At 59.6% G+C, this 115,343-nt stretch carries 96 protein-coding genes, 1 tRNA gene and 1 pseudogene (2 of these 98 running past the window's edge); 46 read left to right on the top strand and 52 right to left on the bottom strand.

The window, feature by feature from the left end; all coding sequences use genetic code 11:
• The 6 genes from Q4S41_RS10205 to Q4S41_RS10180 all read right to left on the bottom strand — a co-directional run.
• Window positions 1–759, bottom strand: the 5' portion of a protein-coding gene (locus Q4S41_RS10205; protein WP_305031006.1) for a dienelactone hydrolase family protein. The gene continues 114 nt to the left of window position 1, outside the view; only the first 759 of its 873 coding nucleotides appear in the window; the start codon lies at window positions 757–759; its stop codon lies beyond the left edge, outside the window.
• A 40-nt stretch (window positions 760–799) separates the two neighbouring features.
• Window positions 800–1,345 (bottom strand): hypothetical protein, encoded by a 546-nt coding sequence (locus Q4S41_RS10200; RefSeq protein WP_305031005.1) that lies wholly within the window; start codon window positions 1,343–1,345, stop codon window positions 800–802.
• A 33-nt stretch (window positions 1,346–1,378) separates the two neighbouring features.
• Window positions 1,379–2,689 (bottom strand): ABC1 kinase family protein, encoded by a 1,311-nt coding sequence (locus Q4S41_RS10195; protein ID WP_305031004.1) that lies wholly within the window; start codon window positions 2,687–2,689, stop codon window positions 1,379–1,381.
• A gap of 156 nt (window positions 2,690–2,845) precedes the next feature.
• Window positions 2,846–3,475, bottom strand: a complete 630-nt coding sequence (locus tag Q4S41_RS10190) for a TetR family transcriptional regulator C-terminal domain-containing protein (RefSeq protein ID WP_305031003.1) — start codon at window positions 3,473–3,475, stop codon at window positions 2,846–2,848.
• Window positions 3,476–3,545: 70 nt separating this feature from the next.
• Window positions 3,546–4,871, bottom strand: coding sequence for a cryptochrome/photolyase family protein (locus Q4S41_RS10185; protein ID WP_305031002.1), 1,326 nt, complete (start codon window positions 4,869–4,871; stop codon window positions 3,546–3,548).
• Window positions 4,872–4,969: 98 nt separating this feature from the next.
• Window positions 4,970–5,686, bottom strand: coding sequence for an SDR family NAD(P)-dependent oxidoreductase (locus Q4S41_RS10180; protein WP_305031001.1), 717 nt, complete (start codon window positions 5,684–5,686; stop codon window positions 4,970–4,972).
• 294 nt (window positions 5,687–5,980) lie between these two features.
• Between Q4S41_RS10180 and Q4S41_RS10175 the strand changes: the two genes are divergently transcribed.
• From Q4S41_RS10175 to Q4S41_RS10165, 3 genes are all read left to right on the top strand, one after another.
• Entirely contained in the window at window positions 5,981–9,421 is a 3,441-nt protein-coding gene (locus Q4S41_RS10175) for a pyruvate carboxylase (protein WP_305031000.1), read from the top strand.
• Between the two features lie 183 nt (window positions 9,422–9,604).
• A complete protein-coding gene (locus tag Q4S41_RS10170) occupies window positions 9,605–10,504 on the top strand; it encodes a hypothetical protein (protein ID WP_305030999.1) in 900 nt (299 codons plus the stop codon).
• Between the two features lie 72 nt (window positions 10,505–10,576).
• Window positions 10,577–11,917, top strand: a complete 1,341-nt coding sequence (locus tag Q4S41_RS10165) for a M20/M25/M40 family metallo-hydrolase (RefSeq protein WP_305030998.1) — start codon at window positions 10,577–10,579, stop codon at window positions 11,915–11,917.
• Here Q4S41_RS10165 and Q4S41_RS10160 read toward each other — a convergent pair.
• Window positions 11,914–12,369: an META domain-containing protein gene (locus Q4S41_RS10160; protein ID WP_305030997.1), complete on the bottom strand. Its 456-nt coding sequence runs from the start codon at window positions 12,367–12,369 to the stop codon at window positions 11,914–11,916. The genes Q4S41_RS10165 and Q4S41_RS10160 overlap by 4 nt on opposite strands.
• A gap of 126 nt (window positions 12,370–12,495) precedes the next feature.
• Window positions 12,496–13,317 carry a transporter gene (locus Q4S41_RS10155; protein WP_305030996.1) on the bottom strand — a complete coding sequence of 274 codons (822 nt, stop codon included), beginning with the start codon at window positions 13,315–13,317 and terminating at the stop codon, window positions 12,496–12,498.
• A 139-nt stretch (window positions 13,318–13,456) separates the two neighbouring features.
• Between Q4S41_RS10155 and Q4S41_RS10150 the strand changes: the two genes are divergently transcribed.
• Window positions 13,457–14,383 carry an alpha/beta hydrolase gene (locus Q4S41_RS10150; protein ID WP_305030995.1) on the top strand — a complete coding sequence of 309 codons (927 nt, stop codon included), beginning with the start codon at window positions 13,457–13,459 and terminating at the stop codon, window positions 14,381–14,383.
• Between the two features lie 161 nt (window positions 14,384–14,544).
• Here the strand turns inward: Q4S41_RS10150 and Q4S41_RS10145 are convergent, their stop codons facing one another.
• From Q4S41_RS10145 to Q4S41_RS10135, 3 genes are all read right to left on the bottom strand, one after another.
• Complete coding sequence (locus tag Q4S41_RS10145) at window positions 14,545–15,879, bottom strand: leucine-rich repeat-containing protein kinase family protein (protein ID WP_305030994.1); 1,335 nt, start codon at window positions 15,877–15,879, stop codon at window positions 14,545–14,547.
• A gap of 84 nt (window positions 15,880–15,963) precedes the next feature.
• Window positions 15,964–16,098 (bottom strand): hypothetical protein, encoded by a 135-nt coding sequence (locus Q4S41_RS10140; RefSeq protein WP_305030993.1) that lies wholly within the window; start codon window positions 16,096–16,098, stop codon window positions 15,964–15,966.
• Between the two features lie 15 nt (window positions 16,099–16,113).
• Window positions 16,114–16,407 (bottom strand): hypothetical protein, encoded by a 294-nt coding sequence (locus Q4S41_RS10135; protein ID WP_305030992.1) that lies wholly within the window; start codon window positions 16,405–16,407, stop codon window positions 16,114–16,116.
• Window positions 16,408–16,443: 36 nt separating this feature from the next.
• Here Q4S41_RS10135 and Q4S41_RS10130 point away from each other — a divergent pair, with 36 nt between their 5' ends.
• The gene (locus Q4S41_RS10130; RefSeq protein WP_305030991.1) at window positions 16,444–16,980 is read left to right on the top strand and encodes a hypothetical protein; all 537 of its coding nucleotides are present in this window, start codon (window positions 16,444–16,446) and stop codon (window positions 16,978–16,980) included.
• A gap of 4 nt (window positions 16,981–16,984) precedes the next feature.
• Here the strand turns inward: Q4S41_RS10130 and Q4S41_RS10125 are convergent, their stop codons facing one another.
• Window positions 16,985–20,383 (bottom strand): UvrD-helicase domain-containing protein, encoded by a 3,399-nt coding sequence (locus tag Q4S41_RS10125; RefSeq protein ID WP_305030990.1) that lies wholly within the window; start codon window positions 20,381–20,383, stop codon window positions 16,985–16,987.
• Between the two features lie 122 nt (window positions 20,384–20,505).
• Between Q4S41_RS10125 and Q4S41_RS10120 the strand changes: the two genes are divergently transcribed.
• Window positions 20,506–20,874 (top strand): hypothetical protein, encoded by a 369-nt coding sequence (locus Q4S41_RS10120; RefSeq protein WP_305030989.1) that lies wholly within the window; start codon window positions 20,506–20,508, stop codon window positions 20,872–20,874.
• Here Q4S41_RS10120 and Q4S41_RS10115 read toward each other — a convergent pair whose 3' ends face one another.
• The gene (locus Q4S41_RS10115; RefSeq protein WP_305030988.1) at window positions 20,875–21,285 is read right to left on the bottom strand and encodes an acyl-CoA thioesterase; all 411 of its coding nucleotides are present in this window, start codon (window positions 21,283–21,285) and stop codon (window positions 20,875–20,877) included.
• 156 nt (window positions 21,286–21,441) lie between these two features.
• Here Q4S41_RS10115 and Q4S41_RS10110 point away from each other — a divergent pair, with 156 nt between their 5' ends.
• Both Q4S41_RS10110 and Q4S41_RS10105 read left to right on the top strand, forming a co-directional pair.
• Window positions 21,442–21,636 (top strand): cold-shock protein, encoded by a 195-nt coding sequence (locus tag Q4S41_RS10110; protein WP_068239330.1) that lies wholly within the window; start codon window positions 21,442–21,444, stop codon window positions 21,634–21,636.
• A 443-nt stretch (window positions 21,637–22,079) separates the two neighbouring features.
• A complete protein-coding gene (locus Q4S41_RS10105) occupies window positions 22,080–24,101 on the top strand; it encodes a DEAD/DEAH box helicase (protein ID WP_305030987.1) in 2,022 nt (673 codons plus the stop codon).
• A gap of 131 nt (window positions 24,102–24,232) precedes the next feature.
• Here the strand turns inward: Q4S41_RS10105 and Q4S41_RS10100 are convergent, their stop codons facing one another.
• From Q4S41_RS10100 to Q4S41_RS10090, 3 genes are all read right to left on the bottom strand, one after another.
• Window positions 24,233–24,691, bottom strand: a complete 459-nt coding sequence (locus tag Q4S41_RS10100) for a PA2169 family four-helix-bundle protein (protein WP_305030986.1) — start codon at window positions 24,689–24,691, stop codon at window positions 24,233–24,235.
• Window positions 24,692–24,753: 62 nt separating this feature from the next.
• On the bottom strand, window positions 24,754–26,028 hold the full coding sequence (locus Q4S41_RS10095; RefSeq protein ID WP_305030985.1) for a BaiN/RdsA family NAD(P)/FAD-dependent oxidoreductase: 1,275 nt from the start codon (window positions 26,026–26,028) through the stop codon (window positions 24,754–24,756).
• 39 nt (window positions 26,029–26,067) lie between these two features.
• Entirely contained in the window at window positions 26,068–26,877 is an 810-nt protein-coding gene (locus Q4S41_RS10090) for an SDR family NAD(P)-dependent oxidoreductase (protein WP_305030984.1), read from the bottom strand.
• A gap of 243 nt (window positions 26,878–27,120) precedes the next feature.
• Between Q4S41_RS10090 and Q4S41_RS10085 the strand changes: the two genes are divergently transcribed.
• Window positions 27,121–27,993 carry an SDR family oxidoreductase gene (locus tag Q4S41_RS10085; RefSeq protein ID WP_305030983.1) on the top strand — a complete coding sequence of 291 codons (873 nt, stop codon included), beginning with the start codon at window positions 27,121–27,123 and terminating at the stop codon, window positions 27,991–27,993.
• A 105-nt stretch (window positions 27,994–28,098) separates the two neighbouring features.
• Here the strand turns inward: Q4S41_RS10085 and Q4S41_RS10080 are convergent, their stop codons facing one another.
• The 8 genes from Q4S41_RS10080 to Q4S41_RS10045 form a co-directional block, all read right to left on the bottom strand.
• Window positions 28,099–28,971 (bottom strand): DUF1571 domain-containing protein, encoded by an 873-nt coding sequence (locus Q4S41_RS10080; RefSeq protein WP_305030982.1) that lies wholly within the window; start codon window positions 28,969–28,971, stop codon window positions 28,099–28,101.
• A 39-nt stretch (window positions 28,972–29,010) separates the two neighbouring features.
• Window positions 29,011–29,310, bottom strand: a complete 300-nt coding sequence (locus Q4S41_RS10075) for a hypothetical protein (protein WP_305030981.1) — start codon at window positions 29,308–29,310, stop codon at window positions 29,011–29,013.
• Window positions 29,311–29,335: 25 nt separating this feature from the next.
• Window positions 29,336–29,863, bottom strand: coding sequence for a YkvA family protein (locus tag Q4S41_RS24575; protein ID WP_369811279.1), 528 nt, complete (start codon window positions 29,861–29,863; stop codon window positions 29,336–29,338).
• 88 nt (window positions 29,864–29,951) lie between these two features.
• Window positions 29,952–31,142: a hypothetical protein gene (locus tag Q4S41_RS10065; protein ID WP_305030980.1), complete on the bottom strand. Its 1,191-nt coding sequence runs from the start codon at window positions 31,140–31,142 to the stop codon at window positions 29,952–29,954.
• Window positions 31,143–31,163: 21 nt separating this feature from the next.
• Window positions 31,164–31,988 carry a type 1 glutamine amidotransferase gene (locus tag Q4S41_RS10060; RefSeq protein WP_305030979.1) on the bottom strand — a complete coding sequence of 275 codons (825 nt, stop codon included), beginning with the start codon at window positions 31,986–31,988 and terminating at the stop codon, window positions 31,164–31,166.
• A gap of 105 nt (window positions 31,989–32,093) precedes the next feature.
• Window positions 32,094–33,194, bottom strand: a complete 1,101-nt coding sequence (locus tag Q4S41_RS10055) for a carboxylate-amine ligase (protein ID WP_305030978.1) — start codon at window positions 33,192–33,194, stop codon at window positions 32,094–32,096.
• Between the two features lie 96 nt (window positions 33,195–33,290).
• Complete coding sequence (locus tag Q4S41_RS10050) at window positions 33,291–34,553, bottom strand: ATP-grasp domain-containing protein (RefSeq protein ID WP_305030977.1); 1,263 nt, start codon at window positions 34,551–34,553, stop codon at window positions 33,291–33,293.
• 77 nt (window positions 34,554–34,630) lie between these two features.
• Window positions 34,631–35,338: an alpha/beta fold hydrolase gene (locus tag Q4S41_RS10045; protein WP_305030976.1), complete on the bottom strand. Its 708-nt coding sequence runs from the start codon at window positions 35,336–35,338 to the stop codon at window positions 34,631–34,633.
• A 138-nt stretch (window positions 35,339–35,476) separates the two neighbouring features.
• Here Q4S41_RS10045 and Q4S41_RS10040 point away from each other — a divergent pair, with 138 nt between their 5' ends.
• Complete coding sequence (locus tag Q4S41_RS10040) at window positions 35,477–37,036, top strand: alpha/beta hydrolase-fold protein (RefSeq protein ID WP_305030975.1); 1,560 nt, start codon at window positions 35,477–35,479, stop codon at window positions 37,034–37,036.
• Between the two features lie 383 nt (window positions 37,037–37,419).
• Here the strand turns inward: Q4S41_RS10040 and Q4S41_RS10035 are convergent, their stop codons facing one another.
• Together Q4S41_RS10035 and Q4S41_RS10030 are read right to left on the bottom strand one after the other, a co-directional pair.
• Entirely contained in the window at window positions 37,420–38,046 is a 627-nt protein-coding gene (locus Q4S41_RS10035) for an AlbA family DNA-binding domain-containing protein (protein ID WP_305030974.1), read from the bottom strand.
• 113 nt (window positions 38,047–38,159) lie between these two features.
• Window positions 38,160–38,579 carry a DUF3127 domain-containing protein gene (locus Q4S41_RS10030; RefSeq protein ID WP_190924634.1) on the bottom strand — a complete coding sequence of 140 codons (420 nt, stop codon included), beginning with the start codon at window positions 38,577–38,579 and terminating at the stop codon, window positions 38,160–38,162.
• 127 nt (window positions 38,580–38,706) lie between these two features.
• Between Q4S41_RS10030 and Q4S41_RS10025 the strand changes: the two genes are divergently transcribed.
• Window positions 38,707–39,630, top strand: a complete 924-nt coding sequence (locus Q4S41_RS10025) for an isoaspartyl peptidase/L-asparaginase family protein (RefSeq protein ID WP_305030973.1) — start codon at window positions 38,707–38,709, stop codon at window positions 39,628–39,630.
• Window positions 39,631–39,772: 142 nt separating this feature from the next.
• On the opposite strand, the gene Q4S41_RS10020 is transcribed toward Q4S41_RS10025, so the two are convergent.
• From Q4S41_RS10020 to Q4S41_RS10010, 3 genes are all read right to left on the bottom strand, one after another.
• On the bottom strand, window positions 39,773–40,756 hold the full coding sequence (locus Q4S41_RS10020; protein ID WP_305030972.1) for an aldo/keto reductase: 984 nt from the start codon (window positions 40,754–40,756) through the stop codon (window positions 39,773–39,775).
• A 174-nt stretch (window positions 40,757–40,930) separates the two neighbouring features.
• A complete protein-coding gene (locus Q4S41_RS10015; protein ID WP_305030971.1) occupies window positions 40,931–41,854 on the bottom strand; it encodes a cyanophycinase in 924 nt (307 codons plus the stop codon).
• Window positions 41,855–41,948: 94 nt separating this feature from the next.
• Entirely contained in the window at window positions 41,949–43,772 is a 1,824-nt protein-coding gene (locus Q4S41_RS10010; RefSeq protein ID WP_305030970.1) for a M1 family metallopeptidase, read from the bottom strand.
• 405 nt (window positions 43,773–44,177) lie between these two features.
• On the opposite strand from Q4S41_RS10010, the gene Q4S41_RS10005 reads away from it, so the two are divergent.
• The 3 genes from Q4S41_RS10005 to Q4S41_RS10000 all read left to right on the top strand — a co-directional run bounded on the left by Q4S41_RS10005 (window position 44,178) and on the right by Q4S41_RS10000 (window position 48,058).
• On the top strand, window positions 44,178–45,920 hold the full coding sequence (locus Q4S41_RS10005; RefSeq protein WP_305030969.1) for a L,D-transpeptidase family protein: 1,743 nt from the start codon (window positions 44,178–44,180) through the stop codon (window positions 45,918–45,920).
• A 308-nt stretch (window positions 45,921–46,228) separates the two neighbouring features.
• Window positions 46,229–46,888 (top strand): helix-turn-helix domain-containing protein, encoded by a 660-nt coding sequence (locus Q4S41_RS24570; protein WP_369811278.1) that lies wholly within the window; start codon window positions 46,229–46,231, stop codon window positions 46,886–46,888.
• A gap of 984 nt (window positions 46,889–47,872) precedes the next feature.
• A complete protein-coding gene (locus tag Q4S41_RS10000; RefSeq protein WP_196284743.1) occupies window positions 47,873–48,058 on the top strand; it encodes a hypothetical protein in 186 nt (61 codons plus the stop codon).
• Window positions 48,059–48,175: 117 nt separating this feature from the next.
• On the opposite strand, the gene Q4S41_RS09995 is transcribed toward Q4S41_RS10000, so the two are convergent.
• On the bottom strand, window positions 48,176–48,664 hold the full coding sequence (locus Q4S41_RS09995) for a hypothetical protein (RefSeq protein WP_305030968.1): 489 nt from the start codon (window positions 48,662–48,664) through the stop codon (window positions 48,176–48,178).
• Window positions 48,665–48,894: 230 nt separating this feature from the next.
• A complete protein-coding gene (locus Q4S41_RS09990; RefSeq protein ID WP_305031292.1) occupies window positions 48,895–50,415 on the bottom strand; it encodes a DEAD/DEAH box helicase in 1,521 nt (506 codons plus the stop codon).
• A 437-nt stretch (window positions 50,416–50,852) separates the two neighbouring features.
• On the opposite strand from Q4S41_RS09990, the gene Q4S41_RS09985 reads away from it, so the two are divergent.
• Both Q4S41_RS09985 and Q4S41_RS09980 read left to right on the top strand, forming a co-directional pair.
• Window positions 50,853–51,599 (top strand): HAD family hydrolase, encoded by a 747-nt coding sequence (locus tag Q4S41_RS09985; protein WP_305030967.1) that lies wholly within the window; start codon window positions 50,853–50,855, stop codon window positions 51,597–51,599.
• A 177-nt stretch (window positions 51,600–51,776) separates the two neighbouring features.
• Window positions 51,777–52,289 (top strand): NUDIX domain-containing protein, encoded by a 513-nt coding sequence (locus tag Q4S41_RS09980; RefSeq protein WP_305030966.1) that lies wholly within the window; start codon window positions 51,777–51,779, stop codon window positions 52,287–52,289.
• Window positions 52,290–52,322: 33 nt separating this feature from the next.
• On the opposite strand, the gene Q4S41_RS09975 is transcribed toward Q4S41_RS09980, so the two are convergent.
• The 3 genes from Q4S41_RS09975 to Q4S41_RS09965 all read right to left on the bottom strand — a co-directional run bounded on the left by Q4S41_RS09975 (window position 52,323) and on the right by Q4S41_RS09965 (window position 54,525).
• Entirely contained in the window at window positions 52,323–52,691 is a 369-nt protein-coding gene (locus Q4S41_RS09975; RefSeq protein WP_305030965.1) for a hypothetical protein, read from the bottom strand.
• A complete protein-coding gene (locus Q4S41_RS09970; protein ID WP_305030964.1) occupies window positions 52,688–53,824 on the bottom strand; it encodes a hypothetical protein in 1,137 nt (378 codons plus the stop codon). Before Q4S41_RS09970 ends, Q4S41_RS09975 begins: the two co-directional genes overlap by 4 nt.
• A gap of 110 nt (window positions 53,825–53,934) precedes the next feature.
• Window positions 53,935–54,525 (bottom strand): hypothetical protein, encoded by a 591-nt coding sequence (locus Q4S41_RS09965; protein ID WP_305030963.1) that lies wholly within the window; start codon window positions 54,523–54,525, stop codon window positions 53,935–53,937.
• 237 nt (window positions 54,526–54,762) lie between these two features.
• Here Q4S41_RS09965 and Q4S41_RS09960 point away from each other — a divergent pair, with 237 nt between their 5' ends.
• From Q4S41_RS09960 to Q4S41_RS09945, 4 genes are all read left to right on the top strand, one after another.
• Entirely contained in the window at window positions 54,763–54,996 is a 234-nt protein-coding gene (locus tag Q4S41_RS09960) for a hypothetical protein (protein WP_305030962.1), read from the top strand.
• On the top strand, window positions 54,993–55,919 hold the full coding sequence (locus Q4S41_RS09955; protein ID WP_305030961.1) for a UDP-2,3-diacylglucosamine diphosphatase: 927 nt from the start codon (window positions 54,993–54,995) through the stop codon (window positions 55,917–55,919). Before Q4S41_RS09960 ends, Q4S41_RS09955 begins: the two co-directional genes overlap by 4 nt.
• A gap of 166 nt (window positions 55,920–56,085) precedes the next feature.
• Window positions 56,086–57,144, top strand: coding sequence for a glycosyltransferase family protein (locus tag Q4S41_RS09950; RefSeq protein WP_305030960.1), 1,059 nt, complete (start codon window positions 56,086–56,088; stop codon window positions 57,142–57,144).
• A 57-nt stretch (window positions 57,145–57,201) separates the two neighbouring features.
• Window positions 57,202–58,659, top strand: a complete 1,458-nt coding sequence (locus Q4S41_RS09945) for a GH1 family beta-glucosidase (RefSeq protein WP_305030959.1) — start codon at window positions 57,202–57,204, stop codon at window positions 58,657–58,659.
• A 73-nt stretch (window positions 58,660–58,732) separates the two neighbouring features.
• Here Q4S41_RS09945 and Q4S41_RS09940 read toward each other — a convergent pair whose 3' ends face one another.
• On the bottom strand, window positions 58,733–59,365 hold the full coding sequence (locus Q4S41_RS09940) for a hypothetical protein (protein ID WP_305030958.1): 633 nt from the start codon (window positions 59,363–59,365) through the stop codon (window positions 58,733–58,735).
• Between the two features lie 141 nt (window positions 59,366–59,506).
• On the opposite strand from Q4S41_RS09940, the gene Q4S41_RS09935 reads away from it, so the two are divergent.
• Entirely contained in the window at window positions 59,507–61,012 is a 1,506-nt protein-coding gene (locus Q4S41_RS09935; protein WP_305030957.1) for a 3' terminal RNA ribose 2'-O-methyltransferase Hen1, read from the top strand.
• Here the strand turns inward: Q4S41_RS09935 and Q4S41_RS09930 are convergent.
• Complete coding sequence (locus tag Q4S41_RS09930) at window positions 60,996–61,577, bottom strand: hypothetical protein (protein ID WP_305030956.1); 582 nt, start codon at window positions 61,575–61,577, stop codon at window positions 60,996–60,998. The two genes, Q4S41_RS09935 and Q4S41_RS09930, sit on opposite strands and share 17 nt — an antisense overlap.
• 60 nt (window positions 61,578–61,637) lie before the next feature.
• On the opposite strand from Q4S41_RS09930, the gene Q4S41_RS09925 reads away from it, so the two are divergent.
• A complete protein-coding gene (locus Q4S41_RS09925; RefSeq protein WP_305030955.1) occupies window positions 61,638–64,433 on the top strand; it encodes a polynucleotide kinase-phosphatase in 2,796 nt (931 codons plus the stop codon).
• 2 nt (window positions 64,434–64,435) lie between these two features.
• Here the strand turns inward: Q4S41_RS09925 and Q4S41_RS09920 are convergent, their stop codons facing one another.
• Together Q4S41_RS09920 and Q4S41_RS09915 are read right to left on the bottom strand one after the other, a co-directional pair.
• A complete protein-coding gene (locus tag Q4S41_RS09920; RefSeq protein ID WP_305030954.1) occupies window positions 64,436–65,725 on the bottom strand; it encodes a hypothetical protein in 1,290 nt (429 codons plus the stop codon).
• 144 nt (window positions 65,726–65,869) lie between these two features.
• Window positions 65,870–66,469 carry a TMEM175 family protein gene (locus tag Q4S41_RS09915; RefSeq protein ID WP_305030953.1) on the bottom strand — a complete coding sequence of 200 codons (600 nt, stop codon included), beginning with the start codon at window positions 66,467–66,469 and terminating at the stop codon, window positions 65,870–65,872.
• Between the two features lie 225 nt (window positions 66,470–66,694).
• Here Q4S41_RS09915 and Q4S41_RS09910 point away from each other — a divergent pair, with 225 nt between their 5' ends.
• Window positions 66,695–67,471 (top strand): nucleotidyltransferase domain-containing protein, encoded by a 777-nt coding sequence (locus Q4S41_RS09910; RefSeq protein WP_305030952.1) that lies wholly within the window; start codon window positions 66,695–66,697, stop codon window positions 67,469–67,471.
• 5 nt (window positions 67,472–67,476) lie between these two features.
• Window positions 67,477–68,553 carry a DNA polymerase beta superfamily protein gene (locus Q4S41_RS09905; RefSeq protein WP_305030951.1) on the top strand — a complete coding sequence of 359 codons (1,077 nt, stop codon included), beginning with the start codon at window positions 67,477–67,479 and terminating at the stop codon, window positions 68,551–68,553.
• A gap of 19 nt (window positions 68,554–68,572) precedes the next feature.
• On the opposite strand, the gene Q4S41_RS09900 is transcribed toward Q4S41_RS09905, so the two are convergent.
• Window positions 68,573–69,556: a hypothetical protein gene (locus Q4S41_RS09900; protein WP_305030950.1), complete on the bottom strand. Its 984-nt coding sequence runs from the start codon at window positions 69,554–69,556 to the stop codon at window positions 68,573–68,575.
• An 87-nt stretch (window positions 69,557–69,643) separates the two neighbouring features.
• Between Q4S41_RS09900 and Q4S41_RS09895 the strand changes: the two genes are divergently transcribed.
• Window positions 69,644–70,624: an ADP-ribosylglycohydrolase family protein gene (locus Q4S41_RS09895; protein ID WP_305030949.1), complete on the top strand. Its 981-nt coding sequence runs from the start codon at window positions 69,644–69,646 to the stop codon at window positions 70,622–70,624.
• 68 nt (window positions 70,625–70,692) lie between these two features.
• On the opposite strand, the gene Q4S41_RS09890 is transcribed toward Q4S41_RS09895, so the two are convergent.
• The 5 genes from Q4S41_RS09890 to Q4S41_RS09870 all read right to left on the bottom strand — a co-directional run bounded on the left by Q4S41_RS09890 (window position 70,693) and on the right by Q4S41_RS09870 (window position 76,309).
• Window positions 70,693–71,316, bottom strand: coding sequence for an ABC transporter ATP-binding protein (locus Q4S41_RS09890; protein ID WP_305030948.1), 624 nt, complete (start codon window positions 71,314–71,316; stop codon window positions 70,693–70,695).
• Window positions 71,317–71,396: 80 nt separating this feature from the next.
• A complete protein-coding gene (gene lpxA, locus Q4S41_RS09885) occupies window positions 71,397–72,203 on the bottom strand; it encodes an acyl-ACP--UDP-N-acetylglucosamine O-acyltransferase (protein ID WP_305030947.1) in 807 nt (268 codons plus the stop codon).
• A gap of 101 nt (window positions 72,204–72,304) precedes the next feature.
• Complete coding sequence (locus Q4S41_RS09880; RefSeq protein WP_305030946.1) at window positions 72,305–73,699, bottom strand: bifunctional UDP-3-O-[3-hydroxymyristoyl] N-acetylglucosamine deacetylase/3-hydroxyacyl-ACP dehydratase; 1,395 nt, start codon at window positions 73,697–73,699, stop codon at window positions 72,305–72,307.
• 104 nt (window positions 73,700–73,803) lie between these two features.
• Window positions 73,804–74,844, bottom strand: coding sequence for a UDP-3-O-(3-hydroxymyristoyl)glucosamine N-acyltransferase (lpxD, locus tag Q4S41_RS09875; protein ID WP_305030945.1), 1,041 nt, complete (start codon window positions 74,842–74,844; stop codon window positions 73,804–73,806).
• Between the two features lie 235 nt (window positions 74,845–75,079).
• Complete coding sequence (locus Q4S41_RS09870) at window positions 75,080–76,309, bottom strand: HD domain-containing protein (RefSeq protein WP_305030944.1); 1,230 nt, start codon at window positions 76,307–76,309, stop codon at window positions 75,080–75,082.
• A gap of 243 nt (window positions 76,310–76,552) precedes the next feature.
• Between Q4S41_RS09870 and porX the strand changes: the two genes are divergently transcribed.
• Window positions 76,553–78,121: a T9SS response regulator signal transducer PorX gene (gene porX, locus Q4S41_RS09865; RefSeq protein ID WP_305030943.1), complete on the top strand. Its 1,569-nt coding sequence runs from the start codon at window positions 76,553–76,555 to the stop codon at window positions 78,119–78,121.
• 93 nt (window positions 78,122–78,214) lie between these two features.
• On the opposite strand, the gene Q4S41_RS09860 is transcribed toward porX, so the two are convergent.
• The 4 genes from Q4S41_RS09860 to Q4S41_RS09845 all read right to left on the bottom strand — a co-directional run bounded on the left by Q4S41_RS09860 (window position 78,215) and on the right by Q4S41_RS09845 (window position 85,489).
• Complete coding sequence (locus tag Q4S41_RS09860) at window positions 78,215–79,036, bottom strand: DUF4249 domain-containing protein (RefSeq protein ID WP_305030942.1); 822 nt, start codon at window positions 79,034–79,036, stop codon at window positions 78,215–78,217.
• 3 nt (window positions 79,037–79,039) lie between these two features.
• The gene (locus tag Q4S41_RS09855) at window positions 79,040–81,382 is read right to left on the bottom strand and encodes a TonB-dependent receptor (protein WP_305030941.1); all 2,343 of its coding nucleotides are present in this window, start codon (window positions 81,380–81,382) and stop codon (window positions 79,040–79,042) included.
• A gap of 198 nt (window positions 81,383–81,580) precedes the next feature.
• Window positions 81,581–82,837, bottom strand: a complete 1,257-nt coding sequence (locus Q4S41_RS09850) for a pyridoxal phosphate-dependent aminotransferase (RefSeq protein ID WP_305030940.1) — start codon at window positions 82,835–82,837, stop codon at window positions 81,581–81,583.
• A gap of 261 nt (window positions 82,838–83,098) precedes the next feature.
• Window positions 83,099–85,489: an outer membrane beta-barrel family protein gene (locus Q4S41_RS09845; protein ID WP_305030939.1), complete on the bottom strand. Its 2,391-nt coding sequence runs from the start codon at window positions 85,487–85,489 to the stop codon at window positions 83,099–83,101.
• A 251-nt stretch (window positions 85,490–85,740) separates the two neighbouring features.
• Here Q4S41_RS09845 and tsaE point away from each other — a divergent pair, with 251 nt between their 5' ends.
• The 3 genes from tsaE (at window position 85,741) to Q4S41_RS09830 (ending at window position 88,118) form a co-directional block, all read left to right on the top strand.
• Window positions 85,741–86,178 carry a tRNA (adenosine(37)-N6)-threonylcarbamoyltransferase complex ATPase subunit type 1 TsaE gene (tsaE, locus tag Q4S41_RS09840; protein WP_305030938.1) on the top strand — a complete coding sequence of 146 codons (438 nt, stop codon included), beginning with the start codon at window positions 85,741–85,743 and terminating at the stop codon, window positions 86,176–86,178.
• 200 nt (window positions 86,179–86,378) lie between these two features.
• Entirely contained in the window at window positions 86,379–87,605 is a 1,227-nt protein-coding gene (locus Q4S41_RS09835; RefSeq protein ID WP_305030937.1) for an alanine dehydrogenase, read from the top strand.
• 33 nt (window positions 87,606–87,638) lie between these two features.
• A complete protein-coding gene (locus tag Q4S41_RS09830) occupies window positions 87,639–88,118 on the top strand; it encodes an MlaD family protein (RefSeq protein WP_305030936.1) in 480 nt (159 codons plus the stop codon).
• Window positions 88,119–88,145: 27 nt separating this feature from the next.
• Here the strand turns inward: Q4S41_RS09830 and Q4S41_RS09825 are convergent, their stop codons facing one another.
• Window positions 88,146–89,054, bottom strand: coding sequence for a flavin reductase family protein (locus Q4S41_RS09825; RefSeq protein WP_305030935.1), 909 nt, complete (start codon window positions 89,052–89,054; stop codon window positions 88,146–88,148).
• A 145-nt stretch (window positions 89,055–89,199) separates the two neighbouring features.
• Here Q4S41_RS09825 and Q4S41_RS09820 point away from each other — a divergent pair, with 145 nt between their 5' ends.
• The 5 genes from Q4S41_RS09820 (at window position 89,200) to acs (ending at window position 97,039) form a co-directional block, all read left to right on the top strand.
• Window positions 89,200–90,465, top strand: coding sequence for an MFS transporter (locus Q4S41_RS09820; RefSeq protein ID WP_305030934.1), 1,266 nt, complete (start codon window positions 89,200–89,202; stop codon window positions 90,463–90,465).
• A gap of 86 nt (window positions 90,466–90,551) precedes the next feature.
• Window positions 90,552–91,484, top strand: a complete 933-nt coding sequence (locus tag Q4S41_RS09815; RefSeq protein WP_305030933.1) for a M28 family peptidase — start codon at window positions 90,552–90,554, stop codon at window positions 91,482–91,484.
• 122 nt (window positions 91,485–91,606) lie between these two features.
• Window positions 91,607–93,169, top strand: coding sequence for a hypothetical protein (locus Q4S41_RS09810; protein ID WP_305030932.1), 1,563 nt, complete (start codon window positions 91,607–91,609; stop codon window positions 93,167–93,169).
• 226 nt (window positions 93,170–93,395) lie between these two features.
• Window positions 93,396–94,865, top strand: coding sequence for an MFS transporter (locus Q4S41_RS09805; protein WP_305030931.1), 1,470 nt, complete (start codon window positions 93,396–93,398; stop codon window positions 94,863–94,865).
• Between the two features lie 260 nt (window positions 94,866–95,125).
• Window positions 95,126–97,039 (top strand): acetate--CoA ligase, encoded by a 1,914-nt coding sequence (gene acs, locus Q4S41_RS09800; protein WP_305030930.1) that lies wholly within the window; start codon window positions 95,126–95,128, stop codon window positions 97,037–97,039.
• 81 nt (window positions 97,040–97,120) lie between these two features.
• On the opposite strand, the gene Q4S41_RS09795 is transcribed toward acs, so the two are convergent.
• Both Q4S41_RS09795 and Q4S41_RS09790 read right to left on the bottom strand, forming a co-directional pair.
• Window positions 97,121–98,605 carry an exonuclease domain-containing protein gene (locus tag Q4S41_RS09795; RefSeq protein WP_305030929.1) on the bottom strand — a complete coding sequence of 495 codons (1,485 nt, stop codon included), beginning with the start codon at window positions 98,603–98,605 and terminating at the stop codon, window positions 97,121–97,123.
• Between the two features lie 203 nt (window positions 98,606–98,808).
• Window positions 98,809–100,014: an AI-2E family transporter gene (locus tag Q4S41_RS09790; RefSeq protein ID WP_305030928.1), complete on the bottom strand. Its 1,206-nt coding sequence runs from the start codon at window positions 100,012–100,014 to the stop codon at window positions 98,809–98,811.
• A gap of 193 nt (window positions 100,015–100,207) precedes the next feature.
• Here Q4S41_RS09790 and Q4S41_RS09785 point away from each other — a divergent pair, with 193 nt between their 5' ends.
• From Q4S41_RS09785 to rplT, 8 genes and pseudogenes are all read left to right on the top strand, one after another.
• A complete protein-coding gene (locus Q4S41_RS09785) occupies window positions 100,208–102,145 on the top strand; it encodes a DNA topoisomerase IV subunit B (RefSeq protein ID WP_305030927.1) in 1,938 nt (645 codons plus the stop codon).
• Window positions 102,146–102,925: 780 nt separating this feature from the next.
• Entirely contained in the window at window positions 102,926–105,664 is a 2,739-nt protein-coding gene (locus Q4S41_RS09780; protein WP_369811289.1) for a DNA gyrase/topoisomerase IV subunit A, read from the top strand.
• Window positions 105,665–105,776: 112 nt separating this feature from the next.
• Window positions 105,777–106,757, top strand: coding sequence for a hypothetical protein (locus tag Q4S41_RS09775; protein WP_305030926.1), 981 nt, complete (start codon window positions 105,777–105,779; stop codon window positions 106,755–106,757).
• A 107-nt stretch (window positions 106,758–106,864) separates the two neighbouring features.
• The gene (locus Q4S41_RS09770; RefSeq protein ID WP_305030925.1) at window positions 106,865–107,989 is read left to right on the top strand and encodes a tetratricopeptide repeat protein; all 1,125 of its coding nucleotides are present in this window, start codon (window positions 106,865–106,867) and stop codon (window positions 107,987–107,989) included.
• Between the two features lie 138 nt (window positions 107,990–108,127).
• Complete coding sequence (thrS, locus tag Q4S41_RS09765) at window positions 108,128–110,062, top strand: threonine--tRNA ligase (RefSeq protein WP_305030924.1); 1,935 nt, start codon at window positions 108,128–108,130, stop codon at window positions 110,060–110,062.
• Window positions 110,063–110,335: 273 nt separating this feature from the next.
• A pseudogene (gene infC / locus Q4S41_RS09760) lies at window positions 110,336–110,893 on the top strand (translation initiation factor IF-3); the annotation flags it as partial.
• A gap of 221 nt (window positions 110,894–111,114) precedes the next feature.
• Window positions 111,115–111,309: a 50S ribosomal protein L35 gene (gene rpmI / locus Q4S41_RS09755; protein WP_196291761.1), complete on the top strand. Its 195-nt coding sequence runs from the start codon at window positions 111,115–111,117 to the stop codon at window positions 111,307–111,309.
• A 153-nt stretch (window positions 111,310–111,462) separates the two neighbouring features.
• Window positions 111,463–111,807 (top strand): 50S ribosomal protein L20, encoded by a 345-nt coding sequence (gene rplT, locus Q4S41_RS09750; RefSeq protein ID WP_168672944.1) that lies wholly within the window; start codon window positions 111,463–111,465, stop codon window positions 111,805–111,807.
• 177 nt (window positions 111,808–111,984) lie between these two features.
• Here rplT and Q4S41_RS09745 read toward each other — a convergent pair.
• Window positions 111,985–112,058, bottom strand: a tRNA-Met gene (locus Q4S41_RS09745).
• A 130-nt stretch (window positions 112,059–112,188) separates the two neighbouring features.
• Here Q4S41_RS09745 and Q4S41_RS09740 point away from each other — a divergent pair.
• The 4 genes from Q4S41_RS09740 to pnp all read left to right on the top strand — a co-directional run.
• Entirely contained in the window at window positions 112,189–112,602 is a 414-nt protein-coding gene (locus Q4S41_RS09740) for an START-like domain-containing protein (protein ID WP_305030923.1), read from the top strand.
• A gap of 102 nt (window positions 112,603–112,704) precedes the next feature.
• On the top strand, window positions 112,705–114,159 hold the full coding sequence (locus Q4S41_RS09735) for an LptF/LptG family permease (RefSeq protein WP_305030922.1): 1,455 nt from the start codon (window positions 112,705–112,707) through the stop codon (window positions 114,157–114,159).
• 135 nt (window positions 114,160–114,294) lie between these two features.
• Entirely contained in the window at window positions 114,295–114,570 is a 276-nt protein-coding gene (gene rpsO / locus Q4S41_RS09730; RefSeq protein WP_305030921.1) for a 30S ribosomal protein S15, read from the top strand.
• A 200-nt stretch (window positions 114,571–114,770) separates the two neighbouring features.
• On the top strand, window positions 114,771–115,343 hold the beginning of the coding sequence (gene pnp, locus Q4S41_RS09725; protein ID WP_305030920.1) for a polyribonucleotide nucleotidyltransferase. Its footprint extends 1,599 nt past the window's final position; 573 of the gene's 2,172 nt are visible here — the first part of the coding sequence; the start codon lies at window positions 114,771–114,773; its stop codon lies beyond the right edge, outside the window.

Raw genomic sequence — 115,343 nt, 5'->3', positions numbered from 1 at the left:
GTCGTAGCTCTCCACGGTGAGGCTTTTGCCAGCCGAGGACATATCCTTTTTGAACTGGGCTACCACCTCGGGGTTAATCCACTTGTCCTGGGCTGCAAAAATGCCCAACACGTCAGTATTCAGGGTTTTGAGTTTGGCCACGTCTTTCTCAGGCATGCCGTAATACATTACGCAACCCACCGTTTGCTTGCCGCCGAGCAAGGCCTCCTGCAGGCTCCAGCCGCCACCAAAGCACCAGCCGATGCTGGCGAATTGGGCCTTGGGGCCGGCGTAGGCCTGCACGCCTTTGAGGATGGCCGTAGCGCGCTCGGTTTTCACTTCGCCCATGTATTTGCCGGCGTCTTCGGGCGTGGTGGCCACTTTGCCGTCGTACAAATCCACGGCAATGACGTTGACGCCGGGCAGCTCGGCGGCAAACGTAGCGGCCTCCTTCTTGATGTAGTCGTTGAGACCCCACCACTCGTGAATCACGATGAGGTACTTGTTGCTCGACTTGGCGCTCTTGATTTCGAAGCCTTTGCCGGTGCTGCCGTCGGGGGTTTTGAAGGTGATGTCTTTGCCCGCGCCTTCGTACACATAGGGCAGGGGCGCGTCGTGGCCGCCCGAAAAATCTTTATCGGCCGCTAGCATGGCGAAGGCCTCCGTGGCCGACGCCGACAGGTTACCGGCGGGCCGGGCGCAGCAGCTGGCCATCTTCTGGGCCGAAGCCGAAAACGTCAGGCTCAGCAGCGCGGCGCTCAGGGTAAGTAGTTTTTTCATGGATTTGATGAAAATTGAAACGGATGAGCAACCGCAACAGCTAATTCGGCAAACCTTCCCGCACAAGGTTGCGAAGTTTTGGCAATTCGCGGGCGGCCCGGCCGTGCAGCGCGGCCGACGTGCTGACGCTCAGCAGCGTTTCGGCGGCGGCCAGCACTTCGGCGGCCAGCTCCGGGTAGGGCAGGGCCAGGCGCGTGGCAGCACTCAGGGCGTATGCTTTCACAGCTATGGGCTCGGCTGGCGTCGTCAATAGCCGCAGGCAGGTATCGAAGGCGAGGGCCTGCCATTCTTCCGGCACTTCCACAAACTGCAGGGCCCGCAGCACGCCCCGCCGCTCGGCCGGGTGCTGCCCGGCCCCGCCTTGCAGGGCGGCCAGCAAGCCCGGTAAGTGCGGCACCAGCCACTTGGAGCGGCGTTCGCCGGTCCAGCCCAGCACATCGGCGGCGAGCTGGCGCTCGCGCGGCTCGCCGTACCAGAACAGCTGGAGCAACTCGGCCAGGGCCTTGGGGTGGGCACAGGCGTAGTCCGTCAGCCGCCGGGTTTGGCGGGCCGAATGTTCGCGCAGCAGCTCGGTTCGCAGGTTCATGGGTGCAAAGTAGTGCGCACGAGTGCTGCCACGCTACTTTACAACGCCGGTATCGATGGTAGCCCCCAGTTCCGTGAGCAGCGCAAAAAGGCCCACATACGTCCGGTTGAGGTAGATAAAGTGTTCGGAGCCGCGTGGCTCGCGCTGCTTGCGCAGTTCGGGGTCGGCCATCAGGTCGTCGCCGAGGGCGTAGAGGGCGGCCATGTAGGCCGGGTCGCCAAAGTTGAAAGTCGGCTGCCGGAAAGGGCGGCCCACCAGTTCCAGCGAGGCCTGCATGGTGCGCAGGTAGAGCGCCTGCATGGCGGGCGCATCGGTGGGGCGCAGCACGCCGGCCTGGGTGAGCAGAGCCGTGAGGCGGGCTTCGTCGGCGATGGTTTCGGGGGCAAGCAGGGCGGTAAAGAGCTGGTACACATCGGCGGGCACCTCTTTTACGCAGCCGAAATCGAGTACGCCGAGGGTGCCACCGTGGTCGGCGCGCATGAGGAAATTGCCGGGGTGCGGGTCGGCGTGCAGGCGGTGCAGCGTGTTGAACTGGAACTGGTAGAAGTCCCACAGCGCCTGGCCAATCTGGTTGCGTACCTCCTGGCTGGGGTTGGTGGCCAGAAACTCCTTCAGGTGCTGCCCGCCGAGCCAGTCCATGGTCAGGATACGGGCCGTGGAATACTCCGGGTAGTAGTCCGGAAACTCCAGATGCGGCAGCGCCTGGCACTGGGCCGCAATTTCCTGGCCGCGCCGCAGCTCCAGCTTATAGTCGGTTTCTTCCAGCAGGCGGGTTTCCACTTCCTCCAGGTAAGGGCGCACCTGGGCTTCGTTGAGGCCCATCACGCGCAGGGCGATGGGTTTCACCAGCCGGATGTCGGACTTGATACTATCGGCCACGCCGGGGTATTGCACCTTCACGGCCAGCGCCTTGCCATCTTTCTGCGCAAAATGTACCTGCCCGATGCTGGCTGCCTGCCGCGCCTCGGGCTCAAACGCATCAAACAACTGGTACGGCGACTTGCCAAAGGCGTCGCGAAAGGCCTTGGTTACCAGTGGGCCCGACAGCGGTGGCGTCGAATACTGGGCTTTGGCAAACTGGTCGGCGTAGGCCGAGGGCAGCATGTTTTTTTCCATCGCCAGCATCTGGGCCACTTTCAGCACCGAGCCTTTCATCTCGCTCAGCGTGCCATAAAGCTCGGCGGCGTTGGCCGCGTGCAGGTCTTCGGTGGTCGACTCGGCCCCGACGGCCTTTTTGGCGTAGTGCTTAATGTAGTTAGTACCCACGTTAAAGCCAGTTTTGGCAAAGCGGGCAGCACGGGCCACCTTGGTGGTCGGCAGAGAATTTTGTGGTTCTTCGGACATTTATTCAGCTAACATAGAACGTCATGCAGAGCATTCTGCGAATCAAGCAGAGTCGAAGCATCTCGCGCGCAGTCGATAATTAGATGCGTGCCTGAAGCATGCGAGATGCTTCGACTCTGCTTGATTCGCAGAATGCTCTGCATGACAGACTTGGAATTACCGCCTTACCAAAAAACGCACGAAATCCACGGCCGAATCCAGCGTATTGCGGCCCACCAGGTCGAAGCTCAGCGTCACGGCTTTTTCCACGGCGGCGTCGGTGCGCTCAAAATTCACAGTGTCATCTTTGGCGAAGTAACCGAGCACAAATAGCGCCTGTTGCCAGAAGAAGCGCGGGTAGCCGTCCTGCACCAGCGGGCGGTTGGCGATTTCGCCGCTCACGCGGCCGTCGCGCAGGATATCACCCACGAAGTATTCAAAATCCTGCCGAAAGTCGTCGAGCACGCGCGGCGACAGCGCCGGGATGCGGTGCAGCGAGCGCCGCAGGCTCATCAGCGCATAGGAGCGGTTGCTTTTGAGAATTTCGAGCAGCGTGTAGTAAAACGCCAGCAACTTTTCGCGGCTGCCGTAGCCTTCCCACACGGGCTCGGCGGCGGCAGTTTCGCGCGCCTGTCGGCCAAAATCAGCCCAGATTTCGCGGTCGATGGCTTCGAAATTGGGGTAGCTCTGGTAAAACTCCGCTTCGGCCAGGCCCAGCTGCTGGGTGAGCTTGAACACCGATTGCGGCGGCTGGCCTTCGTTGAGCACGAAGTCGAGATAGGCTTGTTTGATTCGGTCCTTTTCCATGCCGGTATAACCGCGGCGAAGGGCCTACGGTTCGGCTGCAATGGCAGTAAAACCCAATGATATTATGGCCTTAGCTAGCCGCAATGCGCGCCGCTCGAATGGCTTCTACGGCCCGCTCCCGGGCAAATTTGTGCTCCACAATCGGCTTGGGATACTTCGCTGTGCCCACTTCAGGTACCCAGCGCCGGATATACTTCATCTTGGGGTCGACTTGTGCCTGCTGGCTTTCGGGGCTGTACACCCGGAACCAGGGGGCGGAAATGGTGCCGGTGCCGGCCATCCATTGCCAGTTGCCCACGTTGTTAGCCATGTCGTAGTCGAGGAGCTTATCGGCGAAATACCGTTCGCCCCAGCGCCAGTCGATGAATAGGTGCTTCACCAGAAAGCCCGCCACGGTCATGCGCACGCGGTTGGGCAGGTAGCCGGTTTCGTTGAGCTGGCGCATGCCGGCATCTACCAGCGGGTAGCCGGTGCGGCCCTCGCACCAAGCCTGGAATTCGTCCTGGTTGTTGCGGTAGGGGATGTGCCGCATTTTGGGGTCGTAGCTCTCGGTGGCCGTTTTCGGGAAATGCCAGAGCAGCATCATGAAGAAATCGCGCCAGATAATTTCGGCCAGTAGCTTCGGATTTAGTTCTTTGGCCTGCTTCATTACCTCGCGCACACTGAGGGTGCCGAAGCGCAGGTTCAACGACTCGCGGGTGCTGCCGTGCTCGTCGGCGGGCGTGTCGCGGGTTTTGTGGTAGTTGCGCACGATGCTGTCGGCGGGCAGCCTGGTAGGAGGGAAGTATTGCTCCTTGCGTTCAAAACCCATGCTTTTGAGTGTGGGCCGGACGCCGGATTTTTCTTTGGAAACGTGGTGCAGGTGCTCCTTTTTGAAGGTTTTTTTGGAGTCGCGCGGCTCCAGCAGCTCATCTGTTAGCCTGGCCGTGTAGGCTTTCAAATACGCCCCGAACACCTTGGGCACCGTGCCCGATTTGGTCATGATTTCGTCTTTGGCGAAAATAACCTGGTCTTTATAGGTATGGAACTCGACGCTGTGTTTCTTCAGCAGCTCGGCCACGGTGGTATCGCGTTGGGTAGCGTACGGTTCGTAGTCCTCGTTGGTGTGCACGGCCGCCACGTCGAAATCCTTCACCAGTTGCTCCAGCACCGCCAGCGGCTGCCCGTAGCGGGCCAGGAAGGTGCCGCCGGCCGCCTCGGTTTGCTGGGCCAGCTTTTCCACTTCATCATAAATAAAAGTGAGCCGGGCATCGGCCTTATCGGGCAGATGGTCCAGAATATCCTTATCGTAAATGAACAGCGGCAGCACCGGCAGGCCGCTGGTCAGCGCCGCCGCCAGGCCCGCGTTGTCGTGAATGCGCAGGTCGCGCCGGTGCCAGAAAATGCAGATTTTCATGCTTGGTTAGTTGTCAGTTGCTCGTTGTCAGTTGTTAGGCTCAGTTGACAGTCATTTGGCCTAACGACTGACAACGAGCAACTGACAACTAAACCCCCTTACTTCAATTTTCCCATGCCACCGTCCACGGCCAGTACCTGGCCCGTCACAAAGGCGCTGTGGTCGGAGAGCAGGAAGGAGGCCGTATAGGCCAAATCCTCGGGCTGGCCGATGCGCTGCAAGGGGTGGCGCTTGCCGCCGGCTTCTATCTTCTCGGGCGAGTTGAGCAGGGCGGCTGCCAGGGGCGTGTTGGTGAGCGAGGGCGCGATGCAGTTCACGCGCACGCCGCTGGCCGCGTATTCGGCGGCCAGGGCGCGGGTGAGGCCCTCCACGGCCGCCTTGGCGGTGGCGATGCTGGCGTGGAAACTCATGCCCGTATCGGCCGCCACGGTGCTGAACAGCACGATGGAGGCCGTGCCCTCCGCCTTTTTCAGCCGCTTGATGGTGGCCTGGATGACGCGTACCGCGCCCAGCACATTCAGGTCGAAATCAGCCTGGAAATCCTCCGTGGGAATGCGCTCAAACGGCCGTAGCTTGATGCTGCCAGGGAAGTAGGCCACGCCGTGCAGCACGTCGGGCAGGGCATCAAAAGCGGTGCCCACGGGTTGGGTGGCGTCGTAGGTGAAGTGCGTGGTACCCAGGGTTTCCAGCTCCGGCGAGAGGTGGCGCGAGGCGGTGAATAAGTTGACTTTGAGGTTGCTGAGGAGCTTCGCGGTGGCCAGTCCAATGCCCGAGGAGGCGCCGATGAGCAGAATGTTTTTGTCGGTAAAATCCATGCGGGAGTGAGCGAAACGGTACGTGAAGTGTCCCTGCACAACGCGCCCACTGTCCGAAGGTTTTGGGCCATTCACAGCAGGGCTTTGGCCGCTGTAGAGACGCGACACTTCACGTCTCCGGTGCCGCACCCTTTGCCCATCATGGTTCAACGCCGAGACGCGAAGTGTCGCGTCTCTATACTTTTTGAGCTGATTTTTTTAGAATATAGCCGAATCAAAATGCCTGGAAAGTAGGCGCGCAGCAGCCTTTCGCCTACATTCGCCGTAAGCGCGCCTATCACCCCACCAGCTTCTATGAACATAACTAAACTCCTAGTCGCCAACCGTGGCGAAATTGCGATTCGCGTGATGCGCGCCGCCAATGAGCTCAACATCCCGACGGTGGCCATTTACACCTTCGAGGACCGGTACTCACAGCACCGCTACAAGGCCGACGAAGCCTACCAGATTGGCCGGGACGACGAGCCACTGAAGCCGTATCTGGACATCGAAGGCGTCATCCGCATCGCCAAAGAGAACGGTGCCAACGCCATTCACCCCGGCTACGGCTTCCTTTCGGAGAATGCGACCCTCTCGCGCCGCTGCGCCGAGGAAGGCATCATCTTCGTCGGCCCCCGGCCCGAAGTGATGGAAGCCCTCGGCGACAAGGTGCGCGCCAAAGAAGTGGCCCTGCGCTGCCAGGTGCCCCAGATTGAAAGCAGCGAAGCCGACCTGGTCGACTTCGAAACCGCCAAAACCGAGGCCCAGCGCATTGGCTACCCCGTGATGCTGAAGGCGGCGGCCGGCGGCGGCGGGCGCGGCATGCGCATCATCCGCGACGATGAGCAGCTGGAAAAAGGCTTTTTTGAGGCCCGCAATGAGGCCAAGAATGCTTTCGGTGACGACACGGTGTTTCTGGAGAAGTTCGTGGAGCGGCCCAAACACATCGAGGTGCAGCTGGTGGGCGACCACCACGGAAACCTCGTGCACCTGTACGAGCGCGACTGCTCGGTGCAGCGCCGCTTCCAGAAAGTGGTGGAAGTGGCCCCGGCCATGAACCTGCCCGACCACCAGCGCCACCTCTTATATGAGTACGCCCTGCGCATCGGCCGGGCCGTGGGCTACGACAACGTGGGCACCGTGGAATTCCTGGTAAACCCCGAGCAGGACCGGATTTACTTCATCGAAGTGAACCCGCGCATCCAGGTCGAGCATACCGTGACCGAGATGATTACGGGCATCGACCTCATCAAAACCCAACTCTACATCGCGGCCAACTACAAGCTCAGCGACCCCGAAATTGGCCTCGGGCCCGATGTGGTGCCGCTGCGCGCCGGCTTTGCGGTGCAGTGCCGCGTGACGACCGAGAACCCCGAAAACGACTTCAAGCCCGACTACGGCACCATCGTGGCCTACCGCACGGCCGGCGGCTTCGGCATCCGGCTCGACGAGGGCTCGGTGTACCAGGGGGCGATTATCTCGCCGTTTTTTGATTCGATGCTGGTCAAAATCTCGGCCCACGCGCCCACGCTGCACGGCGCGGCCCAGAAAATGCTGCGCGCGCTGGACGAATTTCGGGTGCGCGGGGTGCGCACAAACATCCCGTTCCTGAAAAATATCGTCGGCAATGAGGAATTCCAGACCGGCCACGCCACCGTCGACTTCATCAAGGACCACCCCGAGCTGTTCAAGTTCGAGAACCGGCAGGACCGGGCCACGCGCCTGCTCGGCTTCATCGGCGAGACGGTAGTGAACGGCAACCCCGACGTGCGAAACCTGCTCGACCCCCGCGCCAACCCGCGCCGCCCGCATATCCCGCACTTCGACCACACCGAGCCCGCCCCCGGCACCAAGCAAAAGCTGGATGAGCTGGGCCCCGAGAAATTTGCCGAGTGGCTGCGCAACGAGCCGCTCATTCACTACACCGACACCACCCTGCGCGACGCCCACCAGAGCTTGCTGGCCACCCGCATGCGGACCTGGGACATGCTGAAAGTGGCCCGCGCCTACGCCCAGCAGCACCCCCAGACGTTTTCGCTCGAAGTCTGGGGCGGCGCCACCTTCGATGTGGCCCTGCGCTTCCTGCACGAAGACCCATGGGAGCGCCTCGCCAAGCTGCGCGAGGCCATTCCGAACATCCTCCTGCAAATGCTCATCCGCGGCGCCAATGGCGTGGGGTACAAGGCTTACCCGGACAACCTGATTGAGTGCTTCGTGCAGCAGGCCGCCGAAACGGGCGTAGATGTATTCCGCATTTTCGACTCATTGAACTGGATGAAAGGGCTGGAGTCCTGCATCGGTTTCGTGCGCAACAAAACCACCCGCCTGGCCGAGGCCAGCATTTGCTACACCGGGGACATCATGGACCCGAACCGTACCAAATACACCCTCGACTACTACCTCAAGCTGGCCAAGCAGCTCGAAGATGCCGGCGCCCACATTCTGTGCATCAAGGATATGGCGGGCTTGCTGAAGCCCTACGCCGCAACAGAACTGATTCAGGGCCTGCGCGATACGGTGAAAATTCCCATTCACCTACACACCCACGACACGTCCTCGCTCCAGCCTGCTACCTACGCCAAAGCCGTGGAAGCCGGCGTCAACGTCATCGACGTGGCTATTGGCTCGCTCTCGGGCCTCACCTCGCAGCCCAACTTCAACTCGGTGGTCGAGATGTTCCGGGGTACGCCGCGCCACCGCGAGTTCGACCAGCATTCGCTCAACGAGTTCAGCAACTACTGGGAAGCCGTGCGCGAGATGTACTACCCGTTCGAGTCGGGCCTGAAGGCCGGTACGTCCGAGGTGTTCCAGCACGAGATTCCCGGCGGGCAGTATTCCAACCTGCGTCCGCAGGCGGCCTCACTGGGCTTGCTCGACAAATTCGAGGAAGTGAAGCAGCGATTTGCCGATGTAAATATGATGTTCGGCGACATTGTGAAGGTGACGCCCAGCTCCAAAGTGGTGGGGGATATGGCCCTGTTCATGGTTTCGAACAACCTCACGCCCCAGGACGTGATGGAAAAGGGCGAAGGTCTGAATTTCCCCGAATCGGTGCGCGAACTGTTCCGGGGCGACATCGGCCAGCCCGAAGGCGGCTGGCCGGCCGAGCTGCAGAAGCTGATTCTCAAGAACGAAACACCTTTTACCGACCGACCCAACGAGCACTTGGCCCCGATTGATTTCGATACGGAATGGCCTGCTTTCCAGGAGAAATTCCCCGGCGCGAAGTTCACCGATATGCTCTCCTCGCTGCTCTATCCGAAGGTTTTCGAAGAGTATTGGGCCTTCCGCCAGAAGTTCGGCAACGTGAGCAAGGTGCCTACTTCCACGTTCTTCTACGGCCTGAAATCGGGCGAGGAAACCATCATCGAAATTGCCCGGGGCAAGTCGGTTATCGTACGTCTGGAGTCGGTGGGCGATATCAATGAGGAAGGCTGCCGCACCATCTTCTTCACCCTCAACGGCCAAACCCGCAACCTGCAGGTGCGCGACCAGTCGGTGGAAGTCACCAAAGTCAGCAACGCCAAAGTTGACAAAGCCAACCCGCGCCAGGTGGGCGCGCCGCTACAGGGTATGCTGAGTAAAGTGCTGGTGAAACCCGGCCAGGCCGCCCCCAAAAACACCCCCCTCTTCGTCATCGAGGCCATGAAGATGGAAACCACCATCACCGCCCCGCAGGACCTGACCGTGGCCGACGTGGTGCTGCCCGAAGGCACCCGCGTGAGCGCCGATGACCTGGTGCTGACGCTGAGCTAACCGCCGGCCTGCGGCCCGCGCCATTTGCAGCCGGGCCGCAGGCCGGCTATTCTGGGGAGAAACGGCCGCCGCAAGCGGGCACGCCCAAGGCCTTCGCGGAGGCGTTGGGCGGGCCCGCTTTTTTGCGCGCGGGTGCCCGTTATTGCAGCCTTATTTCATCCTTAGCCAGGTGTTGGTTCCCTTATGAGAAAGCTTTTTCTGCTGTTCACGGCCGTGCTCAGTGCCAGTGGCCTGGTTGCCCGGGCGCAGTCCGACGAATCTTTGGCTATCCTGAAAAACCAGTCCCTCATCGTCGTGCTCAAAGACGAAGAACCGGACAAGCTGAAAAAGCTGGCCAAAAAACCAGGCGAGTTGGAAGCCTACAAATCGTTTGTGAAGAACTACAACGTCCTGATTGAGGAGCTGGCGCCGAAAATCTGGCACTTTTCGCCCTCCGTGGAGTTCCGGCACGAGGCCGAACTGGCGGTGCTGGTGAAGGACAAAGCCTACCGCCACGGGGTGTTTAAGCACGACAATTTTACGGTGCTGGAGCACCTCAGCGGGGGCGCGGCCCGCGGTGGTGCCATTTATACTTCGGAATCGAAAACGGCTTTTTTGCTGAATATCATCAGCAACGGCTCGGAGCGCACCATCGCACCGGTGTATTTGGCGCCGGGTGTGGTGCGCACGAGCGACGTGGTTTTTAGCCTGAAAATTTTGCAGTCCCAGCTGGAAGAGCGCGCCGCTGGCAAAAGCAACAAAGACCTGATGGCCGAGCACGGCAAGCGCCTGCGGAGCAAAACCCTGCTGCTCGACGAAGCCGAAATGAACGGCAAGCTTAGCGCGGCCGACATCAAGCAGGCGTATCCATTTGCCTTTCAGCTAGTGCCGCGCGAAACCATCGAATCCGCCGTCAACGACGCCGACGCCCGCTACGCCTGCGTCCGGATTCTGCCCGTGACGGGCAACATGACGGCCCTCGTCATTATGGACCCCGTCGATGGCGCCATGCTGGCCATGTCGGTAGGCGGCATGGGCCTGAAAAGCGGCAACGTGGTGACCAAGGGCAATCTGAAAGACTTTGCGCAGGCTGCTGGCAAGTAACGACGGCCCGCCCTCTGGATTTTTACCACCGCAGCTCTTCAACTTTGCAGCTTATTGCGCTAAATTATTTCTATGAAAAACCTCCTTCTCCTCGGCGCCCTGCTAACCGCGCTGCCCGCCGCCGCTCAGAAAAAAGCTGCCAAACCTGCGCCCAAAGCCACCACCGTATCGTCGGCCACCGTGACGCGGGTCGTAACCGCGCTGGCCGCCGACGACATGCAGGGCCGGGGCACCGGCCAGCCCGGCGGCCTGAAAGCCGCCCAGTTTCTGGCCGCCGAGTTCAAGCGCATTGGCTTGAAGCCGCTGCCGGGCAAAACTGGTTTCGAGCAAACCCTCACCGTGTACCAGGGCCTGACCAGCCCGGTGGCGGCCGTCATCAACGACCAAACGCAGGGGTCGGCGCAGGCGGTGGCCATTTCCGGCCAGCCCACGCTGCGCTGGACCAGCGAGGATGCCCAGCCGCCGGCCATCGTCAGCATCGGCCCCGAGCCGGCCGAGCGCGGCAAGATGTTCTCCTACATCCATCCCACGGCCAACACCCTTGTGTTCGTCGATACGGCGCATACCAAAATATTCCGCCAGCTAGCGGCGTACGCGGCCAAAGGCTCTACCAGCGCCGAGGCACCGAAACCCTTTTCGACGGTATTTGTGCTGGGACCCAAGCCGGCGGCGCTCACCTACCGCATCAGCGCCAGCAGCGTGTCGCAGCCGGTGGAGCTGCGCAATGTGGTGGGCATGCTGCCCGGCCACGACCCGAAGCGCGCCAAGGAAAACGTGGTGTTTTCGGGGCACTACGACCACCTCGGCTACCTCAAGCCCTCGCCCGCCGGCGACTCTATCGCCAACGGAGCCGACGACGATGCCAGCGGCACGACGGCCGTGGTGGCCCTGGCCGAATATTTCAAGAAGAAAAACGATAACGCCCGCCCGCTCATCTTCGTGGCTTTCGCGGCCGAGGAAGTAGGCGGGTTCGGCTCGCAATTTTTCTCCAAGCAGCTCGACCCGCACCAGGTCGCGGCCATGTTCAACATTGAGATGATTGGCAAGGAAGCCAAGTTCGGCCCCAATACCGCCTTCATCACCGGCTACGAGCGGTCCGATTTCGGCAAGCTGCTGCAAGCCAACCTCGCCGGCAGCAAATTCAAATTCGAACCGGACCCGTACCCAGAGCAAAACCTGTTCTACCGCTCGGATAATGCTACTCTGGCCCGCCTCGGCGTGCCGGCCCACACCATCAGCACCGACCAGATTCCGACCGACGGCCTCTATCATAGCGTAGACGACGAAGTAGAAACCCTGGACCTGACCAACATGACGGCCGTTATCCAAGCCATTGCGCAGAGCGCCAGCGGCATTGTGGCGGGCAAGCAGACGCCCACACGTATCCCGCCCCTCACCGACGACAAGCGCTAGTGCAAATACACCGCCTCCAACCGGGCCACGGCCGCGCCATTGGCATCGAGCACCCGAAGGGTGTCGCCGCTGATGCGGTAGCTACGGGCCTGAGCCATCGCGCCCGTAAAAGCATTTTCCGTGGCAATGGCCGGGCAGCTCATACGCGTGCTCATCAGGGGGGTGAAGGTGAGCTCGCCGGGCTTCTCGCTGAAAAAGCTCCCTCGAAAGCGGTTGCAGCTGCCGTTGCCCTCGGCCGTGCCGTCGGCGCGGAGGGTGAGGTAGGCTTCGCGGGTATCGGCGGGTACCGCCACGGGCTGGCCGGCCAGCTGGCGGAGCACCCAGCGGGTTTCGCGCAGCTGGGCGTCGGGCACGGCGCGGGAGGCCGGGGGAGGGCTGGCTGGAGTTTCCGGCGCGGGACGGGTGCTGCACGCAGCGGCCAGGAACGGCAGAATCAGAAAGGGAAGACGCATAATCAGGGCTTGTAAAGCTTCGGCCGGTTAAAGATGTTAACCTACTTGAATGAACCTTTAACGCAAAAAGCCTGCGTTGCGGCGCAGGCTTTTTGGATGGATAGTGCAGCAAGCAACCCGTTGGTATTACTGCCCGAGCTTGAAAGTGAGGCCCGCACCCACCGTGGAGGTGCCCGCCGCGAGGCCGCTAATGGCCTGGCCAGCCGTCACATCAACCCGCATCTGGGGGATGGGGCGCCAGTAGAGGCCCGTGGTGGTACCGGTGCTCAGGTTGGAACGGCCGCCGCCGTAGGCTTCTACAAAAAAGCCGGTTTTGTCGGTGAGGGGCCCGTTGAGGGCCAGCGTGCCCAGGAACTGGCCGTTGGAAATGTCTTTGGCCGTGACGCCGCGCTGGCTGAAGCCGAAGTTGGCTTCCAGGCCGTAGCGCTCACCAATCTGCTCGCTCACAAGCAGGCGGCCACCGGGGGCCCAGGTGCTGCTGCGCAGGCCGGCGCTGCCCGTGTTGGGCACGGCCGCTTCCACCAGAATGGCTACCTGGGTGCGGGTATCGTAGTTGGGCGAAAGCATGAGCTTGGTGCCCACTACCACCGGCGCATAGCCGCGGGCTTCCACGGCCCCGGCCTCGGTGAGGACGGTGGGGCCGTTGTGGAAGTAGCCCTGCGTCACGCGCAGCTCCATGCTGTTGAAGAAACCGATGCGCAACGTGCCGGCGCTCAGGCTTTGGGCGAGGCTCGTGCCGCCAAATTGCCGCTGGAAGCCCGTTTCGAGCTGCACGCGGCCGGGCTGGAGCACCTGGGCCGTGATGGTTTGGCCGGGACGGTCGGCGCGAATGTTCCGCACGAAGGGGGCGTCCACGTTGGGGTTGTTTTCCTCGGCGGTGTTTTGGGCCAGGGTGAGTCCGGGGCTGCCCAGCAGGGCGGCGGCGGCCAGCAGAGTGGTCTTTCGCATGCTACCCAGACCCGTCCGGCTACGGCAAGGTTCATTTTTGGTTGTATTTTGACTAATTTTCGTCAAAAAATTCTATATCAATCCTGTATTGTGCCAGTATTTGGCATAAGCTGAAACGTAACATCCAATTGTTCTTTCTATGAAAAAGACTCCATTTTTTGGCTTGCTCACCTTCGCCGTGCTGACGGCTGGTCGGGTGGCAGCCCAGCAAACCTTTCCCCTTTACACCGGCACCGTGCCCGACTCGAAGCCCAGCGCGGTGCAGGAAACCAGCCTGACGCTGCCCAATGGCGGGGTGCGCATCTCCAACGTGGTGCAGCCCAACCTCACGGTTTTTCTGCCGCCGGCGGGCACGGCCAACGGCACGGCCGTCATCATCTGCCCGGGCGGCGGCTATACCCGCCTGTCCATCGACAGCGAGGGCTACGACGTGGCCAAGCGCCTGAACGAGATGGGCGTGACGGCCTTTGTGCTGAAGTACCGCCTGCCCAACGACCAGAGCCAGCCCGACAAATCTATTGCGCCGCTGCTCGACGCCCAGCAGGCCCTGCGCCTCGTGCGCCAGCAGGCCGCCAAGTACAGCCTCAACCCCGAGCGCATCGGCATTATGGGCTTCTCGGCGGGCGGGCACCTGGCGGCTACGGCGGGCACCCAATTTGCCAGGCCGGTGGGGGCCAACCCCGGTTCGGAATCGGTGCGGCCCGCGTTTCTGGTGCTCATGTATCCGGTTATCAGCTTCAATGACACGCTGCGGCACGCCGGCTCGCGCGACAACCTATTGGGCAAAACGCCCATGCCGGCGCTAGTGCGGCAGTATTCCAACGAGTTGCAAGTGAGCGCCCAGACGCCACCCACCTTCCTCGTGCACGCCCAGGACGACCGCACGGTGCCCGTCAACAACAGCATCGTGTTTTACCAAGCCTGTCTGCGCCACGGCGTAGCGGCCGAAATGCACCTCTACCCCAAAGGCGGACACGGCTTCGGCCTGAACAACAAAACCACCAAAGACCTCTGGACCGACCGCCTTCGCAACTGGTTCGACGCTAACGGCTGGCTGACGAAATAGCGCTAAGGGCGGAGGCATCAATTAAGTTTAGTCCGTCATGCAGAGCGCAGCGAAGCATCTTTACCGCAAGAGTAAATAAATTACCTGCGCGGTAGAGATGCTTCGCTGCGCTCTGCATAACGTGTTTATTAATGCTTCACACCCTCAACCAGCGCCATCCGCTAGCCTAAACCGGCCGCAACCTCCGCCAACGCCTGCTCAATCTCGGCCATCAACGGCCGGCTGGCCGTGGCGGCCTGTCCACAGCGTTGCTGCAGCGCCCACAGCTGAGCCACAGCTGCTTCCGTGGCGGCCGTGGCGGGGCAGTGTTGCAGCAGTTCCTCCAGCAGGCAGGCGAAAGCCCGCACTTCCAGCCGTTGCAGGGCGGGGGCATAGGCGGCAGCCACCTCAAAAAAGCAGGCCGCGCCGAAGTCGCCCAGTAGGGCGTTTCCATCGGCCGTGGTGAGGATGTTGTGGGCATATAAATCGCCGTGCAGGATGCCTTGGGCATGCAAATGCGCGGCGGCGGCGGCAATACCCTGGGCAATAGCCAGCGCCGTAGAAAGGGTGAACGCTGTGCCGGGAGCATACACGTCGCGCGTGCAGGAAGCCAGGCTGGGCGGGCCGCCCAGGTTGGCAAAAGCGTCGTCAATCAATTCCAACACCAATCCCTCGGCGCTGGCCGGGTGGTGGCGCACTTTGCCTTCCACGGCAATCAGGTTGGGGTGCGCGCCGGCCTTCAGGCAGGCCAGCATCTCGCAGTGCGGCAGGCCGTCGCTGGTCACGGCCCCTTTGAAAAGCTTCACGGCCACCTCGGTGGCGTCGGTGTTGGGCTGCTGCCACCACGCCCGGTAAATGACACCCGATGCGCCCTCGCCCAGTGGTTCTGCCAGTAGCAAGGCAGCCCAGTCGATGGGCCCGATGGGCTGATTTTGCTCAGCGGCAGCTTCCAGCGGACGCGAAAATGGGTTGCCGGCATACGCCAGCCAGGAGAGTCGCGGCAGACGCAGCAGCCACGCCGGCAGTTCCGTAAGTTGGTTGGCGGCGATGCGCAGCAGCTCCAGATTGGTGCAGTTCGCCAGCGTTTCGGGCAGGGTGGTGAGGCGGTTGCCGGCCAGCATCAGTTTCTGCAGCTGCTGGCAATGGCCAATTTCTGCGGGCAGCGCTTCCAATTGATTGTCGGTAAGAATGAGCCAGCGCAGGGCGGGCGGCAGGGCCGCGCCCGGCAGCGTGCGTATCTGGTTGGCCTTGAAGCCCACCATTTGCAGAGCTAAGCACTGGCCAACCGCTGCCGGTACTTCGGTGAATTGGTTATCGGAACAAAATAGCACCTGTAGCTTATGCAGACGGCCCAGGTCATCGGGCAGCGCCGTCAGCGCGTTGCCGCTCAGGTTGAGGACTTCGAGCGTGTCGGCCAGGTCGAAGATTTCGCGGGGAAATTCGGAGAGGCCTTCGGCAAGGTCGAGGCGCGCGAGGCCGTGAAGCTGGCCAGCGCGCAGTTGGGCAAGGGTGTGCATGGGGGCAAAGGTCGGCGTAGCGCGGACTTTTAGTCCGCGAGTGAACAAAACTGAACCCCGCGGACTAAAAGTCCGCGCTACAACCTAATAGCTCTCCTTCCGAAAGCCCCAGCTGCGCAGCTCGGCCTCGAACGTGTCCGGGAAATTGGCCTTCAACCCGTACACCACGGCTTGCAGCACCTTGCGCAGCTCCAGCTTCGCGGTGTCTTTCTTACTCACCGATTTGCTGCCGGATTAAGGCTCCGTAATTGTAATTACTTCTGACCTTGACAATAAGAAGTCAACAAGCTGCATGAAAATGCTTGCCGCTTGGAAAGGAGAAGCTAAATTGTCAAGGAAATAAACACCGTCAGTTTCAAACGCAACTACTACGGGTACCCAATCACTTGTCGGCTCTGGCGTAGCACCTCGTAGCGAAAGCTCAAAAGCTCCTACTGCTGTTTCCAATACAGTAAAGCGCTGCTCAAGAAATCGTCGAGTTGCTTGGGTATCGAGTTTCTGACATTTGATGAAGTATTCTTTGCCCATTGTTGAAGGTGTGTTTCTTATGACATTTGAAAAAATATGCAACACATAACATTTGCTGACCGACTGAAAGAAACTTCAATCCGAGGGCGGGTCGCCTTTAGTATTACTTGCCTAGAAATATATTTCAAACACCTGAATCTGCAAGATGATACTTTGGTGCAAGCGCTTTTAGAGAAACTATGGGAATTCACTCCATCTAATTCTTTAGATGAATGGGAGTATGAGATTACAGGGTTTTTGCCAACAGTTATTTTAAATAGTAGCGCCAGCGAGAAATTTGAAAATGTTACTTTTTTAAAACACCCGCAGTCCAAAGCGTATCAGAAGCTGTACCTGTCTCTCCCAGAAACATTGGTTACAATGATAGATACAGTTGCGGACATAGGCTTTGCTAATTTGTATGCAGGAACTGCTGGTTATAGCAAAAGCACGTTTGACGAAACAATGATTGTAATTGATTTAATGAACCAACCACAACTACCATTACCTGATTTAAGCCGGTTTGAACGTTCGGAATTTTCGAAGTTTCATGGCTGGGGAACTGCAGTTAATAAGGAGTTTTTCGCGGCTTGATTCCTCACACCTCTACCACTTCCCCCGTCCCGAAATAATAAATAACCCCGCGCACCTCCGCGTACCCCAACTGCTCGAATAGCGTGGCGTAGTTGCGCAGCAGGCGCTTGTGTTTCTCCTGCGGCGGGGGCAGGCGGAAATCCAGCAGCGTGACGCGGCCGCCCAGGCGGTGGTGGGCTTCGAGGGAGGGTTCGAGCACCACGCGGTCGGGCTTGTAGTCGCGCAGCTTCACGCCGCCCACCAATATTTCGCGCTCCGTTTCCACGCTCAGGTGCGGGGCGAAGTAGGGGGCCAGGCGCGGGTCGCTCACCAGCGTTTCGAGGCTGGCGACCAGCGCGGGCCGCTCCTTGGCGCTCAGTATCCCCTCGGCCACGAGCTGGCTGGCCACCCGGCCCACATCGGCGGCCGTGAGCAGGCGGCGCAGGGCAAAGTGCAGCTTGCGGTTCCACTCGCTCTGGGCCTTTTGCTCATCAAAATCGAAGAGTGTGGTGGCGTGGCGGCGGAGCTTCAGGCGCTCCTCCCAGGGCGCGGCGGCCAGGTTGGTCAGCTCGTAAGTAGCCGCCATGGGGGCGCTGTCGGCCTTTTTTTTCGCCGCCAACGAGCCTTTCGACACCACGAAAGACACCTGTTCTGCCTGCCACTCGCCGCGGCCCAGCAGGTAGCCGTGGAGCAAATCGGCCACGGTGCGGGCCGCAGTGGTGGGCGCGGCGGCGTCCAACTCGTCGGTTTTGGTGGTTTTCTGGGTCTCCGGCCGCTTGCTGATGACGTAGAGGCGGTGGCGCGGCCGGGTGAAGGCCACGTATAGGGTATTCAGCCCTTCGAGGAATGTTTTCTCGCGCTCTTCATCGTACTGCCCGCCCAATACCGTCTGTTGAATGCCCTTGCTCAGGCTCACCACCGCCACATCGGGCATCAGCTCGATGGGCTTCTGGCCCGCCTCCAAATGCCCCCACAACAGGGTGCCCCGGTGCGGCTCCAGGCTCCAGTCGGCAAAGGGCACAATCACCACCCCATACGCCAAGCCCTTGGCCTTGTGCACCGTGGTGATGGTGATGGCCGCCCGTCCGCCCGGTGCGTTGATGCTGATGCGCCCCTTGCGCTCTTCCCAGTGCGTGAGGAAATTGCCCAGGTTGTTGCCAAATTTCAGGCTGTATTCCAGCGTCAAATCGAGGAAGCGAAACAGGTACTCGCTCTCCCCGTTGCGCCCCAGCAGCCCGAACAAATTCAGCAGCCGCTCGGCCAGCTCGTAGAGGCCCAGGTTACCGGTTTCGGCCTCGTTCACGTCGTAGCCCAGCGCCCGTAGCTCGTCGAAAAATGACGTGCCGCCCGCCGCATTAGCCACTGCCGCAATGTGCCGCGCCCGCGCCGGCGTGGGAGCCAACCCGCGCACCACCTTGTCCACGAGTAGTAGGGCTTCGGCCCGCGCCAGCGTATCGGCCGGCTGGTGCAATACCCGCAAAATGCTTACCAGCAGGTTCACCACCTCCGCAAATTCCAGCGCCAGCGAATCGGCCGAAATAATAGCGTAGCCCCGTTCTTTCAAGAACTTGGCAATGATTTTACTGGCGTAGCGTGTGCGGCACAGCACCGAAATATCCTGCAGTTCATACCCGTCGCGCAGCGCCTGCTCCACCAGCTGCAGAGTGAGATAGCAGGTGCTTTCGTCGTAGCCCAGCAGCGCCTCGGCCGCGTGGCCGGGGAGGGGCTCGGCGGTGTAGGTGCCGGCCGCCGGGTCGAAAATCAACGCCGGTGCATCCTTCTGGGTGAATAACAATTCCACATGCCCCTGCTGGTCGGTCCGCTGCGATTCCGGCACCTGCTGCCCAAAGTGCGCGTCATAAATCCCCGTCACCAGCCCCAGCGCCTCGTGCCGCCCACTCACCGCCTCAAAAAACAAGTTATTAAAATCAATAATCTCCCGCGCCGACCGGTAATTCACCTGCAACGCCTTCGGCTCCAGCTTCCCCCGAAACGCCTCGTAGCGCCCCCGCAGCAGCTCGCGCATCTCCGGCTCGCGGGCGCGGGCAGCCAGCGCCTCCGTGTTGCCCTGGTGCAGCCGCAGAATCTGCTCCATCTCGCCCCCGCGCCAGCGGTAAATGGCCTGCTTGGCATCGCCCACCGCCAAGCTGGAATGCCCATTCGCCAGCGTGTTTTCCACCAGCGGCAGCAAATTATTCCACTGCAAAACGGACGTATCCTGAAACTCGTCAATCAGAATATGCTCGTATTTCTCACCCAGCCGCTCGTACAAAAACGGCACCGGCTCGGTGAGTACAATGCTGGCAATGCGCCGGTTAAATTCGGAAATCAACACCACGTTCCGCTCGCGGCTAATCTGCTCCACTATTTTATTTAATTCACTCAACAGCGAAGCGTGAAATAAATACGGCTGCATCGCCGCCAACAATACATAATTCGGTAAATAATCAGCGCGCAATTTATCCAGCGTCGCCACCAATTGGCCGAGCGGTTCCTTAACCGCATCCACCCGTTCCCGGTCAGTCGCCGTCTTGATTTTGCCGCTGTACCATTTGTCATCGGCCAGCGTGGCGCGCACGTAGCTGTTCGGTCCCGCGTCGGGCGCCAGCAAATCCACGCCCTTCTGCACGTAGCCAAATATCCCCCGCTTACCCTGGAAAAAGTCGGCTTCCGTCGCGCCCGCTGCGTCCAGCACCGCCAGCGCCACCTCCCGCGTCTGCCCAAACGCCACTTCAATCTCCGTCCGCCGCGCCCGAATCTCCTTGTCCAACCGCCGAAAATCGGCCAGACTCAACCGGTCCAGCTGCGCCACCGCCTCCTGCACCGTCTCATTAAACAGCACCCGGCCAAACCCGGCCAGCTCCTCCGGCAGGCGGCTCCAGCTTTTGCCCTCCTCAGCCTGTCCCAGCGCATATTCCGCCAGCGTCTGCGACAGCAGCTTGCTGTTCGGGTCGCGGTTCACCTTGTCCAGCAAGGCCGCCACCGCGCTTTGCAGCACCGCATCCGTATCCAGTTCCACCTCAAACGTGGCCGGCAAGCCCAATTCCCGGGTAAACGCCGTCACAATCCGCTGCACAAACGAGTCAATCGTGCTCACCCCAAAATCGGCGTAGTGGTACAGCACCAGCCGAAACGTGGCCGCCGCCCGCCGCCGCACCTCCGCCGCCGGCAACTGCAGCTCGGCCGCAATGTCGGCCAGCAGCGCATCCGGCTTGCCCGCCGCCGGGTAGGCAAAATTCCGCAGCGCATCCACAATGCGGTGCTTCATTTCCCCCGCCGCATCGTTGGTAAACGTAATGGCCAGCACCCGCTTGAAATACGCCGGGTCATCGGCCCCCAGCGCCAGCAGCAGGTATTCTTTCGTTAATTGGTACGTCTTCCCCGAGCCGGCCGAAGAGGAGTAGATGCGGAAGGAGGGAGGCATGTATATTTGATTGTATTTACAAATGCAATGACAATAATTATGAGAATGCACAAATTATTGCTGCTTGGTTTTGGTTTGGTATTGCTGGAGTTTAATGCAGATGCGCAACATCCGTCACTGCTATGAAACTAAGAGCTGCACCAGCTTCTGATTTTGTTGTTCTGCCATATTATGCTTCTGATGGGGATATATACGGCTTTGAAAAAGATGTGAAACAAGCCACTCTTAATCAAGCCGATTTAAATAAAGTGAAGTTGTTTTTAACTCGTGCCGCAGAAGAAAATAAATTAAAGGTCTATAAACGCCAATACGTTTGCGTTATCGACCAGCATGGGAATAAATTAGTTTGGGTGAATTGTTTCTGCTACGCACATGATGGATGGAGAAGCAGCATTCAGTTAGTTATGGATGGAGGAGATTGTTACTACAGTTTGGTAATCAATCTAACAACTGGCAAGTATGACAACTTGATGGTTAACGGTGAAGCATAATTATTTCGGCAGTAGCCAACTCACCATCTCCGCCGTCACGCGCACAGGCCGGCCGCTCTTGGGGTCGAGTAGCACCCAGGTCGTTTCCGCCTCACACAGCAGCACGCCATCGGCCGCGCGGGTGAGGCGGGTGTAGCGCAGCGACGTGGCCCCGCTGGTTTCGCCCACCCAGGTGCTGGCCCGCAGCGTCTCGCCCGCGAAGGCCGATTGCAGGTAGCGAATCCGGTGCTCGCGCACCACCCAGATAATCTGGTCGCGCAGCTCGGCCGGGCAGATGCTGAGCCAGTGCGCGCCGGCCACGTCCTGCACCCAGCGCACGTATTCCACGTTGTTGGCGTGCCCCAGCGCATCAATGGCGCTGGCCGGAACTTGAAAATCGTGCGAAAAAGTGTGGGCCGGTGCGTCGGGCATACTGTATAGTAGGAGGGGGAGCGGGCAAAGGTCGGCACGCATTGAAAAAAATATCTATCGACTTGGTCATTTGGAATTTCTGCCTATCTTTGACGCAACCTAAGACATCAAGCCACGGTGGCCCAAACGCTTAGGGAAACTCCACAACCAACCACCATGCCCACCGGAACGGTAAAATTCTTTAATGACACCAAAGGCTTTGGTTTCATCAAAAACGACGAAACTGGCGAAGACATCTTCGTTCACATCAGCGACCTCCAAGTTAGCTCGATTCGCGAAAACGACAAAGTTCAATACGAAGTAGCTCAGGGCAAAAAAGGCCCGAACGCCGTAAAAGTATCGCTGGTTTAATTCAGCCGCAGCTTTGCAACTCTAAGAAAGCCCGCCTTTGGCGGGCTTTTTTTGTGCCTGCTTGGGATGTAAGTACGAAGGACAGAACGAAAAAAGCACGTCATGCTGAGCGCAGCCGAAGCATCTCGCGTGTGGTAGTAATCCAATCGCAAGGAAAGGATTAGTGGTGGCACGCGAGATGCTTCGGCTGCGCTCAGCATGACGTGCTAAAAAATTGTTCTTGCTCCCACATTAGCTTTTCCGAAATAAAAATCCTACCTTTGCACCCGCATTTGAGGATGGCCCAAGTCCGCGCAAGCCTGAGAGAGGCGCTAACGCATTGGCCGCGTAGTTTTTTGGTTGTTTTTTCCCACCTGATTGTGACAAGGTAGTAGGAGGGAAAACGTCGCTGAGTACGGCTGTTTTCAGAGCTAAGTCTCTTTTCCCCCTTATCAACTCCAATCATGGAAGCTGAAAAAATTGTGGTTCGCTTTGACGAACTGAACCTCTCCGAGGAAGTACAACGCGCCATCACCGAGATGGGCTACGAGGAAGCTTCGGCCATTCAGGCCGCTGCTATTCCCGTGCTGCTCGCCGGCAAAGACGTTATCGGCCAGGCCCAGACGGGTACCGGCAAAACCGCTGCCTTCTCCATTCCCGCCATCGATAACATCGATACTGAGAGCAAGGACGTGCAGGTATTGGTACTCTGCCCCACCCGCGAACTCGCGGTGCAGGTGTCGGGCGAAATCCAGAAATTGGGCAAGTACAAGCGCGGCCTGATGGTGGTGCCCATCTACGGCGGCAGCCCCTACGACCGTCAGCTCCGCGCCCTGGAGCGCGGCGTGCAGATTGTAATCGGCACTCCCGGCCGCGTGATGGACCACATCGAGCGCGGTACGCTGAAGCTGGAAAACACCACCAAAATCATTCTGGATGAAGCCGACGAAATGCTCGACATGGGCTTCCGCGACGACATCGAGTTCATCCTGAGCAAGATGCCGAAGGAGCGCCAGACGGTGTTCTTCTCGGCCACGATGAGCAAGCCCATCATGGAGCTCACCAAGAAATATCAGCGCGAGCCGCAGATTGTGAAGGTGAACCACCAGACGATGACGGTGACCAACATCGAGCAGAGCTACTACGAGGTGCGCGGCCCCCAGAAAAAGGACGTGCTGACCCGCCTGCTCGACATGTTCAACCTGAAGTCGACCATCGTTTTCGCCAACACCAAGCGCATGGTGGACGAAATCGTAGCCGACCTGCAAGCCAAAGGCTACTTCGCCGAAGGCCTGCACGGCGACATGGGCCAGCAGCAGCGCCAGAACACGCTGGATAAATTCCGCAAATCGACGCTGGAAGTGCTGGTTGCTACCGACGTAGCCGCCCGTGGCATCGACGTGGACAACGTGGAAGCGGTAGTAAACTACGACCTGCCCGCCGACGAAGAATACTACGTGCACCGCATCGGCCGCACGGGCCGCGCTGGCAAGAGTGGCAAAGCCTTCACGTTTGTGAGCGGCCGCGACATTTATAAGCTGCGCGACATCATGCGCTTCACCAAGGCCCAGATTAAACTGGAGCAGGTGCCGTCGTTTGCCGATGTTTCGGAAGTAAAAACCACGCTGTTCCTGAACCAGATTAAGGAAATCATTGAGAAGGGCAACCTCGAGAAATACGTGGGCCGCGTGCAGCGCCTGCTCGACCAGGGTGAGGAAATCACCTCGCTCGACATCGCCGCCGCGCTGCTGAAAATGACCATGAAGGAGGACAAGAGCGCGCAGCAGAGCCTCGACGCCAGCAAGGCAGCCGGTCAGGCCCGCCCCGGCTACACCCGCCTCTTCGTGACGATGGGCAAAAAAGACCGGATTCACCCCCGCGACATCGTGGATTTGATTTCGGAGTCGAGCAACCTGACCGGTGCCAAAGTGGGCGATATCGCCCTCTACGACAAGTTCAGCTTCGTGGAAGTACCGTCGGAATTTGCCGACGAGATTGTGAGCAAGCTGGGCCGCACCAGCATCCAGGGCACGCCGGTAAGCTTCAGCATCGCAACGCCGGTGCAGGATGCGGCCGCCAAGGAAGAAGGCTTCAACCGCATGGGCGGTGGCGGCCCGGGCGGCTTTGGCGGCGACCGGGAGCGTCGTCCGTTCAACGGCGGTGAGCGGCGTGAGGGCGGCTTTGGTGGCGGTGGCTACAAAGGTGGCAACCGCGGCGGTGGCAGCTTTGGCGGCGGCGAGCGTCGTGAAGGTGGCTACGGCGGCGGCTACAAAGGCAACCGCGACGGTGGCAGCAGCTACGGCAACCGCCCCAGCTACGGTGGTGGCGAGCGTCGCGAAGGCGGCACCGGCAAGTCGGGTTACGGCAACCGTCCGAGCTACGGCGACAAGCCCAGCTATGGCAACAAGCCGAGCTACGGCACGCCCCGCGAGTATGACACGCGCCCCGCACCCCGTGCTCCCCGCAACGAGAGCTTTGACGAATAGTCTATTTGTGAATTAACTGGATTAACCAGCTGTGACGATACAAGTGTTTATTAAGAAGAAGGTTAGAAGACAAAAAAGCCGCTCATTGAGCGGCTTTTTTGTTGGGCTTAAAGCAAAAGTGATGCTGAAAACTATTTCGCCGAATCGCGCAGGGCTTTGATTTTGTCGTGGCCTTCAACCACACCTTGGTATTGCTTCTCGATGACAGCTTTCAGGCCGGCGGGCAGGCCTTCGGCTTTCAGGGCGGTCTGGTAGGCTTTCTTGGCGTAGTCTTCGCCGCGCTCGCACTCGGCGAGGATGCTGTGACGGTCTTTGCCGGTCACAGCCGATTTCAGGTCAATCCAGGCGCGGTGCACGGCGCCGGTAATGGAGCCCTGGGCGCCTTCGTTGGTGTCGGGCTTGAGGTCCAGCTTGAACATCTGGTCCTCGATTTCATTTAGGTAGCTCGAACGCTGGGCAGCGAAATGCTTGAAGGTGTCCTTTAGGTCGGCGTCTTGCACGTCAACCATGGCTTCGGCGTAGCCCTTCTGGCCGTCTTTGAGGGTTTCAACCAGTTCGTTGAGCAGGGCTTGGGTGGCTTTGGCTTCCATGTGGAAAGGGTAATTTAAGGTGAAAGATTATGCCTTCGTTTACTCCCTGTCCGCGTGGAAGGTTACACAGCTACCAGCTGCGGCTCGGCCATAGCCCGGCCGGCCAGGAATCCGGTGGTCCAGGCCGCCTGGAAGTTGAAGCCGCCGGTGATGCCGTCGATATCCAGGACTTCGCCGGCAAAATATAGGCCGGGCACGCGGCGGCTCTGCATTGTTTTGAGGTCAATTTCGGCGAGTGAAACTCCGCCACAGGTCACAAATTCTTCCTTATAAGTCGTCTTGCCGCGCACAGCTAGAGGCGAACGAAGCAGGAGTTCCAGCAAGCGGTTTTGCGCTTTGGCGGGCACGTCGCTCCAACGCAGCTCCGGACCGATGCCGGCTTGCTCGGTCAGGTTGCGCCAGAGCCGTTGGGGCAGGCCAAACTGTGGGTTGGCGGCCACCGTTTTCTTGCCATTTTCCTGCCGGAACTGTTGCAGCCAGGGCCTCAGTGTCTCTTCAGTAAAGGTAGGAATCCAGTTAACCAGAGCGGTTCCGACGTAGCCCAACTCGCTTAGGCGGCGGGCGCCCCAGGCTGAGAGCTTGAGCACGGCCGGGCCGCTCACACCCCAGTGCGTGACCAGTAGAGGGCCTTCGTATTGCAGCTTTTCGCCCGCCAGCACCACGCGGGCGTGCGGCACGCTCACGCCCATCAACTCGCTCAGGGGCGAATTGGGCACGTTGAAGGTGAAGAGCGACGGGACTGGCTCAGCGATGGTATGGCCCAAGGCGCGGAGCCAATCGTAATTGGTGCTTTTGGGATTGCCGCCGGTGGCAATCAGCAGCCGGCTTGCGAGCAAGGTGTCACCGAATTTAGCTGCGCCGCTGCCACTGAGATTTAAAGAGAAACTGCCTGTGGGCAAGGGCTGAATTTCATCTACACTGATATTCGTAACAATGCGGACCCCGGCCTTGCGGGCCGCGTCTTCCAAGGCCTGAGCAATGGTTTCACTGGAGTCGGTGGTGGGGAACATGCGGCCATCGGCCTCCGTCTTGAGCGCGACACCGCGCTGGGCAAACCAAGTAATGGTTTCGGCCACGCCAAATTGCTGAAAGGCCGATTTCAACTGCTTGCTGCCGCGCGGGTAATGCGCTACCAGTTGCGCGGCCGACTCGCAGGAATGCGTCACGTTGCAGCGGCCGCCGCCCGAGATGCGAACTTTGCTGAGCAGCTTCCCCGTTTTTTCCAGCAAAATGACTTGCAGGTTTGGATTAGCCTCGGCGCAGGCAATGGCGCCGAAAAAACCGGCGGCACCACCGCCCAGCACGGCTACAAGAGGTCGGGACGCATCAATATTCACCCGGCAAAGGTACGGCCTGGTCGGGGCGGAACGGCCCTTCTAGCAGTGCGCCAACGCCCCCAGCACGTCGTCGTGCTGAAATTGATAGGGCAATAGGGAGCGCACCAAGCTGCTGTCGATGGTTTTACCGCCTTTAGCTGTTTCCTGCTTGAAAGTGGGCGCTTCCAGCTTGAGGTATTGGGCGGCTGCCGGATAAAAATCCTGTCTAAGCGGGTGTTGTTCGGCACAAACATTGAACGTATGGCCCCACACTTTATGCTGAATAATAGCCGATAGCACCCCCACCACGTCTGTTAGATGTACCAGGTTAACGGGCGCATTGCCTTGTCCCAGGTCCCGGCGGCCGGCGAGGAAGCGCCCGGGCGAACGGTCGGGGCCAATGAGGCCGCCCAGGCGCACGACGGTGCTTTTCCACTGGCCGTAGCGGGGCACAAAGTGGCCTTCGGCGCGCAGTACATCCGAAGCGGCGTCGCGGGTGCTGATGGCGTCGGCTTCGCGCATCACGCGGGGCTCGTCCGGATACACACTGGTGGAACTTACGAACAGCACGTGGGGTGTGCCCGCCTTGGCCACGGCCCGATGGACCGGCCGCAGCAGCGTAGGGTAAGCTCCCGCGGCCGCGGCACGAGGCGGCACATTCAGCACAAGCACATCGGCGGCCTTGAGCAGGCGCATGAGCAGGGCTTCGGACGAGGCATTAAAATCGGGGCCAAGGCGGAGTAAATGCGCCTGAATGCCAGCCGCTTCCATGCCGGCGATGTTTTCGGGGGTGGTGGTGGTGCCCAGCACCACATGGCCGGCGGCCGCCAATGAGCGCGCCAGGGCCAGGCCCAGCCAGCCACAGCCCATAACTAATACGGTGGGGAATTCCGCTCCCGATGTCGTGCTCGCGGAGCCCCCGGAAATGGAACTTGTCATGTCAACCCAACAAATAAATCGCCTTAATGGCACGAAGGTGCGAAAAAAATAACTAATACTATATTCGGCAACCAAAATAAAATGCCCGACGCTACGGTCGTGGCTTGATGGCCGGCCGCTAGTACCTTCGGGCCGCGGACTTTGCCGCGCTTCCCACCCTCATTCTGCTTCCGCATGAACACTCCCTACACCCAGCCCATGCTGCGCGACAACGCGCTGGCCGGCAAAACCATCATCGTGACTGGCGGCGGCACTGGCCTGGGCCGGGCCATGACCACCTACTTTCTGCAGCTCGGTGCCAACGTCACCATCAGCAGCCGCAAGCTCGACGTGCTGGAAAAAACGGCCGAAGAACTCCGCCAGCAAACCGGCGGCAAAGTGCTGGCCATTGCCTGCGACGTGCGCAAGTACGACGAAGTGGAAGCCATGCTCGAGCGAACCATTCAGGAGTTTGGTGGGGTGGATATCTTGCTGAATAACGCCGCTGGTAATTTCATCAGCCCCACGGAGCGCCTGAGCCACAAGGCCTTTGACGTGATTGTCGATATCGTGCTGCGCGGCACTTACAACTGCACCCTGGCCGTGGGCAAGCGCTGGATAGCCGATAAAAAGCCTGGCACCATTCTCAACATTGTCACCACTTATGCCTCGGTAGGTTCTGCGTATGTAGTGCCTTCAGCAGCGGCCAAAGCGGGCGTACTGGCCATTACCCGCTCGCTGGCCGTGGAGTGGGCCAAGTACGGCATCCGTTCCAACGCCATTGCGCCCGGCCCGTTCCCGACGGAAGGCGCCTGGAGCCGCCTTTTCCCTGAGCCGCTGGCCAGCAAACTCGACCCCGCCGCCAGCGTGCCCCTCAAGCGAGTGGGCCAATTCCAGGAGCTGGCCAACCTGGCGGCTTACTTGGTGTCCGATTTCTCGGCGTATGTGAATGGCGAAGTCGTGACCATCGATGGCGGCGAGTGGCTGAACGGCGCCGGCGAATTCAACAAACTCGAAATGCTGACGCCGGAAATGTGGGACCAAATAGAAAAAACAATGAGGAGGTAATTTGCCTGTCATCCTGCGCAAAGCAAAGGCCCTTATTACGCTCGAACGGATTATGTTCGAGCGTAATAAGGGCCTTTGCTTTGCGCAGGATGACAGGGCTTTCCGCTACAACTTGTAGTCTTTATAATCCTTGGAAAATTCCTCAAGCGGAATATTCTGGTTAGGAACGACGTCGAGAAACTCAAATTTTTCAAACAAGCCCTTGTCGTCATTCACTTGCACCAAGATGGGCAAATACGTTTTGGGGTCGACGCACAGCACCGTGCGACGACCGTAGGCATTGGGTACTTGCAGCACTTTTCCTTCGGGGATTTTTTCCCCAATGGTCAGGTCGTTGCGGGTAATAATGCGGTAGGTACCGCAGCCAAACCGCTCGGCCACCGACTCGATGGTTTCGTTTTTGCCGGCTTTGTAGCTCACGTAGCGGAACTGCGGAAAGTCGGAACGCAGCACGTAGCTGATACGGCCTTGCAGCGTGGTATCGCCCACGTAGCGAAACGACTTGCTATAGGAATTGTCCTGCCGCAGGCCAGTGGTGCGCAGCAGGTCCGAAATGGTGCCAAACCCCGCTTGCAGCGCCGTGTGGTGCTGGTTGCTGCGCATCAGCTTGCCGTTGGGGTCCAGGCTCAGTGTCACGTAGGGAAAGCTGGCCGGGTACACCCAGGCATCGCCGCCGTTCTGGCCCTGCAGGTAGAGCACTTCCACGCCTTTTTGGTTCTTGATGTAAATACGCAGCGGCTTGTAGGTCAGCTTCATAATGCTGCGGGCCTGATTGATGTTGGCGCCAATGCGCTCCTGCGCCTTCACGGTGCAACGCAGGGTTTTAAGGCCCTCAATGGCGGCGCTCATCCGGGCCGTGAGTTGGTCGGTGGTGATGGCCGGTGGGGGCGGAGAAATAGCCGACGTCAGGCCTAAAATGGTGCCGGCCACACCGGCCAGTTCTAAATAAGTAAAACGACCAAATAATAAAGTAGCCATAAATTTTAAAAGCAGACTGCACGCCCAAGCGCTGGTAATTCAATTTAAACTGATGTGAGGAAAACGCGAGGCGGCGCTGTCGAAAATAAATAATTCATCTATTTCAACTCCCTGCAAATGGTGGAAGAGCGGAAATTGCTCCACCACTGCCTGCACGGCGGCGGCATCGTCGCCGTGCATGGTTACCCAGCCGCGGCTGCGGTCGCTGCTGATGGCGTAAACTTCCACGATTTTCTCGCTCAACAGTTGGTTGATAAATGCCCGATGTTGCGGAATCAAGGAAATAAATTCTTCATCGAAAGTCTCCGGCAAGCGAATGGAAACAACAAACGTGGGCATAAAAATCGGGGTGATAAACCAGCAATTACGAATGGCCCAACTCGGCTACGCTGGGTTGAGCGGTGTCGCCCTCGGCGGGGCGGGCCGCCAAGTCCGGCCCTGAGGCGGCTAAGCCAAAGCCGCTAGCCTGGCCGCGTCCGCTCTGCTCCCAGTTGCGGAATTTGACGATTTCGCCCTGGAACTTGCCTACGTACCAACTCACCAGGCTCAAATCATCGAGGAAGCCTAACACTGGAATAAAATCCGGCACCAAGTCGATGGGCGAGAGTACGTAGAGCAATACCGCCAGTCCGGATATGATGGTGCCGGTATCAATGTCGCGGTATTCGCCGCTGATAAAACTGCGCACTAAGCGCACCAGCGTGAGCGCGACGTCGAAAAGCTGGCGGAATTTATTGTCTTTGCTTTCCTTGTTGGCGAGCTTATCAGCCACTTCATTGAGCACCGTGACTACCTTGAAAGGGCGGCCGAGTAGTTTGGTGGCGCGGCCAATGAAGACATTGAACAGCGCGTTTTTGGAAAGCTTAAGGCCCTTTTCGGAGAGAGAAGACATTGTGGGGAAATAATGGGGTGAGGCTGCCTTTACGCGCAAGCCTTCATGGGCGTTGTTGGGCGGCTTTCAAACACCGTGCCCCGCCTTGCTACCGTTCGAATAGCGGCGTGGTGCCGCCCACCCAATCCTTGTCCTTATTAAAATCAACGCCAATCATTTCGCCCCGGCTCAGGCGGCTCAAGCCGGTTAATAACTGAGGGCGAGTTTCACCCTCCGGCCAGATATACAGCAACCGGATTTCGCATTTTACCAAGCCATCGGGCGACTGCACGACGGGCGCATATTCGACTTTACGCTGCAACAGATAATTCTGCTTGTCGGCCAACGCATCCAGCTCTGCGGCCGTGATGTGGAGCCGCACGCCCGCACCCGCGAAAGAAAAGAGCGGCTTGAGAACGTAATTTTCTAAATCGGCCGGATATTCTTTTAATTCGTGCAGGAAATAACTCGGCGGCACAGATGGGCCCTGCAAAAAAGGTAGAGTGAACTTGCTAATTCTAAAAAACCAGTTCGGATGCCCAACCCATTTGACATCAACCTCATCGGTTAATTTAAATTCCGTTTCCAATTCCGGATAGCGCGCCAACTCATCAAAAATAATACGGTTATAAATACGCTTAATTTCTATTTCGCGTCCGTCTTTTTCGTAGAATAATTGATGTCCGTGCTTACGGATTTTGGTGATACAAACGGCCTCAATTCCCCAGAATTTTTTGCTTAAAGCAAAGTCAATCCGGGTTTTTTGTTTTTCTGGAAACAGCTCCAACAGAATGACGTTTTCGGCGGGCTCATCGGCCAGAATAAACTGGCGCATCCGGTCCTGATACGCGTCGAAATTCGCTACGCCAATAAATGGCGTCAATGCGTCTGAAATAGGGTAGTGCCGCGCAAATATGCCCGGCAACCAGGACTGAAACGCGTAGAGCGACGGAAAGCCCTGCATTTCAATGAGCTGCGGTTCCAGCTCGCCGTTGGCATCGCGGCACACGGCAAAGTCAAAAGTCAGAAATTCGGGCCGGTTGTCTTCGTTCGGTACGCGCTGGTGGGCCGGAATGGAAGCCTCGGTTAACTCCTTGAAATTGGGTTGCTCGATGACATCCACAATGCTTTCGCCGGCGGCAATCAATTTATCGCGCAGGCCGTTCGGAATAAAAACCGGCGTTTCGGCCACCCGGAATTCCAGTTGGCCGGGCAGTTGCTGCTCAATATCGGCCAGCATTTCCTGGTAGCGGGCAGGGGTGAAGGCGGCGTTGAAGGCGTGGCGGTGTTCCGGAATCATAAACAGCGGCAGGGGCAGGGGTTAGGCGGCGGTGAGTTGGCCAAGCTCGGTGAGGGCGCGGCGCAGGAAGGTGGGCACCACCACCGATTCGGTGTGCTCGATGGTGGTGGGGTCGGCCAGCAGGCGCACCATTTCGTGGTATTTGGCTTCACCGTAGGTGGTGATTACCTGCTGTTTGCGCTCGTCGGTGAGCATGTAGCGCAGCATGCCCTCGCCGTCGGCTTCGGGGTGGAACTGCGTGCCAATAACTTCGGGCGTGAAACGAATGGCCATCACGGCGCGCTCCAGGGGCACGTGCGGCCGGTCTTTTTCCAGGCACAGCACGCGGGCACCGAAGGCATTGAGGCGGTCCATGTCGAGGTTGGTCAGCTGGTAGTCACGCGAATCGACAATGTAGAACGGCTCGGGCAGGCCATTAAGCACGGGCTCGGCCTGGCCGGCGGGGGTGAGGTGCACCGGCAGCACGCCAAAGGAAGTGGACTTGCGGCGGCTCACAGTGCCCATGCCCAGGTGCCGGCTCACAAGCTGAAAGGAATGGCAAATCAGCAGCAGGTGCTTTTTGGGCTCCTCGGTTTGGTTGTAGGCCAGCAACGAATCGATGAAATCGAAATACTTGCGCTCCCAGGGCTCATCCGAAGGCAAGGGGCTGCCGGGGCCGCCGCTGGAAATATAAATGTCGTATTCCAGGCCCGGGACCACGTTTTCGGCCCGTACATTATAGGTGTCGACGTCGAAAACCAGCCCGTTTTCGGCCGCGCTGCGGGCCAGCAGTTGCCGGATGCAGCGCATGCCCTCGTTGCGGGCGTTGTCGTACATGTCCAGAATGGCGATGCGAATTGCCTCCATGGGTATCAGCAAAAAGGGGCCAGCGGCACAGCAAACGCGGTCGGCCCCGGTGAAAAAAGAAGCAACGCCCACCGAAGGGCGGGCGTTGCAAGGGCAAAGGTACGATTAATAGAGGCCGTGAGTGGTTTCGGAGAGAATGTAGTCGACCACTTTGCTCAGGTCGTTGGTTTCGCGGAAAACCTGGAGCTGGCGGTCGGCGCCGGTGCCCATCTCCATCATTTTCAGCACGTATTCTACTTCGTGGCGGCTGCCGAGGTCGTCCACCACGTCGTCGATGAAGTCGAGCAGCTCCAGGATGAGCTTGCGGGTGGGCACTTCCTCCTGGATGCCAAAATCAATCATGTCGCCATCGAGGCCGTAGCGGGCGGCGCGCCATTTGTTTTCCTTGATGAGGGCGCTACGGTAGATGCGGAAATTGAGATTCTGGGCCTTTAGCTTGTAGATTTTAGCCACTAGCGCTTGCATGATGGCCGCTACGCAGATGGTTTCGTCGGCACGCATCATCATGTCGCAGATGCGATATTCGATGGTGTCGAAGAAGGGATGCAGGCGGATATCCCACCAGATTTTCTTGCCATTGTCGATGCAGCCGGTTTTGATAAGCTGCTGCACGAACTCGTCGTAGTCGCTGGCGCTGTGAAAGAAACCCGGAATGCCCGTGCGCGGAAACCGTTCGAATACCTTGGTGCGAAACGACTTATAGCCGGTTTCGCGCCCCTCCCAAAACGGGGAGTTAGTGCTGAGCGCAAACAAGTGCGGCAGGAAATACCGTAGCGTGTTCATCATGTACACGCCTATTTCCCGGTTTTCGATGCCCACGTGCACGTGCATGCCGAAAACCAGGTTGGAACGGGCGGCTTCCTGCAGCTCCTCCACAATCTTGTCGTAGCGGGCATCGGGCGTGATGGGCTGCTCCTGCCAGCGCGAAAACGGGTGGGTGCCAGCGGCACCAATTTTTAAGCCCTGCTTATCGGCCAGCTCAATAACCTGTCGGCGCAGGTGCAGCACTTCGGTGCGGGCTTCGGCGATGTTGTGGCAGATGTTAGTTCCCACTTCCACTACGGCCTGGTGCATTTCGGCTTTCACCTGCTCGTGCAGCGTGACGCGGCCGCCCTCTACAATCTGCGAAAGGTGGGAGCGGAGCTCCCGGGTTTCGGGGTCAATGGTTTGAAATTCTTCCTCGATGCCGAGGGTAAACGTGGGCATGGCCATGAGCAGGACGAATACAATGAGGACAAGGACAACCCCGCATGGCCCGGCGCGCGGAAAGAACGCGCCGGGCCCGGCAGAAGTCGCGGGAGACTATTCGCCTTTTTTAGGTGCAGCTTTTTTAGCAGCAGGGGCCTTAGCGGCGGCTGGGGCTTTGGCAGCGGCCGGTTTCTTTGCGGGAGCCGAAGCGGCAGCGGCTTTGGGCGCCGCCGTTTTCTTGGCGGCCGACTGCTGACTGGCCGATACCTCGCCGGTGGGCGGCTCGGGCTGGATGGCGCCGGCCGCTTTCTTGGGCGCGGCCTTTTTGGCGGCGGGCTTGGGGGCACCGGTGGCGCCCAGGTCGTTGGTTTCACGCACGGCTTGGCCCATTTGCACATTGGAGCCAATGGTGGGCGAACCTTTGGGAGCGGCGCGCACGGAGTCCTGCACGAACGTGCCCCAGGTGAGGTTGGTGCGGCCGGACCGGCTGGCCTGGGCGCGCTCAATTGCCAGCAGCGCGGCATGTTCTACCACCCACTCAAAGTTCTCGGCCCCAACGGAATTCACGTCGGCATCGGGCGCGGGGTTGCCAAAGTCGATGGCGATGGGCACCCCGTCGCGCACGGCAAATTCTACCGTGTTGAAGTCGTAACCCAGGCCCTGGCACAGGCGCAGGGTGTAGTCCTTGATGGTGTCGAGCAGCTTCTGGCCGGCTTCGCCTTCGGTTTTCATCGTGGTCTGGTACCGCTCGTGGGGGGCGTTGCGGGGCTCATAGGGCATGATGAGTACGTGCTTGCCGCCCAGGCAGTAGCAGCGGAAATAGTCCTCGAACTCGATGGCTTCCTGGTAGAGCATCACCAGCTGGCCGGTTTCGTCGTAGGCGCGCCAAGCCTGCTCGGGGTTGTCTACCTTATATACGCTCTTCCAGCCGCCGCCGGAGTGGGGCTTCATGAAGGCCGGGAAGCCGATGTGCGCGAAGGCTTTGTCCCAATCGAACAGCGACAGGTTGCGGAAGGAGTTTTCGGTGGTGTCGTCGGGGCGGTGCTTGCTGGGGAGCAGCAGCGTTTTGGGCACCGGCACGCCCAGCTGCACGGCCAGCGCGTTATTAAAAAACTTCTCGTCGGCGCTCCACCAGAAGGCGTTGTTGATGACGGCCGTGCCGGTGAGAGCGGCGTTTTTGAGGTAGGCGCGGTAGAAGGGCACGTCCTGCGAAATGCGGTCGACGATAACATCGTAGCCGCAGGGCACGGCCTGTTCCACCTGCTCAATGTTCACGAACTCGGCCGTGATGCCGTTCACGGCTTTCTGGTTCACGCGGTCGACGAAGGCCTGCGGGAAGGTGTTCTCCTGACCGAAGAGGATGCCTATTTTTTTCATGGCTGAAGGTTGTTTTGGTAGCGGTTAAGCTGGGGTTGGTGAAGAATCGGGGGTGAAAAAAGGGGAATGGGTGGCACTTAGCCAATGGTGCTGAGATACTGCGGGAACATTTCACGCCATACGGGCCAGTCGTGGTTGCCAAAGGGCTTCACGTCCAGCGTGTGCCGGATGCCTTTCTGGCTGAGAATATGTGACATCTGGAAGTTGGCATCCTTGCAGAAGTCGTGCTCGGCGGTGCCCAGAATGATGTTCATCCACTGAAAATGCTCGCTGTGCGCGCCGGGAATGAACTCGGGAGGGTTGTTGAAGTACACGTTGTCGTCGTGGTAGCCGTCCAGAAACTGGCGGATATCGAAGGCCGCGCCCATGGTGAAGAGGTGGGCCACCTGGTTGGGGTGGCGGAAGGCGAAATTCAGGGCGTGGAAGCCACCGAAGCTGCAGCCGGCCACGCCAATCTTGTCCACGTTGCACTCCTGCTGCAGCATGGGCACCAGCTCGTCGCTCAGAAACTGGTCGTAGAAAATGTGGTTTTTAATCCGCACGTCCGGGGGCAGGTGCTTGGCGTACCAGGAATGCGCGTCGATGCTGTCGATGCAAAACAGCTTCACCTTGCCGGCCTCCACCAGCGGGCGGGCCGCCTCGATGAGCTTGAAATCGCGGGCTTCGTTATCGTGGCCGCCGGAGGTGGGAAAAATGACCACCGGGTAGCCCCAGGTGCCAAAAACCAGCATGTCGATGTCCTGGCCGAGGTGGTGTGAATAGAAGCGGCGGTGTTGTTCCTGCACGGGTGGGGGGCTGAAGAGGTGAAGCCGTCCGGGTGGTGCGGCGCGGCAAACTAGTAAAGAAATGATGGACCCGCTGCATTTAACCAGTTTAAATTTGCGCACCAGCCGCAATTCCAACGGGCGCCGTTACTTTGTTTGATGCTTTCAGACCTCATGAGCCCCGAAACTTCCCCCATCGGCACCCGGCTGTGCCGGGAAGTGCTACCGTCCAGCTTTTTGCAGCGCGACGTGGAGGTGAGCATCCTGCTGCCTCCGGCCAGCGCCGAAACTGCCGCGCCGTACCCCGTGCTTTATTTGAACGATGGCCAGGATTTGGAACGCCTGCACCTGCAGCCCACCCTCGACGCGCTGTACGCCCGCGGGGCCGTGCGGCCCTTCGTGCTAGTGGCGCCCCACGCCAACGAGCTGCGCGTGCAGGAATACGGCACCGCCGCCCATGCCGACTTTAACGGCCGCGGCAGCCTGGCCGGCGCTTATACCCGCTTTGTATTGGAAGAGCTTTTGCCTTTCGCCCAGGCTAATTACCACGCTTCCGCCAACCCGGCCGAGGCCGTCTTCGCGGGCTTCTCGCTGGGCGGTTTGTCGGCCTTCGATATAGTGTGGCACCATCCGGACGTTTTTTCGCGGGCCGGCGTGTTTTCGGGGTCCTTCTGGTGGCGGCAGCGGGCCGTGGGTGCCGGCTACACGCCTGCCGACCGCATCATGCACGGCCTTGTGCGGGCCCGGCGCCCGCACCCCAGCCACCGCTTCTGGCTCCAAACCGGCACCCTTGATGAACGCGGCGACCGCAACGAAAACGGTGTCATAGACTCCGTAGAGGACTGCCTCGACCTCATCGAGGAGCTTATTAAAGGCGGCCTCGATGCCCAACACGCTCTGCGCTACGTGCAGGTGGAGGGCGGCCACCACCACCCCGACACCTGGGGCCGCGTGATGCCCGACTTTTTAATTTGGGCCTTTGGGCAGGAGGGGGGCACTGCCACGCTGCCCGCACCGCTGCCCGTGGTGCGCCTGCACCTCGACCCGCACCTCGCCCCGTCCATTGTGCCCTCGTCGGCGCCCGGGCCGGCGGTGTTATTGCCGCTAGTGCTGCCCACTGAAACCGTGGCAGCGCAACCCGAGGCCGCTGGCGACGACCTTCCTGCTCATCAAACTCCTTCTGTCATGCCGATTTTACGCCCTGTTGAAGGCGATTTCCTGCCTTACGCCGGCAATTACATCGATTGGGTGCCCGAGGGCGCCGACCCACGCAGCGCCTTGCGAACCCAGCCGCAGGAAGTGCACGCGGTGTTTGCCGGCCTCAGCGAAGCGCAAACGGAGCAGGGCTATGCGCCCGGCAAGTGGACTTTGAAGGAAATGCTTCTGCATCAGATTGATTCTGAGCGAATATTCGCTTATCGGGCGCTGCGCTTTGCCCGGGCAGATAGCCAGGACCTGCTTGGGTTTGAGCAGGACGATTATGTGGCCAACAGCGGCGCCAATGCCCGCTCCATCGCCAGCTTGCTGGCCGAGTACGATGCCGTGCGCGCCGCCACCGTGGCATTGGCCGAAAGCTTTACCGATGAGCAGCTAAATCGCCGGGGCACAGCCAACAATGGCCCGGCCACGGTGCGGGCCCTGCTCTTCATCATGGCCGGGCATGAATTGCACCACCTCAACATTATTCGCGAGCGGTATCTGCCTTTTCTGCAAGGTTGAGCCAAAATTTATACCTTCGCCCGTCACAACACGCCGGCCCGGCCGTGCGTTGAAATACCCGGAATCAACCCTTACCAAACTTCTTTTCAATCATGGCCAAAGCCCAAGACGCCCGCAAAGAGAAAAAGAAAGAGCCCGTTAAATCCATGAAGGAGAAAAAAGCGGAGAAAGAGGAGAAGAAAGTAGCCCGCGCCCGCAAGCAGGAATAGTCTGAACCACGGATTCATCCGGATTTTTCGGATTCCACGGATTTTGTAGATGATTACAAAAATCGATTCAACCAAAAAGGCCGCTCATTCGAGCGGCCTTTTTGGTTGTGGTTAGAAGTCGTTCGTGCCTCTCACGAAATCCGTGAAATCCGAAAAATCCGGATGAATCCGTGGTCAGGCGGTATAATACGGCTCCTTTTCCTTGTCGTGGTGACGGATGTAGCCGTGTAGCACTAGCTTAATAAGCGTCTGGTAGGCGCGGCGCTTGCCAAAATTTACCAGCTTCATGTACTGCGCTAAGTTTATGCGGGGGCGGGTTTTCAGGTAGTCGATGACGGCCAGCTCTTGCTTACTGAGCGGGATTTTCTCAAAGCGGGCTGCAGGTTGCTGGCGCTCCAACAGCTTCTCGGTGAGGCCGCTGGTTTGCACGCTGGCGTCGCGCACGCGCACGTAGGCGCGCCAGTCGTCGGGGGCTACCTGGGCTCGGTGGGGCTTGTTGAGGCTTTCGGGCACGGTCACGATGAGGACAGTGCGGCCGTCTTCCTCCACTTCCTGAAACCGCAGGCTGGTGAGCGGGGGCTCGACGTAGTGCTGGGCGGCTTCGCGCAGCACGAATAGTTCTTCCTCAGCATCGCGCACGCCCAGGATGCGGCCGGTGTCGTCGACGCCTACCAGCACCTGCCCGCCACGGGTGTTGGCCAGCGATACCAGCGTGCGCGAAATGCGGTTCGGGTGCGTGGTTTTTTGCTTGAATTCCAACCCCTCGCCCTCGCCCTGTGCAATCAGCTTGTGTAAATCCATACCGTATTCATACGAAAACCGGGCATAAAAAATGCCGCATCTGAGTTCCAGATGCGGCATTTTTTATGGTTTAGCTACCGAAATAGCAGAGCCGGAAAACGTTCGGACGAGCCTTAGAAGGGCAGGTCGTTGTCGTCGTCGCTGGCGATGGGGGCCGCCGAGGGCTGAGCGCGCAGCGTGGGGTTCTGGTTCTGAGCAGCGGGGCGGGGAGCGGCTTGTTGGCCACCACCGTAGCTGTTGCCGGCGTTGCCACCCGAAGCGGGCTCAATCTTCCAGGCTTCGAGGTTGGTGAAGTACAGCATCTGGCCGTTTTTGTTGAAGCCGCGACCGCGGAGGTTGAACGTCACCTTCACTTCGTCGCCCATTTTGAAGGGGTCGATGAGGCTGGTTTTGTCCTGAACCATCTGAAACTTAATGTGCTCGGGATACTGGCCGTCCTGGACTTCGAGCACGAACTCGCGCTTGCGGAATTTCTCGCTTACCTGCTGTTCGTCAAAGATTTCGTGCAGCCGGCCGGTTACGTCGTATGCCATAAAACTGGGGGTGTTTTGGTAGTAAAAAACTTGAACATCAAACCTACGAATAAAAACGCTAGCGGGCCACCAGCCGTTCCCTCACTCTACCTTTGTAGCCCATTTAAGCCGCTTATTTTCCGAAAAAATGTTTGCACTCGCCATTCACGGCGGCGCCGGCACTATTGCCCGCGCCTCCCTCTCCCCCGATGCTGAACGCGAGTACCACGCGGCCCTCGAAACTGCCCTAAATACCGGCTACGACCTGCTGGCCCAAGGAGCCGCCGCCCTCGATGCGGTGGAGGCGGCCGTGCGCAGCCTCGAAGACTGCCCGCTGTTCAACGCCGGGCGCGGAGCCGTTTTCACCCACGACGGCCACCACGAGATGGATGCCGCCCTCATGAGCGGCCACAACCGGCTGGCCGGCGCCGTGACCGGCGTGCGCCAGGTGCAAAACCCCATTCGGGCCGCCCGGCTGGTGATGGAAAAAACCGAACACGTATTATTAGGCTACCCCGGCGCCGACGAGTTGGCCCGCGAATACGGCCTGCCCTTGCAGCCCGCAGAGTATTTTTTCACCCAGCACCGCTACAACCAGCTGCAGGATGCCCTGAAAGCCGGCAAAATGCAGCTCGACCACGCTGCCGACCCCAACTGGAAAAAAGGCACCGTGGGCGCCGTCGCCCGCGACCAGCACGGCCACCTAGCCGCCGCCACCAGCACCGGCGGCATGACCAACAAGCGCTACTCCCGCATTGGCGATACGCCCCTCATCGGGGCCGGCACCTGGGCCGATGAGCGCTGCGCCATCAGCTGCACCGGCAACGGCGAGTATTTTATCCGGGCCGTAGCAGCTTATGATGTAGCCTGTCTCATCGAATACAAAGGCCTCACGCTGGAAGAAGCCTGCCGCGTGGTGGTGCAGGACAAACTGGCGCCCGTAGGAGGCGAGGGCGGCCTCATTGCCATTGACGCGGCGGGGAATGTTACGCTGCCCTTTAATTCGGAGGGGATGTACCGTGGCTGCCGTCGCGAAGGAGAGTCGGCGTGGGTAGCTATATATAAGGAGTAAGTGAGCGGCAGTTTGGTAAAACCAGTACGTCATGCTGAGCGCAGCCGAAGCATCCCTACTGCGCAAGTAAATTACTATTGCGGTAGAGATGCTTCGGCTGCGCTCAGCATGACGTTCTTATAACATTACTCAGATTCGATTCCTACCAGCTGTAATGCACCAGCGGCCGAATCTGTGCATCATAAATCCTCCGCACCGCTTCCATTTGGTTGGGGGTGAGGGCGGGAAGCTCGGCGGCCTGGAGGTTCTGCAGAATCTGCTCGGGGCGGGAGGCGCCGGGGATGACGCAGCTCACTTCGTCAAACATCAGAATCCAGCGCAAAGCAATGTCGGCCAGCGGCTGGTTGGGGAAGGCTTGTTTCAGTTCCTCCACGGCGGCGAGGCCAGTGGCGTAATCAACGCCGGAGAAGGTTTCGCCTTTGTCGAAGGCTTCGCCGTGACGGTTGAAGTTGCGGTGGTCGTCGGGCGCGAAGGTGCTTTGGGGCGAGAACTTGCCAGTGAGCAGGCCGCTGGCCAGCGGCACGCGCACAATCAGGCCGATGTCGCGGCGGGCAGCTTCCTTAAACAGCAACTCCGGCGGGCGCTGGCGAAACATGTTGAAGATGAGTTGCACGGTACTCACGTTCGGGAATTCGATGGCCTTCAATCCTTCCTCCACTTTCTCGATGCTCACGCCCAGGTGCTGAATCTTGCCTTCGTCGCGCAACCGGTCAAACAGCTCGAAAATCTCGGGGCGGTAATACACTTCCGTGGGCGGGCAGTGCAGCTGGATGAGGTCGAGGGTTTCGAGCTGCATGTTGCGCAGGCTGTCTTCCACGAACTGGCGGAGCGCGGCGGGCTGGTAGGCATCGGCCGTGTGGGGCTGCAGGCGGCGCCCGCACTTGGTGGCCACGAAAACGCGCTCGGAGCGGGAGCGCACCAGCCGGCCCACGGCTTTTTCGCTCTCGCCGTCGCCGTAAACGTCAGCGGTGTCGATGAAATTGATGCCGGCGTCGACAGCGGCATTCAGAATTTGGTCGGCGTTGGCGTGGCTGAAGGGCTCGCCCCATTTGCCGCCTACCTGCCAGGTGCCCAGGCTGATTTCGGAAACGGAAAGGCTGGTTTTGCCCAGTTTGCGGTGGTTCATACTAAAAGGAAAAGTTTGGGGATTGACGAAGCAATAAAAAACCCTTGCGACAACTGAATTGGCAAAGCAAGGCGAAAACCTCATACGGTTGCCAGGAACCGTTGACAATGTTTGCAACAAAAAGCCCGCTCATCGAACCGATAAGCGGGCTTTTTTAAATCAGGTTAGCGGGGGCTAGCTGGCCGTGGCAGCCGGCTCGGAGGTAACCACCGAAGTAGCCGGAATCGGGAGGGCCTCTTTGCTGGCGTAGAATTTTCGTTCGCGCATGTCGTACACGTTGCCTTTGGCCAGCACGTGCATGGTCACGTTTTCGATGGAAAGCACCGTGCCTTTCTTGGCCGCGGCGGCGTTATTGTGCTGGATGTCGTGCCCGTCGAGGATGATAACCAGGTTAGAGCCAATGGTTTCGACCCAATTGCCTTGGGTGATGAGCACGCCGGTGTCCTCGCCCAGGCCAATGCCGATGAGCTTGGGGTGCAGCGCTACCGCCTCGATGAGACGCCCAAACCGGCCGCGCTTCACAAAGTGCGAGTCGACGATGGCGGCCGGCAGCAAGCCCAGGCCGCTGCCCATTTTCACGGCGCCTTTCAGCAGCGCATCGGGCACCGAGCCGCCCCGAATCATGTGCTGCGACATGGCCATGGCTCCGGCGCTTGTGCCGGCAATCACGAAGTGCGGCTCGGCGTAGTAGCGCTGAATCATGCGGTCAAGAAAGTCGGTTTCGCCGAACATCTCGCGCAGCCGCGACTGGTTGCCGCCCGAAAACATGATGACGTCGGCCGCCAACATGCGCTCCAAGTACTCGGGCTGCCGGGCGTCTTCGGGCGTGCGAATGTCCATGATGCCCACATTCAGGCAGTTCAGCATGGCGAAAGAGCCCGTGTAAATCGGCCCAACTTCCTCCGGAATCATCGAGGCGGTGGTCACGACTTCGATGCGCGGGTCGACCTTGCCGGTTTCGAGCACGATACGCTTGAGAATGCCCAACTCGAAAAAGTTGAGGTAGTACTTGCGGCGGGTTCGGGGGTTGGGGTACGTGCCCTTGTCCTCGTTGCCGCCCACGGCGATGAGCTTGCCAAGCGGAATGATGGTTTTCAACGGATACCTTATTTATATAGCGGGAAGATGCAAAAGTAAACGCCGCCGGAGCGGCAGCGGCCCAAGCCAGGGGCAAAGTTCGGGCCGGAGGCGCTTATTGGTGCTCTGCCAGCAGCGCATCAAGCGTGCCGGTGGCCACCGAATGATAGTTGGGCCGGGCGCGGGCATAAATTTCGCGGGCCCGCCGGGCGCCACCGGGCGTGGCCAGCAGCGCCCGGTATAGCGGCACCAGAAACTTGCGTCGCCCCACGTGGAGCAGAAATTTTTCCAGCGCCGCATCGGCCGGCGCGTACCCTGCCCGCAGCGTGAGCGGAAACCAGGCCGCCAGTATTTCGGCGTTGCCCGAAGTTGTGAAATGAAATGCCGCGTCGAGGTCGGCCAACTGGTGAGACGAGAGTGAGGCTGGCAGGCCGTGCAGGAAATGCACCCACTCGTGGCTGCTCCAGTCGGCCGTGGCCGGCAGGAGGGAGACGGACGCGACGCCGTCATTCAGGCGGGCCAACTCTTGGTCTACCGCCGCGAAGCGCTGGGAGGTGACGGCCGGCGCATTACCGGGCAGGCCGGGCCCCTCCACCCAGGCTGCCAAGTTCAGCTTTGCTTCGAGGCCCGGCTCTGGGTCCAGCAGTTCGGCGCGGAGGTAGTGCAGGAAGGTTGCCGTGTCCATGGCCTGAAAGCTGAAGCGGGCGAAATACTCCTTAATAAAGGCGTCGAGCCGGGTGCGCCCCACCAGCGACTCGAGGGTTAGGAGCAGAGCGCAGCCTTTTTCATACGCTATTTCGGTGAGTCCTTCGTCGGGGTCGCGGCTGGCCAGGGCGAGGTGCAAATGCGTGTCGGGGCTCGAAACCCCGATGTCTTCAATGGTGTGGTGCAACTCAGCTCGGCCCAGCACCTGGAGCATGTCGGCATAATCGGGGCCATATAAATGTTCCATGATGCGCCGCTCGAAATACACCGTAAATCCCTCGTTCAACCAGAAATCATTCCAGGTTGCATTTGTAACCAGGTTGCCCGACCACGAGTGCGCCAGCTCGTGCGCCACCAGAGTGGTCAGGCTGCGGTCGCCCGCCAGAATGGTTGGTGTAACAAATGTTAATCTCGGGTTTTCCATTCCACCAAAGGGGAAAGAGGGAGGCAGCACCAGCAAATCGTACCGCTCCCACCGATAGGGACCATACAGCTGCTCGGCCGCCGCCACCATTTTTTCGAGGTCGGCAAATTCGTAAGTGGCCGTAGGCAAAGTGGCCGGCTCGGCATAAATCCCGGTGCGGCCGCTGAGCGGCGCAAAGGCCAGGTCGCCTACGGCCAGCGCCATGAGGTAGGCCGGAATGGGCTGGGCCATCTCAAACCGATACGTCCCATTGGGGTCGAGCTGCTGCGGGTTGCCGGCACTCATCAGCGCGAGCAGATGCGCGGGTACCTGCACCCGGGCCGCATAGGTGAAGCGGATGCCGGGCGAGTCCTGGCACGGCAGCCAGGTGCGGGCCAGGATGGCCTGCGACTGCGTGAAAAGAAACGGCTGGGTTCCGGCCGTCTGGGCGGGCTCCAGCCACTGCAGGGCCGCCGCCGTGGCCGCCGTCCGGTAGCGAATGCGGATGGCCGCGGTTTCGGGCTTCAGCGCCACGCTCAACGCCTGACCTAGCACCGCATCGGCCGGCCCCAGCGTAAAGGTCGTAGCCGATGCATTTCCTGCCCCGTCGAGGCATTCGATGCCCTCAATGGTCAGGTCCCGGGTGTCGAGAGTCACCGCGGCCGCCTGCGCGGCGTCAATCAGTTGCCAGGTTGCGGTGCCAGCCAGCGTACGGGTAGCGAAGTCGACGGACAAGTCCAGTTCCAGATGGCGAACCCGCACCGGGCTTTGGCTGGCGTAGCTGTGCGGGTCATGGGGCAGGGGTTCCGGTTGAGAAAAGGGAGAAGCCATAAATGGGGGCTGCTGCCGAGAGGCAGGCAAGGAATTGCTGGATTTCAGAAAGTGGGCGCTTCGGACAGCAGGACAAGAAGAACTTTACCCGGTTATGTGAGCACCCGAGCACGGCAACTATTTGCATTGGCCGTATTTGAGTGGCACAAGGTTGGGTTGATGCTGCTGATAGTGAGTGTATTAAGTGTGTCCAAATCAGTGACAGTGGGCTCAGGCAGCCTGTAGTGGTACGAAGTTGGCAAGATTACGGGCATTGCAATAGCGGGCTGTGCCTCACCAGGGTGTAATTTGCGGCCGGACAGCCAGCGGGCGGGTCCGTCGCAACTTCCCAATAAGCTTGGCAGTACAACGCCCAGCCCCCGGCAGTTGTCCGAGGGCCATTTTTTGTTCGCTTCATTCCTTTCAATGTCATTATTCCTTCGTTTTTCTTCGCTCCTCTGGGTGCTGCTTGCGGCCCTCGTGGGCGGCACCACCCTGCAGGCTTGCGGCTCCGACGGCAGCCAGTCGGCGGAAGGCAGCAGCGCTGCCGGCGCCGCGGCCGTGCGTGAGCTCGGTCCCCAGCCTCTCATCGACAGCACCTACGTCATCAACACCTTGCGCGCCCAGCCGCAGTTCAAGGCGCAGCTGCTGCCCGCCCGTCGGTTTTACCGGGACCGTCAGTTTCGCCTCGGCTGGTTTAAAGACCACCAACCCGTGCCGCAGGTCAAGTCTTTGCAGGATATTATTGCTAAAGCAGCAGATGAGGGATTAAACCCTAAAGACTATCAGGTTAAAGACTTCAAGGCTTTATTCAATCAACTAGACCAGGCCCGGTCCGATTCGTTGAAGCGCACGGCCCTGGAGCGTGAAATTGACGTGGCCCTGACCGGTACTTATATGAAATGGGCGTCGGATTATTACCGCGGCGCGGCCAACCCGCGCGACCTGAAGAGCACCACCTGGCAGGTAAAACCCAATAAAATCAAGCTCAACAAGGCCTTGATGACCTTTCTGGGCGAGCGGAAAAGCCGCTACAACTACTACGAATTTGCTCCTCTTCACCCCGAATACGACCAGCTGAAAAAGGCGCTGGCTACCTACCGCGCCCAAGAGCGAGCGGGCGGCTGGCCTGCTTTGCCCGCGGGTTTAAAGCTGAAGCCCGGGCAGTCTTCGCCGGCCGTCGCGGCCCTGCGCAAGCGCCTGCTCAACAGCGCCGGCGGCGAGGCCGCCAGCACGCCCCCTGCCGATTCGGCGCGCATTGGCGCGGCCCCGGCGGCCTATACTTACGACCCCGAACTGGTGGCTGCCGTCAAGCTATTCCAGCAGGATGCCGGCCTGAAACCCGATGGCGTGATTGCCGGGGAGACCCTGCGCCAGCTCAACGTACCCATCGGCGCCCGCATCGACCAGCTCATCCTGAACATGGAACGTTGGCGCTGGCTTCCCAAACGCTTCGAGCCGAACTACCTTTTGGTGAACATTCCGGAGTACACGCTGCACGTAGTGGAGAATGACAAGGAGGCGTTTTCGATGCCTGTCATCGTGGGCAAAGTGCTCCACGAGACGCCCATTTTTAGCGATAAGATGGAGTACGTGGTGCTGGCGCCGTACTGGAATGTGCCCTTCAGCATCATCGAAAACGAGATGCGGCCCAAGCTCGTGGCCGACCCCGTGGGCACGCTCGACCGCCTCAATATGGAGGTAGTGAAGGGCAGCGGACGCAAGGCCAAAGTCATCGACCCAACCACCGTTGACTGGGCCAACGTGACCCAGACCACCTTCAAGTACACCCTGCGCCGCCGCCCCGGCCCCGACAACGACCTGGGCGATGTGAAGTTCATCTTCCCCAACTCGAACGATATCTACCTGCACGACACGCCGCACGACGCGCTGTTTTCGCAGAGTGCCCGCAGCTTTAGCCACGGCTGCGTGCGGGTGAAGGAACCCATCAAACTGGCTACCTACCTGCTGCGCGACAAGCCCGGTTGGGACCAGGCCACCATCCTGGATAGCATCGCCACCCACCGCGAGAAGTATGTTACCCTGAAAGAAAAACTGCCCGTTTACCTGGTGTATTTCACCGCCTGGGCCGACGCTGACGGCCACCCTCACTTCCGGGATGACATCTATGGCCACGATAAAACCTTGGCTAAGGAATTTTTTGATTAGTCAGACAAGGCCACTCCTGACAATTGGAGAGGGGAAACGTCTCACGCTTTAGTCCTCACTTGCAAAGCCCGGTCGCCTTTGGCGGCCGGGCTTTTTGCATGTAGCCTTCCTTTGGCAGGCCTTCCCAATCTAAAATCACCTGGTAACAAATGTATTTGTATTGACTCCTGCTACCGTAAATAAAGGGCTGTTTACTATTGTGTGTAATGCGTGGTATTGAATTCGTGCATTTATGTAAACTAATGATTTCAACTCTCCATCTCACTTCTGAAGTAATCATTCTTACATTTGTAACTTAAAACGTGCAAATGGTTGAGCGCATCAGGTTATTGCTGGAAGCCCGGCAGCTTTCTCCTACGCAGTTCGCGGATGCCATTGGCATTGCGCGGCCCATTGTGAGTCACATTCTGTCGGGTCGGAATAAGCCCAGCTTGGAGGTGGTGCAACGGATACTGGCGGCTATGCCAGACTTATCAATTGCCTGGCTCCTTAATGGTACAGGTCCTATGCTTGTCGCGGAAGCAACCAGTGCAGTATCTGGTGGTGGCCCAGTGCTTGTTCCCCAGCCTGTTGAGCCGGCTAAAGTGCCGGAACCTGCCTCAATTATCGCCCCCGAACTGGTGGCAAGCGCTGCCGCAAAGCCCGTAAAAAACCGTCAGCCTTCGTTGCAGAGCGTCAGTGCGCCGATTGGAGGCGCTGTAACAGCGAGTCGAACCATTCCTAAGCGCTTTACCTCCAGGAAGCCAGCTTCTGAGCTTGGTAACAAGGAAGTACCGCCTGCAAGCTCCCCGTCCCCAGCCGACGAGCCTGCCCCTATGCTAGCTCCAGCCTCGCCGGTTGCTGTTGAACCAGCCAGCGTAGTTCAACCCACCCCAGCTGCTGCGTTGCTGGCCGGTTCAGATAAGCCGATTCGGCGGATTGTGATTTTCTATCGGGACGGCTCTTTTGCCGACTTTCAGCCCGAATAAATTCTCCGGCCAAGCACTGTATAGGCACGCCCCGGGTTGGTTCGGTTATTCTCACCGGGCCAACCTGGGGCGTGCTTCTGTAGAATAAGCTGTACAGCCAGGAGCAATATATAGGGTGTGCACCTGCCCGGTTTTGAGTCTTGTCAATACATCGGGGCTATATGCGGACAAGCCTGTTTCTGCTCATCGCCCAGCTTCCTTAGATGGCTTGATGAAAGATATTGCGGGAAAACCATTGAGCGTTTGCTGCGTGGCTCCAAACGCACATAACTTGCCGTAATGCTATTTGGCAGGGTGGTGAATAGGACGTTATTTTCTCCCGATAGAATCACTGCTGCGCAATCGTGAATTATTATATTGATTTCTTGCGCTTGCTAATTTTTATAGAAGGTTCGTTGGGGTTTGCAATTATAAGTTTTTATTTTTCATAATTTGCTAATAATCAGCAAAATATAGCAAGCTAACGCAATGGTGGAATGAGGTGTGCAGATGGTCATTTTAAAGGGAGATTGATTCTTGTTTGGATGGTGAACTGCTCATTTTGTGAGATGAGGTTTTTCATGCTTAGTTATAAGCACAACGCATACTGTGCTAAGCATTTTGACACTTCCTTTAGTTCTTAAAGTGATAGTATGCTGAATGGGCGAAAATGCGTGTTGCTAAGCAGCTGAGCGCACTTTCTCTCCTGAATTGAAGGAACTGAGCATATAGCTTGTCCAACCGTAGATGGGCATCCACAGTACGGGTGTAGGCACCAAAAGCAGGATGGTGCGTCTGGCAGCAATAACTTAGGCGGGCTGGTGGTTGGGGCAGTGTATTGGCGGAATTGTCAATTGTAAATAAACTGTCAAGGCCCTCATACTGATAATTGCGCTTTCGCACCTTGTCGCATTCCTTTTAACCAACGCTGCTCTACGTTGCGGACAATGGCGGAGTGCGGGCGGTGCGGTTGTTCAATTGACGGCGCTGGGTTACCTTCGCAGCATGAAACTGACCCGCACGAATCTTTGGTTGGCCGCCGCTACGGCCATGCTCCTGACGGCCTCCTGTTCCCAGGCCCCCGATGCCGCCGAGGCTGAAAAAGACCCTTCCGCCGATGCCGCCTATAAGCGCGCCCACCGGGCCGAAGGCTACCGCGAAGCCCAACGCTCCAACGTGACCCGCAACTAACAAGCGCAGCCGGCTTCCATTCCGCTGCTGACTTTCGATAAAGCAAAAAGCCCCCGCCAGATTTTTGGCGGGGGCTTTCTTTGTTATGGGCGCGGGGCCTTCGCTCAAGGGGGCTGCCTAGCGGGCCACGGCCAGGACGGGGTGCGGCTCGGGGGCCACATCGAAGCTGGGCAGGCTGATGCCGGCCAGCAGGTCGCGCTCCAGCAAATCGGCCCAGGTGCGGAGGTAGAGCACTACGTCGTCGCGCTGGTTGTGGCGCAGGGCGTCGCGGCGCTCGAACGGGATGGCGGCCCGGATGGCGGGGTCGGAAATGCGTTCGAGGTGGGTGAGGTCGCGCCGGCTGAAGCCGAGGGCCAGCATTTCGTCGATGGTCTGGTCGATGGGCAGGCCGCTGGTGGGGCAGTAGTCGATTATCTGGCGTTCCCAGTCGCCGTAGCGCTGCATGGCCCGGGCGTGGATTTCGGCTTTGGTGAGCTGCGTGATGGTTTGAGCCAGGTGGCCGCAGTTGCAGCTGCCCATGTGGCCCCACTGGTAGGGGGCTTGGGTGGCGAGGCGCTGGGCCGTGTCGCGCAGGGCCTGGATGACGGGAAGCGTGGGTTGGGCCATAATAACGGAGGAATTATTCGCAGAAAAAGCAAGTAATCAGCCCTAAAAAGCAGCAAGACCCGGAAAAAGTTTTCCGGGTCTTGCTGCTTTTTAGGGCTGATTACTTGGAAAAGGCCGTCATGCTGAGCAAAGTCGAAGCATCTCTACCGCTTCGTTGAATCGACTGGATTACTCCCACGGTAGAGATGCTTCGACTTTGCTCAGCATGACGGCCTGATTAAGCCTGTTGCTTAGAATGAGCCGCGGCGCGTACCGCCGGCATCGCCCCGGCGACGACCGCCGAGGTCGCCGCCTTCACGGTTGCCGCCCACATTCACGCGGGCGCCGCCGCTACCAAAGCGACGCGCGGTATCGGACTGTCCGGTGCTAGCGGGCGCGGCCGGACGGCTACGCTCGCCGCTGGGCCGGCCGCCGCTGTTTCCGCCCCCGCTGGGGCGCTCGCCGCCACGGCCGCCACCCGAGCGGCCTCCACCGCCCTGGCCTCCGCCCGAACGACTGCCACCGCCCTGGCCGCCCTCGCGGGGACCGGAGCGGGCCGGACGACCCGCCGGGCCTTTGGGCCGAATGATGCGCTCGTTGCCATGCAGCATCACCGGCTTGATGCGGCCCGATACAAACGGATGCTCGGCTTCGACGTCAATCTGGCGGCTGATGAGCTTCTGGATATCCTGCAGGTAGGCACGCTCCTCGTCTTCAACGAATGAAAACGCGGTGCCGAAAGCGCCGGCCCGGCCGGTGCGGCCGATGCGGTGCACGTAGGTTTCGGGCTCGTTGGGGATTTCGTAGTTGATGACGTGGGTCAGCTCGTCCACGTCGATGCCGCGGGCGGCGATGTCGGTGGCCACCAGCACGCGGGTGCTGCCGGCTTTGAAGTTGGAGAGGGCGCGCTGGCGGTGGTTCTGGCTTTTGTTGCCGTGGATGGCTTCGGCCGGAATGGAATTGGCGGCCAGGGCTTTCACCACCTTGTCGGCGCCGTGCTTGGTGCGGGTGAACACGAGCACGCGCTTAATGCCTTTGTCTTCCAGAATGTGGCGGAGCAGGGCGGGCTTGTCGTTATTCTCAACAAGGTACACCGATTGGGTAACGGTATCGGCGGTGCTGCTCACGGGCGTCACGGCCACGCGCACGGGGTTGGGGCGCAGGATGGTGCTGGCCAGTTCCTGAATCTGGCCGGGCATGGTGGCCGAGAAAAACAGGGTCTGGCGCTTGGCGGGCAGCTTGGGCAGAATGCGCTTGATGTCGTTGATGAAGCCCATATCGAGCATGCGGTCGGCTTCATCAAGCACGAATACTTCGATTTGGCGCAGGTCCACAAAGCCCTGGTTCATGAGGTCGAGCAGGCGTCCAGGCGTGGCAATCAGCACTTCCACGCCGCGCTTGAGGGCCGCAACCTGCGAGCCCTGGCTAACGCCGCCAAAAATAACGGTGTGGCGAATCTGGCTCAAATGGCGGCCGTAGGCGCCAAAGCTTTCGTTGATTTGAATGGCCAGCTCGCGGGTAGGCGTGAGCACGAGGCAGCGGATGGCACCCCGCGCGTGGCTCGACAACTGGGCCGTGCGGTGCAGCACCTGCAGGATGGGCACGGTGAAAGCCGCCGTTTTGCCGGTGCCGGTTTGGGCCACGCCGAGGAGGTCTTTGCCTTCGAGCACGTGGGGAATGGCCTGCTCCTGGATGGGAGTAGGGGTGGTGTAGCCTTCTTCTTTGAGGGCTTTGAGAATGGGGTCAATCAGGTTTAACTCGTCAAACGTCATGTTGAGGGGTAAGTAGGGCGTACCGGGCAAGCGCAAGAGCTGCCGCGATAAAATGGTGGCAAGCAATGGCCTGCAAAGTGAGTAGTTCAGCCTACGCCGTAGCATAGGCGGGCATGGCCACGCGGGCAAAGGCCGGGCGTGGGGAGGGTGGGCGGCTCGTCGGAGGCCGACCGATTCCCAAAATGAAGAGGAATTGGAGTGAGGTGCGCTTGCTTCGCGGAGACAGCCGAGGCGCGGGGCTTTGCCCGACGCGGCCGGGCAGCGGGCTGCTCCGACGGCGGCCCTGGTTTCAACAAAGGTACAACACACAAACCCGTTTGTCGGTTTGGGCCTAATTGAATGAAGGGCTGCAGTACCGCTCAACCTCGCGTACTGGCCAATTTTGCTGATAATTGGCCGGAATACCACCTTTTACCAACTGGCGTCCCCTGACAATCATGTCACTAAAAATCGAAATTTTGCCTTCGACTCCGCGTTTAACGACGGTTTTATTCGATTTGGACGATACCCTATTCGACCACATTGCCACGGCACGGGCCTCGCTGCGGGCCAGCGCAGCCCCCTTGCCGTTCTTCCAGACCGTCGATTTTGAGCCATTTTATCAACTCTACAGCGAATTGCTGGAAGAATACCACGCCCTGCTAATGGCAGGCCGCTACTCCTATGACGAGGCCCGTCGCCTGCGCTTCGAGCGCCTGCTAACGCCGTACTGGCCAGCCGCTACGCCTGGGGAAGTCGACGATTTTGTGCGAGCCAATCAACTTCACTACCCGCTGATGCGCCAGCCTGTGACCGGGGCGCGGGCCCTCCTGCAGGCGCTTAAGCCCGATTATCGCATTGGCATTGTGACGAATAACCGCACGGCCGAGCAGGAGGAGAAACTGGCCTTCCTGGGCATGACAGACTTGGTAGATGCCCTCGTAACCTCCGAAGAAGTGGGCGTGCCCAAGCCCGACGCGCAAATTTTCGAGGTTGCGATGCAGCGTCTGGGCGCCCGCCCCAGTGAAACCGTTTTGGTGGGCGACAACTGGCGGGCCGATGTGCTGGGGGCGCTGGCCGTGGGCATTCGGCCGGTGTGGGTCAACCGGCTGGGGGCGGCGCGGCCCTTGCCTCACGTGGCGGAAATCAGCACCTTTGAGCCATTGGAGGACGCATTGCGTAAAATCATTGATGCCGAGGACTAGAAATAGTAGATGCCATCTGGCGCGTCATGTCGAGCTTGCCGAGACATCTCGCGTGCAGTAGCAATCCAATCAAATAGAAATAGTGGTGGCACGCGAGATGTCTCGGCAAGCCCGACATGACGTTCTTTCGCCGGCTCATTCAAACAACTCAGACCCTTCCAACTCCCCCTTTTCATCATGCAGATTATCGAGCGCTGCCGCGTTTTCGACGGCCATTACAAAGTCAATCAACTCATTGTGCAGGACGGCGAGCACCGGCTCCGGCGCGAGCAGTTTGCGCCCGGCAAGGCGGTAGCCGCGCTGGTTTACGACACGGACCGGCAGGTGTACGTGCTCACCCGCCAGTTCCGCGTCGGTCCGGAGGCGGAGCTGCTGGAAATTGCCGCCGGCATGATTGACAAGGGCGAAGCGCCCGAAACGGCCGTGCGCCGCGAGATTCACGAAGAGTTGGGCTACGAAATCGACAAGCTGGAAGAAATTGTGTGCATCTGGCCCTCGCCGGGCACCAGCTCGGAGGAAATCACGGTGTATTATGCCGAAGTGAGCCACCGCCCTGGCGCCGGGGGCGGGCTATTGGAGGAAAACGAAAACATTGAAATGGTAGAGCTCAGCTGGGAAGCGCTGCTGGCTACGCCCCTGCGCGACGCCAAGACGGTGATAGCCGTGCAGTGGGTGCGGCTGCGGCGGTAGTTCTGAACTCAGACCGATGCACTGTAGCTGAGACTAACTGTTGCAGGCTTTCTGCAGAATTTTGCTAATTGTCAGTTCATTAAAAGAGTATATCAGGGTAGCGGCTTCGGCCAGGCATTGCTTCATCTCTGCAACAGTTCCAGCTTCTTTCCGATAGAAAATCCCCCCATCTGTAATGAGAGCTTCCATGACCTCGATTTTAAAGCCTGATTCCGGCGTGATTTCAGTGTCAGGATACCAGCCAACATCGAGATAGAATTCTAGTACTCCGTGAATGGAATACTTTATACACGTCACATCCTGTGTCAGATGAAACCATTGGTCTTCCAGAGAAACTCCCTCTTCCAGGCATAAATCTTTCTGGGGAATTCCGTCAAATATCTCTACACCAAAGTAATTCATTTTCTGGCTGAAAGTGACGAGGAGAAATTTTGCCACGGCGTCATTGTTTCGGCATTCAGTAAGAGCGCCTCGGCCAGCGGGCTGACGGGCAAATCCACGAAGCGCACGCCGTAGTGCAGTTCCACCGGGTTTTCGTGCTCGCGGCTGCCGAAGCGGATGACGCGGCGCAGGCGCTGGGCGTTGCGCCAGTCGCGCAGGGCCACGGCGTTGCCGAAGGCGAAGGCATTGGCCGGGATGCTGTAGCCCAGAATCAGGGGGCCGCTGTCGACGTCGCCCTCGCTGGTTTCGTAGCTGCCTTTGCGCTCACGGTAGAGCCGGATGACGCCGAAATTGGTGCTGAAATGCTGCTGGTAAAGCCGGTATTGCTCGGCGGCGAAGGCAGGGGCGAAGCGGTAGAGGAAGCTGATGCTCCAACCCAGGTGGGAGCCACGCGGCTCCTCGGCGGCGTGGAAGCGGGTGCGGGGCTTAGAGAGGAGCAGGCCGGTGGCCGAATCGGTGAGGTGCTGGCGGGCGTAGGCCACCCATTGCCGGCAAAAGGCGCGGTAAGGGCTGCCCGTCAGGTCGCTGTGCAGCTGTAGTGAGGCCAGGGCCACGGTGTTGTCGGGCACCCACACGCCGCCGGTGTAGGATTCGAGGCAATGGTTGGGCGCGGCGGCGAGGCGCCGGCAAAGCGTGGCCGAAAGGGAGTCGTGCAGCGCCCGGTAAGGCGAGGCCGAGTCGAGCAGGCGGTGGCAGCCCAGCATCAGGTTGAGGTGGCCGAGATAAAGCACGGAGGTCACAGAGTCGGCAGCGGCGGCGGATTCAGGGTTGCGGAAGGCCTGCGCGATGGTGCCCGTCAGCATTCGGCCGATGGCCAGCCGGGTATACTGCGCGGCTTCGGGCCGGAAGCTGCTATCGAGCTGCGCCATGTTAGTGAATGCATAGGCCGCGTACGACATCGAAAACAAAGACCATTCGGCGTTGCCCAGCGCAGCTAGTTCCGTGGATTCGCTTTCAGGGGTGCTCACGATGCGCGCCAGGTAATTCGCCTTGCGGCGCAGGTTGGATTCGGCCGGGTAGCGGTAGGCTGGGAAACTGAATAGGCTCCACAACAACAGCAACAGTAGCGTTATCAATACCTTTTTGCGCTTCATGGAGCATCAAGCGTGAGAAACGCCCGGTTATTGTTTGCGAGTGGGGTATAAAAGAAAGGGGCGACACCTGCCGCCGCAAGTGTCGCCCCTTCAGAGACGCTGCAAATGAGTTACTGCGCGGCCGGCAGCGTCAGGGTGTAGTCGAAGGTTTGGTAGAGCTTGGCGTCGCGGATGCTCACGTTGAGCTCCTGCGGGGCCATTTTGGGGAAGGGAATGAGGCGCTGGGCCTGGTAGAGGTCGCGGCCGAAGAAGCGGCCGGCGCCGGGGGCCAGGGTTTGGGCCAGTACTTCCTTGCCGGCTTTGTCGGTGACGGTGAGGGTGAGGTTGGACAGCTCGGCGCCTTTCGGGCCCTGGCGGTGGATGGTGACGAGCAGCGCGCCCCCGGGCGGAATGGCGGCCAGGCGGCGCTGGTAGGTGGTATCGGCCCAGTCCTTGAGCTTGCGCAGGGCGTCGATTTCGGTGAGCATGTCGGCGTAGGAGCGGTAGCCGAGGCGGGTGAAGGAGCCGTCGACTTCCTGCTCCTCATCGGTGTTTTTGGTCACGTTTTGCACGTAGGGCGACACGGCGTCGCGCTGGGCAAAGGTGTAGCGCTTGCGGCCTTTGGCGGCTTTGCCCGTGGGCTGCGCTACCGCAGCGGCCGTGCACAGGCACAGAAAAATCAGGGGTAGAAAACGACGAATCGCGGAGGAAAAAGGATGCATCAGGGTGGAAGTGCAAATAGAAATAAGGAAATGAAAATGGGGGCTGAATTCCAGCTATTTGAACCAACAAATAAACGGGTTGCGACGCAGAATACGGCATTTCAATGGCGGCCTCTCCCGGCTGCGTCGGGGCGGGCCGGATGCTTGACGCAAGCGTAACCCGGCCGTAATCAAGGCATCACAAGGCCCGCCGAACTTTGAGAGCAGGATTTTCACGCGCTTTAACATTAGCCTGCTATGTACTTCCCGGCCTTGATTTCGGGGCTGCGCCGTTTGGGGCGCTGGCTCGTGTATGAATTGTTTCAACTGGCGCTGTGGGGCGCGTTTTTGCTGCACACGCTGGGCAGCCTGCGCTCGGCGCTGGGCGGCGGGGGCGGGCTGGGCCGGCGGCGGCCGGGGCCGGCCATTCGGCCGCGCCGCAGCGCCGGTCCCGCGCGGGGTGGCCGGTTCACACAAGTAGCGGGCGCATGAGGACGGCCCCCACGGCATTGGCCGGAATCAGCGAAATAACCCCGACGGCCCGGCCCAAAGCCCGCCGCAAGCGCCGGGTGCAGGTGGCCGTCATCAGCGACGTGCACCTGGGCACCTACGGCTGCCACGCCACCGAACTGCTGCGCTACCTCAAGAGCATTCGGCCGCAGGTGCTGGTGCTGAATGGCGACATCGTGGACATCTGGCAGTTCAGCAAAAACTACTGGCCGCCGGCCCACATGCGGGTGGTGCGCTACCTGGCCGGCCTGGCCGCCAAAGGCGTTCGGATTCATTACCTAACCGGCAACCACGACGAGCTGCTGCGCAAGTTTGCGGGCCTGAAGCTGGGCCATTTTCGCCTGGCCAACAAAGTGGTGCTCGACCTGCCGCACGGCCGCACCTGGCTGTTTCACGGTGATGTGTTCGACGTGACCATGCGCCATTCGCGCTGGCTGGCCAAGCTCGGCGGCCACGGCTACGATTTGCTGATTCTCATCAACCGTTTCGTGAACTACGGCCTGAGCAAGCTGGGCCGGCCCCGCGTGGCCCTTAGCAAGCTGGTGAAAGAGCGTGTGAAAACCGCCGTGGCCGCCGTGAGCAACTTTGAGGAGACGGCTGCCGCCATCGCCGCCGATGAAGGCTACCGCTACGTGGCCTGCGGGCACATTCACCAGCCCGAAATCAAAACCCTGCACACGCCTAAAGGAGAGGTAATTTACTTAAATTCGGGCGATTGGGTCGAAAACCTGACCGCGCTGGAATACACCCCCGAAGCTGCCTGGCAGCTGTACTATTACAACGAAGACCCGGCCATGCAGCTAAGCACCGAAGCGGAAGCGGCCGATGCGGCCGAAGTACTGGCCGACGCCAACCCGGCCGCCTTGCTGGAAGGGCTGCTGGCCGAGTTTAAGATTAGGGCATAAACGCAACTGTTGAACAACAAACGAACGTCCTGCTTATCTGGCGTCCGCGCAGCCGAAGCATCTCTAATGCGCAACTAATCCCAATTGAAAGGAAAACTACTGCGGTAGAGATGCTTCGACTGCGCGGACGCCAGATAAGCAGGACGTTTGGAAATGCATAAAATCAATGTCCCGAATACTTTATGCCATCCAGGGCACCGGCAACGGCCACCTGAGCCGCGCCCTGGATGTGGTGCCGCTGCTGCAAAGCCGCTGCGAACGGCTTGATATCCTGCTTAGCGGCCCGCCCGCCGATTTGCCCCTGCCTTTCGAGGTGCAGCACAAGGCCCAGGGTATGGGCTTCGTGTTTGGCAAGAAGGGCGGCATCAACTTCGTGAAAACGTTCGCGCAGTTCAACTCGCTGAAGTTTGTGCACGAGGTGCGCCACCTGCTGGTGGAAGATTATGATTTGGTTATCAGTGATTTTGAGCCCGTGAGCAGCTGGGCCTGCAAAATGCGCCAGGTGCCCTGTGTGGCCCTCAGCCACCAAAGCGCCGTGCTGCACCCCGCCGCCCCGCGTCCCGCCCGCGAAGACCCGGCCGGCCGCGCCGTGCTGAAGCACTACGCGCCGAGCACGGCGCAGTATGGCTTTCACTTTCAGGCCTATGCGCCGGGCATTGCCACGCCCGTCATCCGGCAGCAGGTGCGCGAGCTAAGCCCCGCGAACGATGGGCATTACACGGTGTACCTGCCGGCGTTCGAGGAGAAAATTCTGGTGGAGCGCCTGCAATACCTAAGCCGCGTCGTCCGCTGGGAGGTATTCAGCAAGCACAGCCGGGTACCGGCCCAATACGGCAACGTGCGGGTGTGGCCGGTGAGCGGCCCGGCGTTTCTGGATAGCTTGGCCCGCTCGGCCGGCGTGCTCTGCGGCGCCGGATTCGAAACGCCCGCCGAAGCGCTTTATCTGGGCAAAAAGCTGCTCGTGGTGCCCATGAAGCAGCAATATGAGCAGCAATGCAACGCCGCCGCGCTGGCCAAAATGGGCGTGCCCGTCATCAAAAACTTCAAAGACAAAAACCTGGACAAGGTGGACCAGTGGCTGCACCGCGACGAAATAATATCCGTTGATTACCCCGACCATACCGCCAACGTATTGGATAAGCTGCTACACGAGCAACTGCCGGGCGGCGCAGGACGACAATTGAACAGTGTGTTCAATAATAAGCATGACGTTCCGTATGTATAACTAACGCTTCTGTCTGCGTTAACCCTTTTTAAGAAACGCCCCTTCCGTGCCCCGCGCATGATTAAACTACCACCCAGCTATTCTGAGCCGCTGCCCGCCGCTTTCTACCCGGCCTCGGCCCCGCTGCCGTTTTCCCGCCCCGATTTTGGCGCGGATTTTCGGTGGGGGGCCTCGGCGGCGGCCTACCAGACGGAAGGCGCCTGGCAGCACCAAGGCAAGGGCCCTAGCATCTGGGACGATTTTACGCGCCGCAAGGGCGCCATCCGTCGCAACGAGCACGGGCGCGTGGCCGCCGATTTTTACAACCGTTACGAAACCGACCTCGACCTGGCCGCGGGCATGGGCCTGACCGATTTTCGCTTCTCGACGGCCTGGGCGCGCGTGCTGCCCGAAGGCACCGGCGCCGTAAACCGCCGCGGCCTTGACTACTATGACCGGCTGGTAGACGCCTGCCTGGAGCGCGACCTGCGGCCCATGCTCACGCTCTACCACTGGGACCTGCCCAGCGCCCTGCAGGCCAAAGGCGGCTGGACCAACCGCAGCATTGTGGGCTGGTTCGCTGATTATGCCCAACTAATGGCCCGCCGCCTTGGCGACCGGGTGCCGCACTGGGCGGTGATAAACGAGCCGATGGTATTTGTGGGCGCCGGCCACTTGCTGGGCATTCACGCGCCGGGGCGGCGGCACCTGGGGGCGTTTCTGGCGGCTGCCCACCACGCCACGCTGGCCCAGGCCGAAGGGGGCCGGGCCCTGCGCGCCCTGCTGCCTGGTTCGGCTGAAATCGGTACCACGTTTTCGTGTTCCTACCTTACGCCGCACCGCCCCGGCAACCGCTACGACGAAGCCGCTACCCGCCGCGCCGACGCCGTGCTGAACCGCTTTTTTGCGGAGCCTACCCTCGGCCTGGGCTACCCCACGGCCGAACTGCCGGCCCTGGGCTGGCTGCTGGAGCGCTACCAAAAGCCCGGCGACGAACAGCGCATGGCCTTTGATTTCGACTTCTGGGGCATCCAGAATTACACCCGTGAGGTGGTAAGATTTTCGCCCTGGCTGCCGCTGCAATGGGCTGCGCTAGTGCCCGCCAAGCTGCGCAACGTACCCTACACCGACATGGGCTGGGAAGTCTATCCCGAGTCGATTTACCAAATGTTGAAACAGTACGGCGCTTATCCAAATGCGCCAAAACTGCTGGTAACTGAAAGTGGCTCAGCGTTCCCAGATGTGGCAACGCAAGGCCGGGTGCACGATGCCGCCCGCCGGGCTTACCTGGAAGCAGCCATCGGCCAAGTCCTGCGGGCCAGGCGCGAAGGCGTGAATGTAGGCGGCTATTTTGCCTGGAGCCTCACCGATAATTTCGAATGGGCCGAGGGCTACGGCCCGCGTTTTGGCCTTATCCACGTCGACTACGAAACCCAGGAGCGAATTTTAAAGGATTCGGGGCGTTGGTACAAGAGGTTTCTGGGCGGCGCTTTGGTAGCCGCAGCACAGCAAAGAACCGTAGCGGAGCAATTGTAGCGTGGACGCTGCGAGTCCGCGCATCGTCCGGCCGTCATCCGCCTATGCGCGGACTCGCAGCGTCCACGCTACATCACAGCAGCATATCCCGGCAGCTCAGAAACTTCTCAATCAGTAGTTCCGGCTGCTGCTCGTCAAACTCACCAAACCCCAGCACGAAAGCCGGCATGGGCTGCACAAATTTGATGGCCGCATTCACGGCGTCGAGGTAGAGGCGAAGGCGGCTTTTGTCGCCCCCAGCGGCAGCAAATTCGGCGTCCCAGCGCAATAATTCCGGGTCTTTGCGCACCAGAAACGGAATGACGAAGGGAATGAAGCGGCCGAAAATCGGATTCTCGTCGGTAGTGAGGCGGGTATCGGGCCAGATGTGGAATTCAGCGAACGAGGCTGGCGGCACCGTCACGAAAGAAGCCTTTTCCACCGTCATTTCCGCGAACAGCTCAAGGCGGTTGGGCTGGGCGTAGAATTGCGCGTAGGCCGCGTACCACACCGTGAGGCCGGCCGGGTTTACTAATTGGTAAGGGTGGAACGTGCTGGCAATGCCGAGGCCGCCGTGGTTGCCGATGACGAGGTTGTACAGCGCGCCAAACTTCGTTAAATCATCGGATTGCCGATAGGGCTGGTTGGTGAGGCCGTAGAGGTAGAAGCTGGCGAAATCGTTGAGGGACGGGCCGGTGGGCGAGGCGGGAGGGATAGTATCGGACACAGAAAACAGCGCGGGTGAGAGGAGATGAGCCGATGGAAAAGCGGCTTTGTAGACTGCAAACCTACTTCGCAGCCCGCAACTTGGCTCCGCGTCGGGCGGCCTCGTGCTACATTCGGCCTCCTGAAATTTCGCGTCTCGCCCATGCTCCTCACCATCTCCACCACCTACCAGCCCGCCACCGACCTGGGCTATCTGCTGCACAAGAATCCCGCACGCCTGCAGAGCATCGAAGTAGCCGGCGGCCAGGCCCACGTCTTCTACCCCGAAGCCACCGCCGAGCGCTGCACCGCCGCCCTGCTGCTCGACCTCGACCCAATCGGCCTCGTGCGCGGCCGGGCCGGCGCATCCGGCGAAGGCTTTGCCCTGGAGCAATACGTGAACGACCGGCCCTACGTGGCCTCGTCCTTCCTGAGCGCGGCCCTGAGCAAAGCCTTCGGCACGGCCATGAACGGCACCTGCAAAGACAAGCCGGACCTGCCCGCCCAGGCCCTGCCGCTGGCTGTGAAAGTGGCCGTAGTCTCCGCGCCCGGCCCCGACTGGCCGCGCCGCCTCTTCGAGCCGCTGGGCTACGAGGTCGAAACCGAAACCACCCCGCTCGACCCCACCGTGCAGGAGTGGGGCGACAGCCGCTACTACACCCTGCACCTGCGCCACGCCGGTCTTCGCCTGCAGGACGTGCTCACGCACCTTTACGTCCTGCTCCCGGTGCTCGACAACGACAAGCACTACTACATCGGCGAGCACGAGGCCGAGAAACTGCTGCACCGCGGCGGCGACTGGCTGCCCCAGCACCCGGAGCGCGGCTTCATCACGCGGCGGTACCTGCGCTACCTGGCGGCGTATGTGAACCCGACGCTGGAGCGGCTGATGGAGGGGGAAGAGGTCAGTAGGGTGGACTCTGCGAGTCCGCGCATGGATGAGGAAGCAAGCGGAGCCGTAGAAACTGCGCAGCCGCAAATGGCACAACCAAGTGATACAATGCGCGGACTCGCAGAGTCCACGCTACAGCCCAAATCGTCCCTCCACGACCAGCGCCTCCAGCAAGTCGCCCACGAAATCTACCAACTCGCCCCCAAGCGCGTACTCGACCTAGGCTGCGGCGAAGGCAAACTGCTGCGGCTGCTCCTGCGCCAGCCCAAAATCGAGTACATCCTCGGCATGGACGTGTCGCACCAGGCGCTGGCCCGCGCCGCCCAGCGCCTGCACCTCGACGAGATGCCCCCGCGCCAGCGCACCCGCCTCGACCTCATCCAGGGTTCGCTGCTCTACCGCGACGACCGCCTCGCCGGCTTCGACGCGGCGGCCCTGGTCGAAGTCATCGAGCACCTCGACCCCAACCGCCTCGCCGCGCTCGAAGCCGTGGTGTTCGGCCAGGCCCGCCCGGCGCACGTCTTCGTCACCACCCCCAACGCCGATTACAACCAGCTCTTCGAAAAGCTAAACGTCGGCGAATTCCGCCACGACGACCACCGCTTCGAATGGTCCCGCGCCGAGTTCGCGGCCTGGGCCACCGCCGTGGCTGAGCGGCACGGGTATCAGGTGCGCCTCGTGGGGATGGGAGAGGAGGTGGAAGGCGTCGGCGCGCCCTCGCAGATGGCGGTGTTTGGATTATCTGAACAAAATCAATTTGCTAGCCAAAGCCATTAACACTCAAATCTGTCAGCTTCCTCTGCGTAATGTTGGCGTTTATTCCCCAATAATAGCTGCCACCATCCATAACAATGGAGTAATCAGATTCATAATCAATTCTACTGTCGTTGAAGTAGATATAATTGTTTATTCTGTCAATAATATTATATCTATTCCAGTGGAAGTTGACATGAATTATTTTATCACCATTCTTATCGATAAAGCCAACATATTGCCTGAAATACTTTGGCAGATTCCTATGCAGGACTGGATTGCCAGCCTGCTGGTTTGGTCGCCGTTTGTTTATAGTCTTTAATTGATGGCGCAATAAGTTTTCCGCAATTTCCACCTCTGCCAATGAGGGAGTGAATCTTTGGACTGAGTCAATAGCAGACACAAATAAAAGTAGGAAAGGGTATTCCTTGGTAAATATGGCTCCTTTGAAGTTCGGCCCTTTTACTCCAATTAGTGTCTGATTCTTTGTTTGAACCGCTTGAATAGATGGTTTTCGTTCAGATAGTTGAGTTTTACAGGATGTGAAACCGATACACACCCAAAAGAAAGCAGTTAACAAATTTTTCATATTGCCAAGATGCCAAGCCATGTGAATTTTCACATGATGTTGCCTGAAATATCCTTTCCAATGCCCCAAGATACCCTCAAGGTCCCCGAACTCTCCCTTATTATTCTCATTGGCAGCACGGGCGCGGGCAAGTCCACGTTTGCGCGGCGCTTGTTCAAGCCCACGGAAATCGTGTCGTCGGATGCCTGCCGGGGCCTGGTGGCCGACGATGAAAACGACCAATCGGCCAGCAAAGACGCGTTTGAGCTGCTGCACTACCTGGTGGCCAAGCGCCTGAAGCGCGGGCTGCTCACCGTGGTCGATGCCACCAACGTGCAGGAGGAAGGCCGCAAGCCCCTGGTGGCCTTGGCCCGCCAATACCACGTGCTGCCCGTGGCGATAGTGCTCGACGTGCCCGATGCCGTGGCCCAGGAGCGCAACGCCCAGCGCCCCGACCGCCGCCACCTGGGCCGGCACGTCATCGCCAGCCACCGCCAGCAGCTGCGCCGCAGCCTGCGCAACCTCAAGCAGGAGGGCTTCCGGCACATTCACCACCTGCGCAACGTGGGCGAAATCGACGCCATCCAGTCCATCACCCGCGACCGCCTCTACAACAACCGCCAAGAGGAAACCGGCCCCTTCGACATCATCGGCGACGTGCACGGCTGCTACGAGGAGCTGCGCGCGCTGCTGGAGAAACTGGGGTATCAGATTACGGAAGAGCCGATTACGGACGTGCGGGATTTGGGCGTGCGGGTGATGGCACCGTTGGTGTGTAGAGACGCGACACTTCGCGTCTCCTCGTTGAACGATTCGCCAAACAACGATTCCGACGGCGCGGACGCCGAGACGCGAAGTGTCGCGTCTCTACAAACGGCAGATGGGCCGCACCGCAAAGCCATCTTCCTCGGCGACCTCGTGGACCGCGGGCCCGCCTCCCCGCAGGTCCTGCGTCTGGTGATGAGCATGGTGCGCGACGGCAGCGCCCTCTGCGTGCCCGGCAACCACGACATCAAGCTCCTGCGCCACCTCAACGGCAAAAACGTCACCATCAACCACGGCCTGGCCGAAACCCTGGCCCAGCTCGAACCCGAGCCCGAAGCTTTCAAGAGCGAAGTGCGGCGCTTCCTCGACGGCCTAGTGAGCCACTACGTGCTCGACGGCGGCAAGCTGGTCGTGGCCCACGCCGGCCTCACCGAGGAGATGCAGGGGCGCGGCTCGGGGGCCGTGCGGGCCTTCGCGCTGTTTGGCGAAAGCACCGGCGAGATTGACGAATTCGGCCTGCCCGTGCGCTACGAGTGGGCCCGCGAGTACAGGGGCCGCGCCATGGTCGCCTTCGGTCACACGCCCGTGCCCGAGGCCGAATGGCTCAACAACACCATCGACCTCGACACCGGCTGCGTGTTCGGCGGCCGCCTCACCGCCCTGCGCTATCCCGAGCGCGAGCTCGTGGCCGTGCCCGCCGCGCAGGTCTATTGTGAACCGGCCAGGCCGCTCAACTACCGCCGCAGTAACGCGGACAGTAGCGCGGACTCTGTAGTCCGCGTCCCCGGCGGAAACCCGAACGATGAGAACGGCGCGGAGACGCGGACTACAGAGTCCGCGCTACAGTCCGCCCAGCACGAAAACGACGACCTGCTCGACATCCGCGACGTAACCGGCAAGCAGTTCATCGAAACCCGGCTGATGCGCGGCGTCACCATCCGCGAAGACAACGCCGTGGCCGCCCTGGAGGTGATGTCGCGCTTCGCCCTGCACCCCAAATGGCTGCTGTACCTGCCGCCCACCATGTCGCCGACCGAAACCTCGGCCCTGCCCGACCTGCTCGAACACCCCGCCGAAGCCTTCGACTACTACCAGCGCCTCGGCATAGAGCGCGTGGTGTGCGAAGAAAAGCACATGGGCAGCCGCGTGGTGGTGGTGCTGGGCCGCGACGAAGCCGCCATCCAGCGCCGCCTCGGCCTCGTGGGCGAGGGCATCGGCAAGTGCTACACCCGCACCGGCCGCAACTTCTTCACCGATGCCACCCTCGAAACCGCCTTCCTCGCCCGCCTGCGCGACGCCCTGAGCACCGCCGGCTTCTGGGAGAAATTCGACACCGACTGGGTTTGCCTCGATGCCGAGCTGCTGCCCTGGTCGGCCAAAGCCCAGGAGTTGGTCAAAACCCAGTACGCCGCCGTGGCCGCCGCCGCCCTCGCCGCCCTGCCCCAGGTCGAAGCCGCCCTCACCGACGCCGCCGCCCGCCAGCTCGACGGCGCCGAAGCCCTGCTGGCCCGCACCACCGCCCGCCACCAGGCCGCCGCCCATTACGCCGACGCCTACCGCCGCTACTGCTGGCCCGTGCACTCCCTCGACGACCTCAAGCTGGCGCCCTTCCATCTACTAGCCACCGAAGGCAAGACCTACTTCGACCGCGACCATGCCTGGCACATGGAAACCCTGCGCACCCTCGCCCTGGCCGACCCTGGCCTGCTCCGCGCCACGCCCTACCGCGTCGTCCCCCTCACCAACCCCGCCGAAGTCGAAGCCGCCATCCAGTGGTGGACCGACCTCACCGCCGCCGGGGGCGAAGGCATGGTGGTGAAGCCCTACGACTTCATCCCCCAGGGCAAAGGCGGCCTGCTCCAGCCCGCCCTCAAGTGCCGGGGCCGCGAGTACCTGCGCATCATCTACGGCCCCGATTACCTGCTGCCCGGCCACCTCGACCGGCTCCGCCAGCGCAACGTGAAAGCCAAGCGCAACCTCGCCCTGCGCGAGTTCGCCCTCGGCGTCGAGGGCCTCGAACGCTTCGTGGCCGGCCAGCCCCTGCGCCGCGTGCACCAGTGCGTCTTCGGCGTCCTAGCGCTGGAAAGCGAGGCGGTGGACCCGCGGCTGTAGTATTACAGTGATGAAGAGCTTGCAACAATAACTTTTTCTGCCAAAAACTTGATTAATGGAAGTTCTAGCTCTATTAAATACGTACCCTCTTTTGAATAAGGGATATACCTGTCATTCCTTTCGTGCCTATCAGAGGAATGTACTAGGGCATTTCTAATAGCTTTAATTATTTTGGCGACATTGCCAATTGTATGACTAGTCTTGAGAGATGTTGCAGTTATTTCAACACCAAATACCGTTCTACTTGCTGTATAAACCTTTTTTTCTAAGAAGCCCTCATATTCTTTTATAAAGTCTATGATTTCCTCTTCATCAATAAATTTTTTCAGAACGCTCTTCAGCATTTCAGTTTCATCATTTTCCCTTTTGTGGTTAACCACATCCTGAATGATTTTGTCAAGATGAGACGGATTCGTCTTAAATTTTAAATCATTGATTTTTCGTGTTAGACTATTATATAGCACTTCGTCAGATACAGACAGGTAGAAATATTCTAGTATTTGATAGAATGCAAGGTATTTAAGCGCAGGAATATCGGTGCCAGTAGCTTGTTGATAAAATCTGACTAGTGTAGAATTAGCTCTGAATTTAGGCAAGGGCAAATTTCTGCCATTGTGAAAGGTGCCATATTCAAAATCTCTAGGCTCCTTTCGTTTTCTTCTTCTCCTGAGAGGCCATTCTTCAAGCAACTCAATAGGGTTTTCCTTTAGCGATGAAAGTGTGAATATGCAACTGTCAATAAGGTGATTTGATTTTTGTAATGCAGCGTTAATACTGTCTTCGTTTAAATTGAAAACTTTTATTGTGAGTGGTCGATAAAGAGATTCTTTCAACTCTACATGAGATTCCGGCCTCCGAACACCGCCTCTATGTCTTAAAGGGCCATCAAAGCACATCTCCAGATACTTATCCTCGAATCTGAAGTAGTTTATGAAAGTGTCAGAGCATGGCGAAACCTTAACATATATTTCTTGCGAGCCATCCTCTGATATTTTATCGTCCCCAAACATGAATTCCCAAAATCTCGGCCCCATTAGCCTAGCTCTTGGATGTATGTTAGTAACGATTTGTTCTCTATAATTCTTGCTAATTATACTGCATTCAGACGGTTTTGTCTCAAAGCTATTTCTTGTATTCGATAATTCAACATACGACTCAATATCTTCCTTGCTAATCTTAAGTGGGTCTGAGCGAAAGTTAAAGAAAAGCTCCTCTCCATGTTCGTCACTTAACTCTAATCCTGCCTTTATATAGCCTTGCTTCAATTGTTCCTTGGCCTCAATGAAATCCATTTTATTTCTGAATTAAAAGTTGAATGATTTATTGTGAACGGTGTCTACCCAGTTCCTTCGATAAACATACGGTACATACGTTGAAACTAAGTCATTTCAGCGCCTGTCGCTACTCCCGCATTTCCCGTCAACTTCCCAACGCCGCTATTCAACCCGTTTCCCTTCACCCTTATCCACCAGCGTGCGCTCAATGCGCCGGTCGGGGATGAGCCACATCAGCGCCACGGCCACGTAGATGCCGCCCGCCACCCACGGGTTCCAGAAGCTGGCTGCGATGCCCGCCACGTAGAGCGGGGGCGACGACCGGCCCTTGAAGTCGCGCCCAATGGCGCGGGCCAGCGTTGAATGCGGCCCTTCGATGGCAATGATGCAGTTCTGGAGCACGAAATAGGCCACGCCGGCCATGAGCAATATCACGCCATACACGGCCAGCGTGGCGGGGGCGAAGTGGTTCTCGCCCATCCAGCCCGTGGCGAAGGGCACCAGCGACAGCCAGAACAGTAGGTGCAGGTTGGCCCACAGGATGCCACCGGAAACCTTGCTCGTGCTGGCCAGCATCATATGATGGTTGTTCCAGTAGATACCGATGTAGACGAAGCTCAACAAGTAGCTGAGTGCCACGGGCAGCAGCGGGCGCAGGGCCGCGAAATCGGCCCCATGCGGCACCTTTATTTCCAGCACCATGATGGTGAGAATGATGGCCAGCACGCCATCGCTGAAAGCTTCGAGTCGTCCTTTGTGCATGCGGGGGAGGCGCCGGGGCGCCAGAGAGCGAAGGGTGAAGCGCTAAAGTAGCGTCCTGCGGTGGCTCTTGTTACCTTCATTGTAGAACGTCATGCCGAGCGCAGCCGAAACATCTCGCGTGCCACCACCAATTCAATCGTTTTACAATTTTGATTAGCATCACTAGCGAGATGCTTCGGCTGCGCTCAGCATGACGTTCTTTTGAAATCCCAGCTGCCCTTTCCCATGCATTCTCGCATCCAAACCGCACTCACATCCCTCGAAGCCACCCATGGCATCCGCATCCTTTACGCCTGCGAGTCGGGCAGCCGCGCCTGGGGCTTCGCTTCGCCCAATTCGGATTTTGACGTCCGCTTTATCTACTGCCACCCGCCGGCCTGGTACCTCACGCTTGACGAGGGGCGCGATACCCTCAACTTTCCCATTGATGACGAGCTGGACCTGGCCGGCTGGGAATTGCGCAAAGCTCTGCGCCTGTTGCGCGCCTCCAACGCCGCCCTGTTTGAGTGGCTGCAATCGCCGGTTGTCTACCATGAAGCCTTGGGTTTTCGGGCGCGGCTTTCGGCGCTTATGCCTTCTGCTTTCAATCGGAAAGCCGGCCTGCACCACTACCTGGGCCAGCTTCGACACGGGGTTGAGGAAGACCTGACCAGCGAGGAAATCCGCCTGAAACGCCTGTTCTACGCCCTGCGCTCGGCCCTTGCCGCCCGCTGGATTCGGGAACGGCCCACCCTGCCGCCCATGGAGTTTGCGCCGCTGCGGGAGCTGCTGCCTATTGCTTTGCAGGCCGATGTAGACGAACTATTGACCCGCAAAGCCACGGCCAACGAGAAAACCCAGGTGCCTAATCCAACCGCGCTGGTGGCGTTTCTACAAGCCGAGCTGGCGGCCGGCCAGGCGGCCCGCGAAACGTTGCCGGTGTTGCGGCCCGGCAACGTGGCCAGCGAGTTGGATGTGGTCTTTCAGGCCCTGATTAGCGAGGCATTTGCTGAAAACGAATAAGTAGAATGATGACCATTGCGGACTTGCGTAGCCAGGGGCTAATTATTTTCGAAGCCATCAGCGGCAGCCGGGCTTACGGTACTAATTTGCCCCATTCGGACACCGACCTGAAAGGCGTTTTCATCCTGCCGGAATCCCAATTCTTTGGGCTGGATTACATTCCGCAAATAGCCAATGAGACTAATGATGAGGTGTTCTATGAACTGCGCCGATTTGTAGAATTGCTGCTGAAAAATAATCCCACCGTACTAGAATTATTAGGTACGCCGGCCGATTGCGTTATTTACCAACACCCGCTCTTCGAGCAGTTTCAAGCCGCTGATTTTCTCTCCAAGCTTTGCCGCCAGAGTTTTGCTGAATACGCCGTGGCGCAAATTCGCAAAGCCAAGGGCCTGAACAAGAAAATTAACCACCCGGAGCCGCCAGCCCGCAAATCGGTGCTCGATTTCTGCTACGTGACGGCGGGGGCGGGCGCTCAGCCAGTAGCGGCCTGGCTGGCCCGTCGGGGCTACGAAATGGCCCAGTGTGGCCTGGCCAATGTGCCGCACCTCAACGATTTATACGCCCTGTTTGTCGATGCCACGCCGGACTGTTTGCACGGCTACCGTGGGCTGGTACGCGACGCCGAAACCTCGCAGGATGTGCAGTTATCGGCCGTGCCGAAAGGGGAGGAGCCAGTGGCGTATTTGTCGTTCAATCGCAATGGCTACAGCACTTACTGCCGCGTATTTCGTGAATATTGGGAATGGGTGGACAAACGCAACACCGAACGCTACCAGAATACCGTGCAGCACGGTAAAAATTACGACGCGAAAAACATGCTGCACGTATTTCGCCTCCTGCAAATGGCCGAGGAAATAGCGGCAAGCGGCGAATTAAATGTGCGACGCTCTAACCGGGAATTTTTACTGCAAATCCGGCGCGGCAAATTTGAATACGAAGCGCTGGTGGCCGAAGCAGAGAAGCTGGTGCAACAGGTGGACCTCGCATTTGCCAATTCCCGTTTGCCCGATGCACCGGATAGGGCGGCCGCAGAATTGCTGTTGCGTCGGGTACGGCATCAGTTTTACCAAACGACCTGATTAACCGGCAACTGCCGGCTTAATTCTTAGTGGTCAGCAAGGTGCTGAGACCCAGCGGGGCTACCACCATAGCTTCGCCTTTGGGGCCCGTGGTGACCGTGATGGGGGTGAAGTGGTTCTGGTAATACCAGAAAAAGCGGTTGGAAATTGGCTGCGGATGTTCGGCGTACGATTTCTCCACCAAGGCTTTGGTGCGCTGAATAAACTGCACAAAATCGACCGGTTTTTCCGGGCTAATGCGGCAAATATTAACCAGGCCTTTGTTGGGAATTGCCACCACGGCTCCCCATTTGCCCACTAGTTCCGGCGAATTATTCGCCAGGTCGAGGGCATAGCTGCCGGCGTAGTCTTCGTTGCCGAGAAAGCTCATTTCGATGCTGCCGCCGGTGACGTCGAACGACTTGGTGATTTTTTGAATTGGCTGCTTGTTAACGTTTCGCTGGGCAATTTGAAAAACCTCGGCGGCCGATTTATTCCATGAGTTGAAAAGGGCTTTGGAAATGGGCGTGAAAGCGCCTGGCAAGTCCAGCATCAGCATGGTGTAAGTTCCTTCCAGGTCGGTTTTGGCAACGAAATTGTCGATGCCTCCGCGTTGCGCCACGGTTTGCTGAGAATAAATACGCAAGCTAAAATACTTCGCGGCGGTATCGAAATTCTGAACGTTCAGATGGGCCTGCTTATGAACAGAGGCAAACAAGTTGGTGAAATGGTCCTGTATTACGTTGTTCCACTGGCTTTTATCGGGAGCGGCGAGACACTTGGCGATTAGATTATCGAGGTTTAACGTGCCTTGGCTCCTGCCTTGAAGTTCTACCGCTCCATCTTTTACCTGCTTCACAGGATATTCCTTGGCAATGGCAGCAACCGATAAATCGACGATTTGCTTGTAATCGTCTTTACTGATACTGGTTTTGTACGCTTTGGGAACGGTGTAGCTGATGGTTTGTGCCCGAGCGCTGCCCAGGCAAAATAGCATAATCAGGAAAGTAAATAGTGATTTCATGAAAAACGAAAGGGGATATAAAATGCGTGTTGGTTTAAGTCTGCCGTAATCAGGCGAGGCCCGGAGTAAATCTACTAATTTGCATCAATGCACGACTCCCTTCCTACCGCTGCCCGCGCCGCCCTGCTGGGCCTGGCCGTGGGCGACGCCCTCGGCGTCCCCGTAGAGTTTTTGTCCCGTGTCGCTCGCCGCCAAGACCCCGTGACCGGGATGCGCGCTTATGGCACGCACCGCCAGCCCGCCGGCACTTGGTCCGATGACTCCTCGCTCACCTTCTGCCTGGCCGAAACGTTGGCCCAACCCGGCGGACGGAACGGGATGCCTGACCTGGTTGATTTCGCCCAGCGCAGCATCAATTGGTTGTACCAATCCTACTGGACCGCCACTGGTGAAACCTTCGATGTTGGCAATGCCACCCGCACCGCCATCGGCCGCCTGCAACGCGGAATTGAGCCTATTAAAGCCGGCCCAAATTCCGAGTCCGACAACGGCAACGGGGCACTCATGCGCATTCTCCCCTTGGCTTTTCATGAAATCTGGCGAGCTGAAAACCTGGATTTGAGTGCTGCCTGGGCGCTTACGGAAGCCGTTGCCAGTGTCACGCATGGGCACCCGCGCTCCACGCTGGGCTGCTTTTTATACCTGCTGGTGGCACGGGGGCTGCTGGTCGGTTTGGCTCCGGCTGAAGCCTATCACCAAGCCAGAGCCGAAGGGTATAACTGGCTTCAAACTTTCGCAAAAGGACCGATTTTCTATGAGTGGCCCAAATACGGCGCAGTGCTTCACGGAACTCTCCCTGACCGACCAGAAAGCGCCATCTCCTCCTCCGGCTACGTTGTCGACACCCTGGAGGCGGCCCTGTGGTGCCTGCTCCGGCACGATACCTACGCCGCTACAGTGCTAGCCGCCGTGAACCTGGGCGACGATACCGATACTACCGGCGCCGTAGCCGGCGGTTTGGCCGGGTTGGCGTATGGCGAAGCCGCTATTCCGGCCGAGTGGCTGGCCGTGCTGGCCCGTCGGGCCGATGTTGAGGACCTGGCCGCGCGGCTGGCGCAGCCAAGCTAAGCTAAGCGGTTAGCTGCGCCGACCGAACGAGTACCCCGAAGCACAGCTTTGGAGTACTCTTTTTGACTCTACCGCTTCTGAAAATCCGTCACTAGCAATTGCTCGTCGCAAAAGCCGTATTCAGCCGGCACGTTGGAACTGAGTAGCAGCGTGCGGCCCGCGCGGGTGGCCTGCACGTGCTCCTGGTACCAGGCTACGCCGGTGGCGTCGAGGTTGGTGGTGGGCTCGTCGAGCAGGAGCAGGGGGGCCTCGGCGTACAGAGCCAGGCCTAGCTTCAGGCGCTGCTTCATACCCGACGAAAACTCGCGCACCAGCTGGTGGCGGCCCTTTTCGAGGTACATTATCGCAATGAGCTTGTCGAGCGATACGCCGGCTTGCAGCGGCTTGAACCGGGTGTGAAATTGCAGCAGCTCCAGCAGCGTCAGTTCCTCCAGCAGCTCTAGGTAAGGCGCGGCGTAGGCCAGGTGTTGGGGCACGTCTTCCACGGCCACCGGCCGGCCGGCCAGCGCATAGCTTAGCGTGCCCTCGGTGGGTAGCAGCTGGCCCGAAATAGTATTAAGCAGCGTGCTTTTGCCGGCGCCGTTGGGCCCGAGCACAGCCGTGGCGCTGCCCGGCCGGAACACCCGCGTGAGCTCCCGAAAAATCCAGTCGCGCTGAAAGCGCTTTCCCAGGCCGTTGGCTTCAATTAACAATGGGCAATGAGCAATGAACAATGAGCAATGGTCAATGAGCAGTCAAAACCTGATTGCTCATTGACCATTGCCCATTGAAGTTATTCGCCTTCCTCCTCGTCGCGCTTGCGCTTGCTGGGGCCTTTGATGATGCCGCGCGACGCCGCCCGGATGAAATCGACAGCAAAGTCACGCTCGGCCGAAACCGGAACTTCCGTAACAATGCGGACCAGGGCTTCCTGGGTGTTCAGCCCGCCGAGGTACAGCACGCGGTAGAGGTGCTGAATGGTGTTCACCTGCTCGTCGTCGTAGCCGCGGCGGCGCAGGCCCACCGAGTTGATGCCGGCGTAGGTAAGGGGTTCGCGGGCGGCCTTCACGTAGGGCGGCACGTCTTTGCGCACCAGCGAGCCGCCGCCCACGAAGGCGTGCGCCCCAATGCTCACGAACTGCTGCACCAGGGTGCCACCGCCCACAATGGCCCAGTCGCCGATGGTGACGTGCCCGGCAATCTGGGTAGCGCCCGAAATCACGCAGTGGTCGCCGATGGTGCAGTCGTGGGCCACGTGCACGTAGGCCTGGAGCAGGCAATGGGCGCCCACGCGGGTTTCGCCGCGGTCCACGGTGCCGCGGTTCACGGTCACGTACTCCCGCACCACGGTATAGTCGCCTATATGGGCCGTGGTTTTCTCGCCGGCAAATTTCAAATCCTGCGGAATACCCGCCACCACGGCGCCCGGAAATATCTGGCAGTGCGCCCCGATGCGCGCCCCGTTCATGATGGTAACGTTGGGCCCAATCCAAGTGCCTTCCCCGATTTCCACATCCGCCGCGATGGTCGTAAACGGGTCAACGGTGACGCCCTCCGCCAGGCGGGCATCGGGGTGAATATAGGCGAGGGGGGAAAGCATAAATACAGTTAACAGTTAGTAGTTAGCAGTTTATAGTTATTGAGTGAAGGTGAAGCGCCAAATAGAACTGCTCACTGTTCACTGATAACTGTTCACTGCAACTAAGCGTCCTTGCGGACAATGGCGGCACTCATTTCGGCTTCGCACACCACCTTGCCGTTCACAAAGGCCTGGCCGCGCATTTTGGCAATGCCCCGCTTAATGGGCGCTAGCAGCTGGCAATGATACACAATGGTATCGCCGGGCAGCACCTTCTTGCGAAAGCGGGCATTTTCGATGCCTAGGAAATACTGCCAGTAGTTTTCGGGGTCGGGCACGGTGTTCATCACCAGAATACCGCCGGTCTGGGCCAGGCCCTCAATCTGCAGCACGCCGGGCATCACCGGGTTGCCGGGAAAATGACCTTGGAAAAAGGGCTCGTTGATGGACACGTTTTTCACGGCCGTCACCACCTGGTCGTCAAGGTGAATGACTTTGTCAATCATCATAAACGGGTAGCGGTGGGGCAGCACCTGCATGATGCGGTTGATGTCCATCACCGGCTCGCGGCTAGCATCGTACACGGGCACCGGGTTGCTCCGGGCCTCCAGCATCTTCTTCTTGATTTTCTTGGCGAAGGCCACGTTGGCGGCGTGGCCGGGGCGGGCAGCCAGAATCTGGCCCTTCAGCGGGCGGCCCACCAGGGCGAGGTCGCCCACGAGGTCGAGCAGCTTATGGCGGGCGGGCTCGTTTTTGTGGCGCAGGTCCACGTTGTTCAAAATGCCTTCTTTCTTCACCGACACGCGGGGCTTGCCCAGCATTTTGGCCAGGTCCGTCAGCTCGTCGTCGCTCACCACGCGGTCGACCACCACGATGGCATTACTCAAATCGCCGCCTCTAATGAGGTTGTTTTTGTAGAGCATTTCCAGCTCGTGCAAAAAGCAGAAGGTGCGCGAGGAAGCAATTTCTTCGCCAAACAGGCCGATGTCCGTCAGCGTGGCGTGCTGCGAGCCCAGCACCGGCGAGTTGTAGTCCACCATCACCGTGAGGCGGTAGTCGGACAGGGGCAGGGCCGCGATTTCGACGCCGCGGGCGTTGTCGACGTAGCGGATGCTCTCCGGGATTTCGTAGTAGTTGCGCAGCGCATTTTGCTCCTGCAGGCCCACGGTTTCGATGGCCTTGATGAACTCCGCCGACGACCCGTCCATGATGGGCGGCTCGGGGCCGGAGAGCTGAATGAGCACATTATCAAGCTGTAAGCCTACAAGGGCGGCCAGGGTGTGCTCCACGGTGTTGACGCGGGCGCCGTTTTGCTCGATGGTGGTGCCGCGGCTCAAATCGACCACATTGTCCACGTCGGCATCGACGATGGGCTGGCCGGGCATGTCGACCCGCTGAAACTTGTAGCCGTGGCCCACCGGGGCGGGGCAAAACGTCATGGTGGCTTCCACGCCGGTGTGCAGTCCGATGCCGCGCACCGTCACGGGCGCCTGAATGGTGTGTTGCTTGTCGTTCATTTAATTAGCTGTTAGCCACTAGCTTTTAGCTGTTAGCTTCACAAAGTCCCGTCGAGATGCTAACAGCTAAAAGCTAGTGGCTAACAGCTCAACCGGGTGCAAAGCTAGGGCTTTTCCGTCGCGTTTTTTGCCTTCTCCAGCTGCGCCACGCGCTGTTCGAGCTCGGGCAAGCGGCGGAACACGATTTGGGCGCGCTGGTTCTGCTTGAAATCGAAGGCGGTGGAGCCTTGCAGGATGGTGCCTTCCTGCTTCACGTTCTTGCCCACGCCCGATTGCGCCGTGACGGTGGTTTTGTTGGCCAGCGTGACGTGGCCGGCCATGCCCACCTGTCCCGCCAGCACGCAATGGTCGCCGATTTTGGCCGAGCCCGCGATGCCGGTTTGCGAAGCAATGACGGTGTGGCGGCCGATTTCCACGTTGTGAGCCAGCTGCACGAGGTTGTCGATTTTGCTGCCCGTGCGGACGATGGTCGAGCCCAGCGTGGCGCAGTCGATGGTGGCGTTGGCGCCGATGCTCACGTAGTCTTCCAGCACCACATTGCCGATTTGCGGAATGGCCTTATAAGAACCATCGGGCTGCGGCGCGAAACCGAAACCATCGGAGCCCACTACGGCGCCGGCCTTGATGACGCAAAACTTGCCAATCACCGTATCCGGATAAACCTTGGCGCCGGCGTGGATGATGCTGCCTTCACCGATGGTCACCCGGTCGCCGATGTAAGCGTGGGGGAACACCAGTACGTTATCGCCCAGCTTGCACTGCTCGCCGATGTAGGAAAACGCGCCGCGGTAGTGCCCCGCGCCAATTTCGGACGACTTGCCGATGAACGCCGGCTCTTCCACGCCGCGCTTGCCGGTGCGGGTGGCCTGGGCATAAAATTCGAGCAGTTGGCTGAAAGCCGTGTAAGGGTTTTCGACGCGAATGAGGGCGGGCTGAACGGCCTGTTTGGGTTCCAGCGTCTGGCTCACGATGACGGCAGACGCGCCGGTTTCATAGAGAAACGGCTCGTATTTGGCGTTGGAAAGGAAGGTGAGGGAGCCGGCCTGGGCTTCTTCAATCTTGGCCAGGCTGGAAATGCGCTGGGTGGCGTCGCCTTCCACGGTGCCGCCAAGCACCTCGGCAATTTGCTGAACGGTAAATTCCATAGGAAGGCAAAATTAGGGGGCGGTTTCTGTTTTTGGTTTGGAGAAGGGTTTTGACCAAACGTCATGCTGAGCGCAGTCGAAGCATCTCTATCTTTCAACTAATTCTGAGCGAAGTCGAAGCATCTCTACCTTTCAACTAATTCAGCCGACAGGATTTAGTATTGCGGTAGAGATGCTTCGACTGCGCTCAGCATGACGGTCTTTTTATTGGCCTATTTCATCGAACCACCAAAACCTATACAATTTCCTTCGGGTAGCAGATGTAGAACTTCTCCACTCGCTGGCTGAGGGCGCGGATATTGGGCAAATCAGAGGCTTCCATCACGTTCACCACGTCGCCTTTTTTGGTCAGGATTTCGATGGGTTCCTGGCTTTCGGCGTTGTAGGCACTGTTGCTCAGGCGGCCAGGAATCATCAGCAGTTCGGCTTCTTCGGGCGGCAGGCCAAATTTCTCTTCGATAAGCTCGCGGATGCCGAGACGAAATTCTTCGTCGAACGGCTCGGGCGCCAGCACGATTTTGAGCAGGTTGCGGTGCAGAATGCTTTTGGCCAGGTAGCTGAGCACTACGTCGGGGTGGCCAGCCCAAGCTTTGATGGCCGACCAGATGTCGTAATCATCGAGCTCCACGAAGTGATTGAGGATTTTGTCGTCCTTCTCGAACTCGTCCAGGCTCACGGCGCGGCCCAGGAAATAGCCCAGGCAGCTGTTGGCGGGCACTTCGACGCCGCGCCGGGCCAGGTCGCGGGCCCGCTGCACGACGCGGATGACCATTTGCTCGGCCGAGGTCACGGTTTTGTGTAGGTACACCTGCCAGTACATCAGCCGGCGGCTGACGAGAAAATTCTCGACCGAATAGACGGCTTTTTCTTCCAGTACCAGCCGCTCGTCGTGCACGCGCAGCATTTTGATGAGGCGGTCGGCGCCGGGCCGGCCCTCCTCCACGCCGGTATAGAAGGAGTCGCGGTTGAGGTAGTCGAGCCGGTCCATGTCGAGCTGGCTGCTCACCAACTGGTGGAAAAACGGCCGGCCGTAGCTGCCGTCAAACATCGAAATAGCCAGACTCAGCTTGCCGTGAAACTCGGCGTTGAGCCGCTGCATGAGGAACAGCGAGAGCTGCTCGTGTGGCACATCCTGGAAAATAGCCGTTTCCAGGGCGTGGGAGAGGGGGCCGTGGCCCACGTCGTGCAAGAGGATGGCGGCCATCGCCGCCTCGCCCTCAGCGGCCGAAATCTTCACGCCCTTGTCCTTGAGCGTGCGCAGGGCCAGCGACATCAGGTGCATGGCCCCCAGCGCGTGGTGGAAGCGCGTGTGCAGCGCCCCCGGGTACACAAACCCCGTGAGCCCGAGCTGCTGAATGCGTCGCAGCCGCTGGAAGTAGCGGTGCTCAATCAGGTCGAACAGAAACTCCGTCGGGATGGTGACGAAGCCATAAACAGGGTCGTTGAAGATTTTTTTCTTATTCACAGAGGCGGCCAAAAGGGGAGGGAGCAGCAGGCAGAAAACAGAAATGCGGGCAGACTGCCACGAGACAGGCAACATTTGCACCCGCCGCCCGTCCCTGACTGAACGCGAAACTACGGCGCACCGTTTGAGCAAGCTCAGCATTCCGTAGCCGAACGCAATTGCGTTTTACTATATCCATTCGGGACGACTTACGTTACTAACGTAAACCAAGACCCTAAGTCCCCAAGACCCCAAGTCCCCATTATGCAACAAACCACCATTCTCTGGGCCGACGACGAAATCGACTTGCTCAAGCCGCACCTGCTGTTTCTCAAGGAGAAAGGCTACGACGTGACGCCCGTCAACAGCGGTGCCGATGCCATCGAGGAAATCCAGGAAAAGAGTTACGACCTCGTGTTTCTCGACGAGAACATGCCCGGCCTCACCGGCCTGCAAACCCTTACCGAAATCAAAGCCATTCGCCCCACCGTGCCCGTGGTGATGATTACCAAGAGCGAGGAAGAGCACATCATGGAGTCGGCCATTGGTGCCAAAATAGCCGATTACCTGATTAAGCCCGTCAATCCGAGCCAGATTCTGCTGTCGGTGAAAAAGGTGCTCGACAACAAGCGCCTTATCAGCGAAGCCACCAACTCGGGCTACCAGCGCGATTTCCGCCAGCTGGGCATGCAGCTTTCCGACCGGCTTTCGCCCAGCGAGTGGGCCGAAGTATACAAGAAGCTGGTGTACTGGGAGTTGGAAATCAACGAAACCGAGGGTAAGAGCATGGCCGAGGTTTTCAACATGCAGAAGGACGAGGCCAACACCTATTTCGGCCGCTTCATCACCGAGAACTACGAGGACTGGGTGAACGGCGACGACAAAGACGCCCCGCTTATGTCGCACCAACTCTTCAAGGAGCGGGTGTTCCCCACGCTGAAGGCCACCGGCGATACGCCCGTGTACTTCGTGCTGATTGACAACCTGCGCTACGACCAGTGGAAGGTGCTAGAGCCCATCATCACCGAGATGTTTACGGTGGATAGCGAGGAGATGTATTACGCCATTTTGCCGACTACCACGGCGTATGCGCGCAACGCGATTTTCTCGGGCATGATGCCCTCGGAAATTCAGAAGAAATACCCCAACCTGTGGGTGACCGACGACGACGACGAGGGCAAAAACTTGCACGAGGCCGAGTTTATGGAAATAAATTTCCAGAAGAACAACCAGAAGGTGAAGCATAGCTACCACAAGGTGACCAACCTGCAGGCCGGCAAGGACTTGCTGGGCAAGATGAGCAACTTGCACAACAACTACAAGTGCAACGTCATCGTGTACAACTTCGTGGACATGCTCTCGCACGCCCGCACCGACATGGCCATGATTCGCGAGCTGGCCGCCGACGAATCGGCCTACCGCAGCATCACCCGCTCCTGGTTCCTACATTCGCCGCTGTATGAGATGATGCAGCAGATTGCCGAGAAAAAAGGCAAGCTCATCATCACCACCGACCACGGCACCATCCGCTGCAAGCGCCCCTACAAGATTGTGGGCGACCGCAACACCAATACCAACCTGCGCTACAAGCACGGCAAAAACCTGGGCTTCGACGACTCGCGCGACGTGTACGTGGTGCGCAAGCCGGAAAGCATTTTCCTGCCGCGCGAGAACGTGAGCACGGCGTATGTCTTCACCATTGGCGACTACTTCTTCGCTTACCCGAACAACTACAACTACTACGTGAACTACTACAAGGATACGTTCCAGCACGGCGGTATCTCGCTGGAAGAGTGCATTATCCCTTATGTGACGCTGACGGCAAAAGGCTAGCGCGCAAAGTTTCGCAAAGTGAAAAGAGGTTTCGCAAGGTTTGACGTTCTGTCGGCCTTGCGAAACCTCTTTTCACTTTGCGAAACTTTGCGCTCAGGGGATGCGCAATCGCCGCACCCGGCTGGAGTGCGCGCTGAAATACCCCAGCGCGCCGCCCGAGAAGTTTGATTTCGGGTTGGCCGGTGTGGTGCTGAAGGCGGGGTTGTTCTGCAGAATCTGGTTCAGGGTGCGGAAGTACTCGTACACGTTGGGGTCAATGTTCTGCATTTCCACGCGCAGGCTGTCGCCGGAGGCCAGCTTATCGAGGTCGTCGGCGGTGCCGCCGCCGCCCATGTTGCGCAGCGACTGGCTCACGCGCTTGCCGTCGGTGAACTTGTCGTTTTGAATGAAGAAGGTTTTGTTGAGCCGGCCGTTGCGGTACTGCCGGAACAGGTAGCTGTTGCCTTCGCCAATAGGGTCGGTGTATTCGACCACAGCCTGAATGGATTTGGTGTCGAATATGCCCGGTGCGGTGCGCAGCGCGTCAAATGGCACCACTACAGGCAGCGTCGAAACAGCCACATAGGCCGTGCCGCCGGTTTCCACGCGCAGGGTGTAGGCGTGGCCCGCTACCCCGCGGATGGTGGTGCCGCGGTACTGGCCGGGGCTGGCTTCGCGCAGGGTTTCGCGGGCGCCGGTGTCGTCGGTGAGGGTGACGGTGGCGCCGCTCACGGCCGGGAAATTGTTGGTTTCGGCGTAATTAAGGGAGCGGTTAAGGCTGACCTGGCAGGGCTGGCCGTCGTCGGCCAGGTTGCCCTCGATTACGAGTTGCGAATCGGACGTGTTCAGCTTCAGGTCAATGGTTTTCTCGCAGCCGGTGCCAGCGAGCAGGACGGCGGCAGCGGCCAAAAGCAACTGTGTATTGAGGCGCGGCATGGCTTAGAAGTTGAAATTGTAGGTGGCCGAGGGGATGAATTTGAACAGGGCCGTTTGCACGGCGCGGGTGCGGCTGGGGTCGTTGGGGTCGGCCTCGAAGCGGATGCTGTAGGCGTTTTCGCGGCCCAGGGCGTTGTATACCGAGAAGGTCCAGCTGCTGTGGAAGCGGTGGCCTTCCTGATGTGGCTTCTCGTAGGTGGCGCCCAGGTCGAGACGCTGGTAGAAGGGCATGCGGTCGGCATTGCGCAGGCCGAAGTAGCTCACTATCTGGCCGCCAATCTGGTATTTGCCCACGGGGAAGGTGACGGCGTTGCCAGTGCTCGTCACGAAGGTGCCCGAAAAGCTCCACTTCGGATTAAGCTGGTAGATGGCCACTACCGAGAGGTCGTGGGTGCGGTCTTGGCGCGAGGGGAAGTAGGCGCCCTGGTTGATTTCAGTGAATTTGCGCTCCGAGCGGCTCAGCGTGTAGCCCAGCCAGCCGGTGAGGCGGCCCACGTCCTTGCGCATCAGAAACTCGATGCCGTAGGCCCGGCCGGTGCCGTAGAGCAGGCTGGCTTCCACGTCGAAATTGCCCTGTAGCTGGGTGCCGTCGCGGTAGTCGAGCTGGTTTTGCAGGGCCTTGTAGTAGGTTTCCACGGTCAGCGAATACGACTTTTTCGGGCCCAGCGTGCGGTAGTAGCCGGCCGACACTTGGTCGGCCACCTCGGGCTTCACGTTGAAGCTGGTGGGGATGTAGAGGTCGGTGGGCGAGGAGGCGTTGGCGTTGCTGAGCAGGTGCAGGTTCTGCACGTTGCGGGCGTAGCTGGCCTTCACCGAGCTGGCCTCGTTCAGCTGCAGGCTGGCGGCGAAGCGCGGCTCCAGCTTCACGTAGGTTTTCAGAAATTTATTGCGGGCGTAGTCGGTGGCGGCCAGCACGTTGCCGGCCGCGTCGTAGCTTGAATAGGTGCCCGGCCCCAGCAGGCTAAAAGCCGACAGCCGCAGGCCGGTGGTAAAATTCAACCGCGGGGCCGCCTGCCAATCGTGCGACACGTAAGCGGCCGTTTCCAGCGAATAATTCGTCTTATCGGCCGTGGCGTTGATGCCCGACGAGGCATCGGCCGTGACGTGGCCCGGCGTGATGGTGTGGTAGATGGCCTGCCCGCCAAAGCGCAGCGTCTGCGTCGAGCTGGGGTAAAACTCGAAATCCTGCTTCAGATTCCAATCCTGAATTTTCGAATCGATGGTGAAATTTCGGTCGTTCGAGGAAATCTTAATCTGGTAATCGTACTTGCTGAAAATCAGCGAAGTGTTCGAGAAAATGCGGTCGGAGAAAAGGTGGTTCCAGCGCAACGTGCCGGTCTGGTTGCCGTAGCTCTGCCCGAAGGTGTTGCTGAAACCCAGCGCATCGCGCCCCAGGTAGCCCGAGAAAAACACGCGGTTGCGCTCGTTCAGCACGTAGTTGGCCTTGGCGTTGAGGTCGTAGAAATAGAGGCTGGAGCTGCGCGTGGTGGGGTTGGAGGAGAGCTTGAGAAAGATGTCGGCGTAGGTGCGCCGGGCCGTGACGAGGAACGAGCCCTTGTCCTTCGTGATGGGCCCTTCCAGCGCCAGGCGCGAGGCAATGAGCCCGATGCCGCCGCTGCCGTGCAGCTGCTGGTTGTTGCCGTCCTTCATCTTGATATCGACCACCGACGACAGCCGCCCGCCGTACTGCGCCGGCATCCCGCCCTTGTACACGGTCAGGTCCTTGATGGCGTCGGAGTTAAACGTGGAGAAAAAGCCCAGTAGGTGCGAGGCGTTGTACACCGGCGCTTCGTCCAGCAGAATCAGGTTCTGGTCTACCGCGCCGCCGCGCACCGTGAAGCCGCTGCTGCCCTCGCCGGCGCTCTTGATGCCCGGCAGCAATGTCAACGTTTTAATAACGTCCTTCTCGCCAAACAGCACCGGCACCTTGGCAATCTGCTTCAGGTCAATGGTTTCGACGCCCATCTGGGCTTTGCTGATGCCGGCGTCGGTGCTGCGGGCCGTCACTACCACTTCGGTCAGTTCGCTGCCGCCGGGCGCCAGCTTGAAATCGAGCCGCTGGCTGGCCGAGGCCGTCACGCTGCGCTGCTGGGTGGCAAAGCCCACGAAGCTGACTTCCACCGTGTAGGCTCCCGCCGGCACCGTAAGCGTAAAAAAACCGTAGGCATTGGCCCCGGTGCCCACGCCGGAAAGCTCCACTATGCGAATGGTGGCGCCGCTCAGGTTTTCGCCCGACGAAGCGTCCTTCACAGTCCCGCTGAGCGTGACGCGGCTTTGGGCCCGGGCCGGCCCGCTCGCCAGGAGCAGTAGCAGGCACAAGCCCAGCAGAGAGAAACGTAGGTGCATAATTCTGAGCGCAGTTGTTTGGAAGGGCGAAATTACCGCCGGCCTGCTGCGCTGGGCATTCTTTTCTGCCAATCCCCGGTTTATTCCCTTCACAAAGCTGGATTGCGCGGAGTGTTTCCACAAATGCGAACGGCTGCCCGGCCGGCGCTGCTGGCAAGCAGTACCGGCCAGGCAGCCGTTTTCAATGGTGACGCAAGCTTACTTTAGCTTATCCAGCGCGGCTTTCAAGCGCGGTAGGGAAGCCAGAATGGACTCCACCGTTTCGGCGCCCACCGAGGCGCGGAACCACGGCTCCGTGGCCGGCGAGCCGAAGGCGGAGAAGGGCACCAGCGCCAGCTGGGCCTCCGAAATCAGGTAAGAGGTGAGTTCGGCGGTGGTGCTGAGGACGGTGCCATCGGGGGCGGTGCGGCCCAGCACGTCGATTTTGGCGGTGAGGTAGATGGCGCCGGCCGGGGCAACCGCATCGACGGGGTAGCTTTCTGCTTTTAAGCCTTTCAGCCCATCAAAAAGAGCGGTGAGCGAGCTTTGCAGGCGGCCCTTGATGCTGGTCAGAAACTCATCAACGGCGGCGGTTTGGGGCAAGAATTTGCCGGTGGCCACCTGCTCCGCCTTGGGGGCCCAGGCCCCCACGTGGCCCAGAATGGCCTTCATCTTGTCGATGATGCCCGTCGGGCCGAAGCCGTAGCCTACGCGCACGCCGGTGGCGGCAAAGCACTTCGACGTGCCGTCGATGTAAATTACGTAGTCGCGCAGCTCGGGGCGCAGGCTCACAGGGTCGTAGTGCCGGGCCTCGCCGAAGGTCAGCAGCCAGTAAATCTGGTCGTACAGCACGTAGAGCGGCTTTTCGTCGGGGCCGCGGCGCTTGTTTTCGGCAATCACCAAGTCGCAGATTTCCTCTAGTCCTTCCTTGGTGAATACCGTTCCTGTCGGGTTCAGCGGCGAGCACAAAGCCAGCAGGTGGGCGCCCGCTACGTGCGGGGCCAGGTCGGCGGCGGTGGGCATGAAGTTATTGTCGGCCCGCGTGGGCACGGCCACCGGCGTGGCGCCCACCAGGTGGCAGTAGTGGTTGTTGTTCCAACTGGGCAGCGGGAAAATGGCGCGGTCGCCTTCGTCGAGCAGGGCCCGGTAGGTGGCGTAGATGAGCGGGCGCGAGCCGCCGGCAATCAGAATATCGTTGGGGTTGTAATCCAGGCCCTGGCGGTCTTTCAGGAAGGCCGACACGCTATTGCGCAGCTCGCCCATGCCCGCAGCGGGCGGGTAGTTGGTTTGCCCTTCCTGGTAGGCTTCGATAATGCCAGCGGTGAGGCCGGCCGGAATCGGGAAGATTTTGGAGTCGAAATCGCCAATGGTCAGGTTGCAGATATTGGCGCCCTGGCGCACCTGCTCGCTTACCTGGTTGCCGATTCGAATGATTTCGGAGCCGATAAGTCCGGCTGCCATCTTGGATACTTGCATGAGGAAAAACGGGAAACGTAAGGCCACAACGGCCCGCGAAGGTAGCCTACGCTGCGCTTAATGGGGAATGAAGAAGGAGCTGCCGAGTCCACCGGAGGTCATGTCGAGCGCAGCCGAGACATCCCGCGTGCCTCATTCGGCCGTCGGAACTTCACCCCCGGCCCCTATCCAAAAGAGAGGGGAGCCTGACGAAGCGGTAGAGATGCTTCGGCTGCGCTCAGCATGACGTTCTTTTCCTCATTCCTCATTGCGCCGCAAACGTCACTGTCCGTTGGCGCGGCGCAGCTCATCTTCGGCCCCGGCTGCCCGTTTGCGGGCGGCGGCTACCTTGCTGTTGCCGAAGCGGTAGGTGAAAGCCGCCGTGGCCACCCGCGTATCCTGACGCAGCCGGAAGCTTTCCGTGAAACTGTCGTAGGTGGAGCTGGAGCGGATGGTGGCGGTGTAGAGCGCGTCGGCCACGCTCAGGCGCAGGGTGCCTTGCTTGGCCCAGAAACTCCGCTGCAGGCCCACCAGCAGCTGGCCCCGCGGCTGCCCGCGCTCAAACCCCCAGATTTCGCCCGACTGAAAAGTCCCGTTCAGCTCGCCCGACCAGCCGTGGGGCAAACTGAACGTGTTGCTAGCCGTGAGGAGGCAGGCCGGCTGACTGCGGTCGAGCGCCGTACCGGCCAGATTGCCCCGAAACCGGGAGTAGTAAAACACCCCGTTGGTGTACAGCGTCCACCATTTGGCCGGCTCCAGCGGGGCCGTGAGGGTCAGGGCATAGTAGTCCTGGGTGGTCAGGTTCACGTCGCGGTTAACCACCAAGCGTCCGCCGTCGGGGGCGGGCTGCACTACCGTCACGATGGGCCTATCGGTTTGGGCGTAGCTTAGGGCCGTGCTAAATTTCTGCCGGAAAGTGTGCGTCACCTCAACGTTGTAGCTCGTCTGGGCCACCAGGTCGGGGTTGCCGGAACGGTAGGAAGTGGCATCGAAATACGACCGCAACGGGTTCATCTGCCCGTAGTTGGGCCGGTCAATGCGGCGACTGATTGCCAGCGCCAGGCTGTGCTGCGCATTGAACGTGCGCTGCACCAGCCCCGACGGAAACAGCTGCAGGTAATTCCGCTCACGCAACAGCTCACCGCCCTGCTCGGTGCGAATATTGGCCTCCTCGGCCCGCAGCCCTACCTGGAAAGTGGTTTTCGAGGCCGTGCCGCGCAGGTTGGCATACGCGGCCGAAACCTTCTCGAAGTAATTGAAATTGCTGGAAATCGAAGGATTATAGGTCCCGTTATTCAGAAAGGCCACGTTGTTGAGCGACATCACCGACGTGGCTTTCGCGCCCGCTTCAAAGCGGGCGCGGCGGGGCAGGGGCTGACTGAAATCAACTTTCACGGCCCCAATCCTCAACTCGCTGAGCTGGTCGCCCGACAGCAGGGGCGAGCCCACCGCCGGATATTGGTAAAAAGTGTTCAGAGCCAGTTCGCGGGTGGTGTTGTAGCGGGCAAAGTCCGCATCGGCCGTCAGGGCCGCCGCCGTGGCCGAATCGGCAAACATGTGGCGAAAATTGACGTTGGCGCTGCCGCTGGGCCTCCAGATGTCCTGCACCGTGCTGGAGCTGTTGCGGCTATTCAGGCCCCCTCCGGCATCAAAGAACTGGGTTTGGCTGGTGTTAACGGTATTGGTCTGGCTGAGCAGACTGGTTAGCGACAAACCCAGTACCGACGATTTTGTCAGGTTAATGTCGGTGCCGAGCCTGGCGCTGTGCGATGCCAAATCCAGCACCCGCTTGCCTGAGATGGTGCCGGTCAGGGCCGGCAGTACGCCATCGGCCGCAAACTGCCGGTCGAACTCCTGACGGGCAAAATCGCGCCGGTTGGCGTAGGTATAGGTGCCGTAGAAATTGGCGTTTTTGCGGCGGTGGTTCAGGGAAAGGCCGGAGGTGAGCTTGCCGTATTCGCCCCGGCCGTAGCTGAGGTTGGCGCTGCCGTTGGTGCCCAGGCGCTGGTCTTTCTTGAGGTTGAGGGCGATGACGCCCGCGCTGCCCTGCGCATCAAACTGCGCCGAAGGGTTGGTAATGAGCTCAATGCTCTGCAGCTGCCCGGCGGGCAGGGCACGCAGGTAGCCGGCCAGTTCCTCGCCCGTGAGGGGTACCCGTTTGCCGTCCACCAGCAGCAGCAAGCCCTGGCGGCCGCGCAGGCCCAAATTGTTGCTGGCGTCGAGGGTCACGCCGGGGGCCCGGCCCAGCACCTCCAGCGTGGTGGCCCCGGCCGAGAGGGGGCTGTCGGCCACGTTCATTACCGTGCGGTCGGGCAGATGCTCAAACAGGGGCTTGCGGGCCGTCACGGTCACTTCTTGGAGGGCCGTGGCCCGGCTGGCCGCCAAGGTGATAGGCGGCAGCGCAACCCCGGCACCCGAAAGCTCGAACACCGCGCCCCAGTGCCGCACAAAACCCACCTGGCTCACCGATACCAGGTAGCGCCGGCCGCCCGCTGCTTCGAGGCGAAAGGCCCCTTTTTCATCACTAAACTCCGTTTTCACCACCACCGAATCGGCCTCCCGGTGCAGCGTCACGGTTGCAAACTCAAGTGGGAGGCCCGCGGGCGCCAGCACCGTGCCGCTCACTGCCGACAAACTTTGGGCCGAAAGCAACTTTGTAGCCGCTAACACCATTATTCCACAAACCACCCAGCGGCTAGGTGCAGTAGACACAAGTTGCAGCCACGCTGGAAAAGGGGAGGGCATTCGCAGGTATTGGGTAGAATCAGGAAGGAAACCGGGGTTGGTTAAAGGGAGAAAAAGAAGTGCTACCCCCTTTTAGCTGACCACTTTAAGCCGGGCTGTAAAGTGTAAAGATGTGGCTTTCGGGCCGATTATCCAAGCAGAAGAGGTGGCTTCCGCGCTGACGCCGGTAAATTTGCGCCATGCTACCCCAAACCATTGCCGTGCCCACGCTGGCCGAATTGCCCATTGCCGCCCAGGCGCTCCACGCTGCCATCGCCGAATCCGGCTGTACCGTGGTGGCCTTCGAAGGCGAGATGGGCGCGGGCAAAACCACGCTCATCCGGGCCCTGGCGGCCACCCTCGGGGTGCAGGACGACGTGAGCAGCCCCACCTTCGCCCTCGTGAACGAGTACCGCGACGGCCGCCAGCAGCCCGTGTACCATTTCGATTTCTACCGCATCAATTCCGTGGCAGAAGCTGAACAAATGGGCGCCGCAGAGTACCTCGATTCGGGGTATCTTTGCTTGGTGGAATGGCCGGCCCGCGTGGCCGTTTTATTGCCCACGCCCCGGCTTGAAGTGCGGCTAGCAGTGCTCGACGACCAGAGCCGGGAAATTGAAACAGAAGTTATTAATTAGAGAGCGAGTGATTTCTTATAACCACAGAACGTCATGTTGAGCGCAGCCGAAACGTCTCTACCGCGCAAGTAATCCAATCGTCGGGATTAGAGTTGCGCGGTAGAGATGCTTCGGCTGCGCTCAACATGACGTTCTCTTATCAACAAGTGAGTAATTTATAATTTTATAATTAGTAATTCATAATTTATCATTCACCAAAAATGCCCGAGCAGCTACCTTCCGGTTTTGAGTCCCTGGCCACGAGCCGTGCCTATTTCACCCAGGAATCGATGCTGGCCGTGGAAACGCGTAAGCGCAAGCTGTTCATCGGGCTGCCGCGCGAAACCTCGCTCCAGGAAAACCGCTTGGGCCTCACGCCCGAAGCCGTGCAGCACCTCGTATCGGCGGGCCACGAGGTGGTGATGGAAGCCGGCGCGGGCGAGCCCAGCAAATACGCCGACCACGCCTATTCCGAAGCCGGCGCTCAGATTGCCTACTCCACCGAGGAGGTATTCAAGGCTGATATTCTGCTGAAGGTGGCCCCGCCTACGCTGGAGGAAATTGAAATGTTGCACGCCGGCCAAACGCTGATTTCGGCCCTGCAAATGGGCTCGATGACGCCGGAATACATTGCGGCGCTCGCCCGCAAAAAAATCAACGCCATCGGCTTCGAGCTGATGAAAGACCCCAGCGGCGCCCGCCCCGTGGTGCGCGCCATGAGCGAAATTGCCGGCTCAACGGTGATGCTGATTGCGGCCGAGTACCTGGCCCGCTCCAACGAAGGCAAAGGCATTATCCTGGGCGGCATTACAGGGGTGCCGCCGTCGCAGGTGGTCATCCTCGGGGCCGGCACGGTGGCCGAGTACGCCGCCCGCGCCGCCACCGGCCTCGGCGCCGAGGTGAAGGTGTTTGACAACCACCTCTACAAGCTGCGCCGCCTCAAGCACAACCTGGGCATGCAGCTCTACACCAGTACGTTGGATACGTTCGCGCTCAGCCAGCAAATCCGCCGGGCCGATGTCGTCATCGGCGCGCTGGCGGTGGAAGACGGCCGCATTCCCTTCATGGTGCCCGAGGAAATGGTGGCCAGCATGTCGCCCGGCTCCATCGTTATCGACGTGAGTATCGACCAGGGCGGCTGCTTCGAAACCAGCGAGATGACCAGCCACAGCAACCCGGTTTTCCGCAAATACGACGTCATCCACTACTGCGTACCCAACATCGCCTCGCGCGTGCCCCGCACCGCCACCAACGCGCTGAGCAACATCTTCACGCCCATCCTGCAGGAAATCAGCCAGCACGGCGGCATCAACGAAGTGCTGTTCACGAATGAGCATTTCCGCAGCGGCGTCTACATCTACCGCGGCTCGCTTACGAATTCAATGATTGCGAAGAAATTTAATTTGCGGTATAAAGAGTTGGGGCTGTTGATTGCGGTGCGGAATTGATACTGCTGGAATTGCCTGATTAATGAAATAGATATGGCCGCCAATAAGATTTTTGTTTTTGCAGCCGTGACTTTTTTGTCAGCATGCCAGAATAACAAGTCAATTATATCGGTGAGTTATGAGGATGGTGGAAATTTACAGGAGGGAGACAAGGTTTTATTAGAGGGTATTGCAGTTGGGGAAGTCTCCAAATTTCATTTTGTTCCTAAAAAGGTATTTATTGATTTGTCTATGGAACAAGGGGTTAAAATTCCTTTGAACTCACAATTTGTTGTCAATAAATCATTATTAGGTTCGACTTGCATAATAATTAAGCCATCCCATGAAACTGCATTTATCTCCAATATGGATACAGTAATGGGCGTCTCATACAAAGAGCCTGTCATAGATTCTGTAAAACAGCGCAAAATGCAGGCGGGAGTACAGAAAATTATACAAGGCTTATCAGAAGTGCTTCATGCAGCCGATACAGATTCGATGAGTAGCGTCAAAGAATCAAACAAGCCTTTTTAGATTAATTGCTCTCATAGCAATTAAAGGCTAATACAATAGCAATACCTTCCACGCCTCCACCAGCCGCCCTTCGGCTAGAAACTGTCGCCCCAGTTGCAGTAATTGTTTCTGGAGCTCCGGTGCGTCGTCGCGGTATTTATTAATTAGATAAGCCACCATTGGCTCGGATTTAAATTCCTCCACTTGCGCCGATGTGGGCAGGGCGTCGCGCTCGATGTTGGCGAGGCGGCCCAGCTCGTTGCCGGTGAGGACGTTGGAGTTGCGCAGGTGCTCGGGTAGCTGGTCTAAGCCGATGCCGATGTGGCGGTTAGGCTTGGGTACTTCGAAGAGGCTGGCGCTGCTGGCCCGGCAATACCAATCGCCGCCGAGGCGGGCCACGGCGTCGAGCTTGAAGGGGTCGATGCCGGTGGCGTTGGGCAGGAGGATATCCTCGCGGAAGTGGGCGCGCACCACGCGGCAGATGATGAGGTTGCCCGCGCCGTTGTTCTGGCCCAGTTCGATAATCTGTTCTACCACGCACTCGAAAGCCGCCGGGGCCTCGGCCACGCGGGGCGGGCGCACCTGCTCGGAGGCCAGCTCTGTGAGGCCGGCTTTGGTGAATTCGTTGACGCCCTTGCCGTACTCGGTGCTGGCCAGCGACATCTGCTCGACCAGCGCGAAGTCGCAGATGTTGATGACGACTTCGGGCACTTCGCGCACGTTTTGCAGGGTGTGTTTCTGGGTGTTGTCGCGCACGCGGTTGGCGGGCGAAAACACGAGAATGGGCGGGTTGGAGCTGAAGGCGTTGAAGAAGCTGTAGGGGCTCAGGTTCACGCGGCCTTCGGCATCGACGGTGCTGGCGAAGGCGACGGGGCGCGGAGCCACGGCGCCCACCAGAAACGGGTGCCACTGAGCGGGCGTGAGGTCGGCGGGGGTGAGGGAGTGGAAATCGGCCATAGGGCTGCAAAGAAACGGTAGGCAGCCGTAGCGCGGGCTTTTAGCCCGCGCTTTTCAAGCCGATGTGCAGCCAAGTGGTTTTCAGTTGCGCCTCGCGGACTAAAAGTCCGCGCTACTTTGCGGATTCAATCCTTCTCAGTTGCCCGTGAATCAACCGCTACTCACTCCGCCTGCTACCGTCCGTCCCGCTGTAGGCGTCTTCAGCGCCATTGTGCTGGTGGCGTCGCTGGGCAATTTCGTCGACCTCTACGACCTGGTGCTCTTTGGCATTGTGCGCGTGCAGAGCCTGCACGACCTTGGCATCAGCGACCCGGCGGAGGTGACGAGCAGGGGCCTCTATCTGATGAACATGCAGATGGGCGGCATGCTGCTCGGGGGCTTGTTTTGGGGCATGCTGGGCGACAAGCGCGGCCGGCTCTCGGTGCTGTTTGGCTCGATTCTGCTGTATTCGCTGGCCAACATCGCCAACGGCTTCGTGCAGACGGTGGACCAGTACGCCTGGTTGCGGCTGATTGCCGGCATCGGGCTGGCCGGCGAGCTGGGCGCGGGTGTCACGCTGGTGGCCGAAACCCTGCCGAAAGAAAAGCGCGGCTATGGTACCATGCTAGTCACGTCGGTAGGGGTGCCGGGTGCGCTGCTGGCGTACTGGGTGGGCGAGCATTTTGGCTGGCGCAACGCCTATTTTATGGGCGGCGGGCTGGGCTTGGCGTTGCTGGCCCTGCGGGCGGGCGTGTTCGAATCGGGCATGTTTGAGCACACCCGGCAAGCCAGCGTGGCGCGGGGCAATTTCCTGAGCTTGTTCGCCAACCGCTTCCGGGCCTCGAAATACCTGCGCTGCCTGCTGCTAGGCGTGCCGTTCTGGTTCATGGCCGGTATTCTCATTACGCTGGCCCCCGAATTTGGCCGGGCCTTCCACCTGCAAGGGGCCGTGACGGGCGGCGCCAGCATTGCCTGGTGCTACCTGGGGTGCACGCTGGGTGATTTTACCAGCGGGGCGCTGGGACAGCTTTTGCGCAGCCGGCTGCGAGTGCTGCGCTACTTTTTCGTGGCCAGCGCGGTGGCGGTTGCGTGGTTTTTGTTTGGGCTGAACGGGGCCAGCGTGGCGGCGTTTTATTTCGCGTGCTTTCTGGTGGGCATGGCCGGCGGCTTCTGGACACTGTTCGTGACGGTGGCGGCCGAATCGTTTGGCACCAACATCCGGGCTACGGTGGCTACCACGGCCCCCAATTTTGCCCGGGGCTCGCTGGTGCTTGTCTCGTTGTTATTCAAAGGCCTGAAGGAAGTGCCGGCTCTGGGCATGGTGGGCGCAGCCGCGCTGCTGGGCGCGGTGCTGCTCAGCTTAGCCATTTTCAGCGCCAGCACCTTGCCTGAGACGTATGGCAAGGAGCTGGACTACGTGGAGGAGGTCTGAACGCAAGGTCATTTGAGTAGGGGAGAGACTCCAACTCTTGCGTCTCTACTGCATGACACTTTCATTTATCAACCCAGAAAAACTGCATGAAAATAATGATGGCGCTGCTGCTATGTCTGCTGGGGAGCCAAGCGAAAGCCACCATCGCACACCCACCCGCCGATACCGCCCGGCTGCGCCAGCACCTGCAGGTTCTCACAGGCACCCCGCAGCCGAGAAACTACCAGCACCCGGCCGTGCTCGATTCGGTGGCCGCCTACCTGAGCCGCCAGCTACGGGCGACCGGCGCGCATGACATCGGCGAGCAGTCCTACGCAGTGCGCGGCCAGACCTACCGCAACGTGCTGGCCTCCTTCGGCCCCGCCGACGGGCCGCGCCTGATAATTGGGGCGCACTACGACGTGTGCGGCGAGCAGCCCGGCGCCGACGACAACGGCACCGGCGTGGCCGCCCTGCTGGAACTGGCCCGCCTGCTGGGTCAACAGCCGGCGTTGCCCTACCGCATCGACTTGGTGGCCTACACGCTGGAGGAGCCACCTTTTTTTCGGACCACCAACATGGGCAGCTACGTACACGCGGCGGCGCTAAAGGCCGCCGGTGTGCCCGTGCGCGGCATGGTGGCCCTCGAAATGCTGGGCTACTACGACGACCGCCGGGGTACGCAGCATTATCCCATTGCCCCGCTGAAATTTATTTATGGCAGCCGGGGCAACTACGTGACGGTGGCGCAGAAATTCGGCAACGGGCGGTTCGGGCGCCGTTTTGCGCGGCAGTACTGGCAGGTGGCACGCCTGCCGGTGAAGCGCTTCAAGGCGCCGGCCTGGCTGCCGGGCATCGACTTTTCCGACCACCTCAACTACTGGAAATTCGGCTTCCCGGCCGTGCTCCTTACCGATACCGCCTTTTACCGCAACCGGAGCTACCATGAAACCACCGATACCCTGGCCCGGCTCGATATGCGCCGGCTGGGGCTGGCCGTGGATGCGCTGCTGGCGACGGTGCTGGCCGGCGGGAATTGATGGCGAGTTGAGATTCTGGGGTTAAGTGGGGTTTGTTGGCACGTCGGCGCGAAACTCAACAAAACCTAGCGCGCCCGTATTGAGTTGGATGAGACTATCCACGTCTTTTCCCCCAACCCGATATGCTAAAAACGCGCTACGCACTTGCCTTCAGCAGCCTGCTGCTCGCTGGCCCCACGTTCGGCCAGGTGATACCGCCCGCCACCGGCACGGCCCCGCCGCCGGCCGAGCCTGCGCCGACGCCCGCGCCGGCCGCCCCCGCCAAATCGACCGCCTACGGCCCCGGCATGAAGGTGAATTTGTCGCCCGATGGCTCCAAATACCTGCGCTTCATGCTCTGGACGCAGGTTTTTACGCGCTACAACGAAAACAACACCGGCACCCTGCGGGCGCCCAACCTGCCCAAGGCCAGCCAGGTCGATTTCGGCATCCGGCGCTCGCGCATGGTCATCATTGCCCAGCTCAACCCGCGTTTCCTCATCTACACGCACCTGGGAATTAATAACCAGAACGCGGTGAGCGGCGGCGTGAGCCCCACCGTGGACGGCAAAAAGCCGCAGTTTTTCATCCACGAGGCCGTGACGGAGTACAAGGTGAACAAGTACCTCAACCTGGGCGCCGGCCTGCACTACTACAACGGCATCTCGCGGCTGAGCAACGCCAGTACCACCAGCATCTTGGGCGTCGATTTGCCCCAAACCAACTTCCCGACCATAGATTTGCTCGACCAGTTCATTCGCTGGATGGGCGTGTACGCCAAGGGCCGGGTGGGCAAATTCGATTACCGCGTGTCGGTGTCCGACCCGTTTCTGACCAACCTGCCTGGTAGCCCCAACTACGTGGTGGGCGCCGTGCAAACCGGCAACCCGCTCGGCCTGGGCAGTACCAATGCGGCCACGGGCATCAATACAGGCACCAACACGGCGCAATACAACCCGCAGGACGTCAACCACGTGTACCAGGGCTATTTCAGCTATAATTTTCTGGAGCCCGAGGCCAACCTGCTGCCCTACATGCAGGGCTCTTACCTGGGCACGAAGCGCGTATTTAGCATCGGCGCGGGCTTCTTCTACAACAAGGATGGCACGTTCTCGCGCTCGGCCAGCAGCACGGTGGCCCTGAGCAGCCTCACGCCCGGCACCGACCTGTTTGCCGCCGTGCCCACCACCAAGCACGACATCACGCTCCTGGGCGCCGACGTGTTCTATGATGTGCCGCTCGATACCGCCAAAGGCACGGCCCTCACGCTCTACGGCGTGTACTACAACTTCGACTTCGGCCCGAACTACGTGCGCTACGTGGGCACCGAAAACCCCGGCTACGGCGCCGCTGCCCTGCGCGGCAACGCCGTGCCCCAGGCCGGCACCGGCAATTCGGTGTACCTGCAGGGCGGCTTTCTGCTCCCCAAAAACCTGCTCGGCCCCAAAGCCCGCCTGCAGCCCTACGTCGACTACCTGCACTGCAGCTACGAGGGCCTCCAAAATACCGCCGGCAACCGCCGCGGCGTGAACGTGTACGACGCCGGCGTGAACGTGCTGCTCGACGGCCACAACGCCAAAGTCACGCTTAATTACCGCGCCCGGCCCGATTTCACCAATCAAGCGCCCCTACCCGAAGGCGGCGCGCTGGTGAATGATGTGAAATACCGCCCGGAAATCACGCTGCAAACGCAGGTGTTTTTGTAAGGCCTTTCGGTATTACTCGTAAGGCGGTCATGCAGAGCGCCGCGAAGCATCTTTACCTCGGAAGTAATTCGATTTACTACTGCGGTAAAGATGCTTCGCGGCGCTCTGCATGACCGTTTTTGTTTATTCTTGGTCCGTTCGCACCTATCCATCTCCTTCCGCCCGCCATTGGGTTGTATGTTGCCATTCGGTTTCGTCATCAACCCCCATTTACGCTGAGCATTACATGGAACAAGGTTTACCGCGCACTATTGAAGCAACGGACGCGCCGCCCGCGCACGACAACAACACCACGACCACCGGCCAAATCTGGAAAGTGATAACCGCCTCGTCGGTGGGCACGGTCATCGAGTGGTACGACTTCTACATTTTCGGCTCCCTGGCGGCCATCATCGGGCCGGTATTATTCGGCTCGAAGGGCAAGCCCGAAGACACGCTGCTGGGCGCCCTGGCCGTGTTTGGGGCCGGCTTTGTGGTGCGGCCGTTCGGGGCGCTGGTGTTCGGGCGCATCGGCGACATGGTGGGCCGCAAATACACCTTCCTGCTCACGCTGCTGATGATGGGCGGCGCCACCGTCGCCACCGGCCTGGTGCCGAGCTACGACAAAATCGGCATTCTGGCCCCCAGCATCGTGCTGGTGTTGCGCCTGCTGCAGGGCCTCGCGCTGGGCGGCGAATACGGCGGGGCTGCCACCTACGTGGCCGAATATGCCCCCGACAAGCGGCGCGGCTACTTCACCAGCTACATCCAGATTACGGCCACCGCTGGCCTCATCCTGAGCATTCTGGTGATTGTGCTCACCAAGAAATCCATGCCCGACGCCGACTTCAAGGACTGGGGCTGGCGCATTCCGTTCCTGCTCTCGGGCGTGCTCATCATTGCCTCCTACTACATCCGCAAGCAGCTGCACGAGTCGCCGCTCTTCGCCAAAGCCAAGGCCGAGGGCAAAACCAGCCGCAACCCCATCGCCGAAACCTTCGGCAACCCCGTTAACCGTCGCTTAGTGCTCATTGCCCTGTTTGGAGCCACCATGGGTCAGGGCGTGGTGTTCTACACCAGCCAGTTCTACGCCTATTCCTTCATGCAAAACACGCTGAAGCTGGATTTGGTCGATGCCAGCATCGTGCTCGTGGTGAGCATGCTCGTGGCCACGCCGCTGTTCGTCTACTTCGGCTCGCTCTCCGACCGCATCGGGCGCAAGCGCATCATCATGGCCGGCATGCTGTGCGCCGCGCTCTTCACCATCCCACTCTTCTACGGCCTGCAGGCCTACGCCGGCCCGCTCACGGAGGTGACGCCCGCCACCGTGGATGCGGCGGGCCAGGCTGTGGCCGCCGTGCAAAAAGCCCTCGCGCCCAACCTGCCCATGATGACGCTGCTCACCTTTTTCCTGGTGCTGTTCGTCACGATGGTGTATGGCCCCATTGCCGCCTACCTCGTCGAGCTGTTCCCCACCAAAGTGCGCTACACCTCGCTCTCCGTGCCCTACCACATCGGCAATGGCATCTTCGGCGGCTTCGTACCGCTCGTGGCCACCTGGATTGCGGTGTGGGCCAAAGGCCAGCCGGCCGGCTCCTTTGCCCACGAGCACGCCACGCTCACCGGCCTGGTTTACCCGGTGGTGGTGGCGGCCGTGTGCTGGTTTATTGGTTCAGCGATGATGAAGGATACCCGTGATGTGCGGATTATGGATTAGGCTGATTGTGCTTTTCTACATAGAACGTCATGCTGAGCGAAGTCGAAGCATCTCTACTGCAATGGTAATTATTTACTTGCTCGGTAGAGATGCTTCGACTTCGCTCAGCATGACGTTCTACTAGCCAAGGCTCCAAGCCCGCAATCCTCTCAATCTTTGCCGTAATCCTCTCAAATCTTTCGGAGAGGGCGCTTTTTCGAGTAAAAAGGCTTCTATTTGTCACTTAGAAGCCTACTTCCTGTCTCGCTAATCCCTACTCTATGTCCACCTCCCGCATTCGCACCCTCGAAGAATACCATGCCGCCTACCAAAAGTCCGTGGAGGACCCCGACGGCTTTTGGGCCGAAGTAGCCGAGCCCTTCACCTGGCGCAAAAAGTGGGACACCGTGCGCAGCGGCGAGTTTTCGCCCGCCGGCGAGAGCAAGTGGTTTGACGGGGCCCGCCTCAACATCACCGAGAACTGCCTCGACCGCCACCTGGCCCAGCGCGGCAACAAGCTGGCCCTCATCTTCGAGCCCAACGACCCCAAAACCCGCCACCTGCGCCTGACTTATCGCGAGCTGTACCAGCAAGTCTGCCAGTTTGCCAACGTGCTGCACGCGAATGGCGTCGAAAAAGGCGACCGGGTTATCATCTACCTGCCCATGATTCCGCAGCTGGCTATTGCCGTGCTGGCCTGCGCCCGCATCGGGGCGGTGCATTCGGTGGTGTTTGCGGGCTTCTCGGCCACCGCCATTGCCGACCGCGTGAACGATGCTGACGCCCACTTCGTGCTCACCGCCGACGGCCTGAACCGCGGCCCCAAGCAGATTCCGGTCAAATCGGTGGTCGATGAGGCCTTGCTGCATTGCCCCGGCGTGCGCCGCGTCATCGTGGTGGAGCACCTGGGCTGGCCCGTGCACATGCAGCTCGGCCGCGACGTGTGGTTTCACGAAGAAGCGCAAGGCGTGCCCCTGACCTGCCCGGCCGAGGAAATGAAGGCCGAAGACCCGCTGTTCATCCTCTACACCAGCGGCAGCACCGGCAAGCCCAAGGGCGTGGTGCACACCACCGCCGGCTACATGGTGTGGGCCGACTACACCTTCCGCAACGTGTTTCAGGTGGAAGAAAACGACGTGTACTGGTGCACCGCCGACATCGGCTGGGTCACGGGCCATACGTATCTGCTCTACGGCCCGCTGCTGGCCGGCAGCACCTCGCTGCAGTTCGAAGGCGTGCCCACCTACCCCGACGCCGGCCGCTTCTGGGAGGTGATTGACAAGCACAACGTCACCATTTTCTACACCGCGCCCACGGCCATCCGCAGCCTCATGGCCACGCCGCTGGACAATGTGCTCAGCTACTCGCTCAGCAGCCTGCGCGTGCTGGGTTCGGTGGGCGAGCCCATCAATGAGGAGGCCTGGCACTGGTACCACACGCACATTGGCAAGGGCCGCTGCCCCATCGTCGACACCTGGTGGCAAACCGAAACCGGCGGCATCATGCTTTCGGCCCTGGCCGATATCACGCCCAGCGTGCCGGCCCGCGCCGGCTTGCCGCTGCCCGGCGTGCAGCCCGTATTGCTGAGCCAGGACGGCACCGAGCTCGAAGGCAACGACCAGGAAGGCTACCTCGCCATCAAGGCCAGCTGGCCGGCCGTGCTTCGCACGACCTGGGGCGACCACGAGCGCGCCCAGCAAACCTATTTCCAGCCCTATCCCGGCTACTACTTCACCGGCGACGGCGCCCGCCGCGACGAAAACGGCCTCTACCGCATTATCGGCCGCGTCGATGACGTCATCAACGTTTCGGGCCACCGCTTCGGCACGGCCGAAATCGAAAACGCCATCAACCAGAACGAGCACGTGGTAGAATCTGCCGTGGTGGGCTACCCGCACGACGTGAAAGGCCAGGGCATCTACGCCTACGTCATCTGCCAGGGCGGCCCGCCCAAAAATGCCGCCGAGGCCAAGCAGTGGGAGGCCAGCATCATTGAAACCGTGGTGGCCGAAATCGGCAAAATCGCCAAGCCCGACAAAATTCAGCTCGTCTCGGGGCTGCCCAAAACCCGCTCCGGCAAAATCATGCGCCGCATCCTGCGCAAAGTAGCCGAGGGCGAAACCTCGAACCTGGGCGACGTAACGACGCTACTCGACCCCGCCGTGGTAGACGAGATTCTGGCGGGCAAGAAGTAAACACTTATGTAATATGGCACCACAAAAAAGGCGCTGCTGAATTATCAGCGGCGCCTTTTTGTGGTATAAAACAACGCGAAATCACCCAAATACCTTCACTTTCTCGCCCTTGCGCTTGATGCGCAAATGGTTACGGATAATCTGCTGAATGTCCTTGTTGTCAGTATACTCCTTGATGACCTCCCGAAAATCAGCCAGCTTGCGCGCCGAAAACGTTTCATCCACGTAGCCGAAGCCCCGGTAGCGCCCGTTTTCCACCAGCACAATGCTCTTTTCCAGCTCCGTGCGGCCGGGCCCGATGACCACAAACGACTCATGCTCGTAGCTGATGCTGTCGATGGCCTCGTCCACCCGCAGGTTGTAGGTCTCCGGCGATTCCTCGCCCACGCAGGCGCCCTGGCAGCGGTGCACCTGGTAGTCGAAGCACGGACCCTGCGTTTTATACAGCCCGCACAGCTTCTGGCAGAGGTTGTATTTGGCCACTTTGTGGTACAGAAACCCTTGGGCCTTGTACTGGTTTCCCAGCGCGATGATGGGGATTTCGGCGTTTCTGGCATCGGCACGGCCATAGGCCAGGCGCTTGTAGCCCTGCTCATCGATGCGCAAATAGATGCCCGCCGGAAACACCGAGCGCCGCTGGGCGCGATTATAGGCCGGCTTCATCTGCTTGATTAAGTGCGACTCATACAGCAGCGCCACCAGCTCCGAGCCGGTCAGCTCCCAGGTGATATCGGCAATGGAATTTTTGAATTCCAGGCTCTTGCGCGACTTCACATCAATGGCGAAGTGCTGCTGGATGCGCTTGTAGATGTTGATGGACTTGCCCACGTAAATCACCTCGCCCGCCTCGTTGTGGAAGTAGTACACGCCCGTGGCCTGCGGCAGATTGGCCACCACCGAGGCCGGCAGCAGCGGCGGCATCAGCGCTTCCCGAATAGCGGTTTGCACGGCGGCCACGCGCTTGGGCGAGGGCGTTTTGGTGCCGTCGGGCCGGCGGCCGGCCGGGGCCAGGGCGTCTACGCGGGCCAGGGTGTGGCTGGTGTCGGTGCCGTGGGGCAGGTCCTCGTTTTCGGTGGTAATCTTTAGCAGCTTGCCGAAGAGCAGGGCCGTGGCGTGGGCATCGCCGGCGGCGCGGTGCCGGCCTTCGAGCGGGATGCCGATGTTCTGGCACAGCTTGCCCAGGCTGTAGCTCGGCTGGCCCGGAATGAGGCTGCGCGAGAGGCGCACGGTGCACAGCGTTTTGCGCGAGTAGTTGTACCCCAGGTCGGCAAACTCCTTCTTCAGAAACGAGTAGTCGAAGCGCACGTTGTGGGCCACGAACACACATCCCTCGGTCATTTCCACCACCTTGCGGGCCACCTCGTGGAACTTGGGCGCGTCGCTCACCATGTCGTTGGTGATGCCCGTGAGCTGGGTGATGAACGGCGGAATGCTGCGCCCGGGATTGAGCAGCGTAGCGTACTCGTCCACGATTTTCTCGCCGTCGTGAATGTAAATGGCTATTTCGGTGATGCGGTCCTGGGTGGGCTGCCCGCCGGTGGTTTCAAGGTCGATGATGGCGTACAAGGGCGCGCGGGAAAGTGGTCGGTAGGAAAGCTAACAAACTTAGCCCCGCAGAAGGTTGCAGAGAAATGAGTAGCCGCTCAACGGGAACGTCATGCAGCGCGCCGCGAAGCATCTTTACCGCAGTAGTAAACCCTTCTGATTGAATTAGCATCGAGGTAAAGATGCTTCGCGGCGCGCTGCATGACGTTCCTGCGAACCACGCGTTACATCCGCTTCACCATGTGCCAGAACGTGCCCCAGGCCTTGCGCAAGCCGTTGGGCTTGTCGTCCGATTTGTCTTTAACGGTGTCTTCGCCCTCCGTCACGTCGCCTAGGAGGAATCCCCAGGGCTCGGTGGTTTTGTTGGCATCGAACACTACCTTAAGCACGGCCACCAGCGGAATGCTCAGAATCATGCCTGGCGTGCCCCACAGCTCGCCGCCCAGGATAAGCGCAATAATGGCCGCCATGGGGTTGATGCTCACCTTCGAGCCCGTAATCATGGGCGTAATGAAGTTGCCTTCCAGAAATTGCACAAACACAAATACGCCCACCACGGCCGCCGCCTTGCCCGTCGAGCCCGTTTCGACCAGCGTAATCAGGGCCGGAATGGTGGCGCCCACCATGATGCCGATATAGGGAATAACGGCCAGCACGGAAGCAAAAATGGCGAAGAAGATGGCAAATTTCACCCCCAGCAGCAGCAGCCCGATGGCATTGAGCACGGCCACAATCACAATCACCGTCAGCAAGCCCTGAATGTAGGCCTGCACCACGGTCTGGATGTTGTCCATGGTGTGCAACACGCCGGTGCGCTTGTCGGGCGCCACAAACCGGAACATGAATTGCCGCATGTGGTCGCGGTAATACAGAAAGCAGAAAATGTAGATGGGCACCAGCGTGAGCACGCTCAGCACGCCGGCCGTGGTGCTGAGCGTGGTACCCAGAAACCCGCCCGCCGACTTCTTGGCCGAACTCAGCGACGAGTCGATGAATTCGTCCCGGCTCATCACGCGCATCCCGAACCGGTCGTGCAGCCACTGCTGGCCCTGGTCAAACATCACCACCAGCTTCTGCTGAATGAGCGGCAGCTCGGCCTTTAAATCCATAATCTGGGTGCCGAACAGGATAATGAGTCCCACAATACCACCCACCAGCAGCAGAATAGCCACCAGAATGGCCAGCACCCGCGGCCAGCGCCGATTTTCGAGGCGCACCACCAGCGGCAGCAGCAGCGTGGAGAGCAGGGCCGAGAAAAACAGTGGCAGCAAAATCCCGTCGAGCTTGTGCAGCACAAACACCAGCAGCGAGAAGCCAATCAGCAAAAAAGTGTAGTGCACCACCGGCGCCAGCTTGGCCGGCGTGGGCGCGGCCGTTTGCTGCGTGGGGTGGGGGCGGGGCGTGCCGCGGCTGATTAGCGGAGGAAACATAGAAAGTGGAAAAATGCCGACGAAAGGCCGCCTGCTGCCCAAGGAAGCGCCCGCCGGGGTGAACCACCGCCAGCGAAACCGTGTTGAAAACTAACTGAATTAGCGGGGTGATACTAAAAGTGCTGGCACTATTTCTTGGCCTCCCGCCGATTTCTGCGTTATTTTACCCGATATACTGGACTACAGTTGCCCCATGAACGACGATTTCACAACCGACGCCCCGGAAGCCCCCACCAAAACCCCCGACCACGGCTACAACGAAGACAGCATACGCTCGCTCGACTGGCGCGAGCACATCCGCCTGCGGCCCGGCATGTACATCGGCAAGCTAGGCGACGGTTCTGCTTACGACGACGGCATTTATGTACTGGTGAAGGAAGTCGTCGATAACTGCATCGACGAGCACGTGATGGGTCACGGCCGCACCATCGACATCAAAATTTCCGATTCTCGGGTGCAGGTGCGCGACTACGGCCGCGGCATTCCGTTGGGCAAAGTGGTGGACGTGGTGAGCAAAATCAACACCGGCGGCAAATACGACAGCAAAGTGTTCCAGAAGTCGGTGGGCCTCAACGGCGTGGGTACCAAGGCCGTGAACGCCCTGAGCGGCTACTTTCTGGTGCAAAGCGTGCGCGAAGGCATTATGAAAGCCGCCGAGTTTGCCCAGGGCAAGCTCGTGAGCGACCCCAAGCCCCAGAAAACCAGCCAGCGCAACGGCACGCTCGTCACGTTCCAGCCCGACGATACGATTTTCAAGAACTACCGCTTCATTCCGGAGTACCTCGAAAACCAAATCTGGAACTATGTCTACCTGAACGCGGGCCTGACCATCAACTTCAACGGCCAGAAGTATTACTCCGAAAACGGCTTGCGCGACTTGCTGGCCCGCAAGGCCGATGAGGAAAGCATGCGCTACCCCATTATCCACCTCAAAGCCCCGGATATTGAGATGGCCATGACACACGGCAACGACTACGGCGAGGAGTATTATTCCTTTGTCAACGGCCAGTACACCACGCAGGGTGGCACGCACCTGGCCGCCTTCCGCGAGGCCGTGGTGAAGGCCGTGCGTGAGTTTTATAAAAAGGACTACGACGCTTCCGACATCCGGGCCAGCATCATTGCCGCCATTTCGGTGCGCGTGCAGGAGCCAGTGTTTGAAAGCCAGACCAAAACCAAGCTCGGCTCGGTGAACATGGGCGAGGACGGCCCCACCGTCCGCGGCTTCATCGTCGATTTTGTCAAGGATAACCTCGACAATTACCTGCACAAGAACCCCGCCGTGGCCGAGGCCCTGCGCAAGCGCATTGAGCAGAGCGAGCGGGAGCGCAAGGACATGGCCGGCGTGAAAAAGCTGGCCAACCAGCGCGCCAAAAAAGCCAACCTGCACAACCGCAAGCTGCGCGACTGCCGCTTCCACCTGGGCGAAAACGCTAAGGACGGCGCCGAAAAGGAATTGCTCACCACGCTCTTCATCACCGAGGGCGACTCGGCCAGCGGCAGCATCACCAAAAGCCGCAACGTGGAGCTGGAGGCCGTGTTCAGCCTGCGCGGCAAGCCGCTGAACTGCTTCGGCCTGAAAAAGAAAATCGTGTACGAGAACGAGGAACTGAACCTCCTGCAGCACGCCCTCAACATCGAGGAAGGCATTGAGCACCTACGCTATAACCGTGTGGTGGTAGCCACCGATGCCGACGTCGACGGCATGCACATCCGCCTGCTGCTGCTCACCTTCTTCCTGCAGTTCTTCCCCGATTTGGTGCGCAACGGTCACGTGTTCATCCTCGAAACGCCGCTATTCCGCGTGCGCAACAAGAAGGAAACCATCTACTGCTACAACGAGCAGGAAAAGCAGAATGCCATGCGCAAGCTGGGCAAAAACCCCGAAATCACCCGCTTCAAAGGTCTGGGCGAGATTTCGCCCGACGAATTCGGCAAGTTCATCGGCGAGAACATCAAGCTTGAGCCCGTGATTTTGCAGTCTGACCGCAGCATTCAGCAGGTGCTCACCTACTACATGGGCAAGAACACGCCCGCCCGTCAGGAATTCATCATCGACAACCTGCGCTTGGAAAAAGACCTGATTACCTCCGACGTCCTGCCAGCCGCGGAAGTGGTGGAAGCAGATTAAATTTTTTTAGCCATTCAGGCCGCGGGGGACCAGGGTTTTCCGTCGCCTGAGCGCTTGATAAAGGATTAGTAATTATATATATAAATTGAACGGCTCGTATTCCCATTCATAGAAAAAAGGGGCCAACGCAAACAACTGAACAAGAAATTGTCTCCCAATTCATGCTTGACTTTTGGGAATTATCAATTTTATGTGTAGGTTTGAATCGTCGGCCAGGGGTAGACTGGTCGACAAATTCCACGGAAAAGCCCGAGCCTTTGGTTCGGGCTTTTTTCGTGGATTGATTTTTACTCAGAAATGCTGAGCTTCTTCGAGCTGGCGGCTTAATCTGTTAGCTATTTTATTTAGCTTGCTTTGCAGCTAAAAAATGCCGAAATTTGGAGCGTATACCCATTATTGCATCCGCTGGCGGCGGTGCGATGAATTAGGGTGTCACTAATAATTTTGGGAACTTTCCGGCCTGTGCCGGAATTGTAATTTGTTGCGCTCCGCGCTGATTCCGGTATTTTTGACGGCACTACGCCGACCTCATTCGTTTCCCTCGTGGCTACTCTCGATACTCCCGCTTCCGACGCTCCCGACCAGGATTTTTTGCAACCCGGCGATTCGGTGGATTTTGACCTGGGCGCGTTCTCGCCCGCCGCAGCCGCCGATGCGGCCGAACTAACGGAAATTCCGGTCGCCCCCGCCGAGGGCGAAGTGGCTGACGAGGGAACCGATGAAACGGCCCCGGCGGCCGACTTATTTGGCCACCTGGCGGCAGAAGTGGAAGCCCCGCCAGTGACCGAGCCCGAAACCGAGGAGGAGCCCAAATTCGCCCCAGGCGAAACCATTCACGACGTGGCCACGGTGCGCGGCATGTACCAGAACTGGTTTCTGGACTACGCCTCTTACGTCATTTTGGAGCGGGCCGTGCCGGCCATTGAGGACGGCCTCAAGCCCGTGCAGCGGCGCATTCTGCACGCCATGAAGGAGATGGACGACGGCCGCTTCAACAAAGTGGCCAACGTCATCGGTCAGACCATGCAGTACCATCCGCACGGCGACGCCAGCATCGGCGACGCCATGGTGAACCTGGGCCAGAAAGACCTGCTCATTGAAACCCAGGGCAACTGGGGCGACGTGCGCACCGGCGACGGCGCCGCCGCGCCCCGCTACATTGAGGCGCGCCTCTCGAAGTTTGCCCTGGATGTGGTGTTCAACCCCGACACCACTGAGTGGCAACTTAGCTACGACGGCCGCAAGCGCGAGCCCACCACGCTGCCCGTAAAATTCCCGCTGCTGCTGGCGCAGGGCGTGGAGGGCATTGCCGTGGGGTTGAGCACCAAGATTATGCCCCACAACTTTCAGGAGCTGTGCCGGGCCAGTATCGATGTGCTGAAAGGGCGGGAGGTGCAGCTGTTTCCGGACTTTTCGACCGGCGGCCTGTGCGACGTGAGCAACTACAACTCGGGCATGCGCGGCAGCAAGATTCGCCTGCGCGCCACCATCGAGAAGGTCGACAAGACGTTGCTCGTCATCCGCGACATTCCCTACGGTTCCACCACCACGGCGCTGATGGAGAGCATCGTGAAGGCGAGCGAGGCCAACAAAATCAAGATTAAGAAGGTGGTCGACAACACGGCGGCCGACGTAGAAATCCAGGTGCAGCTGCCCACCGGCGTGAGCCCCGACCTGACCATGGACGCGCTGTACGCCTTCACCGACTGCGAAATCAGCATCTCGCCCAACACCTGTGTCATCATCGACGAGAAGCCCCGCTTCGTGGGCGTGGAGGACGTGCTGCGCCAGAGCACCAAAGCCACGGTACGCCTGCTGGAGCGCGAGCTCGAAATCCGCCAGGACGAGCTGTGGGAGAAGTGGCACAACGCCTCGCTGGAGAAGATTTTCATCGAAAACCGCATCTACCGCAAGATTGAGGAGTGCGAAACCTGGGAGGAAATCCTCGAAACGATTGACAAGGGCTTGAAAAAATTTGTGCGCGTGGAAGGGGAGAAGGCCCGCGCCGACGACGCCCGCATCGTGCTGCGCCGCGCTATTACCGAAGACGACCTCACGCGCCTGACCGAAATCCGCATCAAGCGCATTTCGAAATTCGACGGCTTCAAGGCCGACGAATACCTGCAGCGCCTCGAAGCCGAGCTGGCTGAAGTGGCCGACCACCTGGCTAACCTCACGCGCTACGCCATTCGCTACTTCGAGGGCCTGCTGAAGAAATACGGCGTGGGCCGCGAGCGACACACCCAGCTGCGCACTTTCGACGTGGTGACGGCCCAGAAAGTGGCCGTGGCCAACCAGAAGCTGTATGTGAACTACGCCGACGGCTTCGTGGGCTACGGCCTGAAAAAGGACGAAAACGCCGTGACCATCTGCGACTGCTCCGACCTGGACGACATCATCGCCATCCGGCGCGATGGTACCTTCACGGTGAGCAAAATCGCGGAAAAGACCTTCGTTGGCAAGGATATTCTGCACGTGGGCGTCTATAATAAGAACGACGACCGGCTGGTGTACAACATGGTGTACCTCGACGGCACTTCGGGCATCTCGTTCGCCAAGCGCTTCCTGGTATCGGGCATCACGCGCGACAAGGTGTACGACCTCACCAAGGGCACCAAAGGCACCAAGACGCTGTATCTCACGGCCAATCCCAATTCGGAGTCGGAAATCGTGAGCATTCAGCTCAGCGACAAGGCCCCGGCGCGGGTGAAACAGTTCGACTTCGATTTTGCCGACCTCGCCATCAAGGGCAAGGGCTCGATGGGGAATATCGTGACCAAGCAGCCCATCAAAAAAATCACCCAGAAGTCGTTGGGCGATTCCACGCTGGGCGGGCGCGAGATGTTCTTCGACAGCGTGGTGGGCCGCCTCACCACCTCGGCCCACGGCCGCTACCTGGGCGCCTTCGATACCGACGACACCATCCTAGTGGTGTTCAAGGACGGCAGCTACGAGTTGACGCCGCCGGATACGGCCATTCACTTTGACGTGCCCAATATTTTAATACTGCGCAAGTTTGAGCCAGATACCGTTTTATCGACGGTGTACATGGACGGCGAAACCAAAATCCACTACGTCAAGCGGTTCAAGATTGAAACCAGCACGCTGAGCAAGCGCTTCACTTTCATTTCCGAAACCAAAGGCTCGAAGCTGCTGGCTGTGACGGCCAACCCCGAGCCGCTGGTGGAGCTGAAAGTGCAAAAGGACAAAAAGGCCGACAAGGAAACCGAGAAAATAGGCCTGCACGACTTCATCGATGTGAAGGGCTGGAAGGCAATGGGCAACAAGCTCAACTTCTACAAAATCCACGCCCTCACGCTGCTCACCGACGAGGGCCCCGAGCCTCAGCGCCGCGAGCAAGCTAAAAAGCGCGCCCTGCCCAAGCCCAACGACACCGGCGCCGAAACGCCCGATGCCCCCCGCCCGGAGCCTACCGGTCCTGTCGACGTGACGGCCGAGGAAGTGGCCCAGGCCCGCGAGCTGCTCAAGCGGCCTAAGGCGCAGCTGGGGCTGTTTTAAGGCGCGGAAATAATCCGTGGAATAAGATGGGCGCCGTTCTCGTTGTAAGCGGGAACGGCGCCCATCTACATTTTACGCTAAGAGCAAGGCGCCATGCCGTTTCTTTGCGTTTATGCCCGGATTGCGCTTTTTCCTGTTTCTGCTGCGTTTGGCCCGATTGTGTCGGGTCGGGCTGTTGCTCGGGCTTGGAACACTGGCCGCCGTGCCGGCCCGGGCGCAGTTCAAGACCAAGCTACACAAGCCGGCCACTGTAACGGCCCGGCCGCTGGTCCCGGCGTTGCCCGCCGACCCGCCGGCGGTGCGCGTCAAGCTATTTCAGGCGGCCAGCCTGGCCAATCAGTTCAAAGATTCCGAAGCCCTGGCGGTGTACCAGGAAGTATTGGGCCTAGCGCCCACCCATTATCTGGCGCTGTGGCAGTCGGCGGTGCTCAGTGTGCGCATCGGTGGGCGCTACTCCGATGAAACCCGCAAATCGGCCTACTTCAATGCCGCCCGCGATTACGCCGACCGCGCCCTGCTGCTGCGGCCCGAAGGCGGCGAAAGTAACTACGCCGTCGCCTTGGCCCTGTTCAACCAAGCCACGCTCTACAGTGCCGGCGCCCGGCTGGCCGCTTTCCGCGACTTGCGCTCGCACGTGTACCTCGCCACCGAGCGCCGGCCCGACCTGCCCGAAACCTGGCAGCTGCTGGGCCGCTGGCAATACCGCGTGGCCCACTACAACCTGCTCGAACGCGTCTATAGTAAACTCGTGCTTGGCGATGTGCCCGATGGCGGCGATAGCCGTGAGGCCATGGACGACCTGGAAAAGGCCCATCGAATGGCGCCCCAAAACCTGCAGTTTTGCTACGACCTGGCCCGTATGTGCCGGTACCAGGGTCGCCGCCGCCGCGCCATTGAGGTGTTGCGCGAAGCCGAAAAAATCCCGCCCATTACCAGCGACGACCTTGTGCTGAGCCGTCTGTGTCGGAAAATGCTGCCACCCTTGCTTCGCGCCGATGCCCGCTACCAAAAGCGCCAAGGGCGCGAAACTGCGCCAACAGCAGCACCTGTTTCCGTAAAATCGGCGGTTGACAGCACCCGCAAGAGCGAATAATGGCTGCGGCCAGCTCCGCATCCTGCTTGCTGGCCAGGCAGCTGTTTTCTTTGCAGTACTTCTACAGGCTTCCCATGTGTGCTTATCGGTTTTTCAGGCTCACCCTTGTGCCGCTGCTCTTGCTGGCCGCCCCGGCATGCCAAACGGCGCCCGACGAGCACGCCGATACCCTGGTCAATCTGGCCACCGTGCAAAGCGGCCCCCGGGTGCAGGCCGATGAGCTGAACGGCGCCATCGCCCGCGCCCCCCAAAACACCGCCCTGCTGGCCAAGCGCGCCACCTTGCGCCTCGCGGCCGGCCAGCCCCGTGCCGCCCTCACCGACGTGGCCGCTGCCTTAGCCATCGATGATACCGACGGTAGCCTCTATTTCCTGCAGGCCCGGGCTTACCGCGCCCTTGGCCGGCTCAACGAGGCACTGGCCGCCGCGCGGCAGGCGGCCGAACACGGCTTCGGTGGCCCCGAACTGCCCTTGCTGGTGGGCGAAACCCACCTGGCCGCCCGCAACTACCCCGCCGCCCTCGACAACCTCGACCGCACCCTGCGCCTCGACCCCGACCAGCCCGCGGCCCTGTTCTACAAAGGCCTGGCCTACGCTGCTACCGCCGATACCAGCACTGCCGTGCAATACCTGCAGGACGCTTTGGCCCGCGACCCTCGCGAGCCCGAAATCCTGCACCAGCTGGCCTTCCTGCTGAACGCCTGGCGCATTCCCGCCGAAGCCGCCCGATACGCCGCCCAGGGCATGCGGCTCGACACGACTTCGGGCCTGCTGTGCTACGACTACGGCCGCCAGCTGGAGCTACAGGGCCGCCCGGACAGCGCCCTCTGGTATTACCGCCGCGCTCTGGCCCTCGACACGACCGTATACCGGGCCGACTATCGCCTGGGCCTGGCCGCCGCCAAAGCCAAACAACCCAAAGCCGTCATTCAGCACCTCGGCCGCGCCATCCGGCGCAACGCCCGTCTACCCGAGGCCCGCGCATTCCTCGCCGAAGCCTATGAAGCCCAAAACCGCCTGCCCGAAGCCCTCGACCAATACCGCCGCTTAGTGGCTGAAAACCCCGGCAACGCGCACTGGACCTATAAAGTCTGGAAAACCAACGGGCTGGTGCAGGCCTCGCTGCCCGATAGCCTGCGCACCGCGCCGCGCTATTACTACCGCCGGCCGGTAGCTCCCCGGCGCCCGGCGCCCATCGCCCCGCTGCCCACGCGCGCCCCGCAAGCCGACTAGTGGCAGAAAGGCACTTGCCGGGCCAGCGTGACGTTCGTAACATCGTCATTCGTTATTTCACGGGCCAGATTCCGCTTTGAATCAAGCAACGCGTAACTTGCGCCCCATTTTGCCGCTCAGGCACCCATTCCGCTTTATATGCTCAACATCACCCTCCCCGACGGCTCCCAGCGCCAGCTGCCCGACGGCGCGACCGGCTACGACGTCGCCGCCAGCATCTCCGAAGGCCTCGCCCGCAACGCCCTCGCCGTCACCGTCAACGGTGACGTGCGCGACCTCCACCGTGCCCTGCCCGACAACGCCACCGTCAGCATCCTTACCTGGAACGACACCGCCGGCAAATCCACCTACTGGCACTCCTCGGCCCACCTCATGGCCGAGGCGCTCGAAGCCCTGTACCCCGGCGTGAAGCTGGCCATCGGCCCGGCCATCGAAAACGGCTTCTACTACGACGTCGACCTCGGTGAAGGCCGCAGCATCAGCAGCGAAGACTTCCCCGAAATCGAGAAGAAGATGCTGGAGCTGGCCAAAAACAAAAGTCGCTACGAGCGCAAGGAAGTCTCGAAAGCCGACGCCATTGCCTATTTCACCGAAAAGCAGGACCCTTATAAGTTAGAGCTGCTCGAAAACCTTGAAGACGGCAACATCACCTTCTACACGCAGGGCAACTTCACCGACCTCTGCCGCGGCCCGCACATCCCCGATACCGGTAATATCAAGGCCGCGAAGCTGATGAACGTGGGCGGCGTGTTCTGGCGCGGCGACGCCAACCGACAGCAGCTGACCCGCGTGTACGGCATCACTTTCCCCAAAGCCAAGGACCTCGCCGAATACCTCGAACGCCTCGAAGAAGCCAAGCGCCGCGACCACCGCAAGCTCGGCAAAGAGCTGAAGCTGTTTGCTTTCTCGGAGAAAGTAGGCGCGGGGCTGCCGCTGTGGCTGCCCAAAGGCACCGCCCTGCGCGAGCGCCTCGAGCAGTTCCTTCGCAAGGCCCAGGTGAAAGCCGGCTATCTGCCCGTGGTCACGCCCCACATCGGCGCCAAGGAGCTGTACGTCACCAGCGGCCACTACGAGAAGTACGGCGCCGACTCGTTCCAGCCCATCAAAACGCCCAACCCCGGCGAGGAATTCTTCCTCAAGCCGATGAATTGCCCGCACCACTGCGAAATCTACAAAACCGAGCCCCGCAGCTACCGCGACCTGCCCGTGCGGTTCGCCGAGTTCGGCACCGTGTACCGCTACGAGCAGTCGGGCGAGCTGCACGGCCTCACCCGCGTGCGCGGCTTCACGCAGGACGACGCCCACTTGTTCTGCCGCCCCGACCAGGTGAAGGACGAGTTCATGAAGGTGATTGATATCGTGCTCTACGTGCTCAAGGCGCTTGATTTCAACGATTTTACCGCCCAGATTTCGCTGCGCGACCCCGAGAACAAAGCCAAGTATATCGGCACCGACGAAAACTGGGCCCTGGCCGAAAGCGCCATCATCGAAGCCGCCGCCGAGAAAGGCCTCACCACCACCACCGAGCTGGGCGAAGCCGCCTTCTACGGCCCCAAGCTCGATTTCATGGTGCGCGACGCCATCGGCCGCCGCTGGCAGTTGGGCACTATCCAAGTCGACTACAACCTGCCCGAGCGCTTCGACCTCGAGTACACCGCCGCCGACAACTCCAAGCAACGTCCGGTGATGATTCACCGCGCCCCGTTCGGCTCGCTCGAGCGGTTCGTGGCCGTGCTCATCGAGCACTGCGGCGGCAACTTCCCGCTCTGGCTCACGCCCGAGCAGTTCATCGTGCTGCCCATTTCCGATAAGTACAGCGACTACGCCTACCAAGTGAAGGCCCAACTGGAGCAGCACGACTTGCGCGGCACCGTGGATGGCCGCGACGAGCGCATCGGCCGCAAAATCCGCGACGCTGAAATGGGTAAGATTCCGTACCTGCTGGTAGTGGGCGAGAAAGAAGCCCAGGACAACATCATCTCCGTCCGCAAACACGGCGAAGGCGACCTCGGCTCCATGCCGCTGGAGGCTTTCGTGAAAAGCGTACAGAGCCAGATGGTGGAGGCGATGTAGTTTCTGGTCTAGCAAAAAAGAACGTCATGCTGAGCGAAGTCGAAGCCTCTCGCGTGCTGTAGTAACTATTTACTATTGCAGTAGAGATGCTTCGACTTCGCTCAGCATGACGTTCTTTTTTACGCTTTTACGCTCTCTTACAAATTCCTTCTGCAATCAGCTTGTCTTTCCCATTTTAAATAACGATATTTGCCCCTTGATAGCCAGGCCTTACCCGGCCTGAACCGCCAAGAATCTCATTCCCCGCCACTTTTTTAGCAGGAGGACCAAACCATAGCAGCCCCGAACCGTCGGTACGTGCCCCGCCAGCAGGTGGAAGAGCCGTTCAAAATCAACCAGAAAATTACGGCCCGCGAAGTGCGCCTCGTCGGCGACAACGTTGAGCAAGGCGTCTACCCGACCGACCAAGCTCGTAAAATGGCCCAGGACCAGAATCTCGACCTCGTTGAGATTTCGCCCACGGCCACGCCGCCCGTTTGCCGCGTCATCGACTACTCGAAATTCAAGTACGAGCAGAAGAAGAAAACCCGCGAGCTGAAGGCCAAGCAAACCAAAGTCGTCCTCAAAGAAATCCGTTTCGGCCCCAATACCGATGAGCACGACTTCGCCTTCAAGGTGAAGCACGCCCAGGAGTTTTTGCGCGAAGGCGCGAAAATCAAGAGCTACGTACACTTCGTCGGCCGCAGCATCGTCTTCAAGGAGCGTGGCGAAATTCTGCTGCTCAAGTTTGCCCAGGCCCTCGAGGACCTCGCCAAGGTGGAGCAGCTGCCCAAGCTCGAAGGCAAGCGCATGTTCCTCTACCTCGCTCCCAAGGCGGCGGTAGTGGCCAAAGCCGCCGCTGCTTCCTCGGCCAAGCCCGCCGCTCCGGCCGATGCCAAGCCCAAGGCTCCCAAGCCGGCCGAGCCCAAAGCCGACGCGACCGACAAGACCTCCGACGCTGCCCCGGCCTCCGCCGAAGCCGCCGAATAGCATTACCCGGTTGAAGATGACTTCCCAGCCCCCGGTTGGCGAGTAATCAACAATCAACAACCAACCCTCCAACACTTACTACAATGCCGAAAGTAAAGACGAAATCCGGTGCCAAGAAGCGCTTTGCGCTCACCGGAACGGGCAAGGTGAAGCGGAAGCACGCCTTCAAATCGCACATTCTGACCAAGAAGACGACCAAGCAGAAGCGCGGCCTGACCCACACGGGCTTGGTGAGCAGCGCCGACATGAGCCGCGTGCGTCAGATGCTCAACTTCTAATTAAAAATCAAGAATTAAAAATCGGGGTAGCTGCTGTTGATAAAGAACCGACTGCCTGTTTTTAATTATTCATTTTTAATTATTCATTTATTTTCACCAGGCTTCCGGCTCTAAGACCTAACCCGTCGCCGGCTGCCAAAAACTCTCAAGGTTATGCCAAGAAGTGTCAACCACGTGGCCTCACGCCACCGCCGTAAGAAAATCATGCGTTTGGCGAAAGGCTACTATGGCCGTCGCAAAAACGTGTGGACCGTAGCCAAGAACGCCGTTGAAAAAGGCCTTCTCTACGCTTACCGCGACCGTAAAGTAAAGAAGCGCGAATTCCGCGCCCTCTGGATTCAGCGTATCAACGCCGGCGCTCGTGAGCACGGCCTGTCGTACTCGCAGCTGATGGGCGGCCTGAAAAAGGCTGGCATCGAGCTCAACCGCAAAGTACTGGCTGACTTGGCCCTGAACCACCCCGAAGCCTTCAAAGGCATCGTGGAAAAAGCGAAATAGTCGCCTCCGGCCGCTATTAACCAAGAAGACGCTGGCCACTCGTGTGGGTCCAGCGTCTTCTTGTTTCAGGCTTTCCCGTTTCGTGCCGTTCGATACGTTTTGCCGTAAGGCTAACGTTTGACACAGGGCCGGAAACGAAAAAACCGCTCCAGCGCAATGCTGAAACGGTTTTCGGCGTAGCGGGAGGCGGGCTCGAACCGCCGACCTCAGGGTTATGAATCCTGTGCTCTAACCAGCTGAGCTACCCCGCCGGGTTTTGTGGGTGCAAAGGTACGCGGATAAAAACCCGCCGTGCAAGCCCACGGGCCAAAAAACACTGTTTTTATATCGCGCCCCGTTGTTTTCGGACCAAGGGGGGCGCCGAATTTTCGATTTCCTCTGATGGCTTTATCTGATACTCAAACGAAAGCGCGCTTCGTGGTGGAATTCCCCATCAATGCTTCGCCCAAAATTCTTTTTCCTTATCTGGCCACGGCCTCGGGCCTTTCCCAGTGGTTTTGCGACGATGTGCGCTATGTGGAAGGCCAGCGCCTCAATTTTATCTGGGATAATGACAACCACTACGCCGAAATCTCGGGCCAGCGCCTGAACCGCGCCGTACGCTTCGTTTTCCTTGATGAGCAGCGCCAACCCGTGACCGATGCCAGCTTCCTGGAGTTCACCCTCGATTCCTCACAGGTAACGGACGAGGTATACCTCCGCGTGATTGATTACTCGGCGGCCCTCGATGCCCGGGAGCAGCACGAAATGTGGGAAGGCTTGGTGGGCAAACTGCGCGAGCAGGTAGGCGGGTAGCTCGGTACCTTTGCCGGCCCAGGATTTTCAGGACCGGCGGTACTTTTTTTGGCCTGCCATCGTTTCGCCTGCAGCTAAAACCACTGCTTAAGGCTGCCTTCTATGCTTAAGAAGCTCGACAAACTTATTCTCAAGGCCTTTGCCGGACCTTTTCTGCTCACGTTTGCCGTGGTGCAGTTCATTCTGCTTACGCACACCCTGCTGAAATACCTCGACGATATCATCGGCAAGGACTTGGGTACGGGCGTGCTGCTGAAATTACTGTTTTATTTCAGTGTTCTGATTGTTCCTGTGTCATTGCCGTTGGCTGTGCTGCTGTCGTCGCTAATGACGTACGGGAACCTGGGCGAACACCACGAACTGACGGCCATTAAAGCCTCGGGTATTGCGCTCACTCGCATTCTGCGCCCGGTGCTGCTGCTGACGGCGGCGCTGGCTGTGGGCGCTTTCTGGTTTAACGAAACCATTGTGCCGCGCGCCAATTTAAACGCCTACAGCCTGTTGTGGGACGTGCGCCAGCAGAAGTTGGCATTGGATATCCGGGAAGGCGTTTTTTACAACGGTATTCCCGGCTACACCATAAAAGTGAACAAGAAAACCGGTGAAAACGGTGACCGGCTGCACGGGGTAATGATTTACGACCATACCCAGAAGTCGGGTAACGCCACGGTTATGCTTGCAGATTCGGGCCGCATGCGCACGGCGCACGGTGGAGGATATTTGGCCTTTGAGCTCTTTCACGGTCACAACTACGTAGAGCAGCCCGATGCCCAGGACCGCGCTGGCGCCAGTTTCATCCGCCAAGCGTTTGACCATAACGTAATTACGTTTTCGTTGGCCTCGTTCGGTATGACAACGACCAAAAAAGAGTTGTTCGCGCAAAACCGGATGATGCTGAACATCCCGCAGCTGCACTATGCCACCGATTCGGTGCAGAAAAGAATGCACAAAGAGGAACAGCTACTGCCGATGCAGATGAATGCGTATTATTCCTTTTTGCGCTTCGATACGACCGGCCGGGCCGCCAACCGCAAGGTGGAAAGCTGGCAGGTGCCCGTTACCCGGCTGGCGGCGCTGACGCCGCCCGTAATTGAGCAGGCCCTCAGCCGCGCCCGCAACCTGAAGACCTACGCCGATTCATCGTCGGAGCGGCTGACGGACTTAGCGAAGAATTCGGCCTTGTTTCGCATCGAAGTGTTCCGCAAATATTCGCAGTCGGTGGCTGTGCTGCTGATGTTTCTGATTGGAGCGCCCCTCGGCTCTATCATCAAAAAAGGCGGCTTGGGCGTGCCCATCCTCATTTCCATTCTGTTCTTCATTGTTTACTACGTGCTCAGCATCATGGGCGAGAAATATGGCCGCGAGTTTGTGATGCCGGTAGGCATCGGCATGTGGATGTCGAATCTGGTGCTGTTACCGGCGGGGCTATTTTTCTTGTATCAGGCTTACAACGACTCTGGCTTACTCGAACTGGATTTCTGGCGCCGACTGCCGCAGCGGCTCGGTATTCCAGCCCTGCGTAAAATCACCGAGCCGGAGGAAAGCGTGGCCGCTTAAACTGCTGGTATAAATCTGCCAATACCGCTTTCATCCTGTTTTTAAATTTCGTACCTTTGCGGCACCCCAATGTGTGGGGTACTGAATTTTCTTTTTTCATCCTAAAATCTAAGACGGGGTCACACCTATCAACCGATGATTTTAAATACCGAAGCCAAACAGGCCATCTTCGAAAAGAACAGCCTGCAGAAAGTGAAAACCGATACCGGTTCGGCCGAGTCGCAAATCGCCCTTTTCACCCACCGCATCACCCACCTCACCGAGCACCTGAAGAACAACAAGAAGGACCACAGCACCCGCCTGGGCCTTCTGAAGCTCGTAGGTAAGCGCCGCAGCATGCTGGATTACCTGCAGCACCGCGAAATCAACCGCTACCGCGCCATCATCAAGGAGCTGGGCATCCGTAAGTAAGTCCAGAATCTGAGAGTAGGGAGCCTTCCAACGAAGGTTCCCTACTCTTTTTTTGTTCGGGTTGGTTTGGCCCCGGGGCCGGCCCGAAAAGCTGTTTTGCCATCGGGGCCCTGTTGTGTTTAGTTTGAGTAACGAGGGCCGTGCGCGGTGCTCGTTTTTGGCTGCTCGCCCGCTGTCGCTTTTCCAAGCAAATCCCGCTGATGTCCCAACCCCACGCCATTACCAAAACCCTGGCGCTGCCCGACGGCCGCGTCATCTCCATCGAAACCGGCAAGCTGGCCAAATTCGCCGACGGTGCCGTCGTGGTTCGCCTCGGCGATACCATGCTACTCGCCACGGTGGTTTCGGCCCCGAGCCAGCGCGAAGGCGTTGATTTTCTGCCCCTGTCGGTTGATTATCAGGAGAAATTCGGCTCGGCCGGCAAGATTCCCGGCTCGTTTCAGCGCCGCGAAGGCCGTCTGAGCGACTACGAAATCCTGATTTGCCGCCTCGTCGACCGCATCCTGCGGCCGATGTTCCCCAAAGACTACCACTACGAGGTGCAGGTAATGATTACCCTCATCTCGGCCGATAAAGAAGTGCAGCCCGATGCTTTGGCTGCCCTGGCCGCTTCGGCTGCCCTGTCGATTTCCGACATTCCGTTTGCTGGCCCCATTTCCGAAGTGCGCGTGGCGCGCATCGACGGCCAGTTCCAGATTAACCCCAAGACTTCCGACCTGGCCCGCGCCGACATGGATTTGATGGTGGGCGCTACCGCCGACTCCGTGGCCATG

Source organism: Hymenobacter convexus (genome assembly GCF_030580955.1).
In the GTDB taxonomy this organism is placed as follows: Bacteria; Bacteroidota; Bacteroidia; order Cytophagales; family Hymenobacteraceae; genus Hymenobacter.
Note: the sequence above shows the minus strand (reverse complement) of the source record. Positions and strands in the feature narration are given on the sequence as shown.

Coding starts and splice junctions, on each gene's coding strand:
- Q4S41_RS10200 (WP_305031005.1), bottom strand. CDS start 1,345: ATGAACCTGCGAACCGAGCTGCTGCGCGAACATTCGGCCCGCCAAACC.
- Q4S41_RS10195 (WP_305031004.1), bottom strand. CDS start 2,689: ATGTCCGAAGAACCACAAAATTCTCTGCCGACCACCAAGGTGGCCCGT.
- Q4S41_RS10190 (WP_305031003.1), bottom strand. CDS start 3,475: ATGGAAAAGGACCGAATCAAACAAGCCTATCTCGACTTCGTGCTCAAC.
- Q4S41_RS10185 (WP_305031002.1), bottom strand. CDS start 4,871: ATGAAAATCTGCATTTTCTGGCACCGGCGCGACCTGCGCATTCACGAC.
- Q4S41_RS10180 (WP_305031001.1), bottom strand. CDS start 5,686: ATGGATTTTACCGACAAAAACATTCTGCTCATCGGCGCCTCCTCGGGC.
- Q4S41_RS10175 (WP_305031000.1), top strand. CDS start 5,981: ATGAACATAACTAAACTCCTAGTCGCCAACCGTGGCGAAATTGCGATT.
- Q4S41_RS10170 (WP_305030999.1), top strand. CDS start 9,605: ATGAGAAAGCTTTTTCTGCTGTTCACGGCCGTGCTCAGTGCCAGTGGC.
- Q4S41_RS10165 (WP_305030998.1), top strand. CDS start 10,577: ATGAAAAACCTCCTTCTCCTCGGCGCCCTGCTAACCGCGCTGCCCGCC.
- Q4S41_RS10160 (WP_305030997.1), bottom strand. CDS start 12,369: ATGCGTCTTCCCTTTCTGATTCTGCCGTTCCTGGCCGCTGCGTGCAGC.
- Q4S41_RS10155 (WP_305030996.1), bottom strand. CDS start 13,317: ATGCGAAAGACCACTCTGCTGGCCGCCGCCGCCCTGCTGGGCAGCCCC.
- Q4S41_RS10150 (WP_305030995.1), top strand. CDS start 13,457: ATGAAAAAGACTCCATTTTTTGGCTTGCTCACCTTCGCCGTGCTGACG.
- Q4S41_RS10145 (WP_305030994.1), bottom strand. CDS start 15,879: ATGCACACCCTTGCCCAACTGCGCGCTGGCCAGCTTCACGGCCTCGCG.
- Q4S41_RS10135 (WP_305030992.1), bottom strand. CDS start 16,407: ATGGGCAAAGAATACTTCATCAAATGTCAGAAACTCGATACCCAAGCA.
- Q4S41_RS10130 (WP_305030991.1), top strand. CDS start 16,444: ATGCAACACATAACATTTGCTGACCGACTGAAAGAAACTTCAATCCGA.
- Q4S41_RS10125 (WP_305030990.1), bottom strand. CDS start 20,383: ATGCCTCCCTCCTTCCGCATCTACTCCTCTTCGGCCGGCTCGGGGAAG.
- Q4S41_RS10120 (WP_305030989.1), top strand. CDS start 20,506: ATGAAACTAAGAGCTGCACCAGCTTCTGATTTTGTTGTTCTGCCATAT.
- Q4S41_RS10115 (WP_305030988.1), bottom strand. CDS start 21,285: ATGCCCGACGCACCGGCCCACACTTTTTCGCACGATTTTCAAGTTCCG.
- Q4S41_RS10110 (WP_068239330.1), top strand. CDS start 21,442: ATGCCCACCGGAACGGTAAAATTCTTTAATGACACCAAAGGCTTTGGT.
- Q4S41_RS10105 (WP_305030987.1), top strand. CDS start 22,080: ATGGAAGCTGAAAAAATTGTGGTTCGCTTTGACGAACTGAACCTCTCC.
- Q4S41_RS10100 (WP_305030986.1), bottom strand. CDS start 24,691: ATGGAAGCCAAAGCCACCCAAGCCCTGCTCAACGAACTGGTTGAAACC.
- Q4S41_RS10090 (WP_305030984.1), bottom strand. CDS start 26,877: ATGGGCTGTGGCTGGCTGGGCCTGGCCCTGGCGCGCTCATTGGCGGCC.
- Q4S41_RS10085 (WP_305030983.1), top strand. CDS start 27,121: ATGAACACTCCCTACACCCAGCCCATGCTGCGCGACAACGCGCTGGCC.
- Q4S41_RS10080 (WP_305030982.1), bottom strand. CDS start 28,971: ATGGCTACTTTATTATTTGGTCGTTTTACTTATTTAGAACTGGCCGGT.
- Q4S41_RS10075 (WP_305030981.1), bottom strand. CDS start 29,310: ATGCCCACGTTTGTTGTTTCCATTCGCTTGCCGGAGACTTTCGATGAA.
- Q4S41_RS24575 (WP_369811279.1), bottom strand. CDS start 29,863: ATGTCTTCTCTCTCCGAAAAGGGCCTTAAGCTTTCCAAAAACGCGCTG.
- Q4S41_RS10065 (WP_305030980.1), bottom strand. CDS start 31,142: ATGATTCCGGAACACCGCCACGCCTTCAACGCCGCCTTCACCCCTGCC.
- Q4S41_RS10060 (WP_305030979.1), bottom strand. CDS start 31,988: ATGGAGGCAATTCGCATCGCCATTCTGGACATGTACGACAACGCCCGC.
- Q4S41_RS10055 (WP_305030978.1), bottom strand. CDS start 33,194: ATGCCCACGTTTACCCTCGGCATCGAGGAAGAATTTCAAACCATTGAC.
- Q4S41_RS10050 (WP_305030977.1), bottom strand. CDS start 34,553: ATGAAAAAAATAGGCATCCTCTTCGGTCAGGAGAACACCTTCCCGCAG.
- Q4S41_RS10040 (WP_305030975.1), top strand. CDS start 35,477: ATGCTTTCAGACCTCATGAGCCCCGAAACTTCCCCCATCGGCACCCGG.
- Q4S41_RS10035 (WP_305030974.1), bottom strand. CDS start 38,046: ATGGATTTACACAAGCTGATTGCACAGGGCGAGGGCGAGGGGTTGGAA.
- Q4S41_RS10030 (WP_190924634.1), bottom strand. CDS start 38,579: ATGGCATACGACGTAACCGGCCGGCTGCACGAAATCTTTGACGAACAG.
- Q4S41_RS10025 (WP_305030973.1), top strand. CDS start 38,707: ATGTTTGCACTCGCCATTCACGGCGGCGCCGGCACTATTGCCCGCGCC.
- Q4S41_RS10020 (WP_305030972.1), bottom strand. CDS start 40,756: ATGAACCACCGCAAACTGGGCAAAACCAGCCTTTCCGTTTCCGAAATC.
- Q4S41_RS10010 (WP_305030970.1), bottom strand. CDS start 43,772: ATGGCTTCTCCCTTTTCTCAACCGGAACCCCTGCCCCATGACCCGCAC.
- Q4S41_RS10005 (WP_305030969.1), top strand. CDS start 44,178: ATGTCATTATTCCTTCGTTTTTCTTCGCTCCTCTGGGTGCTGCTTGCG.
- Q4S41_RS24570 (WP_369811278.1), top strand. CDS start 46,229: ATGGTTGAGCGCATCAGGTTATTGCTGGAAGCCCGGCAGCTTTCTCCT.
- Q4S41_RS10000 (WP_196284743.1), top strand. CDS start 47,873: ATGAAACTGACCCGCACGAATCTTTGGTTGGCCGCCGCTACGGCCATG.
- Q4S41_RS09995 (WP_305030968.1), bottom strand. CDS start 48,664: ATGGCCCAACCCACGCTTCCCGTCATCCAGGCCCTGCGCGACACGGCC.
- Q4S41_RS09990 (WP_305031292.1), bottom strand. CDS start 50,415: ATGACGTTTGACGAGTTAAACCTGATTGACCCCATTCTCAAAGCCCTC.
- Q4S41_RS09985 (WP_305030967.1), top strand. CDS start 50,853: ATGTCACTAAAAATCGAAATTTTGCCTTCGACTCCGCGTTTAACGACG.
- Q4S41_RS09980 (WP_305030966.1), top strand. CDS start 51,777: ATGCAGATTATCGAGCGCTGCCGCGTTTTCGACGGCCATTACAAAGTC.
- Q4S41_RS09975 (WP_305030965.1), bottom strand. CDS start 52,691: ATGAATTACTTTGGTGTAGAGATATTTGACGGAATTCCCCAGAAAGAT.
- Q4S41_RS09970 (WP_305030964.1), bottom strand. CDS start 53,824: ATGAAGCGCAAAAAGGTATTGATAACGCTACTGTTGCTGTTGTTGTGG.
- Q4S41_RS09965 (WP_305030963.1), bottom strand. CDS start 54,525: ATGCATCCTTTTTCCTCCGCGATTCGTCGTTTTCTACCCCTGATTTTT.
- Q4S41_RS09960 (WP_305030962.1), top strand. CDS start 54,763: ATGTACTTCCCGGCCTTGATTTCGGGGCTGCGCCGTTTGGGGCGCTGG.
- Q4S41_RS09955 (WP_305030961.1), top strand. CDS start 54,993: ATGAGGACGGCCCCCACGGCATTGGCCGGAATCAGCGAAATAACCCCG.
- Q4S41_RS09950 (WP_305030960.1), top strand. CDS start 56,086: ATGTCCCGAATACTTTATGCCATCCAGGGCACCGGCAACGGCCACCTG.
- Q4S41_RS09945 (WP_305030959.1), top strand. CDS start 57,202: ATGATTAAACTACCACCCAGCTATTCTGAGCCGCTGCCCGCCGCTTTC.
- Q4S41_RS09935 (WP_305030957.1), top strand. CDS start 59,507: ATGCTCCTCACCATCTCCACCACCTACCAGCCCGCCACCGACCTGGGC.
- Q4S41_RS09930 (WP_305030956.1), bottom strand. CDS start 61,577: ATGAAAAATTTGTTAACTGCTTTCTTTTGGGTGTGTATCGGTTTCACA.
- Q4S41_RS09925 (WP_305030955.1), top strand. CDS start 61,638: ATGCCCCAAGATACCCTCAAGGTCCCCGAACTCTCCCTTATTATTCTC.
- Q4S41_RS09920 (WP_305030954.1), bottom strand. CDS start 65,725: ATGGATTTCATTGAGGCCAAGGAACAATTGAAGCAAGGCTATATAAAG.
- Q4S41_RS09915 (WP_305030953.1), bottom strand. CDS start 66,469: ATGCACAAAGGACGACTCGAAGCTTTCAGCGATGGCGTGCTGGCCATC.
- Q4S41_RS09910 (WP_305030952.1), top strand. CDS start 66,695: ATGCATTCTCGCATCCAAACCGCACTCACATCCCTCGAAGCCACCCAT.
- Q4S41_RS09905 (WP_305030951.1), top strand. CDS start 67,477: ATGATGACCATTGCGGACTTGCGTAGCCAGGGGCTAATTATTTTCGAA.
- Q4S41_RS09900 (WP_305030950.1), bottom strand. CDS start 69,556: ATGAAATCACTATTTACTTTCCTGATTATGCTATTTTGCCTGGGCAGC.
- Q4S41_RS09895 (WP_305030949.1), top strand. CDS start 69,644: ATGCACGACTCCCTTCCTACCGCTGCCCGCGCCGCCCTGCTGGGCCTG.
- lpxA (WP_305030947.1), bottom strand. CDS start 72,203: ATGCTTTCCCCCCTCGCCTATATTCACCCCGATGCCCGCCTGGCGGAG.
- Q4S41_RS09880 (WP_305030946.1), bottom strand. CDS start 73,699: ATGAACGACAAGCAACACACCATTCAGGCGCCCGTGACGGTGCGCGGC.
- lpxD (WP_305030945.1), bottom strand. CDS start 74,844: ATGGAATTTACCGTTCAGCAAATTGCCGAGGTGCTTGGCGGCACCGTG.
- porX (WP_305030943.1), top strand. CDS start 76,553: ATGCAACAAACCACCATTCTCTGGGCCGACGACGAAATCGACTTGCTC.
- Q4S41_RS09860 (WP_305030942.1), bottom strand. CDS start 79,036: ATGCCGCGCCTCAATACACAGTTGCTTTTGGCCGCTGCCGCCGTCCTG.
- Q4S41_RS09855 (WP_305030941.1), bottom strand. CDS start 81,382: ATGCACCTACGTTTCTCTCTGCTGGGCTTGTGCCTGCTACTGCTCCTG.
- Q4S41_RS09850 (WP_305030940.1), bottom strand. CDS start 82,837: ATGCAAGTATCCAAGATGGCAGCCGGACTTATCGGCTCCGAAATCATT.
- Q4S41_RS09845 (WP_305030939.1), bottom strand. CDS start 85,489: ATGGTGTTAGCGGCTACAAAGTTGCTTTCGGCCCAAAGTTTGTCGGCA.
- tsaE (WP_305030938.1), top strand. CDS start 85,741: ATGCTACCCCAAACCATTGCCGTGCCCACGCTGGCCGAATTGCCCATT.
- Q4S41_RS09835 (WP_305030937.1), top strand. CDS start 86,379: ATGCCCGAGCAGCTACCTTCCGGTTTTGAGTCCCTGGCCACGAGCCGT.
- Q4S41_RS09830 (WP_305030936.1), top strand. CDS start 87,639: ATGGCCGCCAATAAGATTTTTGTTTTTGCAGCCGTGACTTTTTTGTCA.
- Q4S41_RS09825 (WP_305030935.1), bottom strand. CDS start 89,054: ATGGCCGATTTCCACTCCCTCACCCCCGCCGACCTCACGCCCGCTCAG.
- Q4S41_RS09815 (WP_305030933.1), top strand. CDS start 90,552: ATGAAAATAATGATGGCGCTGCTGCTATGTCTGCTGGGGAGCCAAGCG.
- Q4S41_RS09810 (WP_305030932.1), top strand. CDS start 91,607: ATGCTAAAAACGCGCTACGCACTTGCCTTCAGCAGCCTGCTGCTCGCT.
- Q4S41_RS09805 (WP_305030931.1), top strand. CDS start 93,396: ATGGAACAAGGTTTACCGCGCACTATTGAAGCAACGGACGCGCCGCCC.
- acs (WP_305030930.1), top strand. CDS start 95,126: ATGTCCACCTCCCGCATTCGCACCCTCGAAGAATACCATGCCGCCTAC.
- Q4S41_RS09790 (WP_305030928.1), bottom strand. CDS start 100,014: ATGTTTCCTCCGCTAATCAGCCGCGGCACGCCCCGCCCCCACCCCACG.
- Q4S41_RS09785 (WP_305030927.1), top strand. CDS start 100,208: ATGAACGACGATTTCACAACCGACGCCCCGGAAGCCCCCACCAAAACC.
- Q4S41_RS09775 (WP_305030926.1), top strand. CDS start 105,777: ATGCCCGGATTGCGCTTTTTCCTGTTTCTGCTGCGTTTGGCCCGATTG.
- thrS (WP_305030924.1), top strand. CDS start 108,128: ATGCTCAACATCACCCTCCCCGACGGCTCCCAGCGCCAGCTGCCCGAC.
- rpmI (WP_196291761.1), top strand. CDS start 111,115: ATGCCGAAAGTAAAGACGAAATCCGGTGCCAAGAAGCGCTTTGCGCTC.
- rplT (WP_168672944.1), top strand. CDS start 111,463: ATGCCAAGAAGTGTCAACCACGTGGCCTCACGCCACCGCCGTAAGAAA.
- Q4S41_RS09740 (WP_305030923.1), top strand. CDS start 112,189: ATGGCTTTATCTGATACTCAAACGAAAGCGCGCTTCGTGGTGGAATTC.
- Q4S41_RS09735 (WP_305030922.1), top strand. CDS start 112,705: ATGCTTAAGAAGCTCGACAAACTTATTCTCAAGGCCTTTGCCGGACCT.
- rpsO (WP_305030921.1), top strand. CDS start 114,295: ATGATTTTAAATACCGAAGCCAAACAGGCCATCTTCGAAAAGAACAGC.